Genomic DNA, 112,485 nt, shown 5'->3' with positions numbered 1-112,485 from the left:
CGCCATGATCGCGACGAGCGCCGACGCAGATACGATATTCTTCAGCATCAGAAGCCTCTGTTTGGGGATGATCGACACACGAAGTCGCCTCACGCACCGGCTCTACCGGTCGAGGCGACGAAGATGACTTCAGCCCGACAACGACGCGTTCCGGCGAAGGTTCCTCCATCTTTCTCCATCCATGCGATGACGTGCCTGAGCTTCAAATGAGTTCGAGGAAGCTTGGCTTTTTCGCAGGCAATTCTGGCAAACTCTGGCTTGTCCAGGTGCTGCGCGCCTTCGCGGCCCTGCTCGTCGTCGTGCATCATGCCCAGCACGAGGCGATGCTCACAGCCGCGCGCACCGGCGCCGCCTTCACGCCGAGCGGGCTCCTGCCCTGGCCGGCCGGGGTCGACATCTTCTTCGTGATCTCCGGCTTCATCATCGTCCACGCCGCCGGGCCGCTCTACGGGACGCGGGGCGGGCGGGCGCGCTTCCTCGCCCACCGCGTCGCCCGGCTGGTGCCGCTCTACTGGCTCGTCACCGCCCTCTATCTCGGCCTCGCCCTGGCCCTGCCCGGCGCCTTGAGCGGGGAGGGCGGCGGCAGCGCGCGCGACCCCGCCATTCTGATCGGCTCGTTCCTGTTCTGGCCGGTCGCCCGCCCCGACGGCACGGTTCTGCCGCTCTACGGACTCGGCTGGACGCTCGAATACGAGATGCTGTTCTACGCACTCTTCGCCCTCGGGCTCGGGCGGAGCCGGGCCGCGGCGGCGGGATTCACCGTGCTGATCCTTGGGCTCCTCGTCGGGGCGGCCCTGCTCCCGGGCCGCCTGCCCATGCCCCTCGCCTTCTGGGCGAACCCGATCGTGCTCGAATTCGTGTTCGGCATGGCCCTGGCTCTGATCCGCACGCGGGGCCTGCGGCTGCCCGATCCCGCGCGCTGGGCGCTCGCCCTCGCCGGCCTCGTCCTGCTCGCGCTCGCGGGCGATCCCTCGGACGCGGCCCGGCCGATCCTCTGGGGCGGCCCGGCGGCGCTGCTGGTCGCCGCCGCTGCCCTCGGGCGCCGGCGTGGGGGAGAGGGCGGGCCGTCGCTCGGCATCCGGGTCGCGGCGCTCTTGGGGGACGCCTCCTACGCCCTCTACCTGGTCCACCCCTTCGCCCTGCGCCTCACCCGCGAGTTCCTGCTGCGGCTCGGCCTCGCCGGGGCGCTCGGACCCTGGGACGCCCTCGTCCTGATGGTCGCCGCGACGCTGCCCGCGGCGATCGCCGTCCATCTCCTGATCGAGCGCCCGCTGACGGCCCTGGCCCGGCGGAGGCTCGACCCGCGACCGGAAACCGAGCCTCCGAAATCCTGATGACAAGGCGAGCGGCGAGTTCACCGCGCCGCGGAACGGATTTAGCTTCGGCCCGAGAGTGCGCGCTTCCCTTCCCGGGACCGCGCCAGACGGGAGCGTTCCGCCATGAAGACCCTGCTCGTCCCGGTGGCCCTGCACGACGCGCTGCCCTCCGTGTTCGACACCGCCCTGCTGGTGGCCCGGCGCTTCGGCAGCCTGATCGAAGGCGTGGCCCTGCGCCCGGCACTCGCCGAATACGTACCCGTCGACATGGTCGGCGGCATGACCTGGCTGCGGGACGAGGAGGCCGACCGCGCCGAGGCGGAGACGGCGGGCAGCCGCTTCATCGCCCATATGGAAGCCGCGGGCCTGCCCCGGCGCGATGTCGGCACGTCCTGCGCCCCGCGGGCTGCCGTCGAGGCCGGTGCCCGCTTCCGCTGGCGCCCGGACGTGCCGCCGGGCGACGCCTTCCTCGGGCAATATGCCCGCCTGTTCTCGGCGACCGTGGTCGGCCGGCCGGGCAACGACGACCGCTCGCCGCGCATGACCACCTTCGAGACCGCCCTGTTCGAGAGCGGCCGGCCGATCCTGCTCGCGCCGCCGACCGCGCCCACGACCCTCGGCGAGGCGATCGTGCTGGCCTGGAACGGCTCGACCGAGACCGCCCGCGCGCTCGCCTTCGCCCTGCCGTTCCTGCGCCGCGCCCGGCGGGTCCTCGTGCTCAGCGCGGAGGGCGGCATGGTGCCGGGGCCGAGCGCCGAGGATGTCGCCCGCTCCCTCGTCTGCGAGGGCATCGAGGCGGATCACCGTGCCCTGCCGGCGGGCCGTCGCACCCCGGGGGAGCTCTTCCTCGACGAGGCCGCTTCCTATGGCTGCGACCTGCTCATCAAGGGCGCGTACACCCAGAGCCGCCTGCGCCAGATGATCTTCGGCGGCCCGACCGCCCATATCCTGGCCGAGGCGCGGATCCCCGTTCTGATGGCCCATTGATCCCGCGCAGGACCCCGGCATCCGGCCTGCCGACCCTGTGGATACGGCGCGATTGCCGCAGTTGCCAGAGGCCGCGAAGCCCTCTAAATTGCTGAAAAGCTTGAAGTTTTTTAATCGTTCTAATCTAGAGGCGCAACTCCTTGCCGCCTCGGGGGCTTCCCGGAACGGAATCGCTTTGAGCTGCCAGGCCGGCCTCCGGAGCGGCGTGCAGAACGCCGCTTCGCGCCATGAGACGAGTTCGTGAACGCCGCATGATCGTCTGTTCCTGTAACGTGCTCTCCGATGGACAGGTCCGTGGCTGCCTCCAGCCCGGGCCCGGATGCCCCCGCACACCCGCCCAGGTCTATGCCTGCTTGGGTTGCAGCGCGAAATGCGGACGCTGCGCCCGCACCATCCGCGGGATCATGCAGCGCGCCCTCGCGGAGGCGGCAAGCGCCGGCGCGGGCCATGCAACCTGCGGAACGGGTTGCGAATCCGGTTGCAGTTTGGTCCAATTCCAAACTACACCCGAGGATGTCGCGGCCTGATTCGGATCGTCTGCAACGCCGCGATCCCGACTTCTAAGGAGAGTGGCGTATGAAGGGCGATGTGAAGGTCGTCGAATATCTCAATCGCGGCCTGCGCAGCGAGCTGACGGCCGTGAGCCAGTACTGGCTCCATTTCCGCATGCTGAACGACTGGGGCTACGTGGATCTCGCCAAGTTCTGGCGCAAGGAATCCATCGAGGAGATGAACCACGCCGACCGGTTCATCGACCGGATCCTGTTCCTCGAAGGCTTCCCCAATCTCCAGGAGCTCGATCCGCTGCGCATCGGCCAGAACGTCCAGGAGATCATCGAGTGCGATCTCGCGGCCGAGAACGAGGCCCGCGCCCTCTATCTCGAAGCCGCCCAGTACTGCGAGTCGATCAACGACCGCGTCTCCAAGAACCTGTTCGAGCACCTGGCCGAGGACGAGGAAGGCCATATCGACTTCCTCGAGACGCAGCTCGACCTGATCGGCAAGATCGGCCTGCCGCTCTATTCCCAGCGCCACATCGGCGGCCTGGAGCAGATCGCCCCCGAGAAGGACTGATCGGCCCCGGTCGATCCATCTGCCGGGAGGGATGTCGCCTCCCGGCACGTTCAAGGAGCCGGGGATTTCGTTCGTCCGGCCTCTTGCGTGACGACGTAGCGATCGATGTCGCGCAGGCCGAAGCGTCGCCGCGAGCGTCGTCGGTTCCAGCATGATGTCGGGCCTGTCCAGGCCCGAGATCCAGCGCGCAACGTGTCGCCGGTCATCGAAGGCCTCGCATGGGCAGGGCGGCCGGATGCCGCCCGTGGGGAAGTGTAGCGCGAAGGGCGCCGGTATGCGACACGGACGGGAGCCGCCGTCCTTGGCGTCCAGGACGGCCGTCGGCGCCAGAGGGGCGCCCCGACACCCGAGCCAGCCCCCGAGCACACCCTTGAGCAAGTCCCGGCGCAAGCCCGAACCACGGCCCGCTTCCAACCCGCTCCTCGCCCCCGAGGAGCGTGCGGACGACATCGACCAGTCGATCCGACCGCTCTCGCTCGCCGAGTTCATCGGCCAGCGGGCGGCGCGGGCGAACATGCAGATCTTCATCGAGGCGGCCAAGAAGACCGGCCAGGCCCTCGACCACGTGCTCTTCGTCGGGCCGCCGGGGCTGGGCAAGACCACCCTGGCGCAGATCGTCGCCCGCGAACTAGGCGTGAATTTCCGCTCCACCTCCGGCCCGGTCATCGCCAAGGCCGGGGACCTCGCCGCGCAGCTCACCAACCTGGACGAGCGCGACGTGCTCTTCATCGACGAGATCCACCGCCTCAACCCCGCGGTGGAGGAAATCCTCTATCCGGCGATGGAGGATTACCAGCTCGATCTGATCATCGGCGAGGGGCCGGCGGCGCGCTCGGTGAAGATCGAGCTGCCGAAATTCACCCTCGTCGGCGCCACCACCCGGGCGGGCCTTCTCACCACGCCCCTGCGCGACCGCTTCGGCATCCCGATCCGGCTCGAATTCTACGACATCGACGAATTGGAGCTGATCGTGCGCCGGGGCGCGCGGGTGCTCGGCCTGTCCATGTCGGAGGAGGGGGCCAACGAGATCGCCAAGCGCGCCCGCGGCACCCCGCGCATCGCCGGCCGCCTGCTGCGCCGGGTGCGCGACTTCGCCATCGTCGAGGAGGCGGACACGGTGACCCGCGCCATCGCCGACCGGGCGCTGCAGATGCTCGACGTGGACCCCGTCGGCCTCGACGTGATGGACCGCAAGTACCTGACGATGATCGCGACCTCCTTCGGCGGCGGCCCCGTCGGCATCGAGACCATCGCCGCCGCCCTGTCGGAGCCCCGCGACGCCATCGAGGACATCATCGAGCCCTATCTGATCCAGAAGGGCTTCGTGCAGCGCACCCCCCGCGGCCGCGTCCTCACCCCCCACGCCTTCCGCCACATGGGCTTCGCCGAGCCCAAGCGCGATCCGCGGGCGCAGTTCGGGCTGTTCTCGGGCGAGGAGCCGGATGCCTGACGGGACCCGGCTGCCGTTTCGTCGCGCGCTCAAGCGGGAGGGGCTGAGCGCGCTGCGGGAGCGTGGCCTTCACGGTCGCTCGGGATCGGCTGACCATCCTCGGCATCTTCTACGGCGGCCGTGATCCCGCCCGGGCGTTGACCGCCAACCGGCCCTGGCTACTTGGACCCAGCGCAAGGGAGCGCGCGTGGACGCAACGAACGTGACCGGACCGAATCTCGACGGCCGCCTGAGCGAGGGCAGGCACCGCCTCGCCATCCGCGTCTATTACGAGGACACCGACTTCTCGGGCTTCGTCTACCACGCGAGCTACCTGCGCTTCATGGAGCGGGGCCGCACGGAGCTGCTGCGGGCGCTGGCCGGCGACCAGTCCGAGATGCACCGGGAGGCGGACGGGCTCGTCTTCGTCGTGCGCCGGATGACCCTCGACTTCCTCAAGCCCGCCCGCATGGACGACGTGCTCGACGTGGTGACCTGGTCGAGCGAATTGCGCGGGGCCTCGATGCGACTCGCGCAGGAGGTCCGCCGGGACGGGGAGACCCTGGTCGCCGCCGAGGTCGTGGTCGCCTGCGTGCGGGAGGGCCGGGCGATTCGCCTTCCCGAGGGCCTGCGCCGGGCGCTCACGCCGCCGCAGCGCAGCATGGCAACCGATCCTTAACCCTGTCGCGCGCTTAAACTCCTCGTGCGCGTGCCGTCCGAGCGCCCGCAGCGACCCTTACTTTCGACAGAATCCGAAGCGATTCCCCTTTGATATCGCTCAAGGATCCGGATCGGAGCGCGGGTTGCGACAAGCCGCGACGGCCGGCCTTGGTGTGTGAGGATCGCGACCGATGAATCCAGCCGACGCCATGCAGGCCGCGCCCGTCGTGGACATGAGCCTGCTCGGCCTGTTCCTGCAGGCGCATTTCGTCGTGAAGATCGTGATGGTGGGCCTGCTCGGCGCCTCCATCTGGTGCTGGACGATCATCGTCGACAAGACGCTGCTGTTCCGCCGCACCGAGGCCGAGATGGACGCGTTCGAGGACGCGTTCTGGTCCGGCCGCTCCCTCGAGGAGCTCTACCGCTCCTTCAACGACCGCCCGGCCACCGGGCTGGCCGCCCTGTTCGTGGCGGCGATGCGCGAGTGGAAGCGCTCCTTCGAGGGCTCGGGCCGGCAGATCCAGTCCCTGTCCCAGCGCATCGACAAGGTGCTCGACGTGACGATCCAGCGCGAGGTCGAGCGGCTCGATTCGAAGCTGCTGTTCCTGGCCTCGATCGGCTCGGCCGGCCCCTATATCGGCCTGTTCGGCACGGTCTGGGGCATCATGACCGCCTTCACCTCGATCGCGGCCTCCAAGAACACCTCCCTCGCGGTGGTCGCCCCCGGCATCGCGGAGGCGCTCTTCGCCACCGCCATCGGCCTGTTCGCGGCCATTCCCGCGGTGCTGGCCTACAACAAGCTCCAGGCCTCCGTGGCCAAGTCGCAGTCGCGGCTCGAGGGCTTCGCCGACGAGTTCTCGGCCATCCTGTCCCGCCAGATCGACGAGCGCCTCTCGCTCGCCGCCTGACCGCCAGCCAAGGAAGGCAGCCCCATGGCCATGACCCACGGCGCCGCGCAGGGCGGCGCCAAGCGTCGCCGCCGCGGACGGCGCGGCCACGGCGCCATCAACGAGATCAACATGACGCCGTTCATCGACGTCGTGCTCGTGCTCCTGATCGTGTTCATGGTCGCCGCCCCGATGATGACGGTCGGCGTGCCCCTCGACCTGCCGCAATCGAAGGCGAGCCCGCTCAATTCGGACGTGAAGCCGATCACGCTCTCGATCCGCCAGTCCGGCCAGATCTTCCTCGGCGAGGTCGAGCTGAAGGACGACGACATCGTGCCCCAGCTCCTGCAGACCTCGAAGTCCGGCACCGAGGAGCGCGTCTTCGTGCGCGGCGACAAGCGGGTCGATTACGGTCGCGTCGCCCAGGTGATGGCGATCGTGACCGGCGGGGGCTTCAAGAAGGTCGCCCTCGTCACCGAGCCCGAACAGAACTGAGGGCGCGGCCGCCGTGGCTCTCCGCATCCCCCTCCGCTTCGAGCGCAAGGAGCCGGGCGTCTGGATCTCGGCGGGCGCGCATGCGCTGCTGCTCGGCGCCGCGCTCTTTGCGGTGGCCGCGCCGGCCCTGCCCGATGCGGACGAGGGCGTGCCCGTCGAGGTCATCACCGAGAATCAGTTCTCGGAGCTGACCCGCGGCGAGCGCAATGCCGAGAAGCCGCAGGAGAAGCCCAACAAGGCCGACCGCGTCGCCGAGAAGGTCGAGGACCGCGAGCCCGAGAACGCCAAGGTCGACGCGCCCGCGCCGCCGACCCGGCCGGCGGACATGAAGCTCGCCGCCGTCGACGAGATTCCCCTGCGCTCCGACACGCCCGATCCGGCCAAGGAAGCCGAAGCCGCCGCCGCGGCCAAGGCGGCCGCCGCCAAGGCCGAGGCCGAGAAGGCGGAAGCCGCCAAGGCTGCGAAGGCCAAGGCCGCGGCGGACAAGGCGGCTGCGGAAAAGGCGGCCGCCGAGAAAGCCGCGGCCGAGGCCGAGAAGCGCGAAGAGCTTCAGAAGCTGATCGAGCGCGAGGAGGCGGAAGCCGCGGCCAAGGCAGCCGCCAAGGCCAAGGCGGACAAGGCGAAGGCCGAGGCCGCCAAGGCGAAGGCGGAGGCCGACGCGAAGGCCAAGGCCGAGGCGGAGAAGGCCAAGGCGGAAGCCGAGCACCAGAAGCAGCTCGCGGAAGCCAAGGCCAAGGCGGAAGCCGACGCCAAGGCGAAGGCGGACGCCGCGGCCAAAGCGAAGGCCAAGGCCGTGGCCGAGGCGAAAGCCAAGGCGGAAGCCGAGGCCAAGGCCCGCAAGCAGGCCGAGCTCGCCGACAAGTTCAATGCCGGCGACATCAAGCAGCTGCTCGCCTCGAAGGCGCCCTCGCAATCGACAGGCGCGACCGGCCGCGAGGTGCAGCGCACGGCCTCCCTCGGCACCGCCACGGGGGCCTCCCAGAAGCTGTCCCCGTCGCTGCGCGATGCCCTGGTCGGCATGCTCCAGCAGCAGATCGAGCGCTGCTACTCGGCCCCGCCGGGGGCGACGCAGGGGGTGATCCTGCCGATGCTCGACATCAAGCTGAACCCGGACGGCTCGCTCACCACCGAGCCGCGGGTGATGCGGGCGGGCCAGAGCGCGGTCGACCAGTCGATCGCGCAGGCGGCGCTCCGGGCGGTGAGGCGCTGCGCGCCCTACAAGATCCCGGCCCAGTACGCGCCGTATTACAATGACTGGAAGGCCATCAACGCGGAGTTCGAGTTCTCGGCGACATGACCGCCGGTGCGCCTTCCCTCGAATCCTGAAAAGCCGGAACAGACCATGACGACCATGCACCGTCCGAATGCGCAGGTGCGGCGCCTCCTCGCGCCGCTGGCAGGCCTCTTCCTCGCCGTCGCGCTCGCGATCTTCGGCGCGGCGAGCCCGGCGCGGGCGCAATTGCAGTTGCGCATCGGCGGCGGCGCCTTCCAGCCGATGCCGATCGCCGTCACGGATTTCGCCGGCGACCCGAGCCTCGGCTCCCTGGTCTCCAGCGTGGTGACGAACAACCTGCGCCGCTCGGGCTATTTCACGCCGCTGGAGAAGGCCCGCTTCCCCGAGAACCCGAATTTCGACGCCGCACCGAATTTCGAGCGCTGGCGTGAGGCCGGCGTGCAGGGCCTCGTCACCGGCCGGGTCGGCCGCGACGGCGGCGGGCGGCTCAAGGTCGAGTTCCGCCTCTGGGACGTGACCTCCGGCCAGCAGATCACCGGCCAGCAATACGGCACCGACACCGCCAATGCCCGGCGCACCGGCCACCTGATCTCCGACGCGGTCTACACCAAGATCACCGGCCTCGGCCCCTGGTTCGACAGCCGCGTCGCCTTCGTCGACGAATCCGGCCCCAAGGAGAACCGCCGCAAGCGCCTGATGGTGATGGACCAGGACGGCGCCAACGTGCGCGCGCTCACGAGCGGCGACACCGCCATCGTCGCCCCGCGCTACTCTCCGGCCGGCCAGGACATCGCCTTCATGGCCCAGGCCACCGGCCACCAGCCCCGGGTCCAGATGATCGACCTCGAGACCGGCAGCCGCCAAGTCGTCGGCAATTTCAACTCGATGAGCGCGAGCCCGCGCTTCTCGCCGGATGGCCGCCGCCTCGTGCTCAGCGTGCAGCAGGGCGGCAATGCCGACATCGTCACCGTGGACCTCGCCTCGAAGGCGCAGACCCCGATCACCCAGGGGCTCGCGATCGACACCTCGCCCGCCTACTCGCCGGACGGCAGCCAGATCGTGTTCGAATCCGACCGCGGCGGCTCGCAGCAGATCTACGTGATGAACGCGGACGGCTCGAACGCCCGGCGCATCTCCTTCGGCGAGGGCTCGGCCTCCCAGCCGGCCTGGTCGCCGCGGGGCGACCTGATCGCCTTCACCCGCCAGCGCAAGGGCGGCTTCGCCATCTGCGTGATGAAGCCGGACGGCTCGGGCGAGCGCGTGCTCACCGAGGGCTTCCACAACGAGAGCCCGACCTTCGCGCCGAACGGCCAGTACGTGATGTTCTTCCGCGATCCCGGCGGCCAGGGCGGCGGCAAGCTCTACATGGTCGACATCACCGGTCGTGTGGAGCAGCCGATCCCGACCCCCTCCTATGCCTCCGATCCGACCTGGTCGCCCCTGCTGGGCGGCCGCTGAGGCCGGGCGGCAGGCACAGGCGAGCCTTACATTGGAAAAAGAAGTATTTGCCTGAGAGGTTTTGCCAAACTCTCCCTGTCCGCCGAAGCCATCGAGAGGATTTTTAAGACACGTTTGCCGTCATATTTTGTTCCTCCGCAGAACGCGCCGTGGAGAAAAGTTGACTGTCGTGCAATCTTGTTGACACGGCGAGCGCAGAACCGCGATGCGTCGGGACGTATCCTGATGCATCGCAGATCTGCCTACGCCGTCGTCAGGAATAGGTTCACGGCAGGATGCCCCGGTTTTTTTTCGACATCGAAGACGGCGTCTTCGTCCGCGACGAGGAAGGACTCGAGCTCGATGGGCAGGACGCCATCCGGCGTGAGGCTGCCAAGGCCATTACCGCGATCGCCAGCGACGCCGCTCAGGGCGGCGCGTTCCCGACATTGGTGCTGACGGTGCGCGATATGGCGGACCAGACGGTGCTGCGGGTGCGCCTGGTCTGCTCGATCGAGGATCTGTGATCTCCGGTTTCCCGAATCCGATCCCCGACCCTCCGGAGCGCGCCGGCCCGACGGCGCGGCGCCTCCGACCAGCCTGCCTGTAAAGCCCTTTTCACACCGCCTCACGACCGCGCGGCAGGCCAGGTCCCCGGTGTCCCCACGAAACGGAGCCGATTCTGGAACTCCGAGCCGCGCCCTCTCGTAAAACCCCCTGCGACCCCTGGCTTCGCATCGCGGGAGAGACGGCGCTGATGAAGGAAGACGGCCTCGGCGAATCACTGGAAGCCCTGCGCACCACGCTTCAGGCCTCGGGGGTGGTCGGGACATGGGAATGGTCCGTCCCGGACAATCACGTGCTGCTCGATCGGAACGCGGCCGAGCTCCTGGCCGGCGACCCCGGCCTGGCACAGCAGGCCCTCACGGTGGATCGCGCCAAGGCTCTCGTGCACCCCGCGGATCGGGTGGTGCTGTTCCAGAAGATGCGGGAGGTCGGCCGCGACGGCGGGCCGATCGTGGTGGAGCACCGCGTCGTCGGCGCCGATGGGGGCATCCGCCGGATCCTCAGCCGGGGCCATATCGCCCCGGAGCCCGGCGGCGGCTCCATGCGCGGCCGCGGAATCCTCATCGACGTCACGGCGTGCCGCACCTCGCTGAAAGCGATTGCCCCGGTGAGCGGCGAGGCCGCGGATCCGCTGCACCGGATCATCGACCATTGCCTGGCCGCCCGCGGGCTTCTGGATGGGGCGACGCGCTCCCACATCCGGCTGCTGCTCGACATGGCCCTCCTGGAATGCGGCCAGGAACTGGCCCGGCGGGGCGGGCCTTTCGAGAGCCATTGAGAGACGCCGTCGGGCCGCGCCCAGCCGGCTCACGTGACCCCGGTCGGGCCGTCGAGGACGCGGCGGACGCGCCGGACGAGATCCATGCGGCGATAGGGCTTGTTGATCAGCTCGAACTCGCTGCCGCCGGCATCGGTCCGCTCCAGGGACGCCTCCGCATAGCCCGTCGTCAGCAGCACCTTGATGCGGGGATGCCGCTCGCGGGCGGCGCGGGCCAGCATCACCCCGTTCATGCCGCCGGGCATGATCAGGTCGGAGAACAGCAGGTCGACGCGCCGGTCGCCCTCCAGAACCGCGATCGCCTCGCGGGCATTCCTGGCCATCAGGATCGCGTAGCCGAAATCCTCCAGGATCATCCGCGCCGTCTCGGCCACCTCGCCGCGGTCGTCCACGATCAGGATCGTTTCCGTGCCGCTGCGGTCGCTCGCCCGCGGCCCGGGCTGCTGGTCCGGCTGCACCTCGCTGTCGGTCGCCGGGAAGAGCAGCCGCACGCGGGTGCCGCGCCCGACCTCGGAGCTGATGCGCACCGCGCCGCCCGATTGCTTGGCGAATCCGTAGACGGTGGCGAGGCCGAGGCCCGTGCCCTTGCCCTCCTCCTTGGTGGTGAAGAACGGCTCCATCACCCGGGCGAGCACCTCCGGCGGCATGCCGGTGCCGGTATCGGTGACGCAGATCACCGCGTAGCGGCCGGGATTGATCGTCTGGAACAGATCCTCCTCGCTGTGCTCCACGACGAGGTTCTGGGTGGCGATGGTGACGACGCCGCCATGGGGCATGGCGTCCCGGGCATTGATCAGGACGTTGAGCAGGGCGACCTCGGCCTGAGTCGGGTCGAGGCGGATGTTCCACAGATCCGCGGCGAGGTCGCGCTGCAGCTCGACATCGTCGCCGAGCGTGCGGCCGGCGAGCTCGCTCATGCTCTCGACGAGGGCGTTGAGGTTGATCGCCCGGCCCTCCAGCCGCTGCTTGCGCGAGAAGGCGAGGAGCTGGTGCGTCAGCTTCGAGGCGCGGTCCGTCGCACCGCGGATCGCGTCGGCGGCGCGGGCGAGGCGGCCGACATCGTAGCGCTCGCTCGCGGCCAGCGCCGTCAGGATGTCGGCATAGCCGCCGATCACCTGGAGCAGGTTGTTGAAGTCGTGGGCGATGCCCCCGGTGAGCTGGCCCAGGGACTCCATCTTCTGCGCCTGATGCAGCGCATCCTCGGCGTCGCGGCGGCGGGACACGTCGAGCTGGGAGCCGAAGAAGTAAACGAGGTTGCCGTTCTTGTCGTAGACGGGGCTGACGAACAGGGCGTTCCAGAAGCTGGTGCCGTCCTTGCGGTAGTTCAGGATCTCGGTCGCGATCTCCTTGCGCGCCTGGATCGCGCGGCGGACCTCCGCGAGCGTGGCCTGGTCCGTCTCCGGCCCCTGCAGGAACCGGCAATTGCGCCCGACCAGCTCCTCGACCGTATAGCCGGTCATGCGCAGGAAGGCGTTGTTGGCGAAGATGATCGGGTTGTCCGGCTGGTAGGGATCGGTGACGATCATCGGCATCCGCGTCGTCTCGACGGCGGCGAAGAAGATGTCGGCGTGCCTGTCCTTCAGCGGTTTGGGGCCGGTTCCGGTGACGGTGGGAATCCTGGTCGGGGGCTCTGACATGCGGTGCGATCGCGGCCTTCGGGACGGCCGCGCAGCGGACCGCGCCGAGCCCGTTCCCCGGCCGGAACGACGCTCAGAGGAACGCAGGCGAGCCTCGGGGACAAGTCGGCACCCTCCGGGAAACCGGACCGTGCCGCCGGCCTCGGCCGGCGCAGGCCCGCAAAGGCCTGCTGCTCCCAATCCGCCGAAGGCGGAACGGTTCCTCCGCCGACCGGCCATCCACAGCTACGGAACCATCCTGGCCGGCCAGACCAATTTTCTTCAAGCCTGTCTTTAAAAGACTTCGCGAGCGGAAAATTCGATTTATGGTAGGGCTCCAAGACGGTCGACGCTCGGGCCTTCCCTGTGAGCGACGCTGAGCTTTGAGTCATGAATTCATTGTCCAAGCGTCACCGTCACGCCCGCTTTGTCACAGGCAGAGGCGGACTCGGGATTGCGGGCCGAGGCCCGGTCGGCGACCACGACTTCCGACGCTCAGGCGAAACGTGCATCGTGCACGGCCTGTGACGAGCGGAGGCGGGTGGAGGAAAACGCAGCCATGAAGAAGAACAAGGTCATCACGGCCGACGAGGCGATCGCGCTCATCCGCGAGAACGACGTCGTCACGACGACGGGCTTCGTCCAGAGCTGCATCCCGGAGGCTTTGCACGCCGCCCTGGAGAAGCGCTTCGTCGAGACCGGCAGCCCCCGGGGCCTGACTCTCATCATGACCGCCGGCGCGGGCGACAGCAAAGGCCTCGGCACCGGCCGCCTCCACCATGACGGGCTGCTCTCCCGGGTCATCGCCGCCAATTTCGGGCGCATGCCCAAGGTCGCCCAGGCCGCGCAGAACAACCAGATCCGCGGCTACAACCTGCCCCAGGGCGTCATCTCCCAGCTCTACCGCGCCTGCGCCGCCGGCCAGCCGGGCCTGTTCTCGAAGGTGGGCCTCAAGACCTATGTCGACCCGCGCCACGGCGGAGCCAAGGTCAACGAGGTGACGAAAGAGGACATCGTCAAGCTCGTCGAGGTCGATGGCGAGGAGTGGCTGTTCTACACCGCCACCAAGATCGACGTGGCCTTCATCCGCGCCACCTCCGCCGACCCGTCGGGCAACCTCTCTTTCGAGAAGGAGGCGCTGACGCTGGACTGCCTCGCCCAGGCCATGGCCGCCCGCAACAACGGCGGCATCGTCATCGCCCAGGTCGAGCGCATCGTCGACGACGGCTACCTGCTGCCCAAGGACGTGCGCGTTCCCGGCATCCTCGTCGACTGCGTGGTCGTCGCCGAGCCGGAGATGCACCGGATGAATTACGGCGTGATGTACGACGCCGCCCTCGCCGGCGAGATCCGGGTGCCGGTCACCGGCATCAAGCGGATGGCGCTCAACGAGCGCAAGATCATCGCCCGCCGCGCCGCCTTCGAGCTGCCGCCGAACGGCGTGGTCAATCTCGGCGTCGGCGCGCCGGAGGGCATCTCCTCCGTCGCCAACGAGGAGAAGATCACCCCCTACATCACCCTGACCACGGAGGCCGGGGCGGTCGGCGGGGTGCTGGCCTCGGGGTCGAGCTTCGGCGCGGCGACGAATGCCGACTGCATCATCGACCAGAACCAGATGTTCGACTTCTACGACGGCGGCGGCCTCGACATGACCTGCCTCGGCATGGCCGAGTGCGACGAGGCCGGCAACGTCAACACCTCGAAGTTCGGCGGCAAGCTGAACGGCTGCGGCGGCTTCATCAACATCTCGCAGAACGCCCGCACGGTGGTCTTCGCCGGCACCTTCACCGCGGGCGGCCTGGAGATCGCCGTCCAGGACGGGCAGGTGAAGATCGTCACCGAGGGCAAGGCGCGCAAGTTCGTCACCCAGGTGCAGCAGAACACCTTCTCGGGGCCCTACGCCGTCGAGCGCTCGCAGCCGGTGATCTACGTGACCGAGCGCTGCGTCTTCCAGCTCACCCGGGAGGGGCTGGAGTTGATCGAGGTGGCGCCGGGCATCGACATCGAGCGCGACATCCTCGCCCATATGGACTTCAAGCCGATCGTGCGGAACCCGGTGCCGATGGATGCGCGCATCTTCCGCGACGAGCCGATGGACCTGATCTCCGACCTGCTCAACCTCGATCTGAAGTCCCGCGTCAGCTACGACGGGGAGCGCAACATCCTCTTCATCAACCTGGAAGGCTGGTATTGCCGGGTGAAGAGCGACATGGACGAGCTGCGCATGACCATCGTCGAGGCCTGCCGCAAGGCCGGCCAGCGGGTCAACGCCGTGATCAACCACGACGGCTTCCGGCTCAACGAGAACCTTTACGACGATTATGCCGGGATGGTTCAGTATCTCCAGGCGAACTACTACGCGACGACCACCCGCTACGCGACCAGCGCCTTCCTCCGCCTGAAGATGGAGGAGGCCCTGACCAACCGCGGCGTCGCTCCCCACGTCTTCGAGCGCAAGGAGGAGGCCCAGGCCTTCCTCGGCACCAACGAGGACAAGAAGGCCCGCAAGATGATCTCCCCGGCGGTGGCCTCGGCGGCCTGAGACGCCGGGTCTCGTTGCCGACCGGAAGAGCCCTCGCCCCTCGCAGGCGGGGGCTCTTTCCGTTCCGGAGCGGGGCAGGGGAGGGCGCACCGGAGGACTCGCATGTCTTGCGCGCACTCCAACTATCCCCCAATCTTGGGGGTGAGTTGGAGCGCGGCATGCCTGAGACCTGGACCATCGCCCAAGCCGCCCTGATCGTCGAGAAGCCGGTGGCCGTGCTTCAAAAAGTCGTCGAGCGGGCACCCGTCAGGCCGAAGATGGTCGAGCGCGGCGGCCGGCGCATCCGTGCCTTCGATCTGCACGATCTGGTGTTCCTGCAGGCGCTGGACACCCTGAAGCGTGACCTCACGCCCCTCAAGCAGGCCGAGGTCTACGAGGCTCTGGCCCACCTGCCTCCTGAGAGCCCCCTGCGCGACGTGGAGGCGGGCGATCTCCGCTACGATTTCGGCCCTTATCTCCGCTCGATCCGCTCCAGGATTGACGAGACGAACCGGCTTCTCGCGCTGATCGACGCGAGCGGGCGGGAACCGGTCGTCAAGGGCACCTCCATCGAGGCCTACCGCCTTGCGGCTCTCTTCGACGGCATGTCCCTCGGCGAGATCCTGCGCGACTATCCCTCGCTCACGGAGGAACAGTTCCGCGCCGCCAAGGCCTACGCGGACAGCCATCCCAAGCCGGGGCGCCCCTATCCGACCGTCACCGCCAAGAAGGCGCTACGGAATGCGCGAGCCGCCGACGACGAGGCCTTCCTGCCGTCCCGCGGATGATCCGCTATCTCCTCGACACGGACGTCGTCAGCCAGGCCGGCAAAGCGCCGCCGAACGTCGCCGTGACGGCTTGGCTCGATTCGGTGGACGACCACGCCCTCGCCATCGGCGGCGTCACCCTGCGCGAGCGCTGGGAGGGCGCCGAAAAAGCCCGGCAGGCGGGAGCCCCCCAGGCCGCCGCCATCGCAGCCGACGTGGAGCGCATGGCCGCGGCTTTTCGCGGGCGGATCCTCCCGGTCGATGCGCGCGTCACCCGCTATTGGGCGGCGCTCCTGGTGCCGGACCAGTCGCGGGCCGACGACAAGTGTCAGGTCGCCATCGCTTCCGTCGTCGGCCTGACGCTGGTCTCGCTCAATTGGCGGCACGTGCAGGGTCTGGGCGTGCCCGTTCTCAACCCCGGCCGAAGGCCCGCCAAGCTCTATCCCGCGTGACCGCTTCCTCTCCTAGGCCAGCAGCCGGAAGGCGATGAGCGTCATGTCGTCCCGGCGCTCCTCCTCGCCGCGATAGGCGGCCAGCGCCGTCTCCACGGCCTCGACCTGGGCCGAGAGGGGCGCGTCCTGGTGGTCCTCCAGGATCGCGGTCACGCCTCGGTGGCCGAGGAGGCGGGCCGGGGCGGAGGGAAGGGACCGGCCCATCTGGTCGGTGATGCCGTCGGTCATCAGGTAGAAGGTCGCGCCCGGCTCCAGCGGGATCGCGAGGTCCGCATGCACCGCGGCCTCGCGCCCGTCGCGGGGATAGCCCAGCCCCCGGCGGTCGCCGCGCCAGCGCGTCACCGCGCCGCCGGCGATGCGGGTCAGGGCGAGGCCGGCGCCGGCGAAGTGCAGGACGCCTGCCGCGCGGTCGATCACGCAGATCCCGCAATCGAGCCCGTCGTCGGAATCGGCGCCGCGCCCGTCCTGGCGCAGCTGCGTGCGCACCATCGTGTCGAGGCCGGCCAGCAGCTCGGCGGGCGAGCGCAGGCCGCGCTCGTGCAGCAGCCGGTCGAGGGCGGTCGCCACGATCAGGGTGAGGAAGGCGCCGGGCACGCCGTGTCCGGTGCAATCGGCCACGAGCACGATGCTCTTGCCGTCGATGTCCTCCAGCCAGAAATAGTCGCCGCCGACGAGGTGCAGCGGCTCGTAGAGAACGGCGAGTTCCACGCCGCTCCCGGCGAGCGCCGTGCGCTCGGGCAGCACCGAGCTCTGGATGCGCTTGGCGTAGCCGATGCTCTCCATCACCTGGCGGTTGGCCTCGCCGAGCTCGGCATGGGCCGCTTCCAGCTGCTGGAGCAGGCGCTTGGCCTCGGTACCGGTGCGCAGGCCCTCGACCATGTTGTTGAAGGCGGTGGAGATCGCGTCGATCTCGTTGCTCGGGCGCAGGTTGCCGCCGAGATCGACCGTCGCCCAGCGCTGGTGCTCGACCTCCCGCATCGCCACGAGCAGCCGCTTGAGCGGCGCGATGACGTGGCGGGCAACGGTGTGGTGGAGCGTCACCACGAAGGCCAGCATCAGGATCAGGCTGGTGCCGAGCGCCAGCAGCGCCTGCTGCTGGGCATGGCGCTCGAGGGCCTTGGCGGAAACGGTGACGGACAGGCTGCCGGCGGGCTCGCCGCTGCCGGGCAGGGTCAGGTCGGTGACGACCTGGATCAGCTGCCAGGCCTGCTCCCGGGGCGGCTGGCCGACGCTCGCGACGACATGCCCCTCCGCGTTGCGCAGGACGGCGTAGCGAAGGTCCGGATCGAGGCCGAGCGCCTGGATCTGCGGTCGGTAGATCTCGGGGTTGCGGTCCCAGCCCGGCCGGGCGATGGCGGTGGCGGTCAGGGCCGCGACCAGATTGGCGCGATCGGCGTATTGGTGGTGCCCGTCGCGATAGTTCGTCCAGGCGATGCCGATCTGCGTCAGCAGCACCGCCACGGCGATCACCGGGTAGATCCGCAGGAACAGGGTATGGGCGAGGCTGTCGAGGTTGCGCCCGCGGGCGGCGCCGCGCAGCGCCCCCGGCTTCATGATCTGCGCGACCTCCTCCGTCCGCGCCTCGACGTCCTTGAAGCCGAGCCCGTCCAGGAAATCGCCGCCCCGCCGCGGCCCGGCGCCGCGTAGGGCGCCCCCGCGGGGAACGGCCGAGCCGGAGGCCTCGCTCATGGCTCTTCCTCCGGAGCGCCGGTGTCCTGGGCGACGCAGACGCGATCCCGGCCGCCCGCCTTGGCCGCGTAGAGCGCCGCATCCGCCCGGCGCATCAGAAGGCCGAGGCTCTCCCCGGAGCGGGAGACCGCGAGCCCGATGCTGACCGAAATCGTGAGGGACTCCTCCTCGCTCTCGACCGGGGTCGCCGCCACGGCCCGCCGCAGGTCCTCGGCGAAGGCGAGGCCGTCCGCCGCCGTCATGTCCTCGAGCAGGATCGCGAATTCCTCGCCGCCCATCCGGCCGAAGGCGTGCGCCCCGCGCAGGGCCTCGCGGCAGGTCTGGGCGAAGGTGACGAGCGCGGCATCGCCCGTGGCGTGGCCGTAGCTGTCGTTGATCTTCTTGAAGCGGTCGAGGTCGAGCATCAGCAGGCAGGCCGGCCGGCCCTCGCGGCCATGGCGCCGAAGCTCCTGCTCGCAATGCTGGGTGAAGCGACGGCGGCTGAAGGCGCCGGTGAGATGGTCGGTCTCGGCGAGGCGCCGCATCTCGGCTTCGAGCCGCTTGCGGTGCTCGATCTCGGTCGAGAGGGCCTCGTTGAGCATCTGAAGGTCGCGCTGCTGGTCGGCGAGCCACTGGTTGGCGCGCTGCAGGTCCGACTGCATGCGGTCGCTCATGCGCACGATCTGGCGCTGCTCGCGGTAGCCCCGGCGATAGGCCTCGGCGAGGTCGCGCACGCCGGCCGCCACCTCCGCGAGGCGGGCCAGCATGTCGTCGGTGCGGGCGAGGACCGCCTCCTCGTTGTCGAACAGGCTGAAGGCATCGCTGTCGACCTTGGCGGCCAGGGTGGAGCGCCTACCCATGGGACTGCTCCAGCTTCACCAGCTCGAAATGCGCGTGCTCGAAATCGGCGGCGAAATCCTCGCCCGCCTCCTCGATCGACTCGTCGCCCTCGGCATAGAGCCAGCGCACCGTCACCGGGCGCCCATCGGCGGCCGCGTCCTCCAGCGCCATGAACAGGTTCATCAGCGCCTTGGCGCTCGACGAGTTGAAATAGGCGAGCTCCACCGTGAGGGTCACCGGTTCGAGCTCGTCCGCCTCCAGGAAGGCGCGCAGGGCCTGGAGCAGCGGGCCGAAGAAGGCGGCCGCATCCTCCGGGTAGGATTCCCCGCGCAGCAGCAGCGTGCCGTTCGGGAAATCGAAATCGACGAGCGGCGAGCGGTTGGTCGCAGCCTTCTCGATGCGGTCCATCGGAAAGACTCCTCAGATATAGGCTTTGAGGCAGAACAGGCTCTTGCCCGGGCCCAGTGCCTCGAAGCCGTACTTGACGGGGGCGCTGGAGCGCCGGGCGATCTCGATCAGCCCGATGCTGCCGCCGAGGCTGCCCTCGTCCGGGGGCTGACGCAGCTTCTCGCGATAGAACTTCTTCAGCTCCTCGCTCGAGAGGCCGGCGATGTGGTCGAGGCGGGCGCGCAGGGCCTCGACCTCCTCCGCACCGACCTCGTTGGCGCAGATGACGAAGAAGCGCCCCTCCTCGGTGCCGACGGCGATCATGCCGCTCGACACCATGCCGGCGCTGCTGGAGGTGTCGGGGCAGACCTTGGCCGCGGAATAGCGGATCACGTTCTGCGCCTGCTCGACGAAGATCGAGAACACCTTCTTGGCCACCGTCGCGTCGGTCTCCTCCTGCTGCATGCGCAGCTTGAGCACCTCGCCGAGGGAGAACAGCAGGCCCTCGGAGAAATCGCCGCCGAAGGAGAGGATCAGGCCGTTGCGCTTCGCGGCCTCATGGAACGACATGAACTCCTGGGCGAGCACGACAGCCTCCGGCGGGATCGACGACACAACGCGACCGTGCACCGTCACGCCGGGCCTTCCCGGGCGGACGGCGCCCCGTCACGCGGCCGGACCGCCACTCTCGGGCGACTCGACCCGACCGAAGCTCTAGCAAGGCGATCATTCACAAGACGTTACGAACGCCGTCGATCACGGTTTCCTGATCTTGCGCAGGGCGTCGCGACCTGGATGAAAGAAGATCTTATTTGCGCAATCCGCACAATTTTTGGTCATTAATTTGCGTCAATAAAAGGTCAGGCGAAGCTTTTGCGCGGGTCGAAGGCATCGCGCACCGCCTCGCCGGCGAAGACGAGCAGACTCAGCATCGCCGCGACCACGAAGAAGCCGGTGAGGCCGAGCCAGGGCGCGTTGATATTGTCCTTGCCCTGGGCGAGCAGCTCGCCGAGCGAGGCCGAGCCCGGCGGCAGGCCGAAGCCGAGGAAGTCGAGCGAGGTCAGGGTCGTGATCGAGCCGTTCAGGATGAAGGGCAGGAAGGTCAGGGTCGCCACCATGGCGTTGGGCAGGAGGTGACGCGCCATGATGCGCACGTTCGAGAGGCCGAGCGCCCGGGCGGCGCGGACATATTCGAAATTGCGCGCCCGCAGGAATTCCGCCCGCACCACGCCGACCAGGGCGGTCCAGGCGAACAGGGTCAGGATGGCGAGCAGGGTGAAGAAGCTCGGCACCAGGAAGGCCGACATGATGATGATCAGGTAGAGCGTCGGAATCGCGCTCCAGATCTCGATCACCCGCTGGAAGATCAGGTCCGTCCAGCCGCCGAAATAGCCCTGCACCGCCCCCGCGATCACGCCGATCACCGAGGAGATCAGCGCCAGGATGAGGCCGAACAGCACCGAGATGCGGAAGCCGTAGATGATGCGCGCCAGAACGTCGCGGGAGGCGTTGTCGGTGCCGAGCCAGTGCCACTCGATGTCCCGGCAGCCGAGTTCGCGCCCCGTCGCCTTGACCCCCGCCCGCTCGGCCACGGGCCGGCACTGGGCGTCGTCGAGCGCCCAGGTCGGCGGAGAGGGCGCCGGGGTCGGCATGTCGCTCATGAAGGTGTTGTAGGAATAGGGGATCGGCGGCCAGAGCGCCCAGCCGTTCTCGGCGATCTCCTTGCGGATCTCCGGCTGCCGGTAGTCGGTCCGGGCCAGGAAGCCGCCGAACTTCTCCTCCGGATAATCGACGAGGACCGGGACCAGCCACTCGCCCTTGTACTGGAGCAGGATCGGCCGGTCGTTGGCGATGACCTCGGCGAACAGGCTCGAGACGAACAGCAGGGCGAAGATCACCGCCGACCAGGAGCCCCGGCGATTCGCCCAGAAGTTGTCGAGCCGGCGCCGGGTCAGGGGCGAGAGCCGGCTGCGCGTGGCCGTCGGCAGGGGCTGCATCGGGGGGGCGTTGCCCGGCGCCGTCACCGGCACGGCATCGGGCTCGGGGCGCGCAACCTCGTTCATCGGCCCGCCGCCCCTTCGTTCATGCCAAACCTGTTCAGTCGATGCGGACCGCCGTGCCCTCGATCTCGCTCGGGCGAAGGCCGCCCTTGCGCTCCAGGTGCCGGCGCAGCAGCCGGACGTTGCGGCGGTTGGCCTTGAAGGCGGCGTCGAGCAGGTCGCCCGCCAGGGGCACCGCACCGACCGCTCCGTCGAAGGCCACGTTGGCCATCATCCGGGCGACCAGCCAGCGCGGGGCGCCCAGGCGCCGCGCCTCGTAGACGATGTAGGAGGCGATCGCCATCCCGGCGATGTCGCCGATCACCGGCACGAGGCCGATCAACGCGTCGACGCCGACCCGGCGGTTCGTGCCGGGGATCAGGAAGACGGAATCCATCACGAAGGCGAGCTGCTCCAGGCGCTGCAGGCTCGCTTCCGGGCCGGTGTCGGTGAAGCGGCGCAGATCGGCCGCGCCGAAAGGCTCGCGCTGGAACGAGCCGGGGTCGAAGCTGGTGCGGGACGCGCTCATGCGGGAGGATGTGGCCCCGCCCATCCCCCTCGGCAAGGACGCCCCCGCCAACGGGCCGCGCCGCCGGCATCACACCGCCCGGCCCAGGGGGGCGAGGCGCGCGAGCGCCGCGTCGAGGGTGGCGTCGCTCTTGGCGAAGCAGAAGCGGACGAGGTTGCGCACGTTTCCCTGCGCGTAGAAGGCGCTGACGGGGATGGCGGCGACGCCCCGCTCCCGCACCAGCCGCTGGCAGAAGCCGACATCGTCGGGCGCGCCGATATCGACATTCAGGAAGTAGGTGGCGGCGGAGGGCAGCACGGTCAGCCCGAGCCCGGAGAGGCCCGCGGCCAGCCGGTCGCGGGAGCGGGCGAAGCCGGCCCGCATCTCCCGGAAATAGGCCTCGTCCTTGGCGAGCCCGTAGGCCACCGCCTCCTGGAGGTTGGGGGGCGTCGTGAAGGTGATGAACTGATGGGCCCGGGCGAGCACGCGCAGAACTGGCTCGTCCGCCATCACGAAGCCGACCTTCCAGCCGGTCAGCGAGAAGATCTTGCCCGCCGAGCCGACCTTCACCGTGCGCTCCCGCATGCCCGGGAAGCCCATGAGCGGGCGGTGGCGCGCCCCGTCGAAGACCACGTGCTCCCAGACCTCGTCGCACAGGGCGAAGGCGTCGAAGCGGCGGCAAAACTCCGCCAGCAGCGCCAGGTCCTCGTCCGGGAACAGGGTCGCGCTCGGGTTGAGCGGATTGTTGAGGATGACGAGCTTCGTCCGCTCGGAGAAGACGGCGGCGAGCGCCGCCGCCTCGATGCGGAAATGCGGCGGCTGCAGGGTGACGAAGCGGGGCACGCCCCCGGCCCGGCGGACCAGGGGGAGGTAGGCGTCGTACATCGGCTCGAACAGCACCACCTCGTCGCCGGGCGCGACCAGGGCGAGGATCGCCCCGGCCAGGGCCTCGGTCGCGCCGGAGGTCACCATCACCTCCCGCGCGGGATCGAGGTCGAGGCCCTGGAAGCGGGCGTAATGGGCGGCGATGCCCTCGCGCAGGGCCGGCAGCCCCATCATCGGCGGGTACTGGTTGTTGCCGCGGATCAGGGCCTCGGCACCCCGCGCCCGCACGTCCTCCGGTCCGGGATCGTCCGGGAAGCCCTGGCCGAGATTGATCGCCCCGTGCTCGCGGGCGAGCTGCGACATGACGTCGAAGATGGTGGTGGGCAGGGCGGCGAAGACAGGATTCATGCCGGTCGGGTCGTGCCTCTCGCGCCGCGTCCGGGGCACGCACCCCGGCATATCGGACAGGGTTCGCGCTCTACCATGCGGGAAAACACGCGCAAAACGTGCGCCCGCGCACATCCAGAACCGGGCGGGTCCATCCGCGGCCCGGACGGGATGATTTCGACGGCTGACGATTGTTGACACTCGTCAGCCCTCGTCTAAATCTCAACCCACGGTCGGACCGGCCACCGCGCGAAGGGAACTCCGCCCCCTCGTTCCCGACGTGCGGCGCGCCGGTCCGATCGTCTCCCAGAAGGCCGCCGCGCGACACGGCGGCCTTCTGCTTTTCCGGCGCCCGCCGTTCCGAAAGCCGCACCCCGCCGCGCGGATCGGTGCTATGGGGTCGCGCGCCCCGCGCCCTTCCGGAACTCGACGACCATGCGTGTCTCCCTCGCCTTGGGCATCGCCCTCGCCACCGCCGGCCTCGGGGTGGCCCTGCGGCTGGCGCTTCCGGTCACCCCGGTCGATGCCGGCTTCCGCGACGTCGTGCAGCACTACCGGTCGCTGGAGCGGCCCTGATCTCTCCGGAGCCGGCGCAGGTGCGCCGTCACACCTGAAGCTTGCGGCCTCGTTTCTCAGCAACATGCGGGAAACGGAGCCGCCGTAGTGGGGTCGCATTGCTCGGCGAGCCTCGGGGCTCGGCGGCCGGGATGTCGGGCGAGGAAGAGGGGGACGCGACCGCACGTCCTGCCCCCCAGCCCGCATCCGGGGCCGCGCCGTGATAGGCTCGGGTCCTGAACGGCCCGGGACGGGACGGCGCTTCCGCAGGCGCCCTCCCGACGGGCCAGATCCTGACTGAGTTTTCTGGGATGAACGAGAACTCGCCGATCCGCCGGGAAACGGCCCGGGAATACCCGACGACCGCCCCGGCGCCCGTGCGCCGGCGCAGCCGGCTGGGCCACTGGATCCTGATCCTGCTCCTCCTGGCGGGGGCAGGCGCGGCCGGCTACCGCTTTTACGAGACCCGGATGAAGGGCGCGGGCGAGACGCAGGAGGCGCGCGCTCCGGGCGGCCGCGGCCGCGGCGGCCATCACGGCGCGCCGCCCCAGGCGGTCGGGATCGCCACGATCGCGGCCGGCGACATGCCGGTGATCCTCCAGGGCCTCGGCACGGTGACCCCGCTCGCCACGGTGACCGTGCGCTCGCAGATCAGCGGCTACCTCACCGAGATCGGCTTCCGCGAGGGCCAGACGGTCAAGCGCGGCGACTACCTCGCCCAGATCGACGACCGGCCCTACCGGGCGCTCCTCGCCCAGTACGAGGGCCAGCTCGCCAAGGACCAGGCGCTCCTGCAGAACTCGAAGCTCGACCTGCAGCGCTACCAGACCCTGAACCGCCAGGATTCGATCTCGAAGCAGAACGTCGACACCCAGGCGGCCCTGGTGAAACAGAACGAGGGCACCGTCGCCTCCGACCAGGCCCTCGTCGACCAGCAAAAGCTCAACATCGCCTATGCCCACATCGTCTCGCCGGTGGACGGGCGGGTCGGCCTGCGTCAGGTCGATCAGGGCAACTACATCACCGGCGCCTCGACCAACATCGTCGTGGTCACGCAGCTCCATCCGATCTCGGTGGTGTTCACCCTGCCGGAGGACGACGTCGCCCGGGTGATGAAGCGGCTGCGCGCGGGCGCCAAGCTCACGGTGCGGGCCTATGACCGCGGCGACCAGCACGAGATCGCCACCGGCACCCTCGACACGGTCGACAACCAGATCGACACGACCACCGGCACGGTGAAGCTGCGCGCCCTGTTCCAGAACGACGACGAGACCCTGTTCCCGAACCAGTTCGTCAACGCCAAGCTCACCGTCGACACGATCCGCAACGCGCCGCTGGTGCCGAATTCCGCGATCCTGCGCGGGGCCCCGGGCACCTACGTCTACCTGATGCAGGGCGACGACAAGGTCAGCGTGCGCCCGATCAAGATCAGCGAGAGCGACGGCCTCCGCACCGTGGTGACCGAGGGGTTGCAGCCGGGCGACCGCGTCGTCACCGACGGCACCGACCGCCTGCGCGACGGCGCCAGCGTGCGGGTCACGGAAGGCGCGGGCAAGCCGCAGCGGGACGCGCCGGCGGGCAACGCCAGCGCGCCCGGCGCCGCCATCCCCGGCACGCCCGCCGCGGCCTCAGGTGCCCCAAGCGACGCCAAGCCAGCCGACGCCAAGCCAGCCGACGCCAAGCCGGGCGAGGCCAAGCCGGCCGAGAGCAGCGGGACGGAGGGCGCCCCGCCCGCCGAGCGCAAGCGCAACCGGCACAGGGCGGCGCAGTGACCGCCGGGGGCGCCCCATGAACCCGTCCCGCCTCTTCATCCTGCGACCGGTGGCCACGACGCTGCTGATGCTGGCGATCCTGATCGTCGGCGCGGTGTCCTATCTCAACCTGCCGGTCTCGGCGCTGCCCTCCGTCGACTATCCGACCATCCAGGTGCAGACCTTCTATCCGGGGGCGAGCCCGGAGGTGATGACCTCGGCCGTCACCGCGCCCCTGGAGCGGCAATTCGGCCAGATGGCCAACCTCAACCAGATGTCCTCGCAGAGCTCGGCGGGGGCCTCGGTCATCACCCTGCAGTTCAGCCTCGACATCCCCCTCGACATCGCAGAGCAATCGGTCCAGGCGGCGATCAACGCGGCGGGCAACCTCCTGCCCTCGGACCTGCCGGCGCCGCCGATCTACGCCAAGGTGAACCCGGCCGACGCGCCGGTCATCACCCTGGCGCTGACCTCGAAGACGATGCCGCTCACCCAGGTGCGCGACCTCGCCGAGACGCGCCTCGCCCAGAAGATCAGCCAGGTGGCCGGCGTCGGCCTCGTCAGCATGGGCGGCGGCATGCGCCCGGCGGTGCGGATCCGCTTCAATTCCCGGGCGCTCGCCGCCTACGGGCTCAACATCGACGACCTGCGCACCACGATCGCGAACCTCAACGTCAACACGCCCAAGGGCAATATCGACGGGCCGACCCAGTCCTACACCATCAACGCCAACGACCAGATCCGCGACCCGAGCGTCTACGAGCAGGCCATCGTCGCCTACAAGAACGGCGCGCCGGTGCGCCTCTCGGACGTGGCGGATGTGGTCGACGGGGCCGAGAACACCAAGCTCGGCGCCTGGGCCGACCGCACCCCGGCGGTGATCCTCAACATCCAGCGCCAGCCCGGGGCCAACGTCATCGAGACGGTCGACAAGATCAAGGCGCTGCTGCCCCAGCTCCAGGCGACCATGCCGGCGGCGATCGGCATCGCCGTGCTCACCGACCGCACCACCACGATCCGCGCCTCGGTGACGGACGTGCAGTTCGAGCTGATGCTCGCCATCGCCCTGGTGGTGATGGTGATCTTCCTGTTCCTGCGCAGCGTCTCCGCGACGCTGATCCCGAGCCTGTCGGTGCCGCTCTCCCTGGTGGGGGCGCTCGCCGCCATGGATCTCTGGGGCTTCTCCCTCGACAACCTCTCCCTGATGGCGCTCACCATCGCCACGGGCTTCGTGGTCGACGACGCCATCGTGGTGATCGAGAACATCGCCCGCCACGTGGAGGAGGGGGATTCGCCGCTCGAAGCCGCGATGAAGGGCTCCCGCGAGATCGGCTTCACCATCATCTCGCTCACGGTCTCGCTGATCGCGGTGCTGATCCCGCTCCTGTTCATGGGCGACGTGGTCGGGCGCCTGTTCCACGAATTCGCGATCACGCTGGCCGCCACCATCGTGATCTCGGCGGTGGTCTCGCTGACGCTGGTGCCGATGATGTGCGCCCGCCTGCTCAAGCCCGGGACCGGGCACGCCGCCGCCCGGGAAGGGTTCTTCGCGCGGATCGGCCGGCGCGCCACCGACGGCACCATCGCCCTCTACGGGCGGGCCCTGCGGGTCGTGCTCGCCCATCAGGGCCTGACCCTGCTCGTCTTCCTCGGCACCGTGGCGCTCACCGCCTGGCTGTTCGTGGCGGTGCCGAAGGGCTTCTTCCCCGTGCAGGACACGGGGGTGATCCAGGGCATCAGCCAGGCCGACCAGACCGTCTCCTACGAGGCCATGGCCGAGCGCCAGCAGCAGCTCGCCGACATCGTCCTGAGGGACCCGGACGTGGCGAGCCTGTCCTCCTTCATCGGGGTGGACGGCCAGAACGTCACCCTCAATTCCGGCCGCTTCCTGATCAACCTGAAGCCCCGCGACGCACGCACGGCGACCGCCGGCGACATCATCCGCCGGCTCAACGCGGCGACGCGCGGGGTGCCGGGGGTGCGGCTCTACATGCAGCCGGTCCAGGACCTGACCATCGACACCGCGGTCTCGGCCACCCAGTACCAGGTCATCTTGGAGAACCCGAACCTCGAGGAGTTCGAGACCTGGGTGCCGCGCTTCGTCGAGGCGCTGCAGCGCTCCCCCCTGCTCGCGGACGTGACCAGCGACTATCAGGGCAGCGGGCTCGCCGCCTACGTCACCATCGACCGGGCCACCGCCGGCCGCTACGGCATCACCCCGGCCACCATCGACAACGTGCTCTACGACGCCTTCGGCCAGCGCATCATCTCGACGATCTTCACCCAGTCGAGCCAGTACCGGGTGATCCTCGAGGCCGATCCGGACCTGCACCGGACCCTCGACTCCCTGAACACCCTCTACCTGCCGTCCTCCACCGCCGCCTCCGGGCAGGTGCCGCTCGCCGCCGTGGCGCGGATCTCCGAGCGGCGGGCGCCGCTGCTGGTCGGCCATCTCGGCCAGTTCCCGGCCACCACCGTCTCCTTCAACCTCGCCCCGGGCGCCGCACTCGGCGAGGCGGTGCAGGCGATCGAGGAGGCCCGCAAGGCCATCGACCTGCCGGCCAGCTTCAACCTGGTGCCGCAGGGCTCGGTCTTCGCCTTCGAATCCGCGCTCTCCAACGAGCTGTTCCTGGTGCTCGCGGCCATCGTCACGGTCTACATCGTGCTCGGCGTGCTCTACGAGAGCTTCATCCACCCGATCACGATCCTCTCGACCCTGCCCTCGGCCGGCATCGGCGCGCTGCTCGGCCTGATGTGGTTCGGGCTCTCCCTCGACATCATCGCCATCATCGGCATCGTGCTGCTCATCGGCATCGTGAAGAAGAACGCGATCATGATGATCGACTTCGCGCTCCAGGCGGAGCGCGAGGAGGGCCGCTCGCCCCGGGACGCGATCTACGAGGCCTGCCTCCTGCGCTTCCGCCCGATCATGATGACGACGCTCGCCGCCCTGTTCGCGGCGGTGCCGATGATCGTGGGCACCGGCGTCGGCTCCGAATTGCGCCAGCCGCTGGGCATCGTCATCGCCGGCGGCCTCATCGTCAGCCAGGTGCTGACGCTGTTCACCACCCCGGTGATCTACCTCGCCTTCGACCGCCTGGAGCGCCGGCTCTCGGGCCGCCGCGACGGGGAGGCGGGCCTCCCGGCGGGCGAGGCCCTGCCGTGAACGTCTCCGCCCCCTTCATCCGGCGGCCGATCGCCACGACGCTGCTCACCGTCGGCGTGCTGCTCGCCGGGCTGTTCGCCTTCGTGAAGCTGCCGGTGGCGCCGCTGCCGCAGGTCGATTTCCCGGTCATCATGGTGCAGGCCCAGATGGCCGGCGCCTCGCCGGAGACCATGGCCACCACCGTCGCCGCGCCCCTGGAGCGCCGCCTCGGCGTCATCGCCGACGTCAACGAGATGACCTCGACGAGTTCGACCGGCACCGTGCGGATCGTGCTGCTGTTCGGGCTGAACCGGGACATCGACGGGGCCGCCCGCGACGTGCAGGCGGCGATCAACGCGGCCCGGGCCGACCTGCCGACCTCGCTGCGCACCAACCCGACCTACCGCAAGTTCAACCCCGCGGACATGCCGATCCTGATCCTCGGCCTGACCTCGGACACCCTCACCCCGGGCCAGCTCTACGATTCCGCGGCCACCGTGGTGCAGCAGAAGATGTCCCAGATCGAGGGCATCGGGAACGTCGATATCGGCGGCTCCTCGCTGCCCGCCGTGCGGGTCGAGCTCGATCCGATGGCCCTGTTCCATTACGGCATCGGGCTCGAAGGCATCCGCGCGGCGCTGGCCTCCGCCAATGCCAACTCGCCGAAGGGCGCGGTCGAGACGGCGGACCGGCGCTACCAGCTCTACGCCAACGACCAGGGCCGGCAGGCCTCCGATTACCGCGACATCGTCGTGGCCTACCGCAACAATGCGGGGGTGCGCCTGTCCGATGTCGGCCAGGTGATCGATTCCGTCGAGGACAAGCGCAATCTCGGCCTCGTCAACGGCAAGCCGGGCGTGATCCTGTTCATCTACAAGCAGCCGGGCTCGAACGTGGTCGAGACGGTCAAGCGGGTGCGCGAGGCGATCCCGCAGGTGAAGGCCGCCCTGCCCGGCGATATCGACCTCGACATCTCCGGCGACCGCAGCGCCACCATCCGCGCCTCCCTGAAGGAGACCGAGGAGACCCTGCTGATCGCGGTGGCCCTCGTGGTATTCGTGGTGTTCGTGTTCCTGCGCTCGGGCCGGGCCACCCTGATCCCGGCGGTGGCGGTGCCGATCTCGATCATCGGCACCTTCGGGGTGATGTACCTGCTCGGCTACTCCCTCGACATCCTGTCGCTGATGGCGCTCATCATCGCCACGGGCTTCGTGGTCGACGACGCCATCGTGGTGCTGGAGAACATCCAGCGGCACATCGAGGCGGGCAAGCCCCGGGTCGAGGCGGCCCTCCAGGGGGCCCGCGAGGTCGGCTTCACCGTGATCTCGATGAGCCTCTCGCTCATCGCCGTGTTCCTGCCCATCCTGCTGATGGGCGGCCTCGTCGGGCGCCTGTTCCAGGAATTCGCGGTCACCCTGTCCCTGGCGATCCTGATCTCCCTGGTGCTCTCGCTCACCACCACGCCGATGATGTGCGCCCGCCTGCTGCGCCCGGAGGGTCATGGCGTCGCGACCCAGCGCCCGAGCCTGCCGATCCGGATGCTGGAGGGCGCCTTCGACGCCACCCTGCGCGGCTACGAGCGCAGCCTGCATGTCGCCCTGCGCCATCGCCGGTTCGTGCTGCTCAGCGTGTTCGGGGCGATCGGGCTCAACGTCTATCTCTACGTCATCGTGCCCAAGGGCTTCTTCCCCGAACAGGATACGGGGCAGCTCATGGGCGGCATCCAGGCCGACCAGCGCATCTCCTTCCAGGCGATGAAGGAGAAGCTGACCCGGGCGAGCGCCATCGTGCAGGCCGACCCGGCGGTGGAGAGCGTGGTCGGCTTCACCGGCGGACGCGGCACCAACTCGGCCAACGTCTTCGTCGGGCTCAAGCCCCTGGGCCAGCGCGACTCGATCGAGACGGTGATGGGCCGGCTGCGGCCCAAGCTCGCCCAGGTCGCCGGCGCCCGGCTGTTCCTGTTCCCGCGCCAGGACCTGAAGATGGGCGGCCGGCAGAGCTTCGCCCAGTACCAGTACACGCTCCAGGGCGACACGGCGGAGGAGCTCTACGAATGGGCGCCCAAGCTGGTCGCGGCCCTGCAGCAGCAGCCGGGGCTCTTCGCCGACGTCACCTCCGACCAGCAGGAGGGGGGCCTGGAGAGCCGCCTCGTCATCGATCGGCCCACCGCCTTCCGCTACGGCATCACCCCGGACCAGATCGACAACACCCTCTACGACGCCTTCGGCCAGCGCCAAGTCTCGACGATCTACAACCCGCTCAACCAGTACCACGTCGTGATGGAGATCGCGCCGCGCTACCTGCAATCGCCGGAGACGCTGAAGTCGATCTTCGTCTCGACCACGGGGGGCAAGGCGCGGGGCTCGGCCACCACCAACGCCGTGGCCGGCACGGTGGCCGCCTCCGACACGACGGACGGGACGGCCAATGCCGGCTCGACCACCACCTCCACCGCCAGCGCGGGGGCGAGCGGCAGCTCGGGGGGCGACGCCGCCGCCATCGCCGCGGATTCGGCCCGCAACGCCGCCTCCAACGCCATCGCCGCGAGCAAGGGCGGCGCCTCGTCGAGCGCGCCGGTCTCCGCCGCGAAGGAGACCATGGTGCCGCTCTCGGCCTTCGCCCGGTTCGAGACCGGCAACGCCCCCGTGCAGGTCGCCCATCAGGGCCTGTTCGTGGCCACCACGGTCTCGTTCAACCTCGCCCCCGGCAAGAGCCTGTCGGACGCGACCGCGGCCATCGACAGGGCGATGCTCGACCTGCGCATGCCCGCCACCATCCACGGCGAATATGCCGGCGCGGCCAAGAACTATCAGGCCTCCGCCTCCCGCCAGCCGCTGCTGATCCTCGCCGCGCTCCTCGCGGTCTACGCGGTGCTCGGCATCCTCTACGAGAGCTACGTGCACCCGATCACGATTCTCTCGACCCTGCCCTCGGCGGGAATCGGCGCGGTGCTGGCCCTGCTGGTGACGGGCACGGAATTCACGATCATCGCTCTGATCGCGGTGTTCCTGCTGATCGGCATCGTGAAGAAGAACGCGATCATGATGATCGACTTCGCCCTCGACGCCGAGCGCACCCGCGGCATGGGCCCGGCGGAGGCGATCTTCGAGGCCTGCCTCTTGCGCTTCCGTCCGATCATGATGACAACGCTGGCCGCGCTCCTCGGCGCGCTGCCGCTGATCCTCGGAGGCGGGGAGGGCTCGGAGCTGCGCCGCCCGCTCGGCATCGCCATCGTCGGCGGCCTTATCGTGAGCCAGATCCTGACCCTCTACACCACCCCCGTCGTCTATCTCTATCTCGACCGCCTCCGGCTCTGGGCGCTGAACCGGGGCCGGCGGAACCGGGGCGGCGCGGCGGTGCCGGCGGAATGATGCGCGTGACCGGTTCCATCGCCGACAGGGGGAGGGTGGCCCGCCTCGCCCTCGCCCTCATGCTGTCCCTCTCCACCGCCGGCTGCATGGTCGGGCCGGATTACGTGCGGCCCTCCGTCGAGACGCCGCTGGGCTTCAAGCAGGGGGGGATGCGGGAGGACAGCGTCGCCTATGTCCAGAGCCGCAAGGGCTGGCGCGCCTCTCGGCCCAACGACGGGGCCGAGCGCGGCGACTGGTGGCGCGTGTTCCGCGATCCGACCCTCGACCGGCTGATGCGCTCGGTCGATGTCGACAACCAGACCCTGCGCGCCGCCGTGTCGAACTACGCCCAGGCGCGGGCGCTGGTCGCCTCGGCCCGGGCCGCCCTGTTCCCCACCGTGCTCGGCGCGCCGTCGATCACCCGCTCGCGCTCCCTCGGCTCCGAGCGCACCACGGTCTCCCTGCAGGGCCAGGCGAGCTGGGAGCTCGACCTGTTCGGCCGCCTGCGCCGCCAGCTGGAGGGCGAGGTGGCGAGCGCCCAGGCCAGCGCGGCCGATCTCGCTCTGGTCCGCCTCGGCATCCAGGCGGAGCTCGCCACCAACTACCTGCAGCTGCGCTACCAGGAATCCCTGAAGGCGGTGCTCCAGGAGAACATCGAGGGCTTCAGGCGCAGCCTCGCCATCGCCGAGAACCAGTACAATGCCGGCGTCGCCGCCCGCTCCGACGTCATCACCGCGCAGACGCAGCTCCAGACCACGGAGGCCTCCGCCATCGCCGTCGACCTGCAGCGGGCGACCTTCGAGCACGCCATCGCCCTACTGGTCGGCCGGCCACCCTCCGAGGTGAGCATCCCCCGGGGCAAGCTCGCCCAGACGCCCCCGAGCGTGCCGGTCGGCATCCCTTCCGAGCTGCTGGAGCGCCGCCCCGACATCGCCCAGGCGGAGCGGCTGGTCCAGGCGCAGAGCGAGCAGATCGGCGTCGCGGTGGCGGCCTTCTACCCCACCGTCACCCTCTCGGCCTCCGGCGGCATCTCCGGGGCCACCAGCAACGGCCTCTTCTCCGCGACCAACCAGGTCTGGTCGGTGGCCGCCGCCGGCAGCGAGACCCTGTTCGACGGCGGCGCCCGCACGGCGGCGCTCGACGCCGCCCGCGCCGCCTACGACGCGGCGGTGGCCAATTACCGCCAGACCGTGCTCACCGCCTTCGGGGAGGTGGAGAACGACCTGGCCGGCGTGCGCATCCTCGCCCGGCAGATCGGCAAGCAGGAGGAGGCGGTCGCCTCCGCCCGGCGCGCGGTCGAGATCGCCCTCAACGAGTACCGGGCCGGCACCCAGAACTACACCACCGTGGTCACGGCCCAGTCGCTGCTGATCAACAACGAGGTCACGGCCCTGCAGATCAGGCTCAGCCGCTTCACCACCGCCGTCGACCTGATCCGGGCCCTGGGCGGCGGCTGGGACGCCCGCAGCCTGCCCACGGGCGAGGAGCTGAAGGCCGAGCGCCTGCCGATCGACCGCGGCACCGCGATGCGCACGGACGAGTAGGTCCTCACGAAGCAGCGTGGCCGGAACGGCCGCGCCGCAAGCCGGTTGATCCGCCGTTGCCGCGCTGCGGCGAGAGACCGGGTTGCCCGACGATGGCCGAGAACGGCAATTCCCCGCACGAGACGCTCCGCCACGGAGGCGCCCTCCCGGACGGCGCCCCGCCGCAGAAGACCAGCCGGGCGGGCTTCACCCCGGCGCCTCCCTGCACCCTGGTGATCTTCGGCGCGGGCGGCGACCTGACCAAGCGCCTGCTGATGCCGGCCCTCTACAACCTCGCCGGCGGCGGCCTGCTCTCCGACAAGCTCGCGATCCTCGGCGTCGACCACAACGCCAATACCGACGACGGGTGGCGCGAGACGCTGAGCGACACGATGCAGTCCTTCACGAAGGACGCCTCCGCCGAGTTCCACGTGGACGCGATCGACGCGGCGCAATGGGGCTTCGTGCGGGAGCGCCTGCGCTACCACCAGGGCGACTTCGAGGACGCGGCCACCTTCACGGGCCTCGCGGAGAAGATCAGCGGCAACGCGGTGTTCTACCTGGCCGTCGCCGCCCGCTTCTTCGGCCCGATCGTCGACGGGCTCGGCAAGGCGGGGCTGCTGGAGCAGGGCGAGGACGCCTTCCGCCGCGTGGTCATCGAAAAGCCCTTCGGCTCGGACCTCGCCTCCGCCCGGGCGCTCAACGCGCGCATCCTCAAGCAGGCCGACGAGAGCCAGTTCTACCGGATCGACCATTTCCTCGGGAAGGAGACGGTCCAGAGCATCATGGCCCTGCGCTTCGGCAACGGCATGCTGGAGCCGGTCTGGCGGCGGGAATACATCGACCACGTCCAGATCACCGCCGCCGAGACCATCGGCGTGGAGGGGCGGGGCAGCTTCTACGAGGGCACCGGGGCGCTGCGCGACATGGTGCCCAACCACCTGTTCCAGCTCCTCTCCATGGTCGCCATGGAGCCGCCGAACTCCTTCGCGGCCGAGGCCGTGCGCACGGAGAAGGCCAAGCTGGTCGAGGCGGTGCGGCCGGTGACGCCAGAGCACGCCGTGCGCGGGCAATACACGGCGGGCCGCATCGAGGGGCGGGACGTGCCGGCCTATCGCGACGAGCCGAATGTCGACAAGAATTCGACCACCGAGACCTATGTCGCCCTGAAGCTCGAGATCGAGAACTGGCGCTGGGCCGGGGTGCCCTTCTACCTGCGCACCGGCAAGCGGATGGGCGGGCGGCGCACGGAGATCGCGATCCATTTCCGGCCGCCGCCCTTCCACCTCTTCGACGAGACGCCGGTGACGCATCTCGCCCCCAACGTGATGCGGCTCTCCATCGACCCCGAGCACGGCATGAGCACGCAGCTCAACGTGAAGGAGCCCGGGCCGCAGATGCGGCTCGGCACCGTCTCCACCCAATTCCGCTACGCCGACTTCTTCGAGCAGGCGCCCAATGTCGGCTACGAGACCCTGATCTACGATTGCATGGTCGGCGACGCGACCCTGTTCCAGCGCGCCGACAACATCGAGGCCGGCTGGGCCGCGGTGGAGCCCCTGATCCAGGCCTGGAAGGACGCCCCGGTCGACCTCTACGAAGCCGGCAGCCAGGGCCCCGACGCCGCCGACAAGCTGCTGGAAACGGACGGGCGGCGCTGGCTGAGGGTCGATTGAGCGCCCTCAGGCGCGCTGCCCGCCCCTGAGGGCGCCGCCCTCGGGGGCGAGATCGCCCAAATCGTCGTGATGCAGCAGCTTCACCCCCGTCGCGGCGGCCAGGCGGCGGGCGGCGGGGGTGAAGCCGGCATTCGAGACCACGGCGGCGGCATCCGCCGACCAGTAGCGCGCGGCGGCGGCCACCTCCTGCACCGCGGCGTTGCCCACCGCGCGGCCGTAGCGCTTGCACTGGACCACGAGGCGCAGGCCGTCGCGCTCGGCCACGATGTCGGCGCCCTGGTCGCCGCTCGCGGGGGTCGGATGCGCGCTCCAGCCGGCCCGGACGAGCCGGGCGATGCAGAAGCGCTCGTAATCGATCCCGTCCTCCGGCAGATCCTCCTCCTCGGGGAGGGGATGGCCGGCGGCGACCCGCTCGATCGTGTCGAGCAGCCGGTCCCAGTTGCGGTCGATCAGGGCGGCGTAGCCCCGCTCCTCGAGGGCGGGGACCAGGGTGCGCTCGGCGAAGTAGTCCCGCTCCCGCAGCCAGCCGTCCTCGATCAGGTTGCCATAGGCGTCGACATAGCGCTCCTGGCGCCGGCGCAGGGCGAGGGTCGCCGCGTGCTGCCGCGCGATCCGGCGGATGCAGGCACGGAAACGGCGGGGCCGGTCGAGGCGGTGGAGGGCGATGGCGACCATCGCGGCCGCGGTCGCGAGCAGGGCGGGGCGCCCGTACCAGAAGGCGGCGCCGCCCCCGATCACGAGGGTCCAGAACAGGCGCCGGGCCGTGACCGAACCGTTCGACATCGCCCCTTCGCGGATCCCTCGACCGGGGACCGGATGCCCCCCGCCGGCAGAATCCGCGCCGGAGCTTGCCGCTTCTCTAACGGAGGCCGGGCGACGGCACGCGTCCCATCCGCCCGACGGCGATTCAACCGGACAACGGTCAGTTGCCGAAGGAACCGGAGGGGCGGTGGACAGGAACAGGACGCACCGGCCGAAGATCCGCCGCCTCACCGGAACGTGAAACGGCGACCCGAGACCTTGCGTATCCTCGCCGGAGACGCCGGAAGACATCGGCGATAGGAAGGTCGTCCGGCCCCTTCCGGCGGAGGACTTGCCCTCTGCCGGGAAGAGGGACCGTCACGTCTCGGAGAGCTGGGTGCGATCCCGCGGATCGGCTGTGGACAATGCGGTGTCAGGCGCCCGCCCGGGCCCGGCGCCGGGCCGGCTTCTCCGCATTGTCGCCGCCGCGGCTCTTCCGGCGCTGCTGGCCGAGGCCCGTCGCCTTGGCGAGCTCCGAACGGGCCGCCGCGTAGTTCGGCGCCACCATCGGATAGTCGTGCGGCAGGCCCCAGCGCGCGCGATACTCCTCCGGCGTCAGGTTGTAGCGCGTGCGCAGGTGGCGCTTGAGCGATTTGAACTTCTTGCCGTCCTCCAGACAGATCAGGAAGTCGGGCGTGATCGAACGCTTCACCGACACGGCGGGCGTCAGCGCGACGGAGGCCGATTGCGGCGTCGGCTCGGTCAGTTGCCGCAGCATCGCGTGCACGGAGGTGATCAACCCGGGCAACTCGGCCGCGGCGATCGAATTGTTGCTGACGAAGGCGGACACGATGTCACCCGCGAGGGCGACATGGTCCTGAATGTCCTGATCCCGCGAAAACTCGTTGTCGGATGTCATTGCTTGAAGTTCCTGCCGCCGGCCCGGTCGGAAAATCTGGCATAAATGGTCGATCGCGGTGCGAGCGAGCCTATAGCGAAAGCCGGCGTGTCACTGCATAAATAGTGCGCCACTCATTTTTGCGCAAGCCCCAGTCAAACACACATGATAAGAAATTCGTGGACTGAAATTGCGCCGGGCACGCAGTCCTGTGGGCACGGCCCTCCCGCATGCAAAGCACGGGCCGGTCGCCTCAGCTTTCGCGGTGCGGACTGCGCAATATTCATCATACGGCACCCGCACCACGATACAGGGCCCATCGTGCCGTCACCGGATTTGACCAACCCTCCACACTGGCAATGAAATTCGGAGATTCGCTACTTGCTTTGCAGCCCGTAGCCTTTGAACCGGATGACCGTGCGCGCGATCTCATCGTCGTCGAGAAGAACCGGCGTGCCGATCCGCAATGCGAGGCTGTACTGATGCGCCAAGGCCTCGACCTCGGTCGCGATCCAGAAGGCGCGGTCGAGGCTGGGGCCGATGGCGATCAGGCCGTGATTGCCGAGCAGGCAGGCGAGGCGGTCGTCGAGGGCCTCCACGGCGAGGCGGGAGAGCGCCTCGGTGCCGTAGGGGGCGTAGGGCGCGCAGCGGATCGTCGGGCCGCCGGCGGCGGCGATCATGTAATGCGCCGCGGGGATCTCCCTGTGGCAGATCGCGAAGGCGGTGGCGTGGGGCGGATGGGCATGCACCACCGCGCCGATCTCGGGCCGCGCCGCCAGGATGTCCCGGTGGAAGCGCCATTCGGAGGAGGGCTTGAGCCGGTGCGCGAAGCCGCCCTCGGCATCGAGCGCGACGATGTCCTCCGGCTCCAGCTGCTCCGCCGGGATGCCGGAGGGCGTGATCAGGAGCCCGTCGCCGAAGCGCACGGAGATGTTGCCGCTGGTCCCCTGGCTGAGGCCCTCGGCCAGCATCCGGCGCATCGCCGCGACGATGGCGCTCCGCGCCGCTTGGTCGTCCATCGTACCGTTTCCCCCTTTTCAGGTTCTCATGCGCCCGGGGAGAGACGCTTTCAAGGTGCGGGCCCGGTGTCCGGGACGGTTCCCCGCGCTATAGAACCCGGCCATGACACCGTTTCCGGTTGATCGCTTCGGTTTCGTGCGCAGCCCCTCTCCCCGCTTGCGCGGAGCGGGGACGCGCGGCGCGTTCCGCGCCGATCGACGGGAACCGGCAACGGGGACCGGCATGCGAGCCCGCCCGTGAGCACCTATCGCTTCGCCGCGATGCTGGCGCCCGAGCGCATCGCCGTGGTGGGCGCGGGGGACCGTCCCGATTCGGTCGGGCGCGCCGTGATGGATTCGCTGAAGGCCGGCGGCTTCACCGGGGCGGTGATGCCGGTCAATCCCCGCCACGCCCTGGTCGACGGCATTCCCTGCCACGCCCGGCTCGCCGACCTGCCCGCACCCCCGGATCTCGTGCTGATCGCGACCCCGCCGGAGACGGTGCCCGGCATCGTGGCCGAGGCGGGCGAGGCGGGGGCCGCCGCCGCCGTGATCCTGTCGGCCCATCTCGGCTACGGCGAGGCCGCGCCCGTGGCCGCGGCGCGCCGGGCCGCCCGCGCCCAGTCGATGCGCCTGCTCGGCCCGGATTCGGTGGGCGTGAGCGTGCCGAGCCGCAACCTCAACGCGACGCTGCTCGCCCGCACCCCGAAGCCCGGGGACGTGGCCCTGATCTCGCAATCGGGCACCGTCGCCTCGGCCATCGCCGAATGGGCCTCCCGCCGGGGGGTCGGCTTCTCGGCCATCGTCACCCTCGGCCGCTCGGTGGACGTGGACGTGGCCGACTGCCTCGACCACTTCGCAGCCGACATCCACACGCGGGCGATCCTGCTCTCGCTCCACCAGATCGCCGATCCGCGCAAATTCCTGTCCGCGGCCCGGGCCGCCGCCCGCGCCAAGCCGGTGGTGGTCCTGCGCACCGGCCGGCACGAGGCCCATGCCCGCACGCCGGAGACCCACACCGCGGCCCTGGCCAAGCCCTCGGCGGTCTACGACGCCGCCTTCCGCCGGGCGGGTCTGCTCGCCGTCGACAGCCTCGACGCGATGTTCTCCGCCCTGGAGGCCCTGGGCCGGGTCCGTCCCTTCCCGGGTTCGCGCCTGATGATCCTGTCGAACGGCCGCGGCATCGGGGCGCTCGCCGCCGACCATCTCGCCGAGCGGGGCGGGCATGCGGCCCCGGTCCCGCCGGAGCTGCGCCAGCGCCTCGAAGGCGTGCGCCACGGCCAGTCCGAGAACCCCCTCGACATCGGCGTCGATGCCGGCCCCGCCGATTACGCCGCCGCCCTCGGCCCGCTCCTCGCGAGCCGGGACAACGACGCCCTGCTCGCCCTGCACGTCCCCACCGCCCGCGCCGCCCCGAAGGCGGTGGCCGAGACCGTGGCCAAGGCGGTGGAGCAGGCCCGGGCCGGGGCCGGGCGCAAGAAGCCGGTCTTCGCCGTGTCGGTGGGGGAGGATCCGGAGGCGGCGGCGATCTATGCCAAGGCCCGGATCCCGCTCTTCGCCACCGATGCGGACGCCGTCGACGGCTTCCTGCATCTGGTGCGCTACCGCGAGGCGCAGGACGACCTCGCCCGCACCCCCGATTCGCTGCCCAAGGGCTTTTCGCCGGACACGGACGCGGCCCGCGCCATCGTCGACCGGGCGCTCTCCAACGGCCAGAACTGGCTCGATCCCGATGCGGTGATCGGCCTGCTGGAGGCCTACCGCATCCCGATGGTGCCCCACACCCTGGCCCCGGACGGCGAGACCGCCGCCGACGTGGCCTGGCCGATGATCGCCCGCGGCGAGGCGGTGGCGCTCAAGCTCGTCTCGCCCGACGTGGTCCACAAGTCGGATGTCGGCGGCGTGCGCCTCGGCCTCACCTCGGAGGCCGATATCCGCGAGGCCGCCGCCCGCATGCTGGCGCGGGTGCGCAAGCTCAGGCCGGATGCCCGGGTCACGGGCTTCGCCGTGCAGCCGATGATCCGCCGCGGCGGGCGGCGCGAGCTGATCGTGGGGCTGGCCGAGGATCCGACCTTCGGCCCCGTGGTGGTGTTCGGCCGCGGCGGCACGGCGGTGGAGGTGATCGACGACCGGGCGCTCGCCCTGCCGCCCCTCGACCTGCGGCTCGCCGCCGACCTGATCGACCGCACCCGCGTCTCCCGGCGGCTCGCCGCCTACCGGGACGTCGCCGCGGCCGACCGGGCGACCCTCGCCCTGACGCTGGTGAAGATCGCCCAGCTCGCCGTCGATCTGCCGCAGGTGCGCGAGCTCGACATCAACCCCCTGCTCGCCGGCGAGAACGGCGTGCTCGGGCTCGACGCCCGGGTGCGGATCGGCCCCCTGCCGGAGCGCAAGGGCGCCGCCCGCAACCGGCTCGCCATCCGGCCCTATCCCAAGGCCTGGGAGCGCAGCCTGACCCTGAAGGGGCGGCCCATCGCCGTGCGGCCGGTGCGCCCGGAGGACGAGGGCCTGTTCCGCGCCTTCTTCGAGCGGGTGGACCCGGAGGATGTGCGCTTGCGCTTCTTCGCCCCCGTGCGCGACTTCAGCCACGCCTTCCTCGCCCGCCTGACCCAGCTCGACTATGCCCGCGCCATCGCCTTCGTGGCCCTGGCCGAGGACGTGGCCGACGACGCCGCCCGCATGCTCGGCGCCGTGCGCCTGCACGCGGATGCCAACCACGAGAGCGGCGAATACGCGATCCTGGTGCGCTCCGACCTCAAGGGCACGGGGCTCGGCTACGCCCTGATGCGCCTGATGATCGACTGGGCCCGGGCCGAGGGCATCGCCCGGATCGAGGGCACCATCCTCGCCGAGAACCGCGCCATGCTCGCCGTCTGCCGCCGCCTCGGTTTCGAGGCCAAGCCCGACCGGGAGGATCCGGGGCTGATCAAGGTGAGCCTGACGCTCGACGGCCCGTAGACGTCATTCGACGGAACGGCCGCCTCTGAGGTCGTCCGCGTTCAGACGGACACAGCACGCCGTATCTGCGAACGGTCGGATCGCCAAAGAAAAACCCCGCATCCTGCGACGCGGGGTTCTTTCGCTATCCGGACGAAACTTGGCTCAGTGGCCGCCCTGGCTCGCGTCGCGGGTGGCCTCGTAGAGGAACCAGGTGCGCTCCTCGGACTGGTCGATCCACTCCTCGAGCAGGGAGGTGGTGGAGACGTCCTTGGCGTCGTCGGTGATGCCGTGCAGCTCGCGCATGTTGGCGGTGAGCGTCTTGTTGTCGTCCCGCAGCTCCTTGAGCATGTCGAGCGGGCTCACGTAATCGGCGTCGTTGTCGGCGACGCGGGCGAGCTGGCTCGCCTGGCCGAGGGAGCGCAGGGTGGTGCCGCCGATCTTGCGGGCGCGCTCGCCGACCGCATCGATGATCGCGAAGATCTGCTGGCTCTGCTCGTCGAGGAGCAGGTGGTAGTCGCGGAAGTTCGGGCCGCTGACATGCCAGTGGAAGTTCTTGGTCTTCACGTAGAGGGCGAAGAGGTCCGAGAGCAGGACGGTGAGGCCCTCGGCGATCTTCTTCACGTCCTCGGGGTTCAGGTCGGTCGGGGTGTTGAGGCGGTCGCTGGCGACGCGCAGGTTCGGCTTGGCCTTGGCCATGATCGGCTCCTTCGCAGGTCCTCGAAATCCAGGGATGCGTGGCGCTTCGCGTTCGTGCCACGCTCGCTCCGGCAGAATGAACGGGAGCCGCGAATGTTCCGGGCCGCATGCCAGGGCTCTGTGGAGCGCGGGTGCGGCGTTTTTCCTAGAGCGGCTCGCCGCGCAGCAGGCGGGCTCCAGCCGCTTCGAGGTGCGAGGCTTTGGCCTCGAAGCCGCGCGTCAGGCGCTTAGAGGCGTTCACGAGGCCGAGTCCGAAGTCGCGGGCAAGCCGGACGGGGGTCACGTCGTTGGAGAAGAGCCGGTTCAGGCCGTCCGTGGCGGCGACCATGGCGAGCACGGGGAAGCGCCGGGCCTGCTCGTAAGTCCTTGTCACGTCGTCGCTTCCGGGATCCATCCCGAGCCGCAGCGCCTCCGTCGCGGCCTCGGCCAGGGCGGCGGCGCCGGCGAGCCCCAGATTGAGCCCCTGGCCGGCGATCGGATGGATCACGTGGGCCGAATCTCCCAGCAATGCCAAGCGCTTGGCCCGGAACGTCCGGGCCATCCCGACCGAGAGAGGGAAGACCCGCGGCCCGGCCTCCAGGGAGAGCCGCCCGAGCTGGAGGGTGAAGCGCCGCTCGATCTCCGACAAAACCTCGTCGGCAGAACCACTTAGCAGCACCGGCGCCTCCGCCGCGCGCTCCGTCCAGACGATCGAGGAGCGGTGCCCTCCGGCATCGTCCCGCAGCGGCAGAATCGCGAAAGGCCCCCCCGGCAGGAAGTGCTGAACGGCCCGTCCGCCATGGTCGCGCTCGTGCCGGATCGTCGCGACGATCCCGTTCTGCGTGTAGCGATGGCCGACCCAGCCGATGCCGGCCGCCTCGCGCAGGCGCGAGCGGGCGCCGTCCGCCGCCACGACGAGGGCGGCGGAAAGCCGTTCCCCGCCAGAGAGTTCGGCATCGATGCGGCTCGGGGCGGGGAGGGCGCTCCGCACGCTCTCGTCGCGCAGATCCACGCCCGCCTCCTCGCAGGCCGCGAGGAGAGCCTCAACCAAGGGTTCCGCCTCGACGAGATGGGCGAGGGGGCCGTCCGCACCCGGCTCGGCCCCGAAGGTGAGGAAGACCGGCCGCACCGGATCGGCCAGCCGGCTGTCGCTGATCGCCATGTCGAGGACCGGCTGCGCCCCCGCCGCGATCGCCGGCCAGATCCCGATCTGCGCCAGCATCCGCCGCGGCCCCGCCGCCAGCGCATAAGCCCGCCCGCGATGGCGCGCCGCCCCCTCGCCAAGCGCCTGATCGCAAACGACGACGTCGATGCCCGCCCCATGCGCCCGCTTCAAGGCCAGGGCGAAGGTCAGCCCGGCGATGCCCCCGCCCGCCACCACGATCCTGCGAGCCCCCGCGCGCGTGTCCGTTCCGCTCACCCGCCTGCTCCTCGCCCGCATCGCTCCATCCGCCTCAACTGGCACTCCGAAGGCCTCGCGGCAATCGCGCTCACCCGGCCATGCCGGACGCACATGCCGATCCGCCTCCGAACCGGTATGTGTGTCCGCATCGATCCACGAGCCAGCAACGGATTCCATGCCGGGCGCCATCAGCGACCTCATCGCCCTCCTCGATCTCGAGCCGCGGGGCACCGACCTCTATCGCGGCGTCAGCCCGAAGATCGGCTGGCCCCGCGTCTTCGGCGGCCAGGTCGTGGCGCAGGCCCTCGTCGCGGCGACGCGCACAGTGCCTGAGAGCCGCCCCCCGCATTCGCTCCACGCCTATTTCCTCCTCGGCGGCGATCCGAAGGTGCCGATCGACTACGAGGTCGAGCGTATCCGCGACGGCGGCAGCTTCACGACGCGCCGGGTCAAGGCCCTGCAGGGCGAGCGGGCGATCTTCGCGATGTCCGTCTCCTTCCACGCGGCGGAGGAGGGCTTCGAGCATGCCTTTCCCATCGCCGATATCCCGGGGCCCGACGATCTGCCGGATGCCCGCGAGGCCATGACGGGGAGCGACGCGATCCTGCCCCCGGCCGTGCTCGCCTATTTCACCAAGACCTGGCCGATCGCCCTGCGCCCCGTCGAGGTGGAGCGCTACCGCGACCGCACCCCGCGCGCGCCACGCTTCCACGTCTGGCTGAAGGCGGACGGGCCGCTTCCCGACGATCCTGCCGTGCACCGCGCCGTGCTGGCCTATGCCTCGGACATGACGCTGCTCGACGCCACCCTGATCGCCCATGGGCGCACGGTCTTCGATGCCGACATCCAGTCGGCGAGCCTCGATCACGCGCTCTGGTTCCATCGCCCGTTCCGGGCGGACGACTGGCTGCTCTATGTCCAGGACAGCCCGAGCGCCGCCGGCGGACGCGGCTTCGCCCGCGGGACGCTGTACGATCGGGCTGGCCGTCTGGTCGCCTCCGTCGCCCAGGAGGGCCTGATCAGGCCGCGGCTGGCGCCGACGCCCGCCGCACCGTTCACGATTTCGTAATCGCCGAGCCCCGTTTTGCTCATATGGGCGCAAAATCGCGCACAGTGCCGCTATAATGCGCACCAGAAGCCAAGCTTCTGCCTGCCGGATAAGCATTTTGCGTTCGCTTTGTGAGCATTGAAGCGGCCGGACCAAAGGTTCCGTCTGGCATAGAGATTGAATGAGGCCGCACGGTCGCAGGGTCATTCCGATCCTTGCGGAACCGCCGGACCGGGGCTGCTGCAAACGCGGCGTTTCAGGGGAGCCCGGCGGCGAACGCACAACAAGGGGCGCAGCCCATGAAAATCGTGATGGCGATAATCAAGCCGTTCAAATTGGAGGAGGTCCGTGACGCCCTCACCGGGATCGGCGTGCACGGCCTGACCGTGACCGAGGTGAAGGGTTACGGCCGCCAGAAGGGTCACACCGAGATCTACCGGGGCGCCGAGTATGCCGTGAGCTTCCTGCCGAAGCTGAAGATCGAAGTCGCCGTCTCGGCCGACCTCGTCACCAGCGTGATCGACACGATCGCCGGCGCCGCCCGCACCGGCCAGATCGGTGATGGCAAGATCTTCGTGCTGCCGCTCGAGAAGGCCGTCCGCATCCGCACCGGCGAGACCGACGCCGACGCCCTCTGAGGCCGCCCGTGGCCGCCGCGACGCCGGCACGCCGCAACCTTCCCTTCATCCTCCAAGTCAGCATCGCATCGCGATCGGGAGTCCCGTGTCCATGAAACTTCGCCACCTTCTCGCGCTCGGACTGGGAGGCGCCGCGCTCGGCCTTCTCCTGGTCGAGCCGTCCCTCGCGCAGACGCCGGCTCCGGAAGCCGCCGCACCGGCCGCTGCCGCCGCCGCGACGCCCGTGCCGAACAAGGGCGACACCGCCTGGATGCTCCTGTCCTCCGTGCTCGTTCTGATGATGACCGTGCCGGGCCTCGCCCTGTTCTACGGCGGCCTCGTTCGCACCAAGAACATGCTCTCGGTGCTGACCCAGGTCTTCGCCATCGCCTCGATCGTCTGCCTGCTGTGGGTGTTCTACGGCTACAGCCTCGCCTTCACGAACGGCGGCGGCCTCAACGACTTCGTCGGCGGCTTCTCCAAGGCCTTCCTGAAGGGCGTCGACGGCACCACGGTCGCGGCCACCTTCTCGAACGGCGTGGTCATTCCCGAATACGTCTACATCTGCTTCCAGATGACGTTCGCGATGATCACCCCGGGCCTCATCGTCGGCGCCTTCGCCGAGCGCATGAAGTTCTCGGCGCTCGTCGTGTTCTCGATCCTGTGGGTCACGTTCATCTATTTCCCGATGGCCCACATGGTCTGGTACTGGGGCGGTCCGGACATCTTCGCCGACGCCGCGCGCAAGCTCGCCGCCGCGACCGACAAGGCGGCCGCCCAGGCCGATTACGACGCCGTGCTGGCGGATGCCGGCATGCTCTTCAAGTGGGGCGCGCTCGACTTCGCCGGCGGCACCGTGGTGCACATCAACGCGGGCATCGCGGGCTTCGTCGGCTGCCTGATCCTCGGCAAGCGCATCGGCTACGGCCGTGACCTGCTCGCCCCGCATTCGCTGACCATGACCATGATCGGCGCCTCGCTGCTCTGGGTCGGCTGGTTCGGCTTCAACGCCGGCTCCAACCTCGAGGCCAACGGCACCACCGCCATCGCCATGATCAACACCTTCGTCGCCACGGCGGCCGCGGCGGTCTCCTGGCTGTTCGTGGAGTGGGTCGCGAAGGGCAAGCCGTCGCTCCTCGGCATGCTGTCGGGTGCCATCGCCGGCCTGGTCGCCGTCACCCCCGCCGCCGGCTTCGCCGGCCCGATGGGCTCGATCGTCCTCGGTCTCGTCGCCGGTGCGGTCTGCTTCGTGATGTGCTCCACCGTGAAGAACGCGCTCGGCTACGACGACTCCCTCGACGTGTTCGGCGTGCACTGCATCGGCGGCATCATCGGCGCGCTGGCCACCGGCATCCTCGTCGATCCGGCCCTCGGCGGCGCGGGCATCCCGGACTACACCACGAAGCCCGGCGAGCTCGTCCTCGGCGCCTATGACATGACCGCCCAGCTGATCATCCAGGCCAAGGCCGTGGGCTTCACGCTGCTGTGGTCGGGTGTCGGCTCGGCGATCCTCTACAAGCTCGTCGACTGGACGATCGGCCTGCGCGTCACGCAGGAAGAGGAACGCGAGGGCCTCGACATCGCCGATCACGGCGAGCGCGCCTACAACTACTGATCCACGCCTCCACTTGCGAGATCCGAGGCCCCGGCGGTTCCCGCCGGGGCTTTTCCATATGTCGCAGAGCCGTGCAGGCTCGAAAGCTTGTATCGATTCGATGGGGAAGACGGCGACACCCGCATGAAGCCTCCGAACCACCGGCGACCGAATTTATCGACAGGAATAAGAAAATCTCAGGAGGAGTCCGGGCGGCCCGTCGAGGCGTGCCCTCTCGGCAACACCCCGATAGCCTCGATTCAAGCTAAGCCGTAAATGCCCAAAAACTGTGCAATTGCCTGAAACTTCATTTTGCGATGCCAAGCCGGCTTCGGCACGTTGGTCCTATCAAGAAGACTGGGGCTGAGCTCGAAATGACCGTTAAACTGAAGTTGCAGGCTAGCGTAGCCGCACTCGCCTTCATCTCTACCGTTCCCGCCTTCGCCGCCGATCTTCCGGCCAAGTCCACGCCGGTTGTGGTCGAAGAACACTGCAAAGCAGCGATCTCGACCCCGGCCTTCGGCGGTCTGATCAAGGCCAACCCGAACCCGGCCTGTTTCACTACGGGTCTCGGCGACATCTATGTCGGCGGCGCGGTAACCGGCTTCGCCTATTACCAGACCAACGCGTTCGGTATTCCTTCGCCCGGCGGCGAGCAGGACCGTTACGGACGTGTCGACTTCAGCAACCTGCAGGCTTGGGTGCAGAAGGCGGATGGTCCGCTCCAGTTCTACGTGCATACCGGCCTCTACTCGATCCCGGCGCTGGGCCTGCCGCTCTACAGCTCCTTCGAGCAGACGGACCTGCTGTTCGGCCCGGTCCCGGTCGCCTACGGCAAGTGGCAGATCAACGACGAGTGGTCGATCCAGGCCGGCCGTATGTTCACCAACATCGGCACCGAGCTGCTGTTCTCCTACCAGAACCTCAACATCTCCCGCGGTCTGGTGTTCAACCAGGAGAACTTCATCAATCACGGCGTGCAGGTGAACTATGCCAGCGGCCCGTGGGCGGCCTCGCTTGCGGTCGTGGACGGCTTCTACTCCGGCGAGCTGAACTGGGTCACCGGTCTCATCACCTACAAGATCGACGACTCCAACACGATCGGCATCAACGGCGGCACGCATTTCAGCGACTTCGATGCCTCGACCCGCAGCGCGCGCTTCCAGTTCGCGACGATCAACTCGCTGCAGAACAGCAGCATCATCAGCGTGAACTACACCTACGCGAACGGCCCCTGGATCGTCTCGCCCTACTTCCAGTACACTTCGGTCGACCGGAAGGACAATTACTTCGTCCCGCTCCGCGGCGCCGAGACCTGGGGCGGCGCCCTGCTCGCTGGCTACTCGTTCACCGACAATTTCGCCCTGGCCGGCCGGCTTGAATACATCGCGCAATCGGGCACCAAGGGCGACTTCGCCGGCACGACCGCGACCAACGTGCTGTTCGGACCGGGCAGCTCGGCCTTCTCCTTCACGATCACCCCGACCTTCACCTGGGATCGCTACTTCCTCCGCGGCGAGTTCGCGACCGTGCAGGCTTTCGACGTCGCGACCGATGCCACCCTGGGCGTCGGCTCCGGCTTCGGCCGCAATGGCCTCAAGAAGTCGCAGGAGCGCTACCTGATCGAGACCGGCTTCACCTTCTGACGTCCTCCGTCTCTGTCATCGTCGTCGAGAGGCCCCGGAGCGATCCGGGGCCTCTTTCGTTTCGCGTGTGCGCGCCGGCTCGGAGCAACCGGCGATCTATGCTTAGCCCACCGTTAACCCGGCGGGGTTAGCGTTACCGGAGCGTTGTCCCCGCGTCCGGTTCCGCATGCGTTCCCTCCGCCGTTCCGCGTCGCCCTTCGAGACGTTCGTCGACAGCTTCCGGCCGTTCATGGCCAAGCGGCTGACGGAGTGCGGCGGCCTTGTGCTCTTCACGGGAGCCGTGGCGACCACCGTCGCGCTTGCGACCTGGTCGATCGACGACCCGAGCCTGAACCACGCCACCGACCACGCGGCCCACAACGTGCTCGGCCGGCCGGGCGCCGTCGTGGCCGATCTGGCGATGCAGCTGCTCGGCCTCGGCTCGATCGCACTGGTGCTGCCGCCCGCCCTGTGGGGCATGCGACTCATGCGCGAGCACCGGCTGCCCCAGGGCGGCCTGCGCCTGACGCTGTGGATCATGGGATTTCTCTGCGCCAGCGCGACCGCCAGCGCCCTGCCGCCGACCGCGCGCTGGCCGTTGCCGACCGGTCTCGGCGGCGTCGCAGGCGACGCGCTGATGTCCGCGGTGCAATTCGTCGCCGGGCCCGCCGCGGCGCTGGCCGGCTTCGTCTTCGCGGCCCTCTCGATCCTCTGCCTGACGGGCGCCTGCCGGACCGCGGGTCAGATGGAGGAGGATCAGTGGGAGGACGAGCCGGTCGCGCCACGCCGCGCCCCTGTCCGGGAGCGCCGGACCGGCCCGTCCGAGCGCGACGACGCGGGCGAGCCGGGGCTGGGGCTGCTGTCCCTGGGAGCCCTGGCACAGGCCGTCATGAGCGGCCGCTCCCATCTCCGGGATCGGATCGAGGCTTGGCGTATGCAGCGGGAGGAGACCGCGGCGGCCTATGCCGGCGCCTCGCCCGCCCTCGCGGCGAGACGCGCCTTCTCCGAAGAGGAGGCCCCTCCATGGGCGGACCAGGCCCAAGAGCGCTTCGGCACCGCTCCCGCCATGCGGCGCGAGCCTGTTTTCGACGAGGCCGAGGCAGCCGACGCGTCGCCGCGCCCGGTCCGCTCGGATTCGAAGCCGCGCCGCCCCGCCCCCCCCGTAATCCGCGAACTCGAAGACGATCTCGACGCGATGGACGGGGAAGAGCCCCCGTCGAACCGCACCCGCGTCTCGGCGCCGGTGCCCCCGGCCCCTCCGGCGCGTCCGCGACCCGGGCAGGGCTTCGCGCCTCAGCCGGGCGAGACCGCCTATCGCCATCCCGCCCTGGAGCTTCTGGCACTCCCCCGGCCGCCGCTTCCGGGCTCGGAGATCTCGACCGACGCCCTGGAGCAGAACGCGACCATGCTGGAAGCGACGCTGCAGGATTTCGGCGTGCGCGGGGATATCCTGGCCGTGCGGCCCGGCCCCGTCGTCACCCTCTACGAGCTCGAACCCGCCCCCGGCACCAAATCCAGCCGCGTGATCTCGCTCGCCGACGACATCGCCCGCTCGATGTCCGCCGTCTCCGCCCGCGTCGCCGTGGTGCCGGGGCGGAACGCCATCGGCATCGAACTGCCCAACGCCAAGCGCGAGACCGTCTTCCTGCGGGAATTGCTGGCCTCCGAGGATTTCGTCGAGACCAAGCACAAGCTCGCTCTGTGCCTCGGCAAGAACATCGGCGGCGAGCCGATCATCGCCGACCTTGCCCGCATGCCCCACCTGCTCGTCGCCGGCACCACCGGATCCGGCAAGTCGGTCGCCATCAACACCATGATCCTCTCGCTCCTCTACCGGCTCAAGCCCGAGGAGTGCCGCCTGATCATGGTCGATCCCAAGATGCTGGAGCTCTCCGTCTACGACGGCATCCCGCACCTGCTCTCCCCCGTCGTCACCGACCCCAAGAAGGCGGTCATCGCCCTCAAATGGGCCGTGCGCGAGATGGAGGAGCGCTACAAGAAAATGGCCAAGATCAGCGTGCGCAACATCGACGGCTACAATGCCCGTCTGGTGGAGGCGCGCGAGCGCGGCGAGACGCTGACCCGCACCGTCCAGACCGGCTTCGACCGCAACACCGGCGAGGCGGTCTACGAGGACGAGGTCATGGACCTCAACCCGCTGCCCTACATCGTGATCGTGGTCGACGAGATGGCCGACCTGATGATGGTGGCGGGCAAGGACATCGAGGGCGCGATCCAGCGGCTGGCGCAGATGGCGCGCGCGGCCGGCATCCACCTGATCATGGCCACGCAGCGTCCCTCGGTCGACGTGATCACCGGCACGATCAAGGCCAACTTCCCGACGCGGATCAGCTTCCAGGTCACCAGCAAGATCGACAGCCGCACGATCCTGGGCGAGATGGGCGCCGAGCAGCTGCTCGGTCAGGGCGACATGCTGTTCATGGCCGGCGGCGGCCGCACCACCCGCGTGCACGGACCGTTCTGCTCGGATGCCGAGGTCGAGAGCGTCGTCGCCCATCTCAAGCGCCAGGGCCGGCCCGCCTATCTCGAGGCCGTCACCGCGGAGGAGGGCGAGATCCCGGCCGGTGGCGGCGCTGCCGGCGAGGAGGGCCCGGTCTTCGATGCCGGCAATTTCGGTGGGGAGGGGGGCGACCTCTACGAGCAGGCCGTGGCGGTGGTGCTGCGGGACAAGAAGGCCTCGACCTCCTACATCCAGCGCCGCCTGCAGATCGGCTACAACCGCGCCGCCTCGCTGATGGAGCGCATGGAAACCGAAGGTCTCGTCGGCTCGGCCAACCATGCCGGCAAGCGCGAGATCCTGGTCGAGACCGAAGGCGGCCAGGATTACTGAACAGCCGGGACCGCGCCAGGGCGAAACAATGCCGCGTCGCCTCGCACGAGCGGCAACGCGGAATTAATCCGAAACACACAAAATTCCCTCTCGGCGAAGGGATGCACACATCTTCGCGGAGGGGAAACCGTGCCGACTCGTGATTTTTCCATTCGCAGCAAGCTGATCGGGGCGTTCTCGATCCTGCTCCTGTTCCTCGGCGCGGTCGGCCTGACAGGCCTCTACGGCGCCACGCGGATCGACGGCGCCCTCGTCGAGATCGAGGCGAATTGGCTGCCGAGCATCAAGAAGGCCGGTGAGATCGATGCCCTGACCGGGCGCTACACCACGAGCCTCCTGCGCCACATCCTCAGCAGCGACCCGAAGACCATGGCGGTCGTCGACAAGGACCTCGCCGAGCGGGGGCAGAAGATCGATCGCGCGGCGAAGGACTACGAGCTTCTGATCAGCTCTCCGGAAGAACGCGGCTTCTACCAGGCCTTCATGCAGGACTGGCAGGCCTTCACCAAGGCGGCCGAGCCGATTCTCGTCCTGTCGCGCGCCGGCGAGAAGGCAAAGGCGCTGGCCCTCTACGAGGCCGAGGGCGTGCCGCCACGGCGGCGCGCGTCCCTGGCGCTGGAAAAGATCATCGCGCTCAACGATGCCGGTGCCGCCAGCGCCGAGACCGAGAGCCGCGCCATCTACACGCAGACCCGCACGCTGATCGTCGGGACGAGCCTCGGCGCCCTGGCCCTGTCCCTGGCGCTGGCGGGCCTTCTCATCCGCGGCATCGGCCGGGGCATCGGGGCGGTCGTGACGCCGATGACGGCGCTCGCCGCCGACGACCTCTCGGTCCAGATCCCGCATCAGGGCGCGCGCACGGAGATCGGGCGGATCGCCGACGCGGTCCAGGTGTTCAAGACGCGCCTGATCCGAATGAAGGCCCTTGAAGAGGAGACGGCGCTGGCGCGGGCGGGTGCAGAGGCGCAGCGCAAGGCCGGGATGCAGGCCATGGCGGCGGGGTTCGAGGCGGCGGTGGGGGGCATCGTCGGGCAGGTCTCGTCGGCGGCGACGCAGCTTCAGGCGACCGCCCAGGCGATGACGGCGACCGCGACCCAGACCGCGGGCCAGTCCTCCAGCGTCGCGGCGGCGGCGGAGGAGGCGGCGGCCAACGTCAACACGGTGGCCGCGGCGGCCGAAGAGCTCGGCTCCTCGGTGCAGGAGATCGGCCGTCAGGTCGACGGCTCGGCGGCTCTGGCCCAGGCCGCGGTCGGCCAGGCCGACCAGACGGCGGCCCTGGTGCGCGAGCTCTCGGACGCCGCCGCCCGGATCGGCGACGTGGTCGGCCTGATCTCGACCATCGCCGGCCAGACCAACCTGCTGGCGCTGAACGCCACCATCGAGGCGGCCCGGGCCGGCGAAGCGGGGCGCGGCTTCGCGGTGGTCGCCGCCGAGGTCAAGGAGCTCGCCAGCCAGACCGCCCGGGCCACCGACGAGATCTCGGCCCAGATCGGCCGAATCCAGGGCTCGACCGACCAGGCGGTGGCGGCGATCGGCGGCATCGCCGACCGGATCCGCGAGATCAGCGGAGTGGCGACCTCGATCGCCGCGGCGGTGGAGCAGCAGGGCGCGGCCACGCAGGAGATCGTGCGCAACGTGGCCCAGGCCTCGACCGGCACGGCCGAGGTGACGACCAACATCACCGGGGTGGCGAACGCGGCGGAAGAGACGGGCGCGGCGGCCAACCAGGTGCTGGGCGCCGCCTCCGAGCTCTCGCGCCAGTCCGAGCGCCTCTCGTCCGAGGTCGCCCACTTCCTGGCCACCGTGCGCGCCGCCTGAGGTAGGATATCCTTCCGATGGATCTCGGGCTCGCCCGAGATCCGAAAGCCGCGCAGGGTTTCGATCCGCACACGCCGCCGGCCCCGCAGGGCGCCCGCTGGGAGCATGGCCCGAGAGCGCTCACGAAGGGGGAGGGGACGCCCCGGAGCCACGCGACAAGCTTGTGGGAAGCCAGCGGCTCCCCGGCGTCCCGTGGCCCGAGCCTTCCAGCCCAGACCGTCTTTGCGTCGCGCTGTCTCCGGCTTCTCCGACAGGACGCCTGGACATCGTGGGACGACACCCTCGGCTGCCGCCTCGCCGCGCCGACGACCATCCCGGCAAGCGAAGCCGCCCTGGGGCACCGCCCTTTCCGGAATGGGCGCAAGACGGTGACGATGCCGCAGTCGTGCCCTGCATCGCTTCGGCTTCGCCGCGCGAGGACGGAGAAGGATCGGCGGGACAGTCAGCGCCTCGACGCCTACCACTCCCACTCGGCGCCGACGCCGACGCTGGTGCGACCGTCGCTGCCGGCTTCGCCCTTGAGCTTGATCCGGCGGGTCACGTCGAAATCGACGCCGACCGCCGTGTCCGCAGGCTTGGCGCCCGCCTTCACGCCGATGCTGACCCGGTCGTTGATGTAGCGGGAGGCACCGACCGCCGGGCCGCCGCTGGCGCCGGTGGAAACGTCGAGGCTGTCGAGACCGAGGCCCTTGCGGGCGGATTCGAACACGTCCGGTCCGCCGGCCCCGCCGGAGAGCTGCGCCACGGCCTGGGCGAGTTGGAGCGCCTGGAAGGGGGAGAGGCCGCCCGCCGCCTTCTTGAACAGGAGGCGGGAGAGCACTTCGTCTTGCGGCAAGCTCGGATCCGACGTCAGCGCGAAGGCCGGCGCATCCGCCGGGCCGGTCACGGCGACGCGGGCGGTGACGTCGCCCACCTTGGTCTCGGCGGCGAAATCGAGATCCGGCGTGGTCACGGCGCCGCCGAAGGTGAGGCGGCCGCGGGTGAAGTCGAGGCGCTGGCCGACGAGGCTCAGGCGCCCGCGCCGCATCTCGAAATCGCCCAGCGCCCGGGGATCGCGGGACGAGCCGGTGAGGTGCAACTCCCCGCCCAACTCCGCATCGATGCCGCGGCCGCGCACGAAGATGCGGTTGGGCGCGCTCACCACGAGGTCGAGGGTCGCATCGAAGGGCGCTGCGGCCTTGCCCCGGCGCTTGCCTGCCTCGGTCTGCGCCTTGCGCTCGGCGCGCTGGGCGAGGCGGGCCTTCACCTCCGGGGTCACGTTGACCCGGCGGATGCCGGGCAGGGGCTGCACCGTGGCGGGCAGGCGGTCGGGCACCGATACGTCGACCGAGACCACGTCGACCCGCCCGGAGATGCGCGGCGTGCGCGCGAGCGGACCGGACAGAGAGAGGTTGAGGCTCGACACCGCGGTCATCAGCGGGCTCGAGACCAGCTCGGCCCGCTCGCCGGTGATGCGCAGGGTGCCCGGGAAGCCCGAGGCGGGATCGACGGCGACGCGCCCGTCGACCGCGAGGCGGCCGCCGTTGCGGGTGGCGGCGGTGATCCGCTCGATGGCGAGGGTGTCGCCCCGGCCGGTCACCCGGCCCTGGATCTCGGTGAGGCGGATGCCGTTGAGGGGATCGCTGAAGCTGCCGCCCGAGAGCGTGGCGCTGCCTTCCACCCGCGGCGCCGCGATGGTGCCGGTGACGCCCCCGTCGAGGGCGAGCCGCCCAGTGACCCGCTGGCCGCCGGTGCTGAGCAGGGAATTGGCGAGCGCCGCCTCCAGGCTGCCGCGGGCGCGCAGGGACAGGGGACCGCCGGGCTCGATCGGCACGGTGCCGGCGATGGTCACGTCGGCCCCGCGGCCGGCGGAGACGCGCCCGTCGAGGCTGGCAGCCCCGTCGCTCAGGGTGCCGGAGGCTTTGGCGTCGATCGGCGGCAGCCCGGCCTTGCGGGTCTCCGGAGCCACGAGCCGAGTGATCGAGAGCGCGTAGCGCCCTTCCGGCCAGGTGGCCGACCCGCGCAGGTCGGCCTCGCCGTCGAGGGTGCCGGACAGGGCGAGGCTCGGGCTCGCGATGCGGGCCAGCGAGAGGGGCAGGGCGCGGATGCCGACCTTGAGGTCGAGCTCCCGGCCGGCCCGTCCCTGCAGGCTGACCCGGCCCGAGCCGGCGGCAATGGTGAGCCCGTCGATCCAAGCCGCCCCGTCCTCCAGGGTCACACTGGCCGGGCCGGCGAGCGCCAACCGGTCGCCGTTGCGGGCGGCGGCGAAGCGCTGCAGCTCGATGCGGATTCGCTCGCCCGGCACGAGGCGGGCGGCACTGTCGAGGGCGAAGCCCCTCGCCTTGGCAGAAAGCGTCACGTCGCTGGCGCTCGGCGTCCCGACCGCGGCGAGGCGAACCGTGTCGAGACTCTGGCCCGCGGCGATCAGGCGGTCGGCCTCCAGCCTTCCGTCGAGGACGGGCCTTCCGCGCAGGTCGTGCCCGGCGAGATCGGCATCGAGCCGGGTCAGCCCGTAAGCATCGTAGCGCAGCGACGCGCCGGTGGCGCGCAGGGCCGCATCTTGCCGACCGCCCGCCCGGGCGAGGCTGAGGGCGGCGTCGAGGCGGCCGCCCATCGGCGCCAGCGCCAGGGGGCTGAGATCGTCGAGATTGCCGGCCTTCACCGCGAGACGCCCCTCGCTCAGGAGGCTGTCGGCCTCGACCGTGGCCGCGCCGTCCACCGTGACGGAGCCGAGCGCGAAGGCGAGGCGGTCGAGGGACCAATCGCGAGGGGAACGCTTGGCGAGATGGGCCTCGCCGGTCAGGGGCTTGCCGGCCACGTCGCCGGAGAGGCGCAGGCTGCCGTCGAGGGCGCCGGTGAGGTCCGTCAGGACGGTTTCGAGCCTCAGGCCCCGGATCGGGCGGCCATTGGCGGTCACCTCGGGGGCGGTCAGAGTCGCGGTCAGGTCGGGTTTTTCGAGGCTGCCGGTGAGGCGGCCCTCCAGGGCGGCCCGGCCGGCGAGCCGCCCGTCGAGAGCGGCGAGGCTCTTCAGGTCGATCCGGCCGCTCACATCGGCCTGCGTCGTGGTGGCCTGGCCCTGGAGGCTCGCGAGCAGGCCGGCGCCCTCGAAGCGCAGGCGCTCGAAACCGTAGCCGTCATAGACTTGGAAGACGCGACCGGTGAGGCCGGGATTGCGCCCGAGCAGGCGGTCGGCGGCTTCAAGGCCGGTGACGAGGCCGCTCGTGGTCACGGTGAGATCGGCCGCGAGCGCCTTGCGGGCCGGATCGCCGCTGAGGGCGGCCCTAGCATCGAGGCTGCCCGCCAGCGTGCGGCCGGCGAGCCCCGAGAAAGCGGCGAGATCGGGCAGGGACGCGTCGAGCCGACCGGTGAGAAGATTCTGGCCGACACGCCCGGTATAGGCGGCGCGGGCGGTCTCCGCGTCGAGCTTCAGGGTGGTGACGTCGAGGGTGCCGTCGCTCTGCGTCTCCGCCCGGAAGGCGAAGAGGGCGTGGCGGCCGAGGGCCCGGCGCAGGGCCGGATCGGCCGGGCGCAGGCCGTCGAGATGGCCGTCCGCGGCCAGGGTGAAACGGGGCGTGGCCTTGGGGTCGGTCGCCGGGATCGGCTCGGCGCTCACCGTGGCGTCGATCCGGTCGAGGGCGGACTCCTTCGTGCGCAGGCCGGCGGCCTGGAGGGCGCCGCGCACCCGGGGCGCGGCGAGGGGACCCTTCACGCTGCCGTCGAACAGGAGGCTGCGCAATTCGGCCTCGGCGGCCTTGGTCACCTCGCCCTCGGTGGGCACGGCCCGGGCCTGGAGGCTCAGATCGGCGACGCGGTCGGCGGTGATGCCGCCGCCGGCGCTGAGCCTGGCCGTGCGGGAGGTGAGGTCGAGGCGGTCGATCCGGAAGGTGCCGCTATCGGCGAAGCCCATGCCGCCTTCGAGTTTGGTCTCGCCGGAGAACACCGCCGCGGCGGGGCCGGGCATCAGGCCCTCGATGCGCGCGCCGAGATCGAGGGCGAGGCGGCGCTCCGCCCCGATCCGCGAGATCCGGGCGGTGCCCCGCGCCCCGATCTCGGGGCCGGCATCGAAGTCGAGCTTGGCGTTCCAGGCATCCAGGGTGCCGTGGCCGTCGAGATCGAACCGGATCGGCGGCTCGCCGGGGAGGTTGGCCGCCTTCGAGAGCAGGCCGTGCTCGGGCTCGATCAGATTCGCCTTCACCTCCAGCGTCGCGCCCTTGGGCACGAACAGGAGCCTGGCGACGAAGCGCCCCGCCGCGTCGAGGCGCCGGGCATCGACGCTGAGATCGAGGCCCTCGGCCGGGTTGCCGAGCTTGGCCATGCCCTCCGCCGCGAGCCGGGCCGGCTGGCCGGCGATGCTCTCGCCGAGCACCAGCTCGGCGAGCTTGAAGCCCTTGATCTCGACCTTGACCGGCAGCTCCGGCAGCAGGGACCCGTCGGGCTTGGCCTCGGGCGGCGTCGGGCCGGGGATGGGTTTGCGCAGGACCTCCAGTCGGCCGATCTCCAGGCTGTCCACCTGCAGACGGCCGGAGAGCAGGGCGAGGCGGCTCCAGACCAGCCGGGCGCGGTCGAGCTTCAGCCAGACGCCGTCGCGGTCGCTGATGGCGACGTCGCGGATCGTGGCGTCGGAGGAGAGCGCGCCGTCCACGGCGCCGATCGCGACCCGGGAGGAGGGGGTGGAGAGCGCCTTCGAGAGCAGGCCGCCGAGCACCGACTTCTCCCCCTCTCCGGCCGCGCGGGGGAGGGCGGGGGCGAGCAGCACCACGGCGAGGAGGACGAGGAGCGTCGCGACGACCCGCCCCCCGCGGAGGCGGGAGGGGATGCGCTCCGGCGGCGCGGCGTGGTCCTTCGAAGCCCGGTCGACGATCAAAAGGCCTGGCCCAAGCTGATGTAGAGCACGACGGGGCGCTCGTGGTTCCCCTTCACGTGATCGAGGGGGAAAGCGAGGTCGACGCGGACGGGGCCGATGCCGGTGTAGTAGCGCAGCCCGATGCCCGCCGCCTTGCGGATTCGTTCCGAGAAATCGGGCACGGGCGAGGCGAAGGCGGTGCCGGCATCGAAGAAGGGCACCACGCCGATCGTATCCGTGACCTTGATGCGGGCCTCCAGCGAAGCCTCGAACAGGCTGCGGCCGCCGATCGGCAGGTTGAACGGCCCGCGCGGGCCGAGGGTGCGGAAGGGGAAGCCGCGCACCGAACCGCCGCCACCGGCGAAGAAGCGGAAATTGTCCGGGATCTCCGCGAGACCCGCCCCCGAGACCGAGCCGAGGCCGATGCGGCCCGCCAGGATGTAGCGGGATTCGTCGTCCAGCGAGTAGTAGGTCGAGCCCTGGGCCTTGGCGACGACGATGCCCGGATCCGAGCCCATGAAGCCCGGATAGGGCGCGACGGAGGCCATGAGCCGCACGCCCTCGGTGGGATCGAGCAGGCTGTCGGTGGAATCGTAGGTCACGGAGATCGGCACGCCGATCAGCCGATAATCGACCGTGCCGAGGGCGTCCTTCGAGCGGCCGAACTGGCCGTCGATGCCGATCTGGGCGGAGAAGCTGTCCGAGAAGCGGTGGCGGATCGCCGCCGAGGCCCCGGCCGCATCCACGAAGTAGCTCTGCTGCACCTCGCGCGCGGCGAAGACATTGGCCAGGAAGTCGTTGCGGGTGCCCCAGAGCGCCGGCTTCACGAAGGTCGCCGAGACGCGGCCGCCCAGCCCGTTGGTGCCGATGCCCGCCGCCTTGCGCTGCTGCGCGTAGGGGTCGAAGCCGAGGCCCAGATAGTAGAGGTCGGCGTCGATGCGAAAGGTCTCGCCGCCGCCGAACAGGTTGCGGTTGGAGTAGTAGGCGCGCACCCCCGGCCCGTCGACGGTGGAGTAGCGGGCCGAGAGGCCGATCAGGTTGCGCTCGCGCTCGCCGAGCTCGACGAAGAGCGGCAGGTTGCCTTGCGCGTCGAGCGCCTCGCCCTCGCGCACCCGGATCGAGCCGAGCCCCTCGACCTTGGCCAGCGTCCGGCGCAGCTCCGCCACGGCCTTGGGCGCGTAGGGATCCCCCGGCTCGGTGTAGATGAAGGAGCGGATGACGGCGGGGTCGATGCCCTCGGCGCCGTGCACGGCCACCTCGCCGATCCCCGCGACGGGGCCCGGCTCGATGGTGAAGCCGACATCCATGACATGGCCGGCATCGTCCACCACGGGATCGCGGGCGACCGCCTTGGCGAACGGATGCCCGAGCGCCCGGAAGCGGTCGACGATCCGCGCCTCGCGGGCGAGCACCGTGGCCGAGCGGGCGGGCACGTCGTCGTCGACCCGGGTGAAGCGCTCGGGCAGCACCTCTTCGGGGAAGGGCCGGCCGCTGGCGTCCCGGGCCTTCACCGAGCGCAGCGTGTAAAGGGGGCCGGGATCGACGGCGATCTTCACCGGCACCAGGGCGCGGTTGCGGGACGCCTCCGCGGCCCGCGCGGCCGCGGCGACGGAGGACTCGCCGGTCACGGCCACGCCGTCGATGCGGATCGAGACCGTGCCCTGATAATAGCCGTAGCCGGACAGCGCATCGACGAGGCGGCGCAGATCAGCCTCCGCCCGGCGCACCAGCCCCTCGCCGTCCGGCGGCGCCTCCTGGCGCAGGCGATAGAGGGTCGAGGTGTCCTGAAGCGCCGTGAGAACGTCGGAATCGTCCACCCCGGTGATGCGCATCGTGTAGGGCAGGGCAGCCGCGCTCGGGGCCGGGGGCTCCTCCTCGCCACCGAACAGGCCGAACAGGTCGAAGGCCCGGGCGGGGGCCGGCAGAGCCACGGCCAGAGCCGCGGCGAATGCGCAGGCCCAAAGGCCGGCCGAGCGGCCGCGCCTCCCGGAGAACAGCCGACGCACGATCACCCGCGGGCCGCGCCGGTGGGGAACCGGCGCCCGAAGCGGACCATCCGCAGGCCGAATGACGATGTCTGGAAACGCGCCATCGCATGCCCCCGTCAGCGACGATCGACCGAACCGACGCGACGCTCGGGCAAAAGTTCGGTGCACCGGACCAGCCGGCACGCCTCGCAAGCACCACGCGTATGGAGCGCAACGGTAGCCTTAAGCGGGACCGGAGAGCAACCTTTGATAACCTGTCGGCCGGCCGTTCCCCTGTGGGTCGCTGTGGTCATCGGGGATTCGCCCCGTCGGCGATCCCCACAGGGAAAACATCCTCAGATTGCAATTGGTGCGACGCTTCGCCTCTAGGGGATCCAGAATCGCCCTCCGCGGGTTGCCCCGCGGGGACGACCAACCTACCTGTCGAGCAACCGATCTGCCTCTGCCTCCCACCCAGAACGATTGCCGGGAGGTCTTGAGCAGCTGCCGCGCGTGCGGCGGGAACAGGATCGGTCGACCACTCCGCATGGCGAACTGCACGGCTCTGCCGACGTCGGGTTTCGTCGTCAGCGGAGATTGCGTGGCACGGACGATAAGGACACGAGCGCCATGAACCAGGGCACCGTCAAGTGGTTCGACGAGATCAAGGGCTACGGCTTCATCCAGCCCGACAGCGGCGGCAAGGACGTCTTCGTTCACATCTCCGCCGTCCAGCAGGCCGGCCTGCGGGGCCTGGCTGAGGGCCAGAAGGTGTCGTTCGACGTCGAGAACGACCGCCGCAGCGGCAAGCCCTCGGCGGTGAATCTTCGCGCGTCCTGAGCGTTCGCCGTAACTGAAAATTCGACCTTTTCGCGCAACAGGTCGAAAATTATCCCACTTATCGACGCGGATCGGCCGAACCTCTGTTGCTTGTTGCAGCGCAAAGGTGCATCCGGTCCGCCGTTTCAAAGAATCGGGTCCGTCGGACCCTGCGTCGCCGATGCCCGGTCCGAGCCCGGCGATGAACCGACTCACGACATGAGAAAGGTCATATGAGCGCATTCGACTTCAGGAACTTCGAAGACCGCCGGCAGAATTCGCAGAGCGCCAAGGCGGCCCTCCTGGAAAAGTTCAAGGCCCGCCCGGCCCTCGACGACCCCGAGATGATGGCCAAGGCCAAGGCCCGCGCCGAAGTGGCGAAGGCCCGCGAGGAGCGCGCCCGTGAGCGCGAGCGCCTCCGGCTCGAGGCCGAGCGGAAGGCCGCCGAGGAGAAGCGTCTCCGCGAGGAGGCCGAACTCGCCGCCCAGATCGCCCGTGAGGAGGCCGAGGCCGCCGCTCTGGCCGCTCGCAAGGCCGCCGAGGCAGCCGAGCGCAAGGCACAGCGCGATGCCCGCTACGCGGCCCGCAAGGCGAAGGTGAAGGTCAAGCGCTGAGCTGCGCGACCTTCTCCGAACTTCGAACACCCTCGCAAGCCCGCCACACGTGGCGGGCTTTCGTCGTTGGAGGGCATCTGCGCCCTGGCGCCGGGCCCTGATCGTTCTACTCTGGCGGCAGCGGAGGGAAGATTCTCTTCCCAGAGCCGCTGTCAGGGAGAACGGACATGGCGAGCGTCGATGTCGATATGGTGAAGTGCGCCTGCCCGGATTGCGTCTGCGTGATCCCGGTGGCCAAGGCGGTGGAGAAGGACGGCAAGGCCTTCTGCTGCGACGAATGCGCGGAGGGGCATCCCGATCACGCCGGCTGCGAGCACGCGGGCTGCGCCTGCCACGGCTGAACGTCATACCGGCCGGGTGTTGCGGCGCCCGGATGTCGGTGCCTCGTGCCGATCCCGGCTACGTTCCGGGTCGGTCAGGAGCGGGCCGGGCTGCATCGCGTCATGCAGCCCGGACGATGTGATGCGCGCGGCGAGCCCGCTCAGAACCGCGCCGTCAAGAACAACCTTAGGTTTCGTCCCGGCAGCAGGATCTCGTCCTTCTTGAACGAGGCCGAGTTGCGGATCTGGTCGTCCAGGAGGTTGCGGCCCTGCAGGCCCAGGGTGATCTCGCTTGCGCCGTAGACGGCCGGGTCGAGGGGCTTGGTGTAGCTGACCTCCGCCCGCAGATCGTCGAAGCCGGGCGTCGTCGTCTCGAGCGACGCGATCTCGGTATGGGCGAAGGCGTGCAGCAGGAAGACCCGGGCGAACCACCCGTCCGCCCGAAGGAACACGCCGCCGCCGACGCGGTGGGGCGGGATGCGCGGCACGAAGGTGTTGTCGTCGAATTGCGCCCGGACGAAGTCGTATTGCGCATCGATGCCGAAGAAACCGTCGCCCACCGGGATCAGGTCGAGCTGCGCGGCGATCTCGGCGCCGTAGAAGGCGGCGTTGCGCTGGGAATAGACGATCTGCTGCAGCTCGTCGTCGCTGCCGCACGAAGCGAAATCGTCGCCGCAGCGGATGCCCGTGTCCCGCTTGTAGATGAAGCCCGTGTAGCGGGTGTAGTAGCCGGTGGCGTCGAGCCGGAACGGACCCTCCGCCCGGCGGATGCTCGCCTCGACGGTACGGGCGCGCTCCTTCTTCAGGTCGGCATTGCCGATCTCGAAGGTCTCGGTCGCGTCGTGCGGCCCCCGCGAATAGAGCTCGAAGGCCGTGGGTGCGCGCTCGACATAGGAGCCGTTCAGGCTCGCCACGAAGCCGTAGGGCAGGTCCTGCAGCGCGCCGAAGGACAGGCTCTTCGGCGCGAAATGCCGGCGGCGGCCGTAGGAGAGGGGATCCTGCCCGTCGACCGGCAGGAAGTCGCTCGGGAACTGCGTCGCCGTGCCGGTGGAGCGGTCGCCCTCGATGCGCCCGGCGCCCTGCAGGCGCAGCCCCCCGCCGAGATTCAGCTCCTCGAACAGATAGGCCGCGTTGGAGCGGGAATCCGTGGGCGCGAGCAGGGAGCCGGCCTCGCCCGAGGTGCCGATCAGGCGTCGCCCGGTCTGCAGGCCGAGGGCGCCGGTGAGGGTGCCGAAGGGCAGGGTCACCGGCACGTGCTGCAGCTCGACGCGGCCCTCCGCCTCGCGGTTCTTGAAGGTCGCCTGGATGCCGTCGATCCCGTCCTCGCCGATGCCGGTCTCGTTGTGCTTGTAGACCGAGCCGCCGGCCCAGAAGCGGATGACCTCGAACGGGCCTTCCAGCGGTCGGTACTCGCCGCGGGCGAGCACCCGGTCCTGGTTGGGATCGAGCCGGGTGCGGCTCTGGGCGGCTTCGGCGCCGGGGATCTGATAGAGCGCGTCGTAGTGGCTGTAGGAGATGCCGACGAAGCCGCGGTCGCCCACGATGGAGATGCCGACCGCGCCGCCCTGCGAGCGGTTGGCTGAGTTGGCCTGGATGCCGAGCGGCGTGTCGTAGCTGTCCGCCCCGGTCTTGAAGCCGTCGGCATGGACCGCGACGTTCTCCGCGCCGGCATCGACCGTGCCCGCCACGAGGCGGCCGTTGTCCACGCTCGAATAGCCGGTGTTCACTTGGCCGGCATAGCCCTTGGCGGGGATGAAGGTCGGGACCCGGTTGTTCTCTGCCGAGACCACGCCGCCGATCGCCTGGCTGCCGTAGCGCAGGGAGGCGGGGCCGCGGATCACCTCGATGCGGTTGGCCACGAGGGGATTGATCGGGACGCCGTGATCCTCGCCGAGCTCGGACACGTCCTGGATGCCGACGCCGTTCTCCTGGATGCGCACGCGGTTGTTGTCGAGGCCGCGGATGATCGGCCGCGAGGCGGCGCCCGGCGCGTAGGTCGAGGCCGAGATGCCGGGCCGGTCGATCAGGGCGTCGCCCAGGGTGCGCGGCTGGTCGCGGGCGATCTGCTCCTGCGTCACCACCGTGACCGGCGAGAAGGTGTTGGTGACGACGGGCAGCACGCCGGTCGGGACCGAGGCGGGCCGGCCTTCGGTCGTGCCAGCGCCCCGGGCCTGGACCGGGCTCGCCGAGGTCACGCTCAGCTCTTCCAGCGTGGTCTCCGTCTGCGGCGCAGCCAGCGCCTGGCCCTGCAGGCCGATGAGCCCGAGGGCCGTCCCCGCCAGAAGCCGCCCCAATTCGGATCGCCCGCGCCGCATCATACCCCGCCAAAAATGTTATAATGTTTCATTGCGGAAGCGTGACACTGTTACAAGGGGGCGGGGCCGCCCCAGCCCTCGGAAACCCGGGGCGTGGCGCGGCTGCATCACCCGCGCAGGGGCGCTCTGGCAGCGCTTGGGCTTCGCGGAGATCGGCCGCATCCCGGAAGCCTTCCGCCATCCGCATCTCGGCCTCGTCGACGCCCTGGTGATGCACCGCTCGCTCTGACGGGAACCGGAGCGGTTGCCCGGGCTTTTGGCCCGCATGTCCGCGATCTCCGCAAAACCCGGCGGCCTGCGCGTCAGCGTCGACCTGAACCGCTGCCAGGGCTACGCCCAATGCTGCTACGCCGCGCCCGAGCAATTCGCCCTGCACGGCCACGAGGCCCTGTTCTACGATCCGGCCCCCTCGGCGGAAGCCTGGGGTGCGGTGGAACGGGCCCGCGTCGCCTGCCCTGTCCAGGCGATCCGCCTCGAATGCCCGACGGCGGATCGCGATGCCGAAAGCTGATCGCGCCGTCATCGTCGGCGCCTCGCTCGCGGGCCTGCGCGGGGCCGAGGCCCTGCGCCGGGCCGGCTTCGACGGCGCTTTGACCCTCGTCGGAGCCGAGCGCCACGCCCCCTACGACCGGCCGCCCCTGTCGAAGCAGGTGCTCACCGGGGAACTGCGCCCGGATTCCTCCGCGCTGCCGCAGCCCGCCGGCCTCGACGCGGAATGGCGCCTGGGAACCGCAGCGACTCGGCTCGACCGGTCGGCGCGCACGATCCATCTCGCCGATGGCAGCCGGCTTCCCTACGACCGGCTGCTGATCGCCACCGGCGCCGCGGCCCGGCCTTGGCCGAACCCGGCAGAGGCGCGACTGACCGGCCTCCACACCCTGCGGGACCGGGACGACGCGACGCGCCTGCGCGCCGCCCTCGTCGCCGAGACGGGCCGCGTCGTGGTGATCGGCGGCGGCTTCATCGGTTGCGAGGTCGCCCATGCGGCCCGGGCCCTCGGCCTCGCCGTCACCCTGGTCGAGCCCTCGGAGACGCCCCTGAAACGGGTGCTCGGCGCCCATCTGGGGGCCGTGGTCGCCGCGCGGCTGAAGGCCGTGGGGGTCGATCTGCGCACCGGCACCAGGGTCGAGCGGCTGGAGGGCGACGGGGAGGGCCGCGTCGCCCGGGTCCATCTCTCCGACGGCACCAGCCTCGAGACGGGCACGGTGGTGGCCGCGCTCGGCGCCCTGCGCAACACCGCCTGGCTCGCGGACTCCGGCCTCGCCTTCGACGAGAAGGGCCTCGATTGCGACGCGGAAGCCCGCGCCCTCGACGAGGCGGGCCGGCCGGATCCGGCGATCTTCGTCGCCGGGGACGTCGCCCGCTTCCCCCACCCCCTCTACGGTCGCCGCGTCGCCCTGGAGCATTGGGAGCATGCGGTGGCGCAGGGCGCGTATGCCGGCGCCCGGATGGCCGGCGCCGAAGCGGCGGGTGCCTACGACACCGTGCCGGTCTTCTGGTCGGCGCAGGGTGACCTCAACATCAAGTCGATCGGCCTCACCGACGGGGCGGATGCATTGGTGATCGCGCAAGGCGACCCGAAGACCGGGCGCTTCCTGGCCCTCTACGGGCGGCAGGGGATCTGCATCGCCGCCGTCTCCTTCGACATGGCCCGCTGGCTGCCCGTCTACACGGAAGCGATCGGGCGCAAGGCGCCGTTCCCGCCGATCCGCGGGGCGGTGGAGCAGGGCGATCTCGCCCTGCTCGATCCGGGCTTCGACCGGGGCTGATCGCGCGATCGCGGCGGCGGCAAGCATCGCCAGAAACATCGCGCGGAGCGCACTGCGACATCCGCGCATAGGGCAGGAACATCCGCCGGCAGATCCTGTTCTCCCAGCACTTCCTACGATCAAGGGTAACCCAATGCGCAGGCTTGTACTTGCTTCGACGGCGCTTGTCGGTCTCGGGATGTTCGCGGCGGCGCATTCCGCGGAAGCGCGCCCTTTCGGCTGGCACGGCGGCTATGGCGGATACCATGGTGGTTTCCGCGGCGGCTATCGCGGAGCGGGCTTCAACCGCGGCTGGGGCTATGGCGGATACCGCCGCTACGGCTACGGCTATGGCCGGCGCGGGATCGGCCTCGGCGTGGGCGCCGGCCTCGCGGGCCTGGCGGTCGGAACCGCCATCGGCGCGGGCTATGGCGGCGGCTATTACGGCGACCCCTACGGCTATGGCGGCCCGGTGACGGTCGGCTATGGCGGCTACGGCCCCTATGGCGGCGGCTATTACGGGTACGGCTAGTAAGGCCCTTCGCGCCCCATCGCCCCCCTCTCCCCTCCGCGGGAGAGGGGTTTTTCATGCGCCTCGTCCTGCGAAAAACGACGTCTTGGCCCGCTGCGTCAGCGCATTCGGGCGCCCTCGATTGACTTACCCCCGCGGCAACGCTTGATCCCTTGAGCAAAGCCGGACCGGGACGGACGGATTCGGCAGCGGGGGATGCGCGCCGATGAGCTTCCTGGTCTGCCTCGCGGCGCTCTTCTTCCTGATGGCCATCGCCTATCGGGGCTTCTCGGTCATCCTGTTCGCGCCGGTGGCCGCCATGGGAGCGGTGCTGCTCACCGACCCCGCCGCGGTGCCGGTGGTCTTCTCCAGCCTGTTCATGGAGAAGCTGGTCGGCTTCCTGAAGCTGTACTTCCCGGTCTTCCTGCTTGGGGCCGTATTCGGCAAGGCCGTCGAGATCTCCGGCTTCGCCCGCTCCATCGTCGGGGCGGTGGTGGGGCTGCTCGGCCAGGGCCGCGCAGTGGTGGCGATCGTGCTGGTGGGCGCCATCCTCACCTATGGCGGCGTCTCGCTCTTCGTGGCGGTGTTCGCGGTCTATCCCTTCGCCGCCGAGCTGTTCCGGCGCAGCGACATCCCGAAGCGCCTCGTGCCCGGCACCATCGCCCTCGGCAGCTTCACCTTCACCATGGACACCCTGCCGGGGACCCCGCAGATTCAGAACATCATCCCGACCACCTTCTTCAAGACCGACGCCTACGCGGCGCCCTGGCTCGGGGTGATCGGCGCGCTCTTCGTGTTCGGAATCGGGGTGAGCTATCTCGAATGGCGCCGCCGCCAAGCCGCCGCCTCGGGGGAGGGCTACGGCGAAGGCCACGGCAACGAGCCGGCGGCGACCACCGATGCGGTGACGATCCATCCCGCCGTGGCCCTGCTGCCGCTGCTCATCGTCGGCATCGGCAACAAGCTGCTGCTCGGGCTGATCACGAGCGCCTATGGGACGGAAGCGAGCGCTGCGCTCAGCCCCGACATGGCCGCCCATCCGATCACCGTGCCGGTGAAGACGGTGGCGGCGATCTGGGCCGTGGAGGGCGCGCTGCTGCTCGGCATCCTCGCCACGGTGATCCTCGGCTGGCGCAACCTCGCCCCGCGCTTCGCCGAGGGCTCGAAGGCGGCGGTGGCGGGCTCGCTGCTCGCCGGCATGAACACCGCCACCGAATACGGCTTCGGCGGCGTCATCGCGGCCCTGCCGGGCTTCAAGGTGATCTCGGACGCGCTCTCGGCGATCCCCAATCCCCTGGTGAACGAAGCCGTGACGGTGAACGTGCTCGCCGGCGTCACCGGCTCGGCCTCGGGCGGACTCTCCATCGCGCTCGCCGCCCTGTCCGAGCGCTTCGTGCAGGCGGCGCAGGCCAACGGCATCCCGCTCGAGGTGATGCATCGCGTCGCCGCCATGGCGAGCGGCGGCATGGACACGCTGCCCCATAACGGCGCCGTCATCACCCTGCTCGCCGTGACGGGGCTGACGCACCGCCAATCCTACGGCGACATCTTCGCCATCACCCTGATCAAGACGGCGGCGGTGTTCGTCGTGATCGGGGTCTACTACCTCACCGGGATCGTCTGAGGAGACGAAGCGTTGCCGGGAGGATCCCCGGACACGCCCGAGCCTCGATGACCGACCGCACCCTCTTCGCCCAGGTGAAGGACCAGAAGAACCGGGCGAATCCGTACCCGCTCTTCGCCAGGCTCCGGGAGACGCCCGTGGCCGAGCAGGAGGACGGCACCTTCGTCGCCTCCACCCGCGCCGCCATCGCGAGTCTGCTCGGCGATCCGCGGGTGAGCTCCGAAACGCTTCCCCCCGCCGACCGGCCGAGGACGGGCAATCCCTTCACCGACTGGATCGTGAAGCCGATCCGCGACCGCATCACCGACGCGCACCGCCCCTTCATCTTCCGCGACCCGCCGGATCACGACAGCCTGCGGGCCAACGTGATGCACCAGTTCTCGATCCCGCGGGTGCGCGCCATGCGCGCGCGCTCCGATGCCCTGGTGGCCGAGCTGCTCGAAAAGAAGCGGGATGCCCGCGTGATCGACCTCGTCGACGACCTCTCCTACCCGCTGCCCGTCACCATCATCTGCGAGCTGTTCGGCGTGCCCCGGGAGGACGAGCCGAAATTCCACGGCTGGGCGACCCAGCTCGCCACCGCCCTCGAGCCGGACAGCTTCGAGGACGACGAAATCCGCGCGAAGAACCAGACCACCTTCGACGCGATCGCCGGCTACATGGCCGACCTGATCAAGGCGAAGCGCCGGCACCCGCAGGACGACATGCTCTCGGGGCTCGCCACCGAGGCCGCGCCGGAGGCCGAGCGGATGGGCGATTACGACCTGATCGCCACCGCGATCCTGATGCTCGTGGCCGGCCACGAGACCACGGTGAACCTGATCACCAACGGCATGCTGACGCTGCTGCGCCACCCGCAGGAATGGCGGCGCCTCGCCGAGGATCCGAGCCGCGCGCCGCGGCTGATCGAGGAGCTGCTGCGCTACGAGCCGCCGGTCCAGTTCCGCACCCGCACGGCGCTCGCCGACATCGCAATCGCCGGCACCACGATCCCGAAGGGGGCGCCGCTGGTGCTGGTCCTCGCCTCCGGCAACCGCGACCCGGCCTTCTTCCGCGACCCCGAGCGCTTCGATCCCGACCGCAGCGACAACCGCCATCTCGGCTTCGGCGGCAGCCTGCATTACTGCGTCGGCGCCCCGCTCGCCCGGTTCGAGGCGGAAAGCGCCCTGGTCGCCCTGGCGCAGCGCCTGAAGAACCCGCGCCTCATCGAGGACCCGCCGCCCTATCGGCCGGGCGCCGCGCTGCGCGGGCCGAAGCATCTGCGGATCGCGATTGAGGGGGTGGGGTAGGGTCGAAGTTGACCGGCTCGGCGGTTCGAGGCGCTGCCGAGGGTGGCTCTGCGGCCATCCGTTCCGGGGCGCCGAACCAGACGAAGCCGATCTCGATCCCTTGCCCGTTCGCAGCCCTGTCCGCTCGCTTCAAGCGGCGCGGTGACCGGCCGGGCGATCCGAGCAGTAAGCCTGAAAGGTCGCGACGAGATGCCTGAAGAGCGCATCGATCCGGGCGCTGCGACGCACATCCTCGTGCGCCACGATCCAGGTGTCGAGGACATGCACGACACGGTCAGGCAACACGCGCACGAGGTCCCGCGCACCGACAGGCACCTGCACGACGCCGATGCCGAGGCCGGCGCGCACCGCGGCGAGCTGGGCCGGATGGCTGTCGCTGCGCAGGGCGATGCGCAACGGGCCGCCGGCCTCCCGGCTGAGCCTGTCGACGACGGCGAGATAAGCCTGGGCGCGGTCGGGCGCGATCAGGGCATGCCGGGGCAGGTCAGCGATCGTTTCCGGGAGGCCGTTCCGGTCCACGTAAGCCGGTGCGGCGAAGAAGCCGAGCGGGATACTCCCCACATGACGCGCCACGAGCGAGGCTTGGCTCGGCCTCGCCATGCGCACCGCCACATCGGCCTCCTGACCGGGAAGGTCGGTGTTGGCGTTGGTGAGAAGCAGCTCGACCATCAAGCGCGGATGGCGTTCCCGTAGGGTCGCCAACATCGGCGGCACGACCTCGATGCCGACGAAGTCCGAGACGCTGAGCCGAACCGGACCTGCGATCTCGGAGGCCGCCCCGGCGGCCTCGCGCCGGAACGCTTCGGAGGCATAGGCCATGCGTCGCGCATGCGCAGCCAGCCCGCGCGCCTCTGGCGTCGGCGCGAGCCCGTTCACGCTCCGGACGAAGAGCGACTGGCCGATGGCGCGCTCCAGCGCTTCGATCCGATGCCGCACGGTGGGCTGGGTGAGGCCGAGCGCCCGCGCAGCAGCCGAGAAGCTGCCCGTGTCGAGCACGCTCAGAAAGGCACGCTGATCGTCCCAGCTCAGATGATCATTGCTCATCGAATTTCGATAGGCGGATCATCAATGCCAATCAATTTCCTCTTGGCACCCTCCGCGGCATCAAGGCGGTGACAGCGGAAGGGACAGAGCGATGAAGACGATTCTGGTGCTCGGGGCGACGGGCGGCATCGGCGGAGCGGTAACGAGGACGATGCTGGCCCGGGGCTGGCGCGTCACCACCCTCGTGCGGGACCCGGTGCGGGCGGCAAAAGCGTGGGGCGCATCGGGCGCGCCGGATTGGCGGACCGGAGACGCCATGAACCGGGCGGATGTCGTTCGCGCGGCGGAGGGCGCCTGCGTGATCGTCCATGCGGTGAACCCCGCCGGATATCGTGGCTGGGATCGGCTGGTCCTTCCGATGCTCGACAACACGATCGCGGCAGCGCGGAGCGCCGGTGCCCGGTTGGTGTTGCCGGGGACGATTTACAATTACGACCCGACCAACACCCCGATCATCGATGAGACCACCCCGCAACGGCCGCGGGGCCGCAAGGGCGCGATCCGCGTCGCGATGGAGACGCGCCTGGCGGAGGCGGCTCCAGAGGTGCGGAGCCTCATCGTTCGGGCGGGCGACTTCTTCGGCCCGGGCGCCGGCCAAAGCTGGTTCGCGCAGGCCCTGGCCAAGCGCCCCCTAACACGGATCGTGAACCCCGGCACGCCCGGAGTCGGCCACGCCTTCGCGTTCCTGCCCGACCTCGCCGAGGTCATCGCGCGCCTGATCGTATTGCCCTCGGATCACCTGCTGCCGTGCGAACGCCTCCAGTTTCCGGGGCACAATCTGTCCGAGACCGGCGAGATGGTCGCCGCGATCCGCCGGGCCTCGGGACGCCCGGACCTGCCCGAACGCCGCTTTCCCTGGGGCCTGATGCGGGTGCTCGCGCCCTTCGGCGGGTTTCCGCGCGAGGTCATGGAGGTTCGCCCGTTCTGGAAGCACTCCGTGCGCCTCGACGGACGACGATTGACCGAACTCGTCAGCGATCTGCCGTCTACGTCGCTCGATGCGGCCGTCACAGAGGCGCTGAGGTCGTGACCGCTTGCGGGGCGCTGGCTTCTCCGCGGGAACGGCGACATCGGGTCGAGCGCAGCCCCCTCCCTACGGCGCCCCCACCCGCTGCCGATCCAGGAAATCCCGCGTCAACGCCGCGACCTCGTCGGCCGCCTCGTCGAGGGCGAAGTGGCTCGCGTCCAGCAGATGCAGCTCCGCGCCGGGCACGTCGCGCCGATAGGCCTCGGCGCCTGCCGTCTCGAAGGAGGCGTCGTGGCGGCCCCAGAGCACGAGGAGCGGCGGCTGCCGGTCGCGCAGCCAGGCCTGCCAGGCGGGATAGGAGGCCACGTTGGTGCGGTAATCGTAAAACAGGTCGCTCTGGATCTGCCGCTGCCCGGGCCGGCTCAGGAAGGCGAATTCGTCCGTCCACAGGTCGGGATCGTAGCGCTCGGGATGCGGGCTTTTCCCCACGTGGCGCAGGCGCGCCGCCTCGCGCGACAGCAGGTTCTCCTGCAGCCGCGCCTCGTTGGCCGCCCGGTCGGCCCAGTAGGCGCGCCGCGCCGCCCAGAGCGGGCCGAGCCCCTCCTCGTGCGAGACCGCGTTCTGGATCACCAGGGCGCCGACCCGCTCGGGATGGGCCAGCGCCATCCGGAAGCCGACCGGGCCGCCGTAATCCTGCAGGAACAGGGCGTAGCGCGACAGGCCCAGCGCCCGGGTGAAGCCCTCCATCAGCGCGGCCAGGTGATCGAAGGTGTAGGCGAAATCCTTCGGATCCGGCGCGTCGCTGTGGCCGAAGCCGGGATAATCCGGGGCGATCAGGCGATAGCGGTCGGACAGGCGGGACAGGAGCGGCGCGTACATCCGCGAGGAGGAGGGAAAGCCGTGCAGCAGCAGGAGCACCGGCGCCTCCTTCGGCCCCGCCTCCCGGTAGAAGATCGAGACGCCCTCGACGCTCACCCGCGCATAAGTCGTCGGCGGGGCCGGCGCCGCCCCGGCGCCCTCCGCCGGTGCGAGCAGGAAGGCCGCCGTCGCGACGGCGAGGGGAGCGAGGATGCGCATGGCCGTCTCCACGGACAGGATGCCGATGCAACTAGGTCGGCGCGCGGCGCCGCCATCCTCCCGGCGAAGCCCTTCGGGCGGTCGCCTCGCTTCTTGACCCCACCGGCACGCCCTCCCTACACACGGGCTCGACGGCGGGTCCTCCGGCCCGCGCCCGAGATCCGCTGACGCTCATGAACGCCCCGGTCACTCCGAAGAAACTCATCAAGGGCGGCCTGCACGACTGGGAGGTCGTGGTGGGCATGGAGATCCACGCCCAAGTCACGAGCCGCTCGAAGCTGTTCTCCGGCGCCTCGACCGCCTTCGGCGGCGAGCCGAACGACCATGTCTCCCTGGTGGACGCGGCCATGCCCGGCATGCTGCCCGTCATCAACGAGGAATGCGTGGCCCAGGCCGTGCGCACCGGCCTCGGGCTGAAGGCCAAGATCAATCTGCGCTCGGTGTTCGACCGGAAGAACTACTTCTACCCGGATCTGCCGCAGGGCTACCAGATCTCGCAGTACAAGGACCCGATCGTCGGCGAGGGCGAGGTGCTGGTCGATCTGCCCGAGGGCGAGTCGATCACGGTGGGCATCGAGCGGCTGCATCTGGAGCAGGATGCCGGCAAGTCCCTGCACGACCAGGACCCGACCAGGAGCTTCGTCGATCTCAACCGCTCGGGCGTGGCGCTGATGGAGATCGTCTCGCGGCCGGACCTGCGCTCCTCCGAGGAGGCCAAGGCCTACGTCACCAAGCTGCGCACGATCCTGCGCTATCTCGGCACCTGCGACGGCGACATGGAGAAGGGCAATCTCCGCGCCGACGTGAACGTCTCCGTGCGCAAGCCCGGCGAGCCCTTCGGCACCCGCTGCGAGATCAAGAACGTCAACTCGATCCGCTTCATCGGCCAGGCGATCGAGGTCGAGGCCCGGCGCCAGATCGCGATCCTGGAGGATGGCGGCACGATCGACCAGGAGACGCGGCTGTTCGACCCGAACAAGGGCGAGACCCGCTCCATGCGCTCCAAGGAAGAGGCACACGATTACCGCTACTTCCCCGATCCGGACCTGCTGCCGCTCGAATTCGACCAGGCCTTCGTCGATGCCCTGGCCGCCGAACTGCCGGAGCTGCCGGACGCCAAGAAGGCGCGCTTCATCGCCGATTTCGGGCTGTCCGCCTACGATGCGGGCGTGCTCGTGGCCGAGCGCGCCTCCGCCGATTACTTCGAGGCGGTGGCCAAGGGCCGCGACGGCAAGGCCGCGGCCAACTGGGTGATCAACGAGCTGTTCGGCCGTCTCAACAAGGAAGGCCGCACCATCGAGGACACCCCGGTCTCCGCCGAGCAGCTCGGCGCCATCGTCGACCTGATCGGCGAGGGCGTGATCTCGGGCAAGATCGCCAAGGACCTGTTCGAGATCGTCTGGTCCGAGGGCGGCGACCCGCGGGCGATCGTCGAGGCCCGCGGCATGAAGCAGGTCACCGACACGGGCGCCATCGAGAAGGCCATCGACGAGATCATCGCCAAGAACCCGGACAAGGTCGAGCAGGCCAAGGCCAAGCCGACCCTGCTCGGCTGGTTCGTCGGCCAGACCATGAAAGCCACCGGCGGCAAGGCCAACCCGGCCGCGGTCAACGCCCTGCTCAAGGACAAGCTCGGCATCGAGTGAGGCGGCCGAACGCCCCTCATCACGATGAAATCCTCGAAGCCCCGCTCCGGCGGGGCTTTTTGCAAAGGTCCTGCTGCAAGCGTCTTGTTGCAAGCGTCTTGCATACACGCCCCCGCCCAAGCGGCGCGGGACAGGACGACCGGGCGGAAGGCCCGGCGGGAATGGACCGCCCACAACGCGAAAAGGTCCGCATGTTTCCCTCACCGTTTCCGCCCCTCGCCCTCCCGACCGGCCGCCTGCGGGGAGGAGCCTGAGCATGCGCACCTCCTCGCGCTGGTGGTGGGACCTCTCGACGGCGGAGTTCGCCGCCCTCGACTGGTCGGACATGGTGGCGATCCTGCCGATCGCGGCGGTGGAGCAGCACGGGCCACACCTGCCGGTGCGGGTCGATGCGGCGATCAATGCCGGCATCGTCGCCCGCGCCGTCGAGACCATGCCCGACGACCTGCCGGCCCTGGTCCTGCCCATGCTGCCCATCGGCAAGTCCAACGAGCACCTGAACTATCCCGGCACCCTCACGCTGAGTCACGAGACCCTGGCCCGGGTCTGGTACGAGGTCGGCGAGAGCGTGTTCCGCGCCGGCTGCCGCCGGCTGATCCTGCTCAACAGCCATGGCGGCCAGCCGCAGGTGATGGAGATCGTGCTGCGCGAATTGCGCGTGCGCCTCGGCATGCTCGCGGTCGGCTGCGGCTGGAGCGGCATCACGCCCAAGGACGACCTGTTCTCCGCCCATGAGCGGACCCACGGCATCCATGGCGGCGAGATCGAGACGAGCGTGATGCGCCACCTCCACCCGGACCTCGTCGCCATGGAGAAGGCCGAGGATTTCGTGCCGCTCTCGGTGCCCCTGGAACGGGCGGGCGGGCTGCTTACCCCGGAGGGCGCCGTCGGTTTCGGCTGGATGGCGCAGGATCTGCACCCGTCTGGGGCCAGCGGCAACGCCGCCGCCGCCGATGCGGAACGCGGCGAGGCCCTGGTCGAGCGCGCCGCCGCCGCCCTGAACCGCCTGGTGCGCGAGGTCTCGGCGTTTCCCCTCGCCAACCTGACCCGGGAGACCGCCTTCGATGGCCGCTGAGACCCCGCTCGCCGTGGCCGGGCCGGAGAGCGTCGAGCTCCGGCTTGCGGACGGCGTCAGCCTCGTCGCCGACATCTACCGCCCCGCCGGCCCGGGCCGGCACCCGGTGATGCTGATGCGCCAGCCCTATGGGCGGACCATCGCCTCGACCCTGACGCTCGCCCACCCCGCCTGGTACGCCGCCCAGGGCTACGTCGTCGTCGTGCAGGACGTGCGCGGGCGCGGCGGCAGCGGCGGCGATTTCCGCCTGTTCGAGCACGAGGCCGAGGACGGGGCGCAGACACTCGCCTGGGCCGCGGAGCTACCCGGCGCCAACGGGCAGGTCGCCACCTACGGCTTCAGCTACCAGGCGGTGACGCAGTTCCTGGCGCTCGCAGGCGCGCTCAAGGCCGGCACCAAGCGGCCCGACGCGATCGTACCCAGCATGGGCGGTTGGGATATCCGGGACGACTGGGCCTATACGGGGGGCGCCTTCGGGCTCTCCGGCGGCCTCGGCTGGGCCTGCCAGATGGGCGCCGAGGTGGCGCGGCTGAAGGGCGACGCGGAGGCCTACGAGGCGCTCGCCGCGGCCGGCCGCGGCACGCCCTGGATGGGCGCCGTGGCGGCCCACCCGCCGGTGCTGGAGCGCTTCTCCGCCTATCAGCACCATCAGGACTGGATCGGCGACGATCCCGGCTACTGGGATAGGATTTCTCCGCGCCGGCTCCTCGACGGCCAGGTGCCGGCGGTGCCGGGCCTGTATGTCGGCGGCTGGCAGGATTTCTTCCTCGACGGGACCCTCTCCGCCCATGCCGCCTTCGGCCGGGCCGGCGCGCCGCAGCGCCTCGTCGTCGGTCCCTGGACGCACGCCCCCTGGGGCCGGCGGGTCGGCGCCCTCGATCTCGGCCCGGAGGCGGTCACCGACATCGACGTCCGGACGGTCGCCTTCCTCGACCATGTCCTGAAGGGGCGCGACCTCGCCGGGCCGGCGGTGCGGCTGTTCGATGTCGGCACGAAAAGCTGGACGGGCTTCGACGCCTTCCCCGATCCGGAGCCGACCGCCCTCCACCTCGCCTCGGACGGCCGGGCCGCCACCGCCTCGACCGGGCGGCTCGTCGCGGAGCCCGAGGCCTCGGGCGACGACCGCCTCGTGCACGACCCCTGGCGGCCCGCGCCCGCCCAGGGCGGCGCCTGGGGGCCCGTGCTCGGCTTCCAGGATCGGGCCGCCCTCGACGACCGCAGCGACGTGGCGGTCTACGACACGGCGCCGCTGGCCGCGCCCCTGCGCCTCGCCGGCCGGGTCGCGCTGGAGGTCCATGTCGCCACCGCGGCCCCCTCGCACGACCTGCATGCGGTGCTCTCCCGGCTGGAGCCGGACGGGCGGGCGATCACCCTGACGGCGGGCTATCTCCGAGTGACGGACGCGACCGCGCCGGGGCCGCGGCGGGTGGCGATGCGGGCCCTGTGCTGCACGCTCCAGCCCGGCCAGCGCCTGCGTCTCTCGATCCAGGCCGCCGCCTGGCCGGCCTTCGCGGTCAATCCGGGCACCGGCGCCCGGGCGGAGGAGGCCCGCGGCGACGCGGCCGTGGTCACCACCCTCGCCCTGCGCCACGGCGCGGACCACCCGTCCCGGCTGCTGCTGCCGGTGATCGGATAGCACCGCCGCCGGAGGCGCGGCGCAAGCGATCCGGGACACGCCCTCTCGGAGGAGGGGTGCCCCGGGTTGCTGCGCCTGCGAGGAAAGCCGGACGCGGCCTTCCTCAGCCCCGGCCGATGGTCGCCTCGATCTGCCCGTGCGGCTCGTCGGTGGGCAGGAACACCGTGCCCGGATTCTCCAGGCCGAAGGGGGAGAGATCGATCGGGATGTAGTGCTTGTTGGGCATGGCGAAGCCGATCTCGGCGATCTCGGGGATCGCCGCGAGCACCGCCTCGCCCATGCGGTACATGCTGTCCTGCACGCCGAGCGAATAGGTCGTCCCGAACACCTCGATCAGGATGGCGAGCACCTGCGCGTTCGCCGCGGTGTAATCGGCGGGCGCGGCCGACCAGGTCCAGGTCGCGTCCATGCTGGTGGCGGCGATGCGGTCGCTGGTGTCGGGCAGGGTCCGGTAGGCGTCGTCCACGAAGTCGGACCAGCCCGATTGCGTGGTCTTCATGAAGGTGAAGCCCCGCAGGCCCGACTGCATCACCGACCTGTCGCGGCTCGCCACGAGCTTCACGTAGCCGAAGCCGTTGGCGTCGAGCACGAAGGTGTGGCCGTGCGGCGCGCCCCCGAAGGACTGGCGCAGCCAGCGCGTCTCCTTGGCCTCGACCTCCAGGGTCTCGATCTGCGGATAGGTGTCGAGGAAGACCTTGGCGAGGGCGCCCGCGAAGTCCTCCTTGTCGAGGGAGAGGTTCTTGGCCGCGGTGATGTTGCAGATGTTCTTCACGCTGTCGGTGGCGATGCAGGCGCGGTTGTCGCCCGCGGTCCAGGCGGCGTCGAAGGCGCCCTTCATGAGCACGGTGAGGTTCAGCTCGCGCGGGGTGTGATGGTCGCCGTCGCGGGTGAGGCGCATCACCCGCACCCGGCCCTTGCCGTATTTCGAGGCGGTCAGCGGCATCGTGGAACTCCTGGTGACACGGTCAGCGGGCCGCGGCGGCGAGACCCTCACCGGCAAAGCTTCGCACCGATCATCGGCAAGCGACATGCCAGATGCGGGGACGAGGCGGTGGTGTCGCCCTGGCCCGTTGCCTGCTAGGCCGGAGCGCTTTCCATCCCCCTCGTCCCGTCGTGCCCATGCCCATCAGCCTCGCCGAATTGAACGATGCCGCGCCCGCTGCCTTCGTGGCAGCGCTGGGGGGCGTGTTCGAGCACGCTCCCTGGGTGGCGGAGGCGGCGGCCCGGGGCCGGCCCTTCGCGACGGTGCAGGCGCTCGAGGCGGCGATGCGGGCGGCGGTGGAGGCGGCGCCGGACGCGCAGCGCCTCGCCCTGCTCGCCGGCCATCCGGAGCTCGCCGGCCGCGCCGCCCGGGCCGGGGCCATCGCCCCGGATTCCATCGCCGAGCAGGCCGCGGCCGGGCTCGACCGGCTCTCGGAGGCGGAATACGCGCGCTTCGCGGCGCTGAACGCCGCCTATCGCGAAAAATTCGGGCTGCCCTTCATCCTCTGCGTGAAGCGGCACGGGCGCGCCTCCCTGCTCAAGCAGTTCGAGGCCCGGCTCGGCTCGACGCCGGAACAGGAGCGGCGGACCGCCGAGGCGGAGGTCTTCCACATCGCCGCGATCCGCCTGAACGCCCTGGTCGAGGGGGAGGGCCCCCTGAAGACCACGGGGCGGATCTCGACCCATGTCCTCGACACCAGCCGCGGCCGCCCGGCCGAGGGCGTGGCGCTGGAGCTCTACGAGATCGTGCCCGGCGCCGAGCCGGCCCTGGTCGCCCGCGCGCTCACCAATGCGGACGGGCGCACCGACGCGCCCCTGATCGGCGGCCGGCCGGTGCCGATCGGGACCTACGAGCTGCGCTTCGCCCTGGGCGACCATTACCGCCGCCTCGGCCTCGACCTGCCCGATCCGCCCTTCCTCGACGTGGTGCCCCTTCGCTTCGGCGTGGCGGAGCCGGAAGGGCATTACCACGTGCCCCTGGTCGCCACGCCCTGGAGCTTCCAGACCTATCGCGGGAGCTGATGCCGTGACCGCTCTCGCGACCGCCATCCAGGCCCGACTCGACGCGCTCGCCGCCATCAGCGCGGAGGAGGGGGCCATCACCCGGGTCTATCTCAGCCCCGAACAGGCTCGGGCCAACGCCCTCGTCATGGACTGGATGCGCGAAGCGGGCCTGAGCGCCCGCCTCGACGCCGCCGGCAACGTGATCGGGCGCCTGGAAGGGCCCGAGCCCGGCGGGCCGGCCCTGGTGATCGGCTCGCATCTCGACACCGTGCGCGATGCGGGCCGCTACGACGGGCCGCTCGGCGTCGTCACCGGCATCGTCTGCCTCGCCGCCCTCGCGGAGGAGGGGATCCGCCTGCCCTTCGCCGTCGAGGTGGTGGGCTTCGCCGACGAGGAGGGCACCCGCTTCAACGCGACGCTGCTCGGCAGCCGCGCCTTCGCCGGCCGCCTCGACCCGACGGTGCTCGCCACGCAGGATGCGGAGGGGATCAGCATCGCCCAGGCCCTGCGCGCCTTCGGGCGCGACCCCGACCGGATCGGGGAGGCGGCGCGGCCCCCGGGCGACCTCCTCGGCTATATCGAATGGCATATCGAGCAGGGGCCGATGCTGGAGCGGGCCGGCCTGCCGGTCGGCGTCGTCACCGGCATCAGCGGCGCGACCCGCCTCGCGGTGACGCTGGAGGGGGAGGCCGGCCATGCCGGCACCGTGGCCATGGAGGGCCGCCGCGACGCCCTCGCCGGCGCGGCCGAATGCGTGCTCGCGGTCGAGGCCCGCTGCCGGGGCGAGGCGGGGCTCGTCGGCACGGTCGGCCGGATCGCCGCCTTCCCGGATGCGGTGAACGTGATCCCTGGCCGCGTGGCCTTCAGCCTCGACTTGCGCGCGCCCGAGGACGGGCAGCGCCGGGCGGCGCTCGCGGAGATCGAGACCCTCTGGCGCGACATCGCCGCCCGGCGGGGTCTCGCCCTGTCGATGACGCGCACCCACGAGGCGCCGGCCGTGCCCTGCGACCAGGCCCTGACCGGGCGGATCGCCGAGGCCGTCGCGGCGCGCGGCTGGCCGGTGCTGCGCCTGCCGAGCGGGGCGGGGCATGACGGCATGGCGATCGCGCCGATCGCCCCCATCGCGATGCTGTTCGTGCGCTGCCGCGGCGGCATCAGCCACAATCCGGCGGAATACGCCGCGCTCCCCGACATCGAGGCGGGCGCGCAGGTGCTGCTCGACGTGCTGCGCGGCTTCTCCGGCTGAGCGGATTGGCCGCATCGGCGCCGGTACACGCCTTGCGGCCTTCGCCCCGGCCGGCACGTCGCCGGCCTGAGGAGAGCAGGTCGATGGTCAGGTTCGGGATCGTTCTGAAGGCGGGCGCCCTGGCGGCCGTTCTGGTCGCGGGCGGCCTGGCGGCCGGCAGCGCGTCGGCGGCGGCGCCGACCGGATGGATGCAGGGCAGCGTGACCCCGCCCGCGGGCCAGAAGCGCATCACCGCGCCCGGCGGCCGTCGGGGCAAGGCGGCCCGGCACCGTCACCGCATGAAGCATCGCTGAGGCTTTTCGAGAAAGTCGTTCAGACCCCACGAAGAGCATACAACGAAATAAAATATCGCCGCATCTTCCATGGCGCGTCGCTCATGGAAGATGCACGAAGTCTTTCCCTCGCAAAAAACATGACCGAAATCCGCCTCCCGGCGCGCGGATGCTGGAACTTCTGCGCGGCCCATCAATTTCTCCCGGCGAAACAGGGCTTTGCCCAAATTTCCTCAAGCCAAAATTTCCTCAAGCCAGGAGAGACGATGATGCGATTTCGCATGACGGGCGCGCTCGCCCTTTGCACGCTGATGGGCCTCGGCGGCGCAGCCCTGGCCCAGTCCACGGGTGCCCCGGCCGGGCGCGAGCCGGCAACCGCCGCGGGCGGAACGGAGGGCATCGCCGGACCGCGCAACGAGATTCAGGCGATCGAGGACGGCAAGGCGGTTCCCGCGCCCCCGGGCGTCGGCGAGCCGGTGACCGCCGCCCCCGCCGCCAAGACGGACGTGCGTCCGCCCGCCCCGCCGCAGCCCTGATCGCGGCACGGGCTTCGACGACAACACCCCGCCGGATCGCTCCGGCGGGGTGTTTCGTCTCGCGTCAGACGTCGCTGAAGAGCTGTTTGGCCAGGCGGCTGTGCTCCTCGCGCAGGCGCCCGGTCTCGATGCCGAGGGGCACGCCGTCCAGCACCCGCCAATGGCCCGCCACCATCACCCGGTCGGCCTTGTAGGCGCCGCAGAGCACCAGGGCGGCCAGCGGATCGTGGCTGCCGGAGAAGCGCAGCTCGTCCAGGGTGAAGAGGGCGAGATCCGCCTCGCGCCCCTCCTCGATCCGGCCGATGTCGGAGCGGCCGAGGCAGCGGGCCGAGCCCTCCGTCGCCCAGCGCAGGGCGTCGAGATGGGTCACGGCCTCGGCCCCGTAGGTGAGGCGGTTGAGCATGAGGGCGTGACGCACGCCCTCGATCAGGTTCGAGTTGTCGTTGGAGGCGGAGCCGTCGACGCCGAGGCCCACGGGGGAGCCCGCCGCCTCGAGCTCACAGGTGCGGCAGCGGCCGGAAGCCAACGTCATGTTCGAGGTCGGGCAGTGGCAGACGCCGACACCGGCCTTGCCAAGGCGCTTCACCTCGTCGTCGTTGAAGTGGATGCCGTGGGCGAGCCAGGCCCGGTTCGTCATCCAGCCGACCTCCTCCAGGTAATCGACCGGGCGCTGGCCGAAGACGGAGAGGCAATAGGCGTCCTCGTCGAGGGTCTCGCCGAGATGGGTGTGCAGGCGGCAATCGTAGCGGTCGGCCAGGGCCGCGCTCTCGCGCATCAGGCGCTTCGTCACGTTGAAGGGCGAGCAGGGGGCGAGCCCGATCTGCACCATCGCGCCCGGCTTCGGGTCGTGGAACAGGCGCAGCACGCGCTCGCTGTCGTCGAGGATGGTGTCGTCGTCCTGGACGAGGGCATCGGGCGGCAGGCCGCCGTCGCGCTCCGACAGGCTCATGGAGCCGCGGGTGACGAAGGCGCGGATGCCCAGCGCCCTGGCTTCCTCGACCTGGATGTCGACGGAGGATTCGAGCCCCCTCGGGAACAGGTAATGGTGGTCGCCCGCAGTGGTGCAGCCGGAGAGCAGCAATTCCGTGTAGGCGAGCCGGCTCGCGAGCCGGAAAGCCTCCGGGGTCAACTTGTCCCAGACCGTGTAGAGCGCCTTCAGCCAGGGGAAGAGCGGCTTGTTGATCGCCACCGGGTGGGCGCGGGTCAGCGTCTGGAAGAAGTGGTGGTGGGTGTTGACGAGGCCCGGGATGACGACGTGGTTCTTCGCGTCGAAGGTCTCGTCCACCGGCGCCGTGGGCGTCCCGCCCGAGGGCACCCGCTCGACGATCCGGCTTCCCTCGACGACGATGCCGCCCCCGGCATTCTCGGCCAGGATCGCCAGGGGATCGCGGATCCAGAGACGCCGGGAGGGCACTGCGCCGTCGGTCATGCAAGCTTTCCGTCAGAAACGAGGATGCCGGCCCGTCGCCGAGCCGGCCTTGGACGCTTCCGGAGGGCGGGCCCGCCTTCCGGATGTGTCACGCGCTCACAACAAGAGGCATGCCACCGCCCCGTGGGACGGCGGCCGGCCTCGCGCGATCAGAAGATGTGCACCGAGACGCCGGCGAGGAAGCTCTTCTCCTCGGTGCCCTTGAAGGTCGCGGTCTCGACGTTGCCGAACTTGTTCAGCCAGTACTGGAAGCCGATGAAGGCATCGAGACGGTTCGGCTGATCCCACACGAGCTTGCCCACGTCGAGCACCAGGTTGGTGCGCGACAGGAATTCCACCCCACGGGGCGCGTTGAAGGCGAAGGCGGCCGGGTTGATGACGCCGCGGCCCTTGGGCAGCACGATGTTGTTGAAGCCGGCCAGGCTGAGCGGCAGGCCGGTGAAGGTCAGCGGGAAGTTATAGACGATCTCGAACTCCGGCACGACGTCGAAGCTCTGGTCGCGATCCGGCTGGAGATTGAAGCCGTTGCGGTTCCACTCCTTGTAGGCGTGGACCGACAGGTTCAGGAAGCCCGCCGGCACGTCGAAGGAGAAGTTCAGGCCGCCGACGACGCTGCGTTTCTTCGAGCCGAACGGATCGTTCTGCGAATTGGCGTCGACGCCGTAGGACAGGGACACGTCCTTGACGATGCCCGAAAACGTGAAGGCCTTGGTGCCGGTGAGCGCGTTCAGGCTCAGCGTGCCGCGATAGAGGCCGTAGGCTTCGGTGTTGCCGTAATCGTAGGTGAAGGGCGCGCCGATCGAGCCCGGCGGGTTGGTGGTGCCGGCCGGGTACTGCGAGCCCGACTGCAGGATGTCGAGGGACACGAAGTTCGTGCCGTACGCCCAGGCATCCGCGTGCGAGATGTTGAGGATGTTCTTGGGGGCGTCGCGGTTGCGGAACGTGCCGTCCGCCTGAAGGATCTGGCTGCCCGGATTGGCGGCCGGGAACTGGTAGCGATAGCTGATCTGCGTATCGGCAAAGAGGAAGAAGGGAACTTCCTTCTGCTCCTGCGGTTGCGCCTTCTCTTTCGTCGTCAGGTCTGCGGCCCCGGCAAGGCCGATCATCGACACGGAGAGCAGCGCGGCTGCGAACCCCCTTGCGAACATTTTTATTCTCCTCATTCGCAATGAACCCGGAGCGCAGGGCAGCAACCGATATGCCAGCGTGCGTCATACCGATTATACTCTGATAAGTTGTATCAAATATACAACAAGCGGTGGTGCCCGCCGGAGATGCGCGCAGGTGGCGTCCGTGGCCGAGGCGCGGTCGAGCCGAGACGGGGAGCGTCTCGCGACACGGATACGGGACCTTGCCTGCCGCGGTCGGCGCCGGCCTGCCCGGGTTCGCGCGGCAGATGCTTCCTGGGTCGCCCCGTTGCCATCTTGCGCACGGGCCGTTGATGATATGCGCGCATTCGCCTCGCGACGCGTTGCGGAGGACCGTCAAGTCGGCTTACCAGTAGGGCAGACCGCGGCGCACGACCTTCCGCCGCGGGCGTCATCCCGCCGGGCTCTCCAACACGAGCGAGCGCAATGCCCGCAGTCCAGACCCGCGCCGAGAGCCTCTCCGACGCGATCGCCAACGCGATTCTCTCCGGCGAGCTCGCCCCCGGCCTGCATCTCGACGAGCAGGTTCTGGCACGCCGCTTCGGGGTCTCGCGCACGCCGGTGCGCGATGCCCTACGCCTGCTCAACGGCACGGGTCTCGTCGACATCCGCCCGCGCTTCGGCGCCACGGTGCGCAGCATCACCCCGGACGAGCTCGACATGCTCTTCATCGCCATGGGGGAGATCGAGGCGACCTGCGCCCGGCTCGCCACCCTGAGCATGACTCCGGCCGAGCGCGGCCAGCTCCAGAGGCTGCACGAGCGGATGGGCCGCCTCGCCGAGGCCGACGACCGCGCCGCCTACACCGAGGCCAATCAGGAATTCCACGGCCTGCTCTACGAGGGGGCGCACAACGTCGTCGTCGAGGAGATCGCGCACAACCTGCGCCGCCGCCTCACCCCCTATCGCAAGGCGCAGTTCCGGGCCCCGGGGCGGCTCCTGCGCTCCCATGCGGAGCACGGCCTCGTCGTCCGCGCGGTGCTCTCCCGCGATGCCGCCGCGGCCAATGCGGCCATGCTCGTGCATATGAGCGTGGTCGAGGACGTGTTCGAGCGGGTCGACGCGACGGACGCGGTCCAGCGCCAGGCGGCGGCGGAAGGGGCCCAGGCGACGCGGCGGGGCAGGCCGCCCGCGCGCCGAACCGCCGGCGAGACCCAGCTCCGCCCGCGCCGCTGAGGCAGGCGCCCCCGGCCGGGCCAGGCTGCTCAGCCGCTAGCCAGCGCCTGCAACATCTTCGTGCAGCGCGATGCATGGTTTGGGCAGGCAATTTCCGAATTCTTGCATACACGATGACGGCGACGGCGAGTCGGCCTCACTCCGCCTTCGCGTTCCATGGGATTGTGCGCATGGCCCTCGTTCTCGATGCGGATCCCACTCCGCTGACCTTCGATCCTGCGAAGACGGCCCTCGTCGTGATCGACATGCAGCGGGATTTCCTGGAGCCGGGGGGCTTCGGCGAGACGCTGGGCAACGACGTCTCCCTGCTGGCCGCGGCGGTGCCCCCGGCCCAGCGCCTGCTCGCGGCGGCGCGGGCCGCGGGGCTGTTCGTCGTGCATACACGGGAGGGGCACAAACCCGACCTGTCCGACGCGCCCAGGAACAAGATCGAGCGGGGCGCGCCCAAGCTCCGGATCGGCGACCCAGGCCCGATGGGCCGCATCCTGATCCGGGGCGAGCCGGGCCACGACATCGTCCCGGCGCTCGCGCCCCTGCCCGGCGAGCCGGTGATCGACAAGCCCGGCAAGGGCGCCTTCTACGCCACCGATTTCGCGCAGGTCTTGGAATCGCGCGCCATCGAGACGCTGATCGTCTGCGGCGTGACCACGGAGGTCTGCGTGAACACCACGGTGCGCGAGGCCAACGATCGGGGCTATCGCTGCATCGTGATCGGCGATGCCTGCGCCTCCTACGTCCCCGCCCTGCACGAGGCCGGCCTGGAGATGATCCGATCCCAGGGCGGCATCTTCGGCTGGGTCTCAGATTCCGAGAAAGCCGTCGCCGCCCTGGCCGGGCGGGACTGACGCTGGCATGCCCGGTGCACCCGCACCGGCGCCAGAGCCTCTGGGGCCGCCGGTGATCGCCCGCGGCCCGCCTCGAGAGTAGCATGACAGACAGAGCCGAACCGTCCTTCGATCCCGAAGCCTTCGCCACCGCCGCGGCCGATGCCCTCGGCGTCCCCCTGACCGTCGAACGCATCCCCGCGGTGGTCGCCAATCTGCGGGTCCTGAAGGCGGCCGCCGACCTCGTCTCCGCCTTCGCGCTCCCCGACGAGGCCGAGACGGCCCCGGTCTTCGAGGCCTGAGACGATGACGGATCTCTCCACCGCCACCGCCGCGGAGATCGCCGCCGCGATCCGGGCCGGCTCGGCGAGCGCGCAGGGCGTCGTCTCCGCCGCGCTGGCGCGGATCGCGCGCATCGACCCGCAGGTGAACAGCTTCACGGACGTCCTGGCCGAGCGGGCCCTTGCCCGGGCGCAGGCGATCGACGCGGACCTGGCCCGGGGCGAGACGCCCGGGCCGCTCGCCGGGGTGCCCTTCGCGGTCAAGAACCTGTTCGACATCGCCGGCCTGCCGACCCGGGCCGGGTCGAAGATCAATCGCGAGCGCGCCCCCGCCGCCCGCGACGCCGCCCTGATCGAGCGGCTGGAAGCCGCCGGGGCCATCCTCGTCGGCGGCCTCAACATGGGCGAGTACGCCTATGACTTCACCGGCGAGAACGTGCATGACGGGAACACCCGCAACCCGCACGCCCTCGGGCACATGGCGGGCGGCTCGTCCGGCGGCTCGGGAGGCGCCGTCGGCGCGGGCCTGGTTCCGCTGGCCCTGGGCTCCGACACCAACGGCTCGATCCGCGTGCCCTCCGCCTTCTGCGGCTGCTTCGGCCTGAAGCCGACCTATGGCCGGCTCACCCGGGCGGGCAGCTTCCCCTTCGTGGGCAGCCTCGACCATCTCGGGCCGATGGCCCGCAGCGTCACCGACCTGGCGCTGGCCTACGACGCGATGCAGGGGCCGGACCCGGCCGATCCGGTCGCCACCAAGCGCCCCGCGGAGGCCGTCGCGCCGCGGATCGAGGCGGGCCTCGGCGATCTGCGCATCGCCACCGCCGGGGGCTATTTCGCCCGCAGCGGCGAGCCCGAGGCCTTCGCCGCCGTGGCGAAGGTCGCGCAGGCCCTCGCGGTCACCCGCGTGGTCGAGATCCCGGAAGCTGCCCGCGCCCGGGCCGCGGCCTATCTCATCACCGCCGCCGAGGGCGCGGCCCTGCATCTCGACCGCCTGCGGGCGCGGCCCGACGATTTCGACCCAGCCGTGCGCGACCGGCTCGCCGCCGGCGCGATGATCCCGGCCCCCTGGGTCGAGCGGGCGCAGCGCTTCCGGCGCTGGTACCGCGACGCCGTGCTTCGCCTCTTCGAGGAGGTCGACGTGATCCTGGCCCCCTCCGTGCCCTGCCGGGCACCCAGGAGCGGGCAGGCCACCTTCGTGCTCGACGGGGTGGAATTGCCGGTGCGGGCCAATATCGGCCTCTACACGCAGCCGATCTCCTTCATCGGCCTGCCGGTCGCCGCCGTGCCGGTCCGGCTCGACGACGGCCTGCCGCTCGGCGTGCAGGTCATCGCCGCGCCCTGGCGCGAGGACGTGGCCCTGCGGGTCGCACGGCACCTGGAACGCCTGAGCACCTGCACGGCGCCGGTCGCCCCCCTCGAAGCGTGACGCATCCCATGATCGAGATCGACGACCCGGCGGTGAAGGCCGAGGTGGAGGCGGTGTTCGCCGCCTACGAGACGGCCCTGGTGACCAACGACGTGGCCACCCTCGAGAACCTGTTCCACGACGACCCCCGCACCATCCGCTACGGAGCGGGGGAGAACCTCTACGGCATGGAGGCGATCCGCGCCTTCCGCCGGGCGCGGGCGCCGCAGGGGCTGGCGCGCAGCCTGGAGCACACGGTCATCACCACCTACGGTCGCGACATGGCCGTGGCGATGACCCTGTTCCGGCGGGAGGGGGCGACGGGCCGCATCGGCCGCCAGAGCCAGACCTGGGTACGATTCCCCGAGGGCTGGAAGGTGGTCGCCGCCCATGTCAGCGTCATCGAGGATCCCGGCCCGGCCTGAGGGGCCGCAGCCGGGACCGTTTCCACTCCGATCGCGCGGAAACGGCCTCAGATCCGCTCGGCCAGGGCGTTCAGCGCCCGCGGCACCGCGATGTTGGAGCTGGCGGCCTGGGGGTCGCCGGCCGCCGTCGTGAGCAGACGGGCGATCTTGGCCGGGTCCACGGCGTTCCGATCCCCGAGGCAGTCGATCAGGACCTGAAGCGCGTACTCGATCGCCACGATGCGCGCCTCGAGATCCCCCTGCTTGCCGTTCACGAGCTGTCTCCCTCGGTGATGCCTGCACGCCCCAGTTGAATCTTGAGGGACGCGACGCCCGCCTCGGCAGGTGCACCGGCATTATCGTGCCTGAGCTCGGCCCCTGCCATCGCGGCTGGCGCGTGGCTGACCATTGCCGTCCGCACAGCTCGCGGCCGGATGGGCGGCAGGCTTGTCTCCCGCGCAGGCGTTCAGGACCGCCGGGGCGGCTTCGGATGCTCCAGGAAGAAGCGCAGCATCTCGCGGCTCGCATCCGGGCCGGCGGGATCGGTGAAGGAGCCGTCCGGGCTGCCGCCGGACCAGGCATGGCCAGCCCCGTGCAGGCTCCATTGCTCGAGCATCACGCGGCCCGATGCGTCGGCATGCCGGGTCAGGGTGTAGCGGCTGCCATCCGCGCCGACGCCCGTGCGGGTTGTGGCTTCGAGGGGAGCCGCCGCGGCGAACTGGGCGATGACCCGGTCGCCGTTGACGACGTTGACGGTCTTGTCGCGGTCGCCGTGGAAGACGATCGCCGGCAGGGCGGTGCCGTTGGGCCGCACGGTGCCCCCGCCGCCGTTCATGGCCTGGAAGGCGGACGCCGCGTCCCGCGCCGCGCCGCAGGCGAGGCCGGAATGCACGCCCACCGCCGCATAGAGATCGGGATAGGCGCTGCCCATGATCGCCGCGGCCGCCCCGCCCGCCGAGAGGCCGGCGACGTAGACCCGGGCCGGATCGACCGCGTACTCCGCCATGATCTCCTGGGTGATGCCGGCGATGAGGGCGGGCTCGCCGCGCCCGCGGGCCTGCTCGGCGGCGTTGAACCAGTTCCAGCAGCGGGAGACATTGGCGGAGGCACTCTGGGCCGGATAGGCCACGAGGAAGACCTCCGCCTCGGCGAGGACGTTCATGCGGGTGCCGGCAGCAAAGTCATCCGGGTTCTGGTTGCAGCCGTGCAGCATCACCACCAGGGGCACCGGCTCGCCCCGGTAGCCCTCGGGCACGTAGAGCTTGTAGCCGCGCTTCCCGGCGGCGCCGGAGAAGCTGCGCTCCGTGAAGCGGGCATCGTCCGGGGCCGGCGCCGGGCGCCCCCAGCCCTCGAAGCCGTGCAGCCCCTCCGAGAAGGCGCCGGCGCCGGGAAGGCGATCGAGCAGCGCGCGCATCGGCTCGGGCATGGACCAGGAGGCTACGGGATCGGGCGCCTGGGTCCGAGCGGAGGACAGCTCTCCGTTGGCCGGCGGCTCGGGCGCGGCGGTCCAGGCGCCGCCGGGCCGGGTGGGCGCCACGAGATCGATCGTGTCGTTCCTCCGGGACTCCGGTGGCGGCGTGTCCGCCGGCCTGCCTCGCAGCAGGGCCAGGGCCTCGCCGAGCTGGCCCGCCCGGGTGAGGCGCGTGACCTCGCGCATATCGACCTTGAAGAGCGGCTTCATCGCGTTGCCTTCGGAGAGAGGAGCGGGGTGACAGGCACGGTCAGGCGATACGGTCGCTCAGCGCCGCCTTGACGGCGGGGCTCGCCTGGAAGGCGCCGAGAACCTGCACGGAGGCGATCGCCGCACGGGCGAGCTCCGGCGTCACATCCCCGGCGATGCTGGCGAGGCCGACGACATGGATGTGGAGCGGCGTGCCGGCGTCCCGCGCCGCCTCCAGCTCCGCCCGGCCGATCTGACGCAGGCCGAGATCGAGCCGGTTGCGCGACACCGACTGGCGCACCGCCTCGTCGTGGCGCTCCAGCTGGTTGCGGATCGCCGTGCGGATGAAGTCGGCGCGGTTCCCGTAGAACCCGTCGCGCACCATCAGGTCGATGCGCCCGAGATCGACGAAGCCGAGATTGACCGTGATCTTCTCGCTGTCCGCCACCCGGAGACGATGCGGCTGCACCTCGGCATTCATCGCCAGAACCTTCCGTTCGCCATCCGCGGACCATCCCGCTGGATGGTTTTCAAGATGGTGCGGCGCACAATCCTTTTCAAGACGCGCCGAGCCGAAAGGGGTTCCGCCTTAGCCCCCGATCCGACGACCTCATCCTCGCGGGCCGAGCAGGATGATCGCCGTGCCGGCGAGGCAGGTGGCGGCGCCGAGGGCATCCCAGCGGTCCGGCACGCGCCCCTCGACCCACCAGAGCCAGAGGATCGAGGCGGCGACGTAGACGCCGCCATAGGCGGCATAGGCACGGCCCGCCGCCTCGCTCTCCACCAGAGTCAGCAGCCAGGCGAACAGGGCGAGACTCGCGAACCCCGGGAGCAGCCACAAAGGCGAGCGATCGAGCCGGAGCCAGGCCCAGAACGCGAAGCAGCCGGCGATCTCGGCCAGGGCCGCGGCGGCATAGGCGCCCAGGCTGGTCATGCCCGCGCCGTCTCCCGCTGCATGGCGAGCAGGTCGAGGGAGGGCGGCTCCGCCATGCCCAGGCGGGTCAAGACGGCATGGGCCTGCCCGCGATGATGGGTCTGGTGGTTGAACAGATGGGCGAGCACGTCCCGCACCGGCTGTCGCTGCGGCGTACCGGCGGTGGTGGCGTAGTCGAGGATGGCGGAGAGCGCGTCGGGCGACAGGGCGTCGAGAAAGGCCGCGAGCCGCGCATCCTCCGCCTCGCGGGCCGCCCGCAGCGGTTCCAGCGCGTCGAACAGGATGGCGTCGAGCCGCGAGGGCGCCTCGCCCGTGCCGGTGAGCCGCCTCAGCCAGATTCGATCGGTCACGAGGAGGTGGTTCAGGGTGCCGTGCAGGCTCCCGAAGAAGGCGCCCGCCTCCTGCCGGTAGGCCGCGTCCGGCAGCGTGGCCGCCGCCGCGTAGAGACGGCGGTTCGCCCAGGCATTGTAGGCGGCGAGGCCGCGGAAATGGGTGAGCAGCGCGAACATCCGCGAATGGGCTCCGGCGGGCCCGAAGGCCCGACACCTCACCGTAAGGCGCGAAGACCCGCTTGTCAGACCCCTCGCGTCGACGGGCGGCAGGGCGATTCGCGCCGACATCCTGGCGCGGCGGCGCCGACCCCGCGATGCGCATGCGAGCGGATTCCGGATCTCCCTCCAAGCTTAATAAACCTCAGATTGCATAATCATCGCAGGCAATTCGAAGTTAAGACATATGAATCAGCCCTTAACCGACAACACACGACACGAAATTATACGTTTATTAAATCCGGCCTTGAATTGTCGGAAGATATCCCGACCCTCTTCCGGCAGAAGGCCTACTCCGAGGCCATGCGATCCGATCTTGTGCCAGGCGTGATGGCGAGCGGCGTACTTCTGGTGCTTCCGTTTGTCTTGCTCGGCATGCCCCGCTCGGACGATGTCGCGGTGATCGGGCCCCCCGCCGACGGGCTCGCGGGAGCGGCCCGCGCCGTGGCGCAGGCCGGCGGCCAGATCGTGAATGCCGTCGCCGGAGGCCCGATCCTGCTCGCCCGCTCGGAGCGGCCGGGCTTCGCCGCGCGCCTCTACGCGGCCGGCGCCTGGCTCGTGCTGCCCGCCTTCGGGGGCGGCTGCGCCGGGCGCGGCCCCTCCGCACGCGCTTCCGCAGAGATCCGCATCGCCCCCGGCAAGGCCTCCCCATGACCGACCTGAACCAGCTCCGGCACGCCTTCGCGCGCCTCCTCGTCGCCCTGCTCTGGCTGCACGTGCCCCTCGCCGCCGGGGTCGCGCTCGCAACGGGGCACGACTTCGCCGCGGGGCCGCCCCTGGCGGCGGCGGTCCTCGCGAGCGTCGCGACCCTGTTCTGGAAGCGCGATCCGATCGGGCTCTCGACCCGCCTCGTCAGCGGAGCCGCCCTGGTCGGCATGGCCAGCATCCTGCTCTACGGCATGGTCGGCCATCCCTGGCAGATCGACCTGCACATGTATTTCTTCGCCTGCCTCGCGGTGCTGGTCGGCTGGTGCGACTGGCGGGTGATCCTGCTGGCGGCGGGGGCGACGGCCCTGCATCACCTCGCGCTCAGCTTCGCCCTGCCGACGCTGGTCTTCCCCGAGGCCGCGACTGCGAATCTCGGCCGCGTGGTTCTGCATGCCCTGATCGTGGCGATGGAGACCGGCGTGCTGATGTGGATCTGTCACACCGTCTCCCACGCCTTCCGGGCGCTCAGCGCCTCGGAACAGGACGCGCAGGCCCAGGTCGCCCGCACTCAGGCCCTGGAACAGGAGGCGGCCCTGGCGCGGGCGGGCGTCGAGGCGCAGCGCAAGGCGGCCATGGTCGAGATCGCGCAGAGCTTCGAGCGGACGGTCGGCGGCATCGTCGCGGGCGTCGACGCCTCCGCCGCCGAGCTGCAGGCGACGGCCGAGACCATGACGGCGACCGCCAGCGAGACGGCCGGCCGCTCCGGCGGCGTGGCCGACGCCGCCCGGGAAGCCGCCGCCAAGGTCGGCACCGTGGCCGCCGCGGCCGAGCAACTCGGTGCCTCGGTGCAGGAGATCGGCCGCCAGGTCACGGGCTCAGCCGATCTCGCGCAGCGGGCCGTCACCGAAGCCGATCAGAGCGCGGGCCTGGTGCAGGCGCTCAGCGCCGCCGTCACCCGGATCGGCGACGTGGTCGGGCTGATCTCGACCATCGCCGGCCAGACGAACCTCCTCGCCCTCAACGCCACGATCGAGGCGGCCCGGGCCGGCGAGGCCGGCCGCGGCTTCGCGGTGGTGGCCGCCGAGGTCAAGGAACTCGCCAGCCAGACCGCGAAGGCGACGGAGGAGATCTCGGCCCAGATCGCGCAGATTCAGGGCGCGACCGGCGAGGCGGTGACCGCCATCGGCGGGATCACCGAGCGGATCCGCGAGATCAACGCGGTGACCGCTGCCATCGCCGCGGCGGTGGAGGAGCAGGGCGCGGCCACGCAGGAGATCGTGCGCAACGCCGCCCAGGCCTCGACGGGAACCGCTTCGGTGACCGGCAGCATCACCGGCATGGCGGAGGCGTCCGAGAAGACCGGCACGGCCGCCCATCAGCTGCTCGCCGCCGCCGCCCTGCTCTCGGGCCGATCCGGGCAACTCAGCGCCGAGGTCTCGCGCTTCCTCGACACGGTGCGGGCCGCCTGACCGGAGCCGGGCCCCCCGCGACACGTGACGGGATCCCCGGCCTCCGGGCATCCCGTCTTCGCGTGCAACCACGCTTTGGGAGAACCATCTTTACCCCCCGTCATGCGGCACCTATGGTGACCGCCTGCCGTCCATTGTGGGATCCATGCTGAACACCGCCTCCGGCGCTCCCGTCGAGAGCCCCCGCACGCTGGAAAAGGCGCTCGGGCATCAGGTGCGCCAGTTCCGACGCGAACGCGACCTCTCGGTCTCGGATCTCGCCGCCGCCGCCGGCCTCTCCCTCGGCATGATCTCCAAGATCGAGAACGGGCAGATCTCGCCCTCGCTCTCGACCATCAACGCCCTGGCCAACGCCCTCAACGTGCCGATCACGGCCCTGTTCTCGGCCTTCGAGGAGAAGCGCGACTGCTCCTATGTGCGGGCGGGGCAGGGGGTCGCGATCGAGCGGCGCGGCACCAAGGTCGGCCATGTCTACGAGCTGCTCGGCGCGGCGCTCGGCGGCGACATCGTGGTCGAGCCCTATCTCATCACCCTGAAGGAGGATGCGGAGGCCTATACCGGCTTCCGGCATGCGGGCCTCGAATTCATCTACATGCTGAGCGGCGAGGTGGTATACCGCCATGCCGGCCACGATTACCGCCTTCAGCCCGGCGACGCGTTGCTGTTCGACCCCGCCGCCCTGCACGGCCCGGCCGAGCTGGTGAAGACGCCGATGACCTATCTCTCGATCATCATCTATCCGCGCACCTGATCGCCCGGCGCTGGCGAGGCGCCGCGGCCTTGCGATAGGACAAAGACACGGCGCGCCGCCGATGCTCCGACGCGCCCTCGACCACGCCCCTGAGGCCGGACCCCGCCGATGCTCACCGCCGCCCCGCCGCGCGCCGCCCCGCCCGAGACGGGCCCCGACGCCCTCGACCCGCAGGCGATGCGCGAGCCGCTGCCCAACGCCTGGTACTGCGTCGGCCCCGCCGACGGCATCGCCACGAACCGGATGCGGGCGGTCGCCCTCCAGGGGGAGCAGATCGTGCTCGGGCGCGCCAAGGACGGCACCGCCTTCGCCCTGCGCGACCGCTGCCCGCACCGGGGCATGGCCCTGTCCAAGGGCAAATGCGACGGCGAGACCCTGATGTGCCCGTTCCACGGCTGGCGCTTCGGCACGGACGGGCGCTGCCGCGACGTACCGACCCTCTCGACCCACGATTCCGCCGATTTCTCCCGCATCGCCGTGCAGCGCTTCCCCGTGATCGAGAGCGCGGGCTTCCTCTGGGTGAACCCCTATCTCGGGCCGGCCCGGGTCGAGGACGTGCCGGCGGTGCCCGAGCTCGGCTTCGAGGCGGCGGGCTGCCTCGTGCTGGAGCTCGAGGTCGAGGCTTCCTTCGACCTGACCACGCTGAGCCTGGTCGATCCCGGCCACGTCGCCTTCGTGCACGACAATTGGTGGTTCCGGGCAAGCAAGGAGCTGCGGGAGAAGGTGAAGACCTTCCAGCCGGTGCCGCACGGCTTCGTCATGACGAGCCACGCCACCACCACCTCCTCGCCGCTCTACCGGTTGCTCGGCGGGGCGCCCGAGGTCGAGATCGAGTTCCGGCTGCCGGGAGTGCGGCTGGAGCGGATCGTGGCCGGCACGAAACGGGTGGCGAACTACACCTTCGCCACGCCGCTCGGCCCGAACCGGACCATGCTCACCAACGCCCTCTACTGGAGCATGCCGGCGCTCAACCTGCTCAAGCCGATCGCCAAGCCGCTGATGCGCCAGTTCCTGACCCAGGACCAGCAGGTGCTCCAGCACGCCCAGAAGGGCCTGGACCGCAAGCCCACCATGGTGCTGCTCGGCCAGGGCGACCTGCCCTCGCAATGGTATTTCCGCCTGAAGCGGGAGGCGCTGGAAGCGGCCCGCGCCGGGCGCCCCTTCGAGAACCCGCTGGAGCGGCAGGAGCTGCGCTGGCGCTCGTGAGGGCGAACCGTCGCGCTTGAACCGCGGCCGCGGCCCGCCATCTGGAACCCTCATGAAACGGCGACGCCTGATCACGGTCGCGAGCGCGGCCACGGTGATGACCCTCGGCGGCGTCGGCTATGCCGCGCACCGGCGCGGCAACAATCCCTATTACCGGGGGCCCGAGAGCGACCATTTCGACGGGGTGCGCTTCCACGCCCCCGGCCAAGCCCCCGACAAGGACCTCTCGGACATCGCCCGCTGGCGCATGACCGCCAAGCGGGAGGCCTGGCCCGAGGCCGCCCCGAGCCCGTTCCCGCCGGACAAGCCGCCGGAACGCTTCGACGGGCTGCGCGTCGTGCTGATCGGGCATGCGAGCTACCTGTTCCAGGTCGCCGGCCGCAACATCCTGGTCGATCCGGTCTTCGCCAAGCGCGCGAGCCCGTTCCGCTTCGCCGGGCCGAAGCGGGCCAACCCGCCGGGCATCGCCTATGCGGACCTGCCGCCGATCGACGCGGTGCTGATCACCCACAACCACTACGACCATCTCGACGGGCCGGGCATGGCCCGGCTCTGGACCGACCATCAGCCGCTGATCGTGGCGCCGCTCGGCAACGACACGATCCTGCGCGGCTACGACGACAGCATGCATGTCGAGGCCCGGGACTGGGGCCAGTCGGTCGATCTCGGCGGCGGCGTCACCGCCCATCTCACCCCCGCCAACCACTGGTCGGCGCGGGGCCTCAACGACCGGCGCATGGCGCTCTGGTGCGCCTATCTGCTCACCACCCCCCGCGGGGTGCATTACCATGTCGGCGATACCGGCCTCGGGGACGGCGCGATCTTCCGCGACCTGCGCGCCACCTTCGGCGCACCCCGCCTCGCTACACTGCCGATCGGCGCCTACGAGCCGCGCTGGTTCATGCAATCCCACCACATGAACCCGGCCGACGCGGTGGAGGCCCTGCAGCTCCTCGGCGCCGATCAGGCGCTGGGCCACCACTGGGGCACGTTCAAGCTCACCGACGAGGGCATCGAGCGCCCGGCCGAGGCCCTGGGCGAGGCCCTGTCCGCGGCCGGGCTGCCGGCGGAGCGGTTCCTGGCGCTGCGGCCGGGGCAGGTCTGGGTGGGGTAGGGACGGGTTGGGTCAGGGCGGCGCCCCGGCCTCAGCCAGACTCGCTTGCCGCGATCAACGCTGCGACGGCCGCCTTGAGCTTCGGGAGTTCGTCCTCCACCACGCCCCAGATCACCCGATCGGACAGGCCATGGTACTCGTGCCGGAGCACGTTGCCGATGGCCCGCACCTTCGGCCAGGGAATCCCGGGCTGTAGGGCCTGGATCTCCTCAGGAAGCGCGCGGCTGGCCTCGGAGATGATCTCGATCCCGCGCTGCACGCCGTGCCGCAGAAGCCAGTCGCCAGTGTAAGCGTCGAAATCCTTCCCGGCCGTCGCCTGCTCGATCCCCTCGATCGCAACGCGCATGTCCTCGAGGGCATGCCGGAAATCCCGCCGCGCCATCAGAACACGCGCAAGGCCGACCGCTCGATCCTATCGCGCAGGAGGGGATGGAGGCCGTCCCGCGTGGCGAGATCGACATCGACGCCCAGCCGCTCCTCCAAGAGGAGCTTGATGCCGATCAGGTCGAACGCGTTGAAGCGGGATTCCGGGTCGTACTCGATGAACAGATCGAGATCGCTCCCAGGCCTCGCCTCGTCGCGCAGGGTCGAACCGAACAGGTAGAGTGAGGTCGCGCCGAGGGCGCGCACCGAGTCCGCATTCGCCTGCAGATTCGCGATGGCCTCGGCCCGTCTCATACGCCGATCATAGCCGAAACCCCCGGGGCGATCACGCCGATTCCGCGGGCGAAGGCCGGCCGCTCACCGCCACCCCCACCGAGGCCGCGATCACGCAGCCCACCGCCAGCCATTGCACCGGCGTCAGCCGCTCGCCGAGGAGCGCCAGGGCGGCCAGGGCGGCGACGGCCGGCTCCAGGCTCATCAGGATGCCGAAGGCCTCCCGGCGCAGGCGCTGCAGGGCGAACATCTCGAGGGAATAGGGCAGGGCGCTCGACAGCACGGCGATGGCGAGCCCGGTCAGCAGGGTGTCCGGGGTGAACAGGGCGCCGCCGCCCTGGGCGAGGCCGACCGGCGCGGCGAGCAGCGCGGCCACGCTCATCCCGAGGGAGACCGCCGGCCCACCCCCGGCCCGGCCGGCCCATTGCCCGAACACGATGTAGAGGCCCCAGGCCACGCCCGCGCCGAGCGCCAGCGCCGCCCCCAGCGGATCGAGGGAGGCCGCCCCGTGTAGCGGCAGCAGCAGGCCGAGCCCCAGCACGGCGAGGCCGATCCAGGCGAGGTCGCGCAGGCGGCGCGAGCCGAACAGGGCCACCGCGAGGGGCCCGGTGAACTCGATCGCCACGGCGATGCCGAGGGGGATCGTGCGCAGGGCGAGGTAGAACAGCAGGTTCATCAGGCCGAGGGTCGCGCCGTAGAGCAGGATCGCCCCCGCCTCCCGCCGCTCCAGGGGCCGCCGCCAGGGCCGCCACAGGGCGAGCAGGATCAGCGCCGAGAAGCCGACGCGCAGGGCGGTGACGCCGGTGGCGCCGATCACCGGGAACAGCCCCTTGGCGAGGGCTGCCCCGCTCTGGATCGAGACCATGCCCGCCACCAGCGCGGCGATGGGCAGGAGCGGCGCAGCGCCCTCCGGACCGGGCGCGCGCACGGCCTAGAGGATGAAGCGGCTGAGATCCGCGTTGGCGGCGAGCCCCTCGACCTGGGCGCGGACATAGGCCGCGTCCACCGTCACGGTCTCGCCGGAGCGGTCGGTGGCGGTGAACGAGATCTCGTCGATCACCCGCTCCAGCACGGTCTGGAGCCGGCGGGCGCCGATATTCTCCACCGAGCCGTTCACCTCCACCGCCACCCGGGCCAGGGCGTCGACGGCGTCCTCGGTGACGACCAGGGTCACGCCCTCGGTCTCCATCAGGGCGACGGTCTGCTTGATCAGGCTCGCCTCCGTCGCGGTGAGGATCTGCTTGAAATCCTCCACGGTGAGCGGCTGCAACTCCACGCGGATCGGCAGGCGGCCCTGCAATTCCGGCAGCAGGTCCGAGGGCTTGGCGACGTGGAAGGCGCCGCTCGCGATGAACAGCACGTGGTCGGTCTTCACCGGCCCGTGCTTGGTCGCGACCGTGGTGCCCTCGATCAGGGGCAGCAGGTCGCGCTGCACGCCCTCGCGGGAGACGTCGGCGCCGGAGCGGCCCTCGCGGGCGGTGATCTTGTCGATCTCGTCGAGGAAGACGATGCCGTTGTCCTCGACCTCGCGGATCGCCTCCTGGATCAGGGAATCGTCGTCGACGAGCTTGTCGGATTCCTCCGCCAGGAGCGGCGCGTAGGCGTCGCGCACGGTGATGCGGCGGGGCTTGCCGCGCTGGCCGCCCAGCGCCTTGCCGAGCATGTCGGAGAGGTTGATCGCCCCCATCGAGGCGCCGGGCATGCCGGGGATCTCGAACATCGGCAGGCCCTGGGGCGAGGCGGAGGCGAGCTCCAGCTCGACCTCCTTGTCGTCGAGCTCGTTGTTGCGCAGCTTCTTGCGGAAGGCGTCGCGGGTAGCCGGGCTCGCCGTCGGCCCGACCAGGGCGTCGAGGATGCGCGCCTCGGCGGCGGCCTCGGCCTTGGCCTTCACCGCCTTGCGCTTCTCCTCGCGCTTGAGGCCGATGCCAACCTCCACGAGGTCGCGCACGATCTGCTCCACGTCGCGGCCGACATAGCCGACCTCGGTGAACTTCGTCGCCTCGACCTTGAGGAAGGGGGCGCCGGCGAGCCGGGCGAGGCGGCGGGCGATCTCGGTCTTGCCGCAGCCGGTCGGCCCGATCATCAGGATGTTCTTGGGCGCCACCTCCTCGCGCAGCGGCCCCTTGAGCTGCTGCCGGCGCCAGCGGTTGCGCAGGGCGATGGCGACGGCGCGCTTGGCATCGTGCTGGCCGACGATGAAGCGGTCGAGCTCGGAAACGATCTCGCGGGGGGAAAAGGTGGTCATCGGGCTCCTTGGCATCCCGCGAAGGCGTTGGGACGATGCGGGGGCGCGCCGCCCGGCTCGGGCCGGCACCGCGGCCGTGTCGAGCCCGATCTAGGCGCCGCGCCGCAAGCTTTAAAGACGTTGCGACCCGCCGGCCACCGCTTCGCCGAGGGCCTGCGCCTGCACGGCGACGGTGCGGGCGACCTGGCGGTGGCGGCGCGTCTGCTCGTCGGGGCCGAGGATGCCGCCCGCCCGCAGCCGGGCCTTGAGGGCGGCGAGCTCCGGGTCGCCCCAGCGGGCGAGCAGCTTCTGGAAGGCGGCGTGCCGCTCCGGCCGGAAGGGGACGGGGGCGCCGCGCCCGTCCCGGGCGGGATGGGGCGGAAACAATGTGCCGCAGGGCACGAGCCCCGGCGGGATCGGCGCGGTGGCCGCATGGGTCTGCCCCTTCCGCAGCCGCTGCGGCATCAGATAGGCGAGGGGGCCCGGGGCCGCCGCGACCTCCGGATGCCAGCAGGGCCGGTCGATCTCGATCCGGCCGATCCGGGTCACGAAGACCTGCGGCCGGGCGCCCTTTTCGAGCAGGGCGGCGGCGGGATGGCCGGGGCCGAAGAGCGGCCGGCCGCATCCGGCCCGGAGGATTGCAAGCGTGTCGGGGTCGGAGGCCCGCAGGCAGACATCGACCGCGCGCTGGCCGAGGCCGAGATCGAACAGGATGCCGTCCCGGTCCCGCGCATGCAGGGCGCCCGCATCCGGGCCGAGCTCGGTCACGGCGCGGCGCTGCCCCATGGCGCAGACCGCCTCCGGCAGGCAGAGGGCGATGGCCTGGCTCCAGCCGGAGGCGAAGGCGGTCTCGTAGGCGAAGGGCCGGAGCCCGGCCTGAGGCTCGAGGCGGAGGCCGGCCCGCGCCGTCGCGAGCCCGATCCCGGGAAGCGCCGCCGCGGCCTCGTCGGGATCGCGCGCGAAGAAGGCGAGCGCCCCGAAGCTGCCGAGCGCCCAGGTCGTCTCGGGATCGGCGAGGCAGGCGCGCAGCAGGGTGTCGACATCCGGATCGGGGGCCATGCGCGCCTCGTCTGGGGTTCGGACGCCCGCCTACACCGTCCCGCCGGCCTTCTGCCGCCGGGTCGGGTGGGTCATCGCCTCGAGTTCCAGAAGCGCGTTGAGCTGCGCCTCGGTGAGCAGGCCCTCCTCCAGCACCAGCTCGGCCACGGCGCGGTTCTCGGCCAGGGCCCGGCGGGCGATGCGGGAGCTCGCCTCGTAGCCGAGCGTCGGGGCCAGGGCGGTGACGAGGCCGACCGAGCCCTGGACGAGGCTGCGGCAGCGCTCCCGGTCGGCCTCGATGCCTTCGACGCAGCGCTTCGTCAGGGTGTCCACCGCCGCGCCGAGCATGCGGATCGAGGAGAGCACGCAATAGCCGATGGTCGGCTCGAAGGCGTTGAGCTGGAGCTGGCCGCCCTCGGCGCAGAGCGTCACCGTGAGGTCGTGGCCGATCACCAGGAAGGCGACCTGGTTGACCACCTCCGGGATCACCGGATTGACCTTGCCGGGCATGATCGAGGAGCCCGCCTGCACCGCCGGCAGCCGGATCTCGCCGAACCCCGCCCGCGGCCCCGAGGAGAGCAGGCGCAGATCGTTGCAGATCTTCGAGAGCTTGACCGCGACCCGCTTCAGCACGCCGGAGAACAGCACGAAGGCGCCGAGATCCGAGGTCGCCTCGATCAGGTTCGAGGCGAGCACCATCGGCTGGCCGGAGAGGCGCGACAGCTCCTCCACCGCGAGCGCGGCATAGCGCGGATCGGCGTTGATGCCGGTGCCGATGGCCGTGGCGCCGAGATTGACCTCGCGGAACAGGCCGGAAATCTCGTTGAGCCGGGCCACGTCCTCCTTGAGGGTGGCGTGGAAGCCGTCGAATTCCTGGCCGAGCGTCATCGGCACGGCGTCCTGGAGCTGGGTGCGGCCCATCTTCAGCACGTCGGCGAATTCCACCGCCTTGCCCTTGAAGGCGTAGGCGAGGTCGTCGAGGGCCCGCACCAGGCCCTGCGTCGCGAAGATCACCGCGAGGCGGAGCGCCGTCGGATAGGCGTCGTTGGTCGACTGCGCCATGTTGACGTCGTCGTTGGGGTGCAGCGCCTCGTACTGGCCCGGCGCCTTGCCGAGGAGGCCGAGGGCGACGTTGGCGATCACCTCGTTGGCGTTCATGTTGGTCGAGGTGCCCGCGCCGCCCTGGATCGCGTCGACCACGAAGGATTCGGCGAAAGTCTTGTCGGTCGCCACCATCGTGCAGGCGCGCTCGATCGCGTCGGCCTTGACCGGGTCGAGATAGCCGAGGCGCCGGTTGGCCCGGGCCGCGGCCTGCTTCACCAGGGCGAGGGCCCGCACCAGTTCGGGGAAATGCCCCACCGGCACGCCGGTGATCGGGAAGTTCGTCACCGCCCGCTTGGTGTGGATGCCCCAGAGCGCCGCGGCCGGCACGTCGGCATAGCCGAGGAGATCGTGCTCGGAGCGGATCTCCGCCCCCGTCATCTCGACATTGCGGACCGTCGCCACCGCAAGCGGCTCGGACGGGGGTGCTTCGCTGTCCATGCCGTCCTCCCGCGCGGTCGGGCGACCGCCGGAATCGGCCGCCGGGCCCGGCCCGGGCCTAGCGCATCGGACACCACCCCGTCGAGGCGGGGCGGGGCTCAGGCGATCGCCTGCCGCATCCGCCGCCGCAGGCGCTCCGCCAGCTTGAGGGGCCGATCGATCCAGGCGTAGCGGTCGAGGCGATCCTGCAGGGCCACGACCTGCCGCTTGAGGGCGATGCGCTCGATCTCCTCCGGCGTCGGCAGGGCGTCGGCCGGCTTGCGGCCGATCTCCCGCCCGACCCGGATGCGGGCCGGATCGACCACCGGCGCCACCGCCGCACGGAAGTCGCCCGCCTCCATGCCCGCGGGCAGGAAGGGGCGCAGATGGGCGTAGAGGTAGTCGAGATCCTCGGCGAAGCGCGGGAACTTCATCATCACGATCGGCACGTCGTGTTCGAGCAGCCGTTCGAGGAGAAGGTGGAGGCCGTGGGCGAGGATGCGCGCCTGGTCGAGCGGCTCCAGGGAATGGGCCGCCCCGCCGGGCACGGTGCCGAATTCGCGCCAGGGCGCGTCGAGCCGGGCGGTGCCGGGCAGGCCGTAGATGTGGCCGAGCTCCAGGGCGAGCCGGCTCGCCACCGCTTCCTTCAGGTCGCGGATCGGCAGGATCGCCCCGTCGAGGCGCAGGCCGGGATCGGCCAGGAACTGGTCCACGAACTGATAGGCCCAGGGCGACTTGACCACGTAGGGGTGGTCCTTGGGCACCAGCGGGTCGCTCTCCAGGCCCGCCTGCGCGGCCCGATCATAGCCGGCATGCGGATTGCGTGACAGTTCCGTGTCGAGTCCGCAGGCGGTGAGCACCTCCACCAGGAAGGTCGTCCCGGCCCGGCCGGTGCCGGCGATCAGCAGGTGGTGCCGGGCGTCCGCCACGGGAGGTTGCTGCGATCCCATCCTGATCTCCTCGAAAGCGCGTCGGAGCCACTGTTGACGTGGGTATTTTTCCCACATAACGAAAGCGTGAGCGGGACGCAAATGCATCGTTCGGTTGTATTTGCGTCTCGCGAACCGTCAAGCATGGCGTGGGGCGGTGATCGGCAGGCGGGAGCCCGGCATGGCAGGATGCGGCTTGGGAACGGATCTGCGACACAACCTGACCTGGCAGAGCCTCCAGCCGCGCGAGGCCCGCTGGGCGCAGCTCGGCCAGAGGCCGGCCATCGCCTGGCTCACCGGCCTGTCGGGCGCGGGCAAGTCGAGCATCGCCGATGCCGTCGACCGGGCGCTCAACCAGGCCGGGCTGCACGGTATGGTGCTCGACGGGGACAACGTCCGATACGGGCTGAACCGCGATCTCGGCTTCTCGGACGCCGACCGGCGCGAGAACATCCGCCGGGTCGCCGAGACCGCCCGGCTGATGGCGGAGGCCGGTCTCTACGTGATCGTGTCCCTGATCTCCCCGTTCCGGACCGAGCGGGAGGCCGCGCGGGCCAGCGCCGGCGACATCCCCTTCCTGGAGGTCTTCATCGATACGCCGCTCCGCCTCTGCGAGGCGCGCGATCCGAAGGGCCTCTATGTCCGGGCCCGGGCCGGAGAGATCGCCGGCTTCACCGGCATCTCGGCGCCCTACGAGGCGCCGCTCGCCCCGGACCTGACGATCGCGACGGAGGGCCGGTCGATCCGGGATTCGGCGGCGCCGGTCATCGCCCGCCTCGCCGCCCTATGCCGGCCGGAGCGGGAACGCTGACGGCGAACCGGCCGGTACGGCAATGGCTCTTCCCGTCCCGGGCCGGTGCGGCTACGCTCGGGCCGCAGCGGCGGGGCAGATTCCGCCGCGGGTGCCGAAGAACCGCGACAAGGGCCGAGACGGCACCACATGGACGTCTTCGTACAGCAGCTCATCAACGGGCTCACGCTCGGCTCGATCTACGGGCTGATCGCCATCGGCTACACGATGGTGTTCGGCATCATCGGCATGGTGAACTTCGCCCATGGCGACGTCTTCATGGTGTCGAGCTTCATCGCGCTGATCGCCTTCCTGATCGTCACCGCCTGGCTCGGCATCGCCTCCGTGGCCCTGGCTCTGCTGATCGTGCTCCTCGTGGCGATGGCGCTGACCGCGCTCTGGGGCTGGGCGATCGAACGGGTGGCCTACCGGCCCCTGCGCGGCTCCTTCCGCCTCGCCCCGCTCATCTCGGCCATCGGCGTCTCGATCTTCCTGTCGAACTTCGTGCAGGTGGCCCAGGGCGCCCGCAACAAGCCGACGCCGCCCCTGCTCAATGGCGGCCTGACCCTGTTCGAGCGGGAGGGCTACGCCGTGACTCTCTCCTACAAGCAGATGGCGATCATGGCGGTGACCGCGCTCCTGCTGGCCGGCTTCTGGTATCTCGTGCAACGCACGCCCTTCGGCCGGGCGCAGCGGGCCTGCGAGCAGGACCGCAAGATGGCGGCTCTGCTCGGCATCGACGTGGACCGCACCATCTCCCTCACCTTCGTGCTGGGCGCGGTGCTCGCGGCGGTGGCGGGGGTGCTGTACCTCGTCTATTACGGCGTGGTCTCCTTCTCGGACGGGTTCGTGCCCGGGGTGAAGGCCTTCACCGCGGCGGTGCTCGGCGGCATCGGCTCCCTGCCCGGCGCGGTGCTCGGCGGCCTCATCATCGGCCTCGTCGAGACCTTCTGGTCGGCCTATTTCTCCATCGAGTACAAGGACGTGGCCGCCTTCTCGATCCTCGCCATCGTCCTGATCTTCATGCCCTCGGGCCTGCTCGGCCGGGCCGAGGTCGAGAAGGTCTGAGCCGGTGGCCGCCGCCGCGTCGGAGAACGCCCTGCCGGGCATCCTGAAGGATTGCGCGCTCACGGCGCTGGTCGCCTTCGGGCTCTGCGTGCCGATCGTCAGCTACCGCGCCGATCTCGGGGAGGGGGGCGCCCTCGGCCTGACCCCGCGCTGGGGGCTGGTGGCCGGCCTCTGCGCCGCCCTGTTCGGCCTGCGGCTGCTCCAGCGCCTGGTGCTCCTGCGGCGCGACGCGCGCCGGACGCTCACCCCGAGCCCTTCCCAGGCGACGGAGCCCGTCGACGCCACGCCCCAGGCCGGGCAGCGCCTGCCGCGCCTCGGCCTGCCCCTGTTCCTGGCCGCCGCCCTGCTGATGCCGCCGGCGGTGGTGTTCCTCACCGGCGGCCTCGGCCCCTCCCGCTACTGGATCGACCTCGGCATCCTGATCCTGACCTACGTCATGCTCGGCTGGGGGCTGAACATCGTGGTCGGGCTCGCGGGGCTCCTCGACCTCGGCTACGTCGCCTTCTACGCCGTCGGCGCCTATACCTACGCCCTGCTCTCGACGACCCTCGGCCTGTCCTTCTGGGTCTGCCTGCCGCTGGCCGGCCTGTTCGCGGGGCTCTGGGGCATGATGCTCGGCTTTCCCGTGCTGCGCCTGAGGGGCGACTATCTCGCCATCGTCACCCTGGCCTTCGGCGAGATCATCCGCCTCGTGCTCATCAACTGGGTCGACCTCACCGGCGGGGCGGCGGGGGTGTCCTCGATCCCCCGGGCGACCTTCTTCGGCCTGCCCTTCACCCCGGGGCCGAACGGCTTCGCCGGCACCTTCGGGCTCAAGTTCGACGCGATGCACCGCGTCGTCTTCCTCTACTACCTGATCCTGGCGCTCGCCCTCCTGACCGCCTTCGCGACCCTGCGCCTGCGGCGCCTGCCCATCGGCCGGGCCTGGGAGGCCCTGCGCGAGGACGAGATCGCCTGCCGCTCGCTCGGGATCGACACCACCGCGACCAAGCTCACCGCCTTCGCGCTGGGCGCCATGTTCGGGGGCTTCGCCGGCTCCTTCTTCGCCGTGCGCCAGGGCTTCGTCAGCCCGGAGAGCTTCAACTTCCTGGAGAGCGCCATCATCCTGGCGATCGTGGTGCTCGGCGGCATGGGCAGCCAGATCGGCGTGGCCCTCGCCGCCATCGTCATGGTCGGCGGGCCGGAGCTCCTGCGCAATCTCGGCTTCCTCAAGGCCGTGTTCGGCGAGGGCTTCGACCCCAACGAGTACCGCCTCGTCGTGTTCGGCCTGGCCATGGTCGCCATGATGGTCTGGCGCCCCCGCGGCCTCATCGCCGAGCGGGTGCCGACCGTGGCCCTCAAGGAGCGCAAGGCCATCGCCGGCAGCCTCGTGCGCGAGGGCCACGGCTGATGGCGCCCCCCGACGACGCCGTCCTCGCGGTCGAGCATCTGCGCATGCGCTTCGGCGGGCTGACCGCCGTGGACGACCTCTCCTTCCGCGTCCGGCGGGGGGACATCACCGCGCTGATCGGCCCGAACGGCGCGGGCAAGACCACGGTGTTCAACTGCATCACCGGCTTCTACCGGCCGAGCGAGGGGCGGCTGACCCTGCGCCATCCGGACGGCGCCGCGCATCTGCTGGAGCGGCTGCCGAACCATCAGGTGAACCGGCGGGCCCGGGTGGCGCGCACCTTCCAGAACATCCGCCTGTTTCCCGGCATGACCGTCCTGGAGAACCTGCTCGTCGCCCAGCACGCCCCCCTGATGCGCGCCTCGGGCTTCACCCTGCTCGGCCTCCTCGGCCTCGGCGGCTACCGGGCGGCGGAGGCCGCCGCGATCGCCAAGGCCAGGGACTGGCTCGACCGGATCGGCCTGACCGCCCGGGCCGACGATCCGGCCGGCGACCTGCCCTATGGCGACCAGCGCCGGCTGGAGATCGCCCGGGCCATGTGCACGGACCCGGTCCTGCTCTGCCTCGACGAGCCGGCGGCGGGGCTGAACCCGCGGGAATCCCACGAGCTGAACGGCCTGCTGCGCCACATCCGCGACGCGCATGCCACCTCCGTGCTCCTGATCGAGCACGACATGGCCGTGGTGATGGAGATCTCCGACCACGTGGTCGTGCTCGATTACGGCCGGAAGATCGCCGACGGCACGCCGGAGGCGATCCGCAACGACCCGCGGGTGATCGCGGCCTATCTCGGGGTCGAGGACGAGGAGGTCGAGCAGGTCGATGCCGAGCTCGGCCTCACCCTGCCCGTCGCGGAGAGGCGGGCATGAGCGTGGCCGGCATCAACGTCCTCGTGGAGGAGACCCGGGCCCGGCAGGCGGCCGCCGCCGAGCCCCTGCTCGCCCTGCGCAGCGTCTCGGCCTCCTACGGCAGCGTCGCCGCCCTGCGCGGGGTCGATCTCGACGTGCGGGAGGGGGAGATCGTCACCCTGATCGGGGCGAACGGGGCCGGCAAGTCGACCCTGATGATGACGGTGTTCGGCGCCCCGCGCGCCCGCTCCGGCACGATCCGCTTCGCCGGGCAGGACGTGACGCGCCTGCCGACCCACCGCATCGCCCGGCTCGGCCTCGCCCAGTCGCCGGAGGGGCGGCGCATCTTCCCGCGCATGAGCGTCTACGAGAATCTGCAGATGGGCGCCGCCCTGCACGAGGGGCGCTTCTTCGCGCAGGATCTGGAGCGGGTCTGCACCCTGTTCCCGCGGCTGAAGGAGCGGCTGCACCAGCGCGGCGGCACCATGTCGGGCGGCGAGCAGCAGATGCTCGCCATCGCCCGCGCCCTGATGAGCCGGCCGCGTCTGCTCATGCTCGACGAGCCCTCCCTCGGCCTCGCCCCCCTCATGGTGAAGCAGATCTTCTCCGCCATCCGCACCCTCAACCGGCAGGACGGCCTCACCGTCTTCCTGGTGGAGCAGAACGCCTATCACGCCCTCCGCCTCGCCCATCGCGGCTACGTGCTGGTCAACGGGCGCATCACCCTCTCGGGGGAGGGCCGGGCGCTCTTGGAGGATCCGGCGATCAAGGCCGCCTATCTCGAAGGCGGCCACGCCCTGCCGGAGGAGAGCTGAGGCGATGCTCCAGGGAATCCTCTACGAGGAGGACTCGGTCTTCCTGTTCCTGCTCGTCACCGTGGCCATGGGCGGCTGGGCGGCCTGGATGACGGCACGGGCGGTGGCGCTCGGCTGGCGTCCGGCCTGGCAGATCGTGCCGCCGCTGCTCCTGCTCGCCGGAGCCGTGCGCTTCATCCATTTCGCCCTGTTCCAGGGCACGCTGCTCTCCGCCCGCTACTACGCGGCGGACGCCCTGGTGGTGCTCCTCGTCGGGGCATTGGCCTTCCGCGTCACGCGGGTGCGGCAGATGACGGGGCAATATCCCTGGCTCTACGAGCGCCGCGGGCCGCTGGCCTGGCGGGCGAAGGGGCCGGAGGCAACGTGATCGCGCGGGCATCGGCCCCGCGCTTGCTTGGAACGGGGGCATTGAGGGGGATGGGCATGAAGACGTCGCTGCTGGCCGGGCTCGCCCTCGGGCTTCTCCTCGCGGGCTCGGCCCAGGCGCAGGTGAAGATCGGGCTCGCCGCCCCGCTCACCGGCAACAGCGCCGCCTTCGGGGCGCAGTTCCGCAACGGCGCCACCCAGGCGGTCGAGGACATCAACGCCGCCGGCGGCGTGAAGGGCAAGAAGATCGAGCTCTCCATCGGCGACGACGCCTCCGACCCCAAGCAGGGCGTCTCGGTCGCCAACAAGTTCGCCTCGGACGGGGTGACCATGGTGGTCGGCGATTTCAATTCCGGCGTCTCGATCCCCGCCTCCGAGGCCTATGCGGATGCGGGCATCCTCCAGATCACCCCCGGCTCGACCGCGGTGAAGTTCACCGAGCGGGGCCTGTGGAACGTCTTCCGCACCTGCGGCCGCGACGATCAGCAGGGGGCCATCGCCGGCGACTACCTCGCCAAGGCCTTCGCGGGGAAGAAGGTCGCCTTCGTCCACGACAAGACGCCCTACGGCAAGGGCCTCGTCGACGAGACCCTGAAGGCGTTCAAGGCCAAGGGCGGCAAGGAGACGCTGATCGAGGGCATCAACCCGGGCGAGAAGGACTATTCCGCCCTCGTGTCGAAGCTGAAGCAGAACGGCGTCGATGTGGTCTATTTCGGCGGCTACTACACGGAGGCCGGCCTCATCATCCGCCAGATGCGCGACCAGAAGCTCGAAGCGCCCCTGATGGGCGGCGACGGCATGGTCGACAAGGAGCTCGTCGCCATCGCCGGGCCGGCCGCCGAGGGCACGCTCGTCACCTTCACCCCGGACCGGACCCGCAGCGCCGAGGCCAAGGACATCGTCGCCCGCTTCAAGGCCAAGGGCATCAACCCGGAAGCCTATACCCTCTACGCCTATGCCGCGGTCCAGATCCTCAAGGCCGCGGTCGAGGCGACGGGCTCCACCGAGGCCGAGGCGCTGGCCGCCTATCTGCACCAGGGCAAGCCGACCCCGACGGTGATCGGCGAGATCGCCTACGACAAGAAGGGCGACATCACCCGGCCGGATTACGTGATGTATGTCTGGAAGAAGAACGCCAACGGCGTCGTCGACTATGTCGGCAACGAGATCACCCCGTGATCCCGCTGCCGACCCGAGGGCTCAGAAGAAGAGCGTCGTGTTGAGATAGCCGTAGAAGGTGTCTCCGGTATCGGGCGCGTTGGGGGCGTTGCGCAGGAAGTCGCCCTTGATGAGGTAGGCGAGCCCGGTATCGAGGATCATCGTGTCGGGGATGATCCAGTAGCGCACGCGGCCCTCGATCTGCTGGCCGGCGAAGGTGCCGGAGCGGCCCGAGCGGTCACGGATCAGCGTCGCCGCGAAAGTGTCGGTGGCGCTTTCCAGCCAGAGCGGCCGATAGGCGACGAAGAAGTCCCAGACCTTGCTCGGGGTGATCTCGAAGCGCAGGGCGGGCGAGATCATGTTCGCCCGCTGCACCGGGCCGTAGAGGCCGGTCGGGCCGTATTCCCAGCGCCGGGCGCCGTAGAGCGTGTCGAAGCGGTTGTAGCTGTTCGGGTTGGAGCCGTCGCCGCTGGCATGGTCGTAATGCAGGGAGACCCGCGGCTTCCAATCGGCATCGAAGGTGTAGCCGATTTCGGCGTGGACGAAATAGGCCGAGACGTCGAGATCCTTCACGTCGGTCACCGCCGCCGTCTCGCGGGTGAGGCCGGTCTGGTAGATCCCCTCGAGGTCCCAGTCGAATTCGCCCACCCGCGGCAGGCGCGCCAGCCGCATCCCGGGGGTGAACAGGCGCCGGTTGCGGGTCTGCACCGAGCCCGGGCCCGTACCGGAATCCTGCTCGTAGAGGCCGTAGCCGTAGAGTTCGAGGGAGCCGCCGAAGATGCCCGCGAAGGTGTAGGAAGCGCCGAAGAGCTGCAGGTCCGGGCTCTCGCGGTCGAACTCGATCCCGTTGTCGAGGATGCCGGGCACGTCGTCGGGCAGCCGCGTATGCGGCATCGACCAGAGCACGGTGAGCTTGTCCTTGTTCGCGCCCTGCCAATCGAACAGCATGCCGGTATAGGCATTGATGGTGTTGCGGAACTGCTGCCGGGAGACGAGGCGGCGCGAGCCGATGTTCTTGGTGAAGCGGCCGAGCGTCAGGCTGCTCTTCGAGCCTTCACCGCCGAGATCGCCCAGATCGAAGTTGAGATAGGCCTGGCCCGGTTCGAGGGCGTTGATCTCCGTGGTGGAGGCGGAGGAATTGCGGCGCTGGAAGTAGCCGCGGCTGTCGAACAGCTCCACGCCGATGCGCACCGGATCCTTGACGCCGTATTCCACGTGCAGGGTGGTGAGATACGAGTTCAGGATGTCGTTGCTGGCGAAGGTCGAGGGGCGGAACTGGTTGGCGATGCCTTCCGCCCTCGGGCGGAACGAGCCGCTGATGCGCCAGTTCTCGGGCTCGCCCAGGGCCTTGTAGAGGAAGTTCGGCGGCTTGACCGGGACCGCCGCGAAATAGGGCCCGTCCTGCGCCTTCCTGGCTTTCGCCGTCGCCACCTGCGCCTTGGCGGTCGCCACGTCGGTGGCCGTGGGCGCCGGGCCGCCCTGGGCGCGGGCGGAGCCGATGGGAGCGCCCACGAGGGGAGGGACGAAAGCGCCGGCCAGCAACGACGCGCACACAACCGACCGCTTCACGGCACCGCCTCCTGTTCTTGCACAAACTTCGATCAAGGATGGCTAGAGTTCACTCACCCTGGCATATCAGCGCAAGGACTGCCGATCTGAATCATGCATTTTGTTGGTATCTTCGAACGTCTTCGCGCCCGCCGCGGCGGTTTTCCACACAGCCAGCAATGCTCATATCAAAATGAAATCAGGGGCTTATATGAGATGCCTCGCCCCTGATCTGCGCATGACCTTTGTCCCCCGGCCGCAACGCCCGGGCGGAATTGTGCAGAGACTTGTCTTTCTCGGGATTAATTTCGAACGTGCCGGCCAGGATGAGAGACGGCTCCCCCGTCGCGTTCGGTGCCGCGGCGGATGACAAGCCGGGGCGCCGGCCTCACTATGGCACCGCCGCCGCCCGCCGGGCGGCCCAGGGTCGGGAAGCTCCACCGATGCGCCTCAAGGCCGTGTTCCTGCTCACCGCCCTCGCGGCCGCCTGCGGGCCCGCCGGGGCGCAGGCGCTCACCGGCACCCTGAAGAAGGTGAAGGACAGCGGCGCCCTCACCCTCGGCTACCGCGATTCCTCGGTGCCCTTCTCCTATCTCGACGGCAACCAGAAGCCGGTCGGCTACGCCCTGGAGATCTGTCAGAAGGTGGCGGAGGCGGTGAAGGCGCATCTGAAGCTCGATTCGCTGGCGGTGAAGCTCAATCCCGTCACCTCGGCGACGCGCATGCCGCTCATCGCCAACGGCACCATCGACCTCGAATGCGGCTCGACCACCAACAATGCCGACCGCCAGAAGCAGGCCGCCTTCACCAACACCCACTTCCTCACCGCGACGCGCTTCGTGGCGAAGAAGGACAAGGCGCTGGACAGCTTCGACGGCCTGAAGGGCCGCACCGTGGTCTCGACCTCGGGCACCACCAGCATCCGCCAGATCAACGAGGCCAACACCGCCCGCGGCCTCGGCCTCCGGATCCTGCCGGCCAAGGACCATGCCGAGGCCTTCCTGATGGTCGAGACCGGCCGGGCCGACGCCTTCGTGATGGACGATGTGCTGCTCGCCGCCCTGGTCGCCGGTTCCAAGGCGCCGGAGGCCTACGCGATCTCCTCGGAGGCGCTCTCGAAGCCCGAGCCCTACGGCATCATGCTGCGCAGGGACGACGCGCCCTTCAAGGCGGTGGTCGACGCCGCCACCGCCGCGCTCTACCGGAGCCCGGAGGGGAAGGCGCTCTACGCGAAATGGTTCGAGCAGCCGATCCCGCCCCGGGGCATCAACCTCAAGCTGCCGATGAGCGAGGCCATGCGGAAGGCCTTCGAGACCCCGAGCGACAGCGCCGACCCCGTCGCCTACTGAGCGACGGCCGATGAACTACAACTGGAACTGGAACGTCTTCTTCGAGCCGAGCCCGGAAGGGGTCGGCTCCTATGCCGACATGCTGCTCTCCGGCCTCGCCTGGACGGTCGCGACCGCGCTCGCCTCCTGGGCGATCGCCTTCACCCTCGGCTCGGCGATCGGGGTGATGCGCACGCTGCCCTCGAAGGCGGCGCGGGCCCTCGGCACGGCCTATGTCGAGCTGTTCCGCAACATCCCCCTGCTGGTGCAGATGTTCCTCTGGTACTTCGTGCTGCCCGAATTGCTGCCGGAGGCGCTCGGCAGCGCGGTGAAGCAAGTGCCGGACGCGCCCTTCTACACGGCGGTGCTCTGCCTCGGCTTCTTCACCGCGGCGCGGGTGGCCGAGCAGGTGCGGGCCGGCATCGAGGCGCTGCCCCGGGGCCAGCGCCTCGCCGGCACGGCCCTGGGGCTCGGCACCGCGCAGACCTACCGCCACGTGCTGCTGCCCAACGCCTACCGCCTCATCCTGCCGCCGCTGACCTCCGAGTTCCTGAACAACCTCAAGAACACGTCGGTGGCGCTCACCATCGGCCTGCTCGAACTCACCGCCCGGGCCCGCGCGATGCAGGAATTCTCCTTCCACGTCTTCGAGGCCTTCACCGCGGCGACCCTTCTCTACGTGGCGGTCAACCTCGTGGTGATCCTGTGCGCGAGCCGGCTCGAGCGGGCGGTCGCGATCCCCGGGCAGCGCTGATGTTTTCGCAGTTCGATCTCGGCGTGGTCGGGGCCTCGCTGCCCTATCTGTTCGGGCAGGGCATGGTCTTCACCCTGACGCTGACCGCCTTGGCGGCGGGCCTGGGCCTGGTGCTCGGCACGTGGCTCGCGATGCTGCGGCTCTCCGGGCTGCCCGGGCTGCGGCACGTGGCCAAGCTCTATGTCGAGCTGATGCGCTCCCTGCCGCTCGTGCTGGTGATCTTCTGGTTCTACTTCCTAGTGCCCTACCTCGGAGCCTGGGCGACCGGCGCCTCGGAGCCGATCCAGGTCGGCGCCTTCACCAGCGCCCTGATCACATTCACCCTCTTCGAGGCGGCCTACTTCTCCGAGATCATGCGAGCCGGCCTCCAATCCATCCCGAAGGGCCAGACGGCCGCCGCCCAGGCGCTCGGGCTCGGCTACTGGCAGGTGATGGGCAGCGTGGTCCTGCCCCAGGCCTTCCGCAACATGCTGCCGCTGCTGCTGACCCAGACCATCGTGCTCTTCCAGGACACCTCGCTCGTCTACGTGCTCTCGCTCACCGACTTCCTGGGGGCCGCCGTGAAGGTCGCCCAGCGGGACGGGCGCCTCGTCGAGATGTATCTGTTCGCGGCGCTTACCTATCTCGTGATCTGTCTGGCCGCCTCGCTCCTGGTGCGCCGCCTACAATCCCGCGTCGCGATCATCCGCTGAGGGACGTCATGACCTCCACGCCGATCCCGGCGCCCGGCACGCCCCAGACGCCCGTCCGGGCGACCGACGCCCCTGAGGATGCCGGGCTGCAGGAGGCGCCGCTCGTCGCGCCCCGCCCTGCCAGCGCGGCGCAGATGATCGCCATCGAGGCCGTGTCCAAGTGGTACGGCGACTTCAAGGTGCTCTCCAACTGCACGACGGAGATCGCCCGCGGCGAGGTGGTGGTGGTCTGCGGCCCCTCGGGCTCAGGCAAGTCGACCCTGATCAAGTGCGTGAACGCGCTGGAGCCGTTCCAGGAGGGCCAGATCACCGTCGACGGCACGCGGGTGAAGGACCGGGCCACGAACCTGCCCAAGCTGCGCGCCCGGGTCGGCATGGTGTTCCAGCATTTCGAGCTGTTCCCGCATCTGTCGATCCTCGACAACCTGACGCTCGCCCCGCGCAAGGTGCTGAAGCGCTCGGCCGCGGACGCCGAGAAGCGGGGGCTCGACCTGCTCGCCCGGGTCGGCCTCTCGGCGCATGCGCGGAAATTTCCGGGCCAGCTCTCCGGCGGCCAGCAGCAGCGGGTGGCGATCGCCCGGGCGTTCGCCATGGACCCGGTGGTGATGCTGTTCGACGAGCCGACCTCGGCCCTCGACCCGGAGATGGTCGGCGAGGTGCTCGACGTGATGGTCGAGCTCGCCCGGGACGGCATGACCATGATGGTGGTGACCCACGAGATGGGCTTCGCCCGCAATGTCGCCGACCGGGTGATCTTCATGGACCAG

The 112,485-nt window shown here is 70.4% G+C and carries 101 protein-coding genes (2 of these 101 running past the window's edge); 65 read left to right on the top strand and 36 right to left on the bottom strand.

All coding sequences use genetic code 11. The annotated features are described in order from the left end of the window. Both MMB17_RS23330 and MMB17_RS23325 read right to left on the bottom strand, forming a co-directional pair. Window positions 1-48, bottom strand: partial view of a DUF4142 domain-containing protein gene (locus MMB17_RS23330; RefSeq protein ID WP_241100445.1) — the start only. It extends 663 nt beyond the left edge of the window; the window shows 48 of its 711 coding nt (coding positions 1-48); its start codon is at window positions 46-48; its stop codon lies off the left edge, out of view. A 41-nt stretch (window positions 49-89) separates the two neighbouring features. Continuing rightward, a complete protein-coding gene (locus MMB17_RS23325) occupies window positions 90-308 on the bottom strand; it encodes a hypothetical protein (RefSeq protein ID WP_241100444.1) in 219 nt (72 codons plus the stop codon). Between the two features lie 15 nt (window positions 309-323). Between MMB17_RS23325 and MMB17_RS23320 the strand changes: the two genes are divergently transcribed. The 12 genes from MMB17_RS23320 (at window position 324) to MMB17_RS23265 (ending at window position 10,864) form a co-directional block, all read left to right on the top strand. Beyond that, a complete protein-coding gene (locus tag MMB17_RS23320; protein ID WP_241100443.1) occupies window positions 324-1,334 on the top strand; it encodes an acyltransferase family protein in 1,011 nt (336 codons plus the stop codon). A 105-nt stretch (window positions 1,335-1,439) separates the two neighbouring features. Next, on the top strand, window positions 1,440-2,303 hold the full coding sequence (locus MMB17_RS23315) for a universal stress protein (protein ID WP_241100442.1): 864 nt from the start codon (window positions 1,440-1,442) through the stop codon (window positions 2,301-2,303). Window positions 2,304-2,554: 251 nt separating this feature from the next. Continuing rightward, on the top strand, window positions 2,555-2,830 hold the full coding sequence (locus MMB17_RS23310) for a (2Fe-2S)-binding protein (protein ID WP_238314727.1): 276 nt from the start codon (window positions 2,555-2,557) through the stop codon (window positions 2,828-2,830). A 49-nt stretch (window positions 2,831-2,879) separates the two neighbouring features. Beyond that, window positions 2,880-3,377, top strand: coding sequence for a bacterioferritin (gene bfr, locus MMB17_RS23305; RefSeq protein WP_238314729.1), 498 nt, complete (start codon window positions 2,880-2,882; stop codon window positions 3,375-3,377). Window positions 3,378-3,747: 370 nt separating this feature from the next. After that, window positions 3,748-4,827, top strand: a complete 1,080-nt coding sequence (gene ruvB, locus MMB17_RS23300) for a Holliday junction branch migration DNA helicase RuvB (protein ID WP_241100441.1) — start codon at window positions 3,748-3,750, stop codon at window positions 4,825-4,827. Window positions 4,828-5,014: 187 nt separating this feature from the next. Next, on the top strand, window positions 5,015-5,485 hold the full coding sequence (ybgC, locus tag MMB17_RS23295; RefSeq protein ID WP_241100440.1) for a tol-pal system-associated acyl-CoA thioesterase: 471 nt from the start codon (window positions 5,015-5,017) through the stop codon (window positions 5,483-5,485). A 172-nt stretch (window positions 5,486-5,657) separates the two neighbouring features. Next, window positions 5,658-6,374, top strand: coding sequence for a protein TolQ (gene tolQ / locus MMB17_RS23290; protein ID WP_238314733.1), 717 nt, complete (start codon window positions 5,658-5,660; stop codon window positions 6,372-6,374). A gap of 24 nt (window positions 6,375-6,398) precedes the next feature. Next, window positions 6,399-6,848, top strand: coding sequence for an ExbD/TolR family protein (locus tag MMB17_RS23285; protein ID WP_238314735.1), 450 nt, complete (start codon window positions 6,399-6,401; stop codon window positions 6,846-6,848). 13 nt (window positions 6,849-6,861) lie between these two features. Next, the gene (gene tolA, locus MMB17_RS23280) at window positions 6,862-8,145 is read left to right on the top strand and encodes a cell envelope integrity protein TolA (RefSeq protein WP_241100439.1); all 1,284 of its coding nucleotides are present in this window, start codon (window positions 6,862-6,864) and stop codon (window positions 8,143-8,145) included. A 54-nt stretch (window positions 8,146-8,199) separates the two neighbouring features. Next, entirely contained in the window at window positions 8,200-9,540 is a 1,341-nt protein-coding gene (gene tolB / locus MMB17_RS23275; RefSeq protein WP_238314851.1) for a Tol-Pal system beta propeller repeat protein TolB, read from the top strand. A gap of 275 nt (window positions 9,541-9,815) precedes the next feature. Continuing rightward, window positions 9,816-10,046, top strand: coding sequence for a DUF6894 family protein (locus tag MMB17_RS23270; protein ID WP_238314738.1), 231 nt, complete (start codon window positions 9,816-9,818; stop codon window positions 10,044-10,046). Window positions 10,047-10,276: 230 nt separating this feature from the next. After that, window positions 10,277-10,864 (top strand): PAS domain-containing protein, encoded by a 588-nt coding sequence (locus MMB17_RS23265; protein WP_241100438.1) that lies wholly within the window; start codon window positions 10,277-10,279, stop codon window positions 10,862-10,864. Between the two features lie 29 nt (window positions 10,865-10,893). On the opposite strand, the gene MMB17_RS23260 is transcribed toward MMB17_RS23265, so the two are convergent. Next, a complete protein-coding gene (locus MMB17_RS23260; protein ID WP_241100437.1) occupies window positions 10,894-12,501 on the bottom strand; it encodes a hybrid sensor histidine kinase/response regulator in 1,608 nt (535 codons plus the stop codon). 538 nt (window positions 12,502-13,039) lie between these two features. Between MMB17_RS23260 and MMB17_RS23255 the strand changes: the two genes are divergently transcribed. From MMB17_RS23255 to MMB17_RS23245, 3 genes are all read left to right on the top strand, one after another. Further along, entirely contained in the window at window positions 13,040-15,022 is a 1,983-nt protein-coding gene (locus MMB17_RS23255; RefSeq protein WP_238314745.1) for an acyl CoA:acetate/3-ketoacid CoA transferase, read from the top strand. 158 nt (window positions 15,023-15,180) lie between these two features. Continuing rightward, window positions 15,181-15,789: a DUF433 domain-containing protein gene (locus MMB17_RS23250; RefSeq protein WP_241100436.1), complete on the top strand. Its 609-nt coding sequence runs from the start codon at window positions 15,181-15,183 to the stop codon at window positions 15,787-15,789. Beyond that, the gene (locus tag MMB17_RS23245; protein WP_241100435.1) at window positions 15,786-16,220 is read left to right on the top strand and encodes a PIN domain-containing protein; all 435 of its coding nucleotides are present in this window, start codon (window positions 15,786-15,788) and stop codon (window positions 16,218-16,220) included. The genes MMB17_RS23250 and MMB17_RS23245 overlap by 4 nt, the downstream gene beginning before the upstream one ends. A 12-nt stretch (window positions 16,221-16,232) precedes the next feature. Here MMB17_RS23245 and MMB17_RS23240 read toward each other — a convergent pair whose 3' ends face one another. The 7 genes from MMB17_RS23240 to MMB17_RS23210 all read right to left on the bottom strand — a co-directional run bounded on the left by MMB17_RS23240 (window position 16,233) and on the right by MMB17_RS23210 (window position 22,895). Then, window positions 16,233-17,909 carry a PP2C family protein-serine/threonine phosphatase gene (locus tag MMB17_RS23240; protein ID WP_241100434.1) on the bottom strand — a complete coding sequence of 559 codons (1,677 nt, stop codon included), beginning with the start codon at window positions 17,907-17,909 and terminating at the stop codon, window positions 16,233-16,235. After that, window positions 17,906-18,748 carry a GGDEF domain-containing protein gene (locus tag MMB17_RS23235; protein ID WP_241100433.1) on the bottom strand — a complete coding sequence of 281 codons (843 nt, stop codon included), beginning with the start codon at window positions 18,746-18,748 and terminating at the stop codon, window positions 17,906-17,908. Before MMB17_RS23235 ends, MMB17_RS23240 begins: the two co-directional genes overlap by 4 nt. Next, window positions 18,741-19,136, bottom strand: a complete 396-nt coding sequence (locus tag MMB17_RS23230; RefSeq protein WP_238314755.1) for a DUF1987 domain-containing protein — start codon at window positions 19,134-19,136, stop codon at window positions 18,741-18,743. Before MMB17_RS23230 ends, MMB17_RS23235 begins: the two co-directional genes overlap by 8 nt. Window positions 19,137-19,148: 12 nt before the next feature. Beyond that, entirely contained in the window at window positions 19,149-19,703 is a 555-nt protein-coding gene (locus MMB17_RS23225) for a SiaB family protein kinase (protein ID WP_241100432.1), read from the bottom strand. Between the two features lie 272 nt (window positions 19,704-19,975). After that, window positions 19,976-21,178, bottom strand: a complete 1,203-nt coding sequence (locus tag MMB17_RS23220; protein ID WP_238314775.1) for an ABC transporter permease — start codon at window positions 21,176-21,178, stop codon at window positions 19,976-19,978. Between the two features lie 34 nt (window positions 21,179-21,212). After that, window positions 21,213-21,683 carry a DUF4112 domain-containing protein gene (locus tag MMB17_RS23215; protein ID WP_238314777.1) on the bottom strand — a complete coding sequence of 157 codons (471 nt, stop codon included), beginning with the start codon at window positions 21,681-21,683 and terminating at the stop codon, window positions 21,213-21,215. A gap of 69 nt (window positions 21,684-21,752) precedes the next feature. Beyond that, window positions 21,753-22,895 (bottom strand): aminotransferase, encoded by a 1,143-nt coding sequence (locus MMB17_RS23210; RefSeq protein WP_241100431.1) that lies wholly within the window; start codon window positions 22,893-22,895, stop codon window positions 21,753-21,755. A gap of 414 nt (window positions 22,896-23,309) precedes the next feature. On the opposite strand from MMB17_RS23210, the gene MMB17_RS23205 reads away from it, so the two are divergent. The 6 genes from MMB17_RS23205 to zwf all read left to right on the top strand — a co-directional run bounded on the left by MMB17_RS23205 (window position 23,310) and on the right by zwf (window position 34,874). Next, window positions 23,310-23,450 carry a hypothetical protein gene (locus tag MMB17_RS23205; RefSeq protein WP_241100430.1) on the top strand — a complete coding sequence of 47 codons (141 nt, stop codon included), beginning with the start codon at window positions 23,310-23,312 and terminating at the stop codon, window positions 23,448-23,450. A gap of 290 nt (window positions 23,451-23,740) precedes the next feature. Further along, complete coding sequence (locus MMB17_RS23200; RefSeq protein ID WP_241100429.1) at window positions 23,741-25,201, top strand: MdtA/MuxA family multidrug efflux RND transporter periplasmic adaptor subunit; 1,461 nt, start codon at window positions 23,741-23,743, stop codon at window positions 25,199-25,201. A 16-nt stretch (window positions 25,202-25,217) separates the two neighbouring features. Then, window positions 25,218-28,346, top strand: coding sequence for an MdtB/MuxB family multidrug efflux RND transporter permease subunit (locus tag MMB17_RS23195; RefSeq protein ID WP_241100428.1), 3,129 nt, complete (start codon window positions 25,218-25,220; stop codon window positions 28,344-28,346). Next, entirely contained in the window at window positions 28,343-31,696 is a 3,354-nt protein-coding gene (locus MMB17_RS23190) for an efflux RND transporter permease subunit (RefSeq protein WP_241100427.1), read from the top strand. The genes MMB17_RS23195 and MMB17_RS23190 overlap by 4 nt, the downstream gene beginning before the upstream one ends. Before the next feature lie 59 nt (window positions 31,697-31,755). Continuing rightward, a complete protein-coding gene (locus MMB17_RS23185) occupies window positions 31,756-33,219 on the top strand; it encodes an efflux transporter outer membrane subunit (RefSeq protein ID WP_241102276.1) in 1,464 nt (487 codons plus the stop codon). Between the two features lie 92 nt (window positions 33,220-33,311). Beyond that, complete coding sequence (zwf, locus tag MMB17_RS23180) at window positions 33,312-34,874, top strand: glucose-6-phosphate dehydrogenase (protein ID WP_241100426.1); 1,563 nt, start codon at window positions 33,312-33,314, stop codon at window positions 34,872-34,874. 6 nt (window positions 34,875-34,880) lie between these two features. Here zwf and MMB17_RS23175 read toward each other — a convergent pair whose 3' ends face one another. From MMB17_RS23175 to MMB17_RS23165, 3 genes are all read right to left on the bottom strand, one after another. Further along, a complete protein-coding gene (locus MMB17_RS23175) occupies window positions 34,881-35,657 on the bottom strand; it encodes a restriction endonuclease (RefSeq protein ID WP_241100425.1) in 777 nt (258 codons plus the stop codon). A 391-nt stretch (window positions 35,658-36,048) separates the two neighbouring features. Then, window positions 36,049-36,534: a Ros/MucR family transcriptional regulator gene (locus MMB17_RS23170; RefSeq protein WP_238314806.1), complete on the bottom strand. Its 486-nt coding sequence runs from the start codon at window positions 36,532-36,534 to the stop codon at window positions 36,049-36,051. A gap of 356 nt (window positions 36,535-36,890) precedes the next feature. Then, on the bottom strand, window positions 36,891-37,532 hold the full coding sequence (locus MMB17_RS23165) for a class II aldolase/adducin family protein (protein ID WP_241100424.1): 642 nt from the start codon (window positions 37,530-37,532) through the stop codon (window positions 36,891-36,893). Between the two features lie 237 nt (window positions 37,533-37,769). Between MMB17_RS23165 and MMB17_RS23160 the strand changes: the two genes are divergently transcribed. Next, window positions 37,770-40,469, top strand: a complete 2,700-nt coding sequence (locus MMB17_RS23160; protein WP_241100423.1) for a bifunctional acetate--CoA ligase family protein/GNAT family N-acetyltransferase — start codon at window positions 37,770-37,772, stop codon at window positions 40,467-40,469. Between the two features lie 144 nt (window positions 40,470-40,613). Here the strand turns inward: MMB17_RS23160 and MMB17_RS23155 are convergent, their stop codons facing one another. Together MMB17_RS23155 and MMB17_RS23150 are read right to left on the bottom strand one after the other, a co-directional pair. Then, on the bottom strand, window positions 40,614-41,147 hold the full coding sequence (locus MMB17_RS23155; protein WP_238314825.1) for a Dps family protein: 534 nt from the start codon (window positions 41,145-41,147) through the stop codon (window positions 40,614-40,616). A gap of 145 nt (window positions 41,148-41,292) precedes the next feature. Next, the gene (locus MMB17_RS23150; RefSeq protein WP_420847298.1) at window positions 41,293-42,567 is read right to left on the bottom strand and encodes an FAD-dependent monooxygenase; all 1,275 of its coding nucleotides are present in this window, start codon (window positions 42,565-42,567) and stop codon (window positions 41,293-41,295) included. A 136-nt stretch (window positions 42,568-42,703) separates the two neighbouring features. Here MMB17_RS23150 and MMB17_RS23145 point away from each other — a divergent pair, with 136 nt between their 5' ends. The 6 genes from MMB17_RS23145 to MMB17_RS23120 all read left to right on the top strand — a co-directional run bounded on the left by MMB17_RS23145 (window position 42,704) and on the right by MMB17_RS23120 (window position 52,081). Beyond that, a complete protein-coding gene (locus MMB17_RS23145) occupies window positions 42,704-43,597 on the top strand; it encodes an acyl-CoA thioesterase (RefSeq protein WP_238314829.1) in 894 nt (297 codons plus the stop codon). 278 nt (window positions 43,598-43,875) lie between these two features. Further along, window positions 43,876-44,214 carry a P-II family nitrogen regulator gene (locus MMB17_RS23140; RefSeq protein ID WP_238314831.1) on the top strand — a complete coding sequence of 113 codons (339 nt, stop codon included), beginning with the start codon at window positions 43,876-43,878 and terminating at the stop codon, window positions 44,212-44,214. Window positions 44,215-44,305: 91 nt separating this feature from the next. Further along, complete coding sequence (locus MMB17_RS23135; RefSeq protein WP_241100421.1) at window positions 44,306-45,808, top strand: ammonium transporter; 1,503 nt, start codon at window positions 44,306-44,308, stop codon at window positions 45,806-45,808. A 353-nt stretch (window positions 45,809-46,161) separates the two neighbouring features. Beyond that, window positions 46,162-47,433, top strand: a complete 1,272-nt coding sequence (locus MMB17_RS23130; RefSeq protein WP_238314835.1) for an outer membrane beta-barrel protein — start codon at window positions 46,162-46,164, stop codon at window positions 47,431-47,433. Window positions 47,434-47,599: 166 nt separating this feature from the next. Next, window positions 47,600-50,263 carry a DNA translocase FtsK gene (locus tag MMB17_RS23125; protein ID WP_241100420.1) on the top strand — a complete coding sequence of 888 codons (2,664 nt, stop codon included), beginning with the start codon at window positions 47,600-47,602 and terminating at the stop codon, window positions 50,261-50,263. A gap of 129 nt (window positions 50,264-50,392) precedes the next feature. Further along, complete coding sequence (locus tag MMB17_RS23120; RefSeq protein ID WP_241100419.1) at window positions 50,393-52,081, top strand: methyl-accepting chemotaxis protein; 1,689 nt, start codon at window positions 50,393-50,395, stop codon at window positions 52,079-52,081. Between the two features lie 457 nt (window positions 52,082-52,538). On the opposite strand, the gene MMB17_RS23115 is transcribed toward MMB17_RS23120, so the two are convergent. Next, window positions 52,539-56,819, bottom strand: a complete 4,281-nt coding sequence (locus MMB17_RS23115; RefSeq protein ID WP_241102275.1) for a translocation/assembly module TamB domain-containing protein — start codon at window positions 56,817-56,819, stop codon at window positions 52,539-52,541. 101 nt (window positions 56,820-56,920) lie between these two features. Then, window positions 56,921-58,834, bottom strand: a complete 1,914-nt coding sequence (locus MMB17_RS23110) for an autotransporter assembly complex protein TamA (protein WP_241100418.1) — start codon at window positions 58,832-58,834, stop codon at window positions 56,921-56,923. 666 nt (window positions 58,835-59,500) lie between these two features. Here MMB17_RS23110 and MMB17_RS23105 point away from each other — a divergent pair. The 3 genes from MMB17_RS23105 to MMB17_RS23095 all read left to right on the top strand — a co-directional run bounded on the left by MMB17_RS23105 (window position 59,501) and on the right by MMB17_RS23095 (window position 60,644). Continuing rightward, the gene (locus MMB17_RS23105) at window positions 59,501-59,710 is read left to right on the top strand and encodes a cold-shock protein (RefSeq protein WP_238313356.1); all 210 of its coding nucleotides are present in this window, start codon (window positions 59,501-59,503) and stop codon (window positions 59,708-59,710) included. Window positions 59,711-59,922: 212 nt separating this feature from the next. Beyond that, window positions 59,923-60,303 carry a DUF6481 family protein gene (locus MMB17_RS23100; protein ID WP_238313358.1) on the top strand — a complete coding sequence of 127 codons (381 nt, stop codon included), beginning with the start codon at window positions 59,923-59,925 and terminating at the stop codon, window positions 60,301-60,303. 167 nt (window positions 60,304-60,470) lie between these two features. Then, window positions 60,471-60,644, top strand: coding sequence for a metallothionein (locus MMB17_RS23095; RefSeq protein WP_238313360.1), 174 nt, complete (start codon window positions 60,471-60,473; stop codon window positions 60,642-60,644). A 140-nt stretch (window positions 60,645-60,784) separates the two neighbouring features. Here MMB17_RS23095 and MMB17_RS23090 read toward each other — a convergent pair whose 3' ends face one another. Beyond that, window positions 60,785-62,938 (bottom strand): TonB-dependent receptor, encoded by a 2,154-nt coding sequence (locus tag MMB17_RS23090; RefSeq protein ID WP_241102274.1) that lies wholly within the window; start codon window positions 62,936-62,938, stop codon window positions 60,785-60,787. Window positions 62,939-63,203: 265 nt separating this feature from the next. Here MMB17_RS23090 and MMB17_RS23080 point away from each other — a divergent pair, with 265 nt between their 5' ends. From MMB17_RS23080 to MMB17_RS23060, 5 genes are all read left to right on the top strand, one after another. Further along, window positions 63,204-63,449: a ferredoxin gene (locus MMB17_RS23080; protein WP_238313362.1), complete on the top strand. Its 246-nt coding sequence runs from the start codon at window positions 63,204-63,206 to the stop codon at window positions 63,447-63,449. After that, on the top strand, window positions 63,436-64,707 hold the full coding sequence (locus MMB17_RS23075) for an NAD(P)/FAD-dependent oxidoreductase (protein WP_241100417.1): 1,272 nt from the start codon (window positions 63,436-63,438) through the stop codon (window positions 64,705-64,707). The genes MMB17_RS23080 and MMB17_RS23075 overlap by 14 nt, the downstream gene beginning before the upstream one ends. A gap of 133 nt (window positions 64,708-64,840) precedes the next feature. Beyond that, entirely contained in the window at window positions 64,841-65,218 is a 378-nt protein-coding gene (locus MMB17_RS23070) for a hypothetical protein (protein ID WP_241100416.1), read from the top strand. 205 nt (window positions 65,219-65,423) lie between these two features. After that, a complete protein-coding gene (locus MMB17_RS23065) occupies window positions 65,424-66,821 on the top strand; it encodes a GntP family permease (RefSeq protein ID WP_241100415.1) in 1,398 nt (465 codons plus the stop codon). Between the two features lie 47 nt (window positions 66,822-66,868). Then, the gene (locus MMB17_RS23060; protein ID WP_241100414.1) at window positions 66,869-68,110 is read left to right on the top strand and encodes a cytochrome P450; all 1,242 of its coding nucleotides are present in this window, start codon (window positions 66,869-66,871) and stop codon (window positions 68,108-68,110) included. Between the two features lie 129 nt (window positions 68,111-68,239). Here the strand turns inward: MMB17_RS23060 and MMB17_RS23055 are convergent, their stop codons facing one another. Next, window positions 68,240-69,154 carry a LysR family transcriptional regulator gene (locus MMB17_RS23055; RefSeq protein ID WP_241100413.1) on the bottom strand — a complete coding sequence of 305 codons (915 nt, stop codon included), beginning with the start codon at window positions 69,152-69,154 and terminating at the stop codon, window positions 68,240-68,242. 91 nt (window positions 69,155-69,245) lie between these two features. On the opposite strand from MMB17_RS23055, the gene MMB17_RS23050 reads away from it, so the two are divergent. Further along, window positions 69,246-70,184, top strand: coding sequence for an NAD(P)H-binding protein (locus MMB17_RS23050; RefSeq protein WP_241100412.1), 939 nt, complete (start codon window positions 69,246-69,248; stop codon window positions 70,182-70,184). Between the two features lie 63 nt (window positions 70,185-70,247). Here MMB17_RS23050 and MMB17_RS23045 read toward each other — a convergent pair whose 3' ends face one another. After that, window positions 70,248-71,198: an alpha/beta fold hydrolase gene (locus MMB17_RS23045; RefSeq protein ID WP_241100411.1), complete on the bottom strand. Its 951-nt coding sequence runs from the start codon at window positions 71,196-71,198 to the stop codon at window positions 70,248-70,250. Window positions 71,199-71,371: 173 nt separating this feature from the next. Between MMB17_RS23045 and gatB the strand changes: the two genes are divergently transcribed. The 3 genes from gatB (at window position 71,372) to MMB17_RS23030 (ending at window position 75,555) form a co-directional block, all read left to right on the top strand. Further along, window positions 71,372-72,844, top strand: a complete 1,473-nt coding sequence (gene gatB, locus MMB17_RS23040) for an Asp-tRNA(Asn)/Glu-tRNA(Gln) amidotransferase subunit GatB (RefSeq protein ID WP_238313376.1) — start codon at window positions 71,372-71,374, stop codon at window positions 72,842-72,844. Between the two features lie 256 nt (window positions 72,845-73,100). Next, window positions 73,101-73,919, top strand: coding sequence for a creatininase family protein (locus MMB17_RS23035; protein ID WP_241100410.1), 819 nt, complete (start codon window positions 73,101-73,103; stop codon window positions 73,917-73,919). Further along, window positions 73,909-75,555 (top strand): CocE/NonD family hydrolase, encoded by a 1,647-nt coding sequence (locus MMB17_RS23030; protein WP_241100409.1) that lies wholly within the window; start codon window positions 73,909-73,911, stop codon window positions 75,553-75,555. The genes MMB17_RS23035 and MMB17_RS23030 overlap by 11 nt, the downstream gene beginning before the upstream one ends. 103 nt (window positions 75,556-75,658) lie before the next feature. Here the strand turns inward: MMB17_RS23030 and pucL are convergent, their stop codons facing one another. Beyond that, window positions 75,659-76,498 carry a factor-independent urate hydroxylase gene (gene pucL, locus MMB17_RS23025; protein WP_241100408.1) on the bottom strand — a complete coding sequence of 280 codons (840 nt, stop codon included), beginning with the start codon at window positions 76,496-76,498 and terminating at the stop codon, window positions 75,659-75,661. A 176-nt stretch (window positions 76,499-76,674) separates the two neighbouring features. On the opposite strand from pucL, the gene uraD reads away from it, so the two are divergent. The 4 genes from uraD (at window position 76,675) to MMB17_RS23005 (ending at window position 79,595) form a co-directional block, all read left to right on the top strand. After that, window positions 76,675-77,559, top strand: a complete 885-nt coding sequence (uraD, locus tag MMB17_RS23020; RefSeq protein ID WP_241100407.1) for a 2-oxo-4-hydroxy-4-carboxy-5-ureidoimidazoline decarboxylase — start codon at window positions 76,675-76,677, stop codon at window positions 77,557-77,559. 4 nt (window positions 77,560-77,563) lie between these two features. After that, window positions 77,564-78,787: an allantoate amidohydrolase gene (locus tag MMB17_RS23015; protein ID WP_241100406.1), complete on the top strand. Its 1,224-nt coding sequence runs from the start codon at window positions 77,564-77,566 to the stop codon at window positions 78,785-78,787. 83 nt (window positions 78,788-78,870) lie between these two features. Beyond that, complete coding sequence (locus tag MMB17_RS23010) at window positions 78,871-79,080, top strand: hypothetical protein (RefSeq protein WP_241100405.1); 210 nt, start codon at window positions 78,871-78,873, stop codon at window positions 79,078-79,080. A gap of 119 nt (window positions 79,081-79,199) precedes the next feature. After that, window positions 79,200-79,595, top strand: coding sequence for a hypothetical protein (locus tag MMB17_RS23005; protein WP_241100404.1), 396 nt, complete (start codon window positions 79,200-79,202; stop codon window positions 79,593-79,595). 64 nt (window positions 79,596-79,659) lie between these two features. Here MMB17_RS23005 and MMB17_RS23000 read toward each other — a convergent pair whose 3' ends face one another. Together MMB17_RS23000 and MMB17_RS22995 are read right to left on the bottom strand one after the other, a co-directional pair. Then, window positions 79,660-81,024, bottom strand: a complete 1,365-nt coding sequence (locus MMB17_RS23000; RefSeq protein WP_241100403.1) for an 8-oxoguanine deaminase — start codon at window positions 81,022-81,024, stop codon at window positions 79,660-79,662. Window positions 81,025-81,173: 149 nt separating this feature from the next. Continuing rightward, window positions 81,174-82,172 carry a hypothetical protein gene (locus MMB17_RS22995; protein ID WP_238313393.1) on the bottom strand — a complete coding sequence of 333 codons (999 nt, stop codon included), beginning with the start codon at window positions 82,170-82,172 and terminating at the stop codon, window positions 81,174-81,176. A gap of 426 nt (window positions 82,173-82,598) precedes the next feature. On the opposite strand from MMB17_RS22995, the gene MMB17_RS22990 reads away from it, so the two are divergent. The 5 genes from MMB17_RS22990 to hpxZ all read left to right on the top strand — a co-directional run bounded on the left by MMB17_RS22990 (window position 82,599) and on the right by hpxZ (window position 86,283). Then, entirely contained in the window at window positions 82,599-83,348 is a 750-nt protein-coding gene (locus tag MMB17_RS22990) for a GntR family transcriptional regulator (RefSeq protein ID WP_238313394.1), read from the top strand. A 170-nt stretch (window positions 83,349-83,518) separates the two neighbouring features. After that, window positions 83,519-84,193 carry a cysteine hydrolase family protein gene (locus MMB17_RS22985; protein ID WP_241100402.1) on the top strand — a complete coding sequence of 225 codons (675 nt, stop codon included), beginning with the start codon at window positions 83,519-83,521 and terminating at the stop codon, window positions 84,191-84,193. 83 nt (window positions 84,194-84,276) lie between these two features. Beyond that, complete coding sequence (locus MMB17_RS22980; protein WP_241100401.1) at window positions 84,277-84,474, top strand: DUF4089 domain-containing protein; 198 nt, start codon at window positions 84,277-84,279, stop codon at window positions 84,472-84,474. A gap of 4 nt (window positions 84,475-84,478) precedes the next feature. Beyond that, window positions 84,479-85,879 carry an AtzE family amidohydrolase gene (locus MMB17_RS22975; protein WP_241100400.1) on the top strand — a complete coding sequence of 467 codons (1,401 nt, stop codon included), beginning with the start codon at window positions 84,479-84,481 and terminating at the stop codon, window positions 85,877-85,879. An 11-nt stretch (window positions 85,880-85,890) separates the two neighbouring features. Further along, window positions 85,891-86,283 (top strand): oxalurate catabolism protein HpxZ, encoded by a 393-nt coding sequence (gene hpxZ, locus MMB17_RS22970; protein WP_241102273.1) that lies wholly within the window; start codon window positions 85,891-85,893, stop codon window positions 86,281-86,283. A gap of 47 nt (window positions 86,284-86,330) precedes the next feature. Here hpxZ and MMB17_RS22965 read toward each other — a convergent pair whose 3' ends face one another. The 5 genes from MMB17_RS22965 to MMB17_RS22945 form a co-directional block, all read right to left on the bottom strand. Then, the gene (locus tag MMB17_RS22965) at window positions 86,331-86,537 is read right to left on the bottom strand and encodes a hypothetical protein (protein WP_238313402.1); all 207 of its coding nucleotides are present in this window, start codon (window positions 86,535-86,537) and stop codon (window positions 86,331-86,333) included. 191 nt (window positions 86,538-86,728) lie between these two features. Next, the gene (locus MMB17_RS22960) at window positions 86,729-87,943 is read right to left on the bottom strand and encodes an extracellular catalytic domain type 1 short-chain-length polyhydroxyalkanoate depolymerase (protein WP_241100399.1); all 1,215 of its coding nucleotides are present in this window, start codon (window positions 87,941-87,943) and stop codon (window positions 86,729-86,731) included. Between the two features lie 40 nt (window positions 87,944-87,983). Beyond that, window positions 87,984-88,403, bottom strand: a complete 420-nt coding sequence (locus tag MMB17_RS22955) for a CopG family transcriptional regulator (protein ID WP_238313405.1) — start codon at window positions 88,401-88,403, stop codon at window positions 87,984-87,986. A 129-nt stretch (window positions 88,404-88,532) separates the two neighbouring features. Beyond that, a complete protein-coding gene (locus MMB17_RS22950; RefSeq protein ID WP_241100398.1) occupies window positions 88,533-88,856 on the bottom strand; it encodes a YnfA family protein in 324 nt (107 codons plus the stop codon). Beyond that, entirely contained in the window at window positions 88,853-89,365 is a 513-nt protein-coding gene (locus MMB17_RS22945) for a DinB family protein (RefSeq protein ID WP_241100397.1), read from the bottom strand. Before MMB17_RS22945 ends, MMB17_RS22950 begins: the two co-directional genes overlap by 4 nt. 342 nt (window positions 89,366-89,707) lie before the next feature. Here MMB17_RS22945 and MMB17_RS22940 point away from each other — a divergent pair, with 342 nt between their 5' ends. The 5 genes from MMB17_RS22940 (at window position 89,708) to MMB17_RS22920 (ending at window position 94,592) form a co-directional block, all read left to right on the top strand. Continuing rightward, complete coding sequence (locus MMB17_RS22940; protein WP_241100396.1) at window positions 89,708-90,058, top strand: hypothetical protein; 351 nt, start codon at window positions 89,708-89,710, stop codon at window positions 90,056-90,058. Next, on the top strand, window positions 90,055-91,521 hold the full coding sequence (locus MMB17_RS22935; protein ID WP_241100395.1) for a methyl-accepting chemotaxis protein: 1,467 nt from the start codon (window positions 90,055-90,057) through the stop codon (window positions 91,519-91,521). The genes MMB17_RS22940 and MMB17_RS22935 overlap by 4 nt, the downstream gene beginning before the upstream one ends. 145 nt (window positions 91,522-91,666) lie before the next feature. Continuing rightward, window positions 91,667-92,272, top strand: a complete 606-nt coding sequence (locus MMB17_RS22930; RefSeq protein WP_238313415.1) for a helix-turn-helix domain-containing protein — start codon at window positions 91,667-91,669, stop codon at window positions 92,270-92,272. A gap of 108 nt (window positions 92,273-92,380) precedes the next feature. Next, a complete protein-coding gene (locus MMB17_RS22925; RefSeq protein ID WP_238313417.1) occupies window positions 92,381-93,478 on the top strand; it encodes an aromatic ring-hydroxylating oxygenase subunit alpha in 1,098 nt (365 codons plus the stop codon). A 52-nt stretch (window positions 93,479-93,530) separates the two neighbouring features. Next, a complete protein-coding gene (locus MMB17_RS22920; RefSeq protein ID WP_238313418.1) occupies window positions 93,531-94,592 on the top strand; it encodes an MBL fold metallo-hydrolase in 1,062 nt (353 codons plus the stop codon). A gap of 31 nt (window positions 94,593-94,623) precedes the next feature. Here MMB17_RS22920 and MMB17_RS22915 read toward each other — a convergent pair whose 3' ends face one another. The 7 genes from MMB17_RS22915 to MMB17_RS22885 all read right to left on the bottom strand — a co-directional run bounded on the left by MMB17_RS22915 (window position 94,624) and on the right by MMB17_RS22885 (window position 100,982). After that, the gene (locus MMB17_RS22915; protein ID WP_420847297.1) at window positions 94,624-94,938 is read right to left on the bottom strand and encodes a HepT-like ribonuclease domain-containing protein; all 315 of its coding nucleotides are present in this window, start codon (window positions 94,936-94,938) and stop codon (window positions 94,624-94,626) included. A 35-nt stretch (window positions 94,939-94,973) separates the two neighbouring features. Then, a complete protein-coding gene (locus MMB17_RS22910; protein ID WP_241100394.1) occupies window positions 94,974-95,270 on the bottom strand; it encodes a nucleotidyltransferase family protein in 297 nt (98 codons plus the stop codon). A 31-nt stretch (window positions 95,271-95,301) separates the two neighbouring features. Beyond that, window positions 95,302-96,114 (bottom strand): EamA family transporter, encoded by an 813-nt coding sequence (locus tag MMB17_RS22905; protein ID WP_241102272.1) that lies wholly within the window; start codon window positions 96,112-96,114, stop codon window positions 95,302-95,304. Window positions 96,115-96,180: 66 nt separating this feature from the next. Next, entirely contained in the window at window positions 96,181-97,494 is a 1,314-nt protein-coding gene (gene hslU / locus MMB17_RS22900; protein WP_238313424.1) for an ATP-dependent protease ATPase subunit HslU, read from the bottom strand. Between the two features lie 111 nt (window positions 97,495-97,605). Next, a complete protein-coding gene (locus MMB17_RS22895) occupies window positions 97,606-98,532 on the bottom strand; it encodes a DUF6925 family protein (protein ID WP_241100393.1) in 927 nt (308 codons plus the stop codon). Between the two features lie 30 nt (window positions 98,533-98,562). Continuing rightward, window positions 98,563-100,053 (bottom strand): aspartate ammonia-lyase, encoded by a 1,491-nt coding sequence (locus MMB17_RS22890; protein WP_238313428.1) that lies wholly within the window; start codon window positions 100,051-100,053, stop codon window positions 98,563-98,565. 98 nt (window positions 100,054-100,151) lie between these two features. Then, window positions 100,152-100,982, bottom strand: a complete 831-nt coding sequence (locus MMB17_RS22885; RefSeq protein ID WP_241100392.1) for a hypothetical protein — start codon at window positions 100,980-100,982, stop codon at window positions 100,152-100,154. Between the two features lie 160 nt (window positions 100,983-101,142). Between MMB17_RS22885 and cysC the strand changes: the two genes are divergently transcribed. The 7 genes from cysC to MMB17_RS22850 all read left to right on the top strand — a co-directional run bounded on the left by cysC (window position 101,143) and on the right by MMB17_RS22850 (window position 107,417). Then, a complete protein-coding gene (gene cysC, locus MMB17_RS22880) occupies window positions 101,143-101,772 on the top strand; it encodes an adenylyl-sulfate kinase (RefSeq protein WP_241100391.1) in 630 nt (209 codons plus the stop codon). Between the two features lie 129 nt (window positions 101,773-101,901). Further along, complete coding sequence (locus MMB17_RS22875) at window positions 101,902-102,819, top strand: ABC transporter permease subunit (RefSeq protein WP_241100390.1); 918 nt, start codon at window positions 101,902-101,904, stop codon at window positions 102,817-102,819. Between the two features lie 4 nt (window positions 102,820-102,823). Then, window positions 102,824-104,209: a high-affinity branched-chain amino acid ABC transporter permease LivM gene (livM, locus tag MMB17_RS22870; protein ID WP_338041751.1), complete on the top strand. Its 1,386-nt coding sequence runs from the start codon at window positions 102,824-102,826 to the stop codon at window positions 104,207-104,209. Next, window positions 104,209-105,078 (top strand): ABC transporter ATP-binding protein, encoded by an 870-nt coding sequence (locus tag MMB17_RS22865; protein WP_241100389.1) that lies wholly within the window; start codon window positions 104,209-104,211, stop codon window positions 105,076-105,078. Before livM ends, MMB17_RS22865 begins: the two co-directional genes overlap by 1 nt. Beyond that, the gene (locus tag MMB17_RS22860; protein WP_241100388.1) at window positions 105,075-105,872 is read left to right on the top strand and encodes an ABC transporter ATP-binding protein; all 798 of its coding nucleotides are present in this window, start codon (window positions 105,075-105,077) and stop codon (window positions 105,870-105,872) included. Before MMB17_RS22865 ends, MMB17_RS22860 begins: the two co-directional genes overlap by 4 nt. 4 nt (window positions 105,873-105,876) lie before the next feature. Then, on the top strand, window positions 105,877-106,239 hold the full coding sequence (locus MMB17_RS22855; protein ID WP_241100387.1) for a DUF6867 family protein: 363 nt from the start codon (window positions 105,877-105,879) through the stop codon (window positions 106,237-106,239). Between the two features lie 56 nt (window positions 106,240-106,295). Further along, window positions 106,296-107,417: a branched-chain amino acid ABC transporter substrate-binding protein gene (locus MMB17_RS22850; protein ID WP_241100386.1), complete on the top strand. Its 1,122-nt coding sequence runs from the start codon at window positions 106,296-106,298 to the stop codon at window positions 107,415-107,417. A gap of 21 nt (window positions 107,418-107,438) precedes the next feature. Here the strand turns inward: MMB17_RS22850 and MMB17_RS22845 are convergent, their stop codons facing one another. After that, on the bottom strand, window positions 107,439-108,965 hold the full coding sequence (locus MMB17_RS22845) for an alginate export family protein (protein ID WP_241100385.1): 1,527 nt from the start codon (window positions 108,963-108,965) through the stop codon (window positions 107,439-107,441). A 422-nt stretch (window positions 108,966-109,387) separates the two neighbouring features. Here MMB17_RS22845 and MMB17_RS22840 point away from each other — a divergent pair, with 422 nt between their 5' ends. The 4 genes from MMB17_RS22840 to MMB17_RS22825 all read left to right on the top strand — a co-directional run. Next, window positions 109,388-110,293 (top strand): amino acid ABC transporter substrate-binding protein, encoded by a 906-nt coding sequence (locus MMB17_RS22840; RefSeq protein ID WP_241100384.1) that lies wholly within the window; start codon window positions 109,388-109,390, stop codon window positions 110,291-110,293. A gap of 10 nt (window positions 110,294-110,303) precedes the next feature. Then, window positions 110,304-111,026 (top strand): amino acid ABC transporter permease, encoded by a 723-nt coding sequence (locus MMB17_RS22835; protein WP_241100383.1) that lies wholly within the window; start codon window positions 110,304-110,306, stop codon window positions 111,024-111,026. Then, window positions 111,026-111,718, top strand: a complete 693-nt coding sequence (locus tag MMB17_RS22830; RefSeq protein ID WP_241100382.1) for an amino acid ABC transporter permease — start codon at window positions 111,026-111,028, stop codon at window positions 111,716-111,718. The genes MMB17_RS22835 and MMB17_RS22830 overlap by 1 nt, the downstream gene beginning before the upstream one ends. A 134-nt stretch (window positions 111,719-111,852) precedes the next feature. Further along, window positions 111,853-112,485, top strand: the 5' portion of a protein-coding gene (locus MMB17_RS22825) for an amino acid ABC transporter ATP-binding protein (RefSeq protein ID WP_241102270.1). Its footprint extends 96 nt past the window's final position; only the first 633 of its 729 coding nucleotides appear in the window; the start codon lies at window positions 111,853-111,855; its stop codon lies off the right edge, out of view.

The sequence above is a fragment of the Methylobacterium organophilum genome (assembly GCF_022533465.1).
Classification (GTDB): Bacteria; Pseudomonadota; Alphaproteobacteria; order Rhizobiales; family Beijerinckiaceae; genus Methylobacterium; species Methylobacterium organophilum.
Note: the sequence above shows the minus strand (reverse complement) of the source record. Positions and strands in the feature narration are given on the sequence as shown.

What these genes read in the sequence shown, in the direction of transcription:
- MMB17_RS23325 (WP_241100444.1), bottom strand. Translation starts at nt 308, where the DNA reads ATGATGCACGACGACGAGCAGGGCCGCGAAGGCGCGCAGCACCTGGAC.
- MMB17_RS23320 (WP_241100443.1), top strand. Translation starts at nt 324, where the DNA reads ATGCTCACAGCCGCGCGCACCGGCGCCGCCTTCACGCCGAGCGGGCTC.
- MMB17_RS23315 (WP_241100442.1), top strand. Translation starts at nt 1,440, where the DNA reads ATGAAGACCCTGCTCGTCCCGGTGGCCCTGCACGACGCGCTGCCCTCC.
- MMB17_RS23310 (WP_238314727.1), top strand. Translation starts at nt 2,555, where the DNA reads ATGATCGTCTGTTCCTGTAACGTGCTCTCCGATGGACAGGTCCGTGGC.
- bfr (WP_238314729.1), top strand. Translation starts at nt 2,880, where the DNA reads ATGAAGGGCGATGTGAAGGTCGTCGAATATCTCAATCGCGGCCTGCGC.
- tolQ (WP_238314733.1), top strand. Translation starts at nt 5,658, where the DNA reads ATGAATCCAGCCGACGCCATGCAGGCCGCGCCCGTCGTGGACATGAGC.
- MMB17_RS23285 (WP_238314735.1), top strand. Translation starts at nt 6,399, where the DNA reads ATGGCCATGACCCACGGCGCCGCGCAGGGCGGCGCCAAGCGTCGCCGC.
- tolB (WP_238314851.1), top strand. Translation starts at nt 8,200, where the DNA reads ATGCACCGTCCGAATGCGCAGGTGCGGCGCCTCCTCGCGCCGCTGGCA.
- MMB17_RS23270 (WP_238314738.1), top strand. Translation starts at nt 9,816, where the DNA reads ATGCCCCGGTTTTTTTTCGACATCGAAGACGGCGTCTTCGTCCGCGAC.
- MMB17_RS23265 (WP_241100438.1), top strand. Translation starts at nt 10,277, where the DNA reads ATGAAGGAAGACGGCCTCGGCGAATCACTGGAAGCCCTGCGCACCACG.
- MMB17_RS23260 (WP_241100437.1), bottom strand. Translation starts at nt 12,501, where the DNA reads ATGTCAGAGCCCCCGACCAGGATTCCCACCGTCACCGGAACCGGCCCC.
- MMB17_RS23255 (WP_238314745.1), top strand. Translation starts at nt 13,040, where the DNA reads ATGAAGAAGAACAAGGTCATCACGGCCGACGAGGCGATCGCGCTCATC.
- MMB17_RS23250 (WP_241100436.1), top strand. Translation starts at nt 15,181, where the DNA reads ATGCCTGAGACCTGGACCATCGCCCAAGCCGCCCTGATCGTCGAGAAG.
- MMB17_RS23245 (WP_241100435.1), top strand. Translation starts at nt 15,786, where the DNA reads ATGATCCGCTATCTCCTCGACACGGACGTCGTCAGCCAGGCCGGCAAA.
- MMB17_RS23240 (WP_241100434.1), bottom strand. Translation starts at nt 17,909, where the DNA reads ATGAGCGAGGCCTCCGGCTCGGCCGTTCCCCGCGGGGGCGCCCTACGC.
- MMB17_RS23235 (WP_241100433.1), bottom strand. Translation starts at nt 18,748, where the DNA reads ATGGGTAGGCGCTCCACCCTGGCCGCCAAGGTCGACAGCGATGCCTTC.
- MMB17_RS23230 (WP_238314755.1), bottom strand. Translation starts at nt 19,136, where the DNA reads ATGGACCGCATCGAGAAGGCTGCGACCAACCGCTCGCCGCTCGTCGAT.
- MMB17_RS23220 (WP_238314775.1), bottom strand. Translation starts at nt 21,178, where the DNA reads ATGAACGAGGTTGCGCGCCCCGAGCCCGATGCCGTGCCGGTGACGGCG.
- MMB17_RS23215 (WP_238314777.1), bottom strand. Translation starts at nt 21,683, where the DNA reads ATGAGCGCGTCCCGCACCAGCTTCGACCCCGGCTCGTTCCAGCGCGAG.
- MMB17_RS23210 (WP_241100431.1), bottom strand. Translation starts at nt 22,895, where the DNA reads ATGAATCCTGTCTTCGCCGCCCTGCCCACCACCATCTTCGACGTCATG.
- MMB17_RS23205 (WP_241100430.1), top strand. Translation starts at nt 23,310, where the DNA reads ATGCGTGTCTCCCTCGCCTTGGGCATCGCCCTCGCCACCGCCGGCCTC.
- MMB17_RS23200 (WP_241100429.1), top strand. Translation starts at nt 23,741, where the DNA reads ATGAACGAGAACTCGCCGATCCGCCGGGAAACGGCCCGGGAATACCCG.
- MMB17_RS23195 (WP_241100428.1), top strand. Translation starts at nt 25,218, where the DNA reads ATGAACCCGTCCCGCCTCTTCATCCTGCGACCGGTGGCCACGACGCTG.
- MMB17_RS23185 (WP_241102276.1), top strand. Translation starts at nt 31,756, where the DNA reads ATGCTGTCCCTCTCCACCGCCGGCTGCATGGTCGGGCCGGATTACGTG.
- zwf (WP_241100426.1), top strand. Translation starts at nt 33,312, where the DNA reads ATGGCCGAGAACGGCAATTCCCCGCACGAGACGCTCCGCCACGGAGGC.
- MMB17_RS23175 (WP_241100425.1), bottom strand. Translation starts at nt 35,657, where the DNA reads ATGTCGAACGGTTCGGTCACGGCCCGGCGCCTGTTCTGGACCCTCGTG.
- MMB17_RS23170 (WP_238314806.1), bottom strand. Translation starts at nt 36,534, where the DNA reads ATGACATCCGACAACGAGTTTTCGCGGGATCAGGACATTCAGGACCAT.
- MMB17_RS23165 (WP_241100424.1), bottom strand. Translation starts at nt 37,532, where the DNA reads ATGGACGACCAAGCGGCGCGGAGCGCCATCGTCGCGGCGATGCGCCGG.
- MMB17_RS23155 (WP_238314825.1), bottom strand. Translation starts at nt 41,147, where the DNA reads ATGGCCAAGGCCAAGCCGAACCTGCGCGTCGCCAGCGACCGCCTCAAC.
- MMB17_RS23150 (WP_420847298.1), bottom strand. Translation starts at nt 42,567, where the DNA reads ATGCGGGCGAGGAGCAGGCGGGTGAGCGGAACGGACACGCGCGCGGGG.
- MMB17_RS23145 (WP_238314829.1), top strand. Translation starts at nt 42,704, where the DNA reads ATGCCGGGCGCCATCAGCGACCTCATCGCCCTCCTCGATCTCGAGCCG.
- MMB17_RS23140 (WP_238314831.1), top strand. Translation starts at nt 43,876, where the DNA reads ATGAAAATCGTGATGGCGATAATCAAGCCGTTCAAATTGGAGGAGGTC.
- MMB17_RS23135 (WP_241100421.1), top strand. Translation starts at nt 44,306, where the DNA reads ATGAAACTTCGCCACCTTCTCGCGCTCGGACTGGGAGGCGCCGCGCTC.
- MMB17_RS23130 (WP_238314835.1), top strand. Translation starts at nt 46,162, where the DNA reads ATGACCGTTAAACTGAAGTTGCAGGCTAGCGTAGCCGCACTCGCCTTC.
- MMB17_RS23125 (WP_241100420.1), top strand. Translation starts at nt 47,600, where the DNA reads ATGCGTTCCCTCCGCCGTTCCGCGTCGCCCTTCGAGACGTTCGTCGAC.
- MMB17_RS23105 (WP_238313356.1), top strand. Translation starts at nt 59,501, where the DNA reads ATGAACCAGGGCACCGTCAAGTGGTTCGACGAGATCAAGGGCTACGGC.
- MMB17_RS23100 (WP_238313358.1), top strand. Translation starts at nt 59,923, where the DNA reads ATGAGCGCATTCGACTTCAGGAACTTCGAAGACCGCCGGCAGAATTCG.
- MMB17_RS23095 (WP_238313360.1), top strand. Translation starts at nt 60,471, where the DNA reads ATGGCGAGCGTCGATGTCGATATGGTGAAGTGCGCCTGCCCGGATTGC.
- MMB17_RS23090 (WP_241102274.1), bottom strand. Translation starts at nt 62,938, where the DNA reads ATGCGGCGCGGGCGATCCGAATTGGGGCGGCTTCTGGCGGGGACGGCC.
- MMB17_RS23080 (WP_238313362.1), top strand. Translation starts at nt 63,204, where the DNA reads ATGTCCGCGATCTCCGCAAAACCCGGCGGCCTGCGCGTCAGCGTCGAC.
- MMB17_RS23075 (WP_241100417.1), top strand. Translation starts at nt 63,436, where the DNA reads ATGCCGAAAGCTGATCGCGCCGTCATCGTCGGCGCCTCGCTCGCGGGC.
- MMB17_RS23070 (WP_241100416.1), top strand. Translation starts at nt 64,841, where the DNA reads ATGCGCAGGCTTGTACTTGCTTCGACGGCGCTTGTCGGTCTCGGGATG.
- MMB17_RS23065 (WP_241100415.1), top strand. Translation starts at nt 65,424, where the DNA reads ATGAGCTTCCTGGTCTGCCTCGCGGCGCTCTTCTTCCTGATGGCCATC.
- MMB17_RS23060 (WP_241100414.1), top strand. Translation starts at nt 66,869, where the DNA reads ATGACCGACCGCACCCTCTTCGCCCAGGTGAAGGACCAGAAGAACCGG.
- MMB17_RS23055 (WP_241100413.1), bottom strand. Translation starts at nt 69,154, where the DNA reads ATGAGCAATGATCATCTGAGCTGGGACGATCAGCGTGCCTTTCTGAGC.
- MMB17_RS23050 (WP_241100412.1), top strand. Translation starts at nt 69,246, where the DNA reads ATGAAGACGATTCTGGTGCTCGGGGCGACGGGCGGCATCGGCGGAGCG.
- MMB17_RS23045 (WP_241100411.1), bottom strand. Translation starts at nt 71,198, where the DNA reads ATGCGCATCCTCGCTCCCCTCGCCGTCGCGACGGCGGCCTTCCTGCTC.
- gatB (WP_238313376.1), top strand. Translation starts at nt 71,372, where the DNA reads ATGAACGCCCCGGTCACTCCGAAGAAACTCATCAAGGGCGGCCTGCAC.
- MMB17_RS23035 (WP_241100410.1), top strand. Translation starts at nt 73,101, where the DNA reads ATGCGCACCTCCTCGCGCTGGTGGTGGGACCTCTCGACGGCGGAGTTC.
- MMB17_RS23030 (WP_241100409.1), top strand. Translation starts at nt 73,909, where the DNA reads ATGGCCGCTGAGACCCCGCTCGCCGTGGCCGGGCCGGAGAGCGTCGAG.
- pucL (WP_241100408.1), bottom strand. Translation starts at nt 76,498, where the DNA reads ATGCCGCTGACCGCCTCGAAATACGGCAAGGGCCGGGTGCGGGTGATG.
- uraD (WP_241100407.1), top strand. Translation starts at nt 76,675, where the DNA reads ATGCCCATCAGCCTCGCCGAATTGAACGATGCCGCGCCCGCTGCCTTC.
- MMB17_RS23010 (WP_241100405.1), top strand. Translation starts at nt 78,871, where the DNA reads ATGGTCAGGTTCGGGATCGTTCTGAAGGCGGGCGCCCTGGCGGCCGTT.
- MMB17_RS23005 (WP_241100404.1), top strand. Translation starts at nt 79,200, where the DNA reads ATGACCGAAATCCGCCTCCCGGCGCGCGGATGCTGGAACTTCTGCGCG.
- MMB17_RS23000 (WP_241100403.1), bottom strand. Translation starts at nt 81,024, where the DNA reads ATGACCGACGGCGCAGTGCCCTCCCGGCGTCTCTGGATCCGCGATCCC.
- MMB17_RS22995 (WP_238313393.1), bottom strand. Translation starts at nt 82,172, where the DNA reads ATGTTCGCAAGGGGGTTCGCAGCCGCGCTGCTCTCCGTGTCGATGATC.
- MMB17_RS22990 (WP_238313394.1), top strand. Translation starts at nt 82,599, where the DNA reads ATGCCCGCAGTCCAGACCCGCGCCGAGAGCCTCTCCGACGCGATCGCC.
- MMB17_RS22985 (WP_241100402.1), top strand. Translation starts at nt 83,519, where the DNA reads ATGGCCCTCGTTCTCGATGCGGATCCCACTCCGCTGACCTTCGATCCT.
- MMB17_RS22980 (WP_241100401.1), top strand. Translation starts at nt 84,277, where the DNA reads ATGACAGACAGAGCCGAACCGTCCTTCGATCCCGAAGCCTTCGCCACC.
- MMB17_RS22975 (WP_241100400.1), top strand. Translation starts at nt 84,479, where the DNA reads ATGACGGATCTCTCCACCGCCACCGCCGCGGAGATCGCCGCCGCGATC.
- MMB17_RS22960 (WP_241100399.1), bottom strand. Translation starts at nt 87,943, where the DNA reads ATGAAGCCGCTCTTCAAGGTCGATATGCGCGAGGTCACGCGCCTCACC.
- MMB17_RS22955 (WP_238313405.1), bottom strand. Translation starts at nt 88,403, where the DNA reads ATGAATGCCGAGGTGCAGCCGCATCGTCTCCGGGTGGCGGACAGCGAG.
- MMB17_RS22950 (WP_241100398.1), bottom strand. Translation starts at nt 88,856, where the DNA reads ATGACCAGCCTGGGCGCCTATGCCGCCGCGGCCCTGGCCGAGATCGCC.
- MMB17_RS22945 (WP_241100397.1), bottom strand. Translation starts at nt 89,365, where the DNA reads ATGTTCGCGCTGCTCACCCATTTCCGCGGCCTCGCCGCCTACAATGCC.
- MMB17_RS22940 (WP_241100396.1), top strand. Translation starts at nt 89,708, where the DNA reads ATGCGATCCGATCTTGTGCCAGGCGTGATGGCGAGCGGCGTACTTCTG.
- MMB17_RS22935 (WP_241100395.1), top strand. Translation starts at nt 90,055, where the DNA reads ATGACCGACCTGAACCAGCTCCGGCACGCCTTCGCGCGCCTCCTCGTC.
- MMB17_RS22930 (WP_238313415.1), top strand. Translation starts at nt 91,667, where the DNA reads ATGCTGAACACCGCCTCCGGCGCTCCCGTCGAGAGCCCCCGCACGCTG.
- MMB17_RS22925 (WP_238313417.1), top strand. Translation starts at nt 92,381, where the DNA reads ATGCTCACCGCCGCCCCGCCGCGCGCCGCCCCGCCCGAGACGGGCCCC.
- MMB17_RS22920 (WP_238313418.1), top strand. Translation starts at nt 93,531, where the DNA reads ATGAAACGGCGACGCCTGATCACGGTCGCGAGCGCGGCCACGGTGATG.
- MMB17_RS22915 (WP_420847297.1), bottom strand. Translation starts at nt 94,938, where the DNA reads ATGCGCGTTGCGATCGAGGGGATCGAGCAGGCGACGGCCGGGAAGGAT.
- MMB17_RS22910 (WP_241100394.1), bottom strand. Translation starts at nt 95,270, where the DNA reads ATGAGACGGGCCGAGGCCATCGCGAATCTGCAGGCGAATGCGGACTCG.
- MMB17_RS22905 (WP_241102272.1), bottom strand. Translation starts at nt 96,114, where the DNA reads ATGGTCTCGATCCAGAGCGGGGCAGCCCTCGCCAAGGGGCTGTTCCCG.
- hslU (WP_238313424.1), bottom strand. Translation starts at nt 97,494, where the DNA reads ATGACCACCTTTTCCCCCCGCGAGATCGTTTCCGAGCTCGACCGCTTC.
- MMB17_RS22895 (WP_241100393.1), bottom strand. Translation starts at nt 98,532, where the DNA reads ATGGCCCCCGATCCGGATGTCGACACCCTGCTGCGCGCCTGCCTCGCC.
- MMB17_RS22890 (WP_238313428.1), bottom strand. Translation starts at nt 100,053, where the DNA reads ATGGACAGCGAAGCACCCCCGTCCGAGCCGCTTGCGGTGGCGACGGTC.
- MMB17_RS22885 (WP_241100392.1), bottom strand. Translation starts at nt 100,982, where the DNA reads ATGGGATCGCAGCAACCTCCCGTGGCGGACGCCCGGCACCACCTGCTG.
- cysC (WP_241100391.1), top strand. Translation starts at nt 101,143, where the DNA reads ATGGCAGGATGCGGCTTGGGAACGGATCTGCGACACAACCTGACCTGG.
- MMB17_RS22875 (WP_241100390.1), top strand. Translation starts at nt 101,902, where the DNA reads ATGGACGTCTTCGTACAGCAGCTCATCAACGGGCTCACGCTCGGCTCG.
- MMB17_RS22865 (WP_241100389.1), top strand. Translation starts at nt 104,209, where the DNA reads ATGGCGCCCCCCGACGACGCCGTCCTCGCGGTCGAGCATCTGCGCATG.
- MMB17_RS22860 (WP_241100388.1), top strand. Translation starts at nt 105,075, where the DNA reads ATGAGCGTGGCCGGCATCAACGTCCTCGTGGAGGAGACCCGGGCCCGG.
- MMB17_RS22855 (WP_241100387.1), top strand. Translation starts at nt 105,877, where the DNA reads ATGCTCCAGGGAATCCTCTACGAGGAGGACTCGGTCTTCCTGTTCCTG.
- MMB17_RS22850 (WP_241100386.1), top strand. Translation starts at nt 106,296, where the DNA reads ATGAAGACGTCGCTGCTGGCCGGGCTCGCCCTCGGGCTTCTCCTCGCG.
- MMB17_RS22840 (WP_241100384.1), top strand. Translation starts at nt 109,388, where the DNA reads ATGCGCCTCAAGGCCGTGTTCCTGCTCACCGCCCTCGCGGCCGCCTGC.
- MMB17_RS22835 (WP_241100383.1), top strand. Translation starts at nt 110,304, where the DNA reads ATGAACTACAACTGGAACTGGAACGTCTTCTTCGAGCCGAGCCCGGAA.
- MMB17_RS22830 (WP_241100382.1), top strand. Translation starts at nt 111,026, where the DNA reads ATGTTTTCGCAGTTCGATCTCGGCGTGGTCGGGGCCTCGCTGCCCTAT.